Annotated in this window: 93 protein-coding genes, 1 tRNA gene and 1 pseudogene (2 of these 95 running past the window's edge); 40 read left to right on the top strand and 55 right to left on the bottom strand. The window is 39.8% G+C overall.

The features are described 5' to 3' along the window. The 6 genes from J0A69_RS07575 to J0A69_RS07600 all read left to right on the top strand — a co-directional run. Positions 1 to 266, top strand: the final stretch of a protein-coding gene (locus J0A69_RS07575; protein WP_206585965.1) for an NAD(P)(+) transhydrogenase (Re/Si-specific) subunit beta. The gene continues 1,120 nt to the left of window position 1, outside the view; 266 of the gene's 1,386 nt are visible here — the last part of the coding sequence; its start codon lies off the left edge, out of view; its stop codon occupies positions 264 to 266. Between the two features lie 152 nt (positions 267 to 418). Continuing rightward, positions 419 to 943 (top strand): sigma-70 family RNA polymerase sigma factor, encoded by a 525-nt coding sequence (locus J0A69_RS07580; protein ID WP_206585966.1) that lies wholly within the window; start codon positions 419 to 421, stop codon positions 941 to 943. A gap of 120 nt (positions 944 to 1,063) precedes the next feature. After that, complete coding sequence (locus J0A69_RS07585) at positions 1,064 to 2,032, top strand: FecR family protein (RefSeq protein ID WP_206585967.1); 969 nt, start codon at positions 1,064 to 1,066, stop codon at positions 2,030 to 2,032. A gap of 83 nt (positions 2,033 to 2,115) precedes the next feature. Next, the gene (locus J0A69_RS07590) at positions 2,116 to 5,601 is read left to right on the top strand and encodes a SusC/RagA family TonB-linked outer membrane protein (RefSeq protein ID WP_206585968.1); all 3,486 of its coding nucleotides are present in this window, start codon (positions 2,116 to 2,118) and stop codon (positions 5,599 to 5,601) included. A gap of 17 nt (positions 5,602 to 5,618) precedes the next feature. Continuing rightward, positions 5,619 to 7,049 carry a SusD/RagB family nutrient-binding outer membrane lipoprotein gene (locus J0A69_RS07595; RefSeq protein WP_206585969.1) on the top strand — a complete coding sequence of 477 codons (1,431 nt, stop codon included), beginning with the start codon at positions 5,619 to 5,621 and terminating at the stop codon, positions 7,047 to 7,049. Further along, entirely contained in the window at positions 7,046 to 8,620 is a 1,575-nt protein-coding gene (locus J0A69_RS07600; RefSeq protein WP_206585970.1) for a calcineurin-like phosphoesterase C-terminal domain-containing protein, read from the top strand. The genes J0A69_RS07595 and J0A69_RS07600 overlap by 4 nt, the downstream gene beginning before the upstream one ends. Before the next feature lie 70 nt (positions 8,621 to 8,690). On the opposite strand, the gene J0A69_RS07605 is transcribed toward J0A69_RS07600, so the two are convergent. The 4 genes from J0A69_RS07605 to J0A69_RS07620 all read right to left on the bottom strand — a co-directional run bounded on the left by J0A69_RS07605 (position 8,691) and on the right by J0A69_RS07620 (position 13,399). Next, positions 8,691 to 9,620 carry a dihydrodipicolinate synthase family protein gene (locus J0A69_RS07605; protein ID WP_206585971.1) on the bottom strand — a complete coding sequence of 310 codons (930 nt, stop codon included), beginning with the start codon at positions 9,618 to 9,620 and terminating at the stop codon, positions 8,691 to 8,693. A 19-nt stretch (positions 9,621 to 9,639) separates the two neighbouring features. Then, complete coding sequence (locus tag J0A69_RS07610; protein WP_206585972.1) at positions 9,640 to 10,650, bottom strand: sialidase family protein; 1,011 nt, start codon at positions 10,648 to 10,650, stop codon at positions 9,640 to 9,642. Between the two features lie 91 nt (positions 10,651 to 10,741). Next, the gene (locus J0A69_RS07615) at positions 10,742 to 11,941 is read right to left on the bottom strand and encodes a glucuronyl esterase domain-containing protein (RefSeq protein WP_206585973.1); all 1,200 of its coding nucleotides are present in this window, start codon (positions 11,939 to 11,941) and stop codon (positions 10,742 to 10,744) included. A gap of 6 nt (positions 11,942 to 11,947) precedes the next feature. After that, positions 11,948 to 13,399 carry a PhoPQ-activated pathogenicity-related family protein gene (locus tag J0A69_RS07620; protein ID WP_206585974.1) on the bottom strand — a complete coding sequence of 484 codons (1,452 nt, stop codon included), beginning with the start codon at positions 13,397 to 13,399 and terminating at the stop codon, positions 11,948 to 11,950. A gap of 265 nt (positions 13,400 to 13,664) precedes the next feature. Between J0A69_RS07620 and J0A69_RS07625 the strand changes: the two genes are divergently transcribed. Beyond that, positions 13,665 to 16,271 carry an alkaline phosphatase D family protein gene (locus J0A69_RS07625; RefSeq protein ID WP_206585975.1) on the top strand — a complete coding sequence of 869 codons (2,607 nt, stop codon included), beginning with the start codon at positions 13,665 to 13,667 and terminating at the stop codon, positions 16,269 to 16,271. A gap of 31 nt (positions 16,272 to 16,302) precedes the next feature. Here J0A69_RS07625 and J0A69_RS07630 read toward each other — a convergent pair whose 3' ends face one another. Further along, entirely contained in the window at positions 16,303 to 16,761 is a 459-nt protein-coding gene (locus J0A69_RS07630) for a hypothetical protein (RefSeq protein WP_206585976.1), read from the bottom strand. Between the two features lie 726 nt (positions 16,762 to 17,487). Between J0A69_RS07630 and J0A69_RS07635 the strand changes: the two genes are divergently transcribed. Together J0A69_RS07635 and J0A69_RS07640 are read left to right on the top strand one after the other, a co-directional pair. After that, positions 17,488 to 20,523, top strand: a complete 3,036-nt coding sequence (locus J0A69_RS07635) for a SusC/RagA family TonB-linked outer membrane protein (RefSeq protein ID WP_236032725.1) — start codon at positions 17,488 to 17,490, stop codon at positions 20,521 to 20,523. 44 nt (positions 20,524 to 20,567) lie between these two features. Beyond that, positions 20,568 to 22,313 (top strand): RagB/SusD family nutrient uptake outer membrane protein, encoded by a 1,746-nt coding sequence (locus J0A69_RS07640; RefSeq protein WP_206585978.1) that lies wholly within the window; start codon positions 20,568 to 20,570, stop codon positions 22,311 to 22,313. Between the two features lie 84 nt (positions 22,314 to 22,397). Here J0A69_RS07640 and J0A69_RS07645 read toward each other — a convergent pair whose 3' ends face one another. Then, entirely contained in the window at positions 22,398 to 24,221 is a 1,824-nt protein-coding gene (locus J0A69_RS07645; RefSeq protein ID WP_206585979.1) for a metallophosphoesterase family protein, read from the bottom strand. Between the two features lie 15 nt (positions 24,222 to 24,236). Continuing rightward, positions 24,237 to 25,310, bottom strand: a complete 1,074-nt coding sequence (locus J0A69_RS07650; RefSeq protein WP_206585980.1) for a phosphatidylinositol-specific phospholipase C1-like protein — start codon at positions 25,308 to 25,310, stop codon at positions 24,237 to 24,239. 252 nt (positions 25,311 to 25,562) lie between these two features. Between J0A69_RS07650 and J0A69_RS07655 the strand changes: the two genes are divergently transcribed. Beyond that, a complete protein-coding gene (locus tag J0A69_RS07655) occupies positions 25,563 to 27,377 on the top strand; it encodes an alkaline phosphatase (RefSeq protein WP_206585981.1) in 1,815 nt (604 codons plus the stop codon). Positions 27,378 to 27,388: 11 nt separating this feature from the next. Here J0A69_RS07655 and J0A69_RS07660 read toward each other — a convergent pair whose 3' ends face one another. Both J0A69_RS07660 and J0A69_RS07665 read right to left on the bottom strand, forming a co-directional pair. After that, positions 27,389 to 27,580 (bottom strand): hypothetical protein, encoded by a 192-nt coding sequence (locus tag J0A69_RS07660; RefSeq protein ID WP_205637935.1) that lies wholly within the window; start codon positions 27,578 to 27,580, stop codon positions 27,389 to 27,391. Between the two features lie 145 nt (positions 27,581 to 27,725). Then, positions 27,726 to 29,198, bottom strand: a complete 1,473-nt coding sequence (locus tag J0A69_RS07665) for a sulfatase-like hydrolase/transferase (RefSeq protein ID WP_206585982.1) — start codon at positions 29,196 to 29,198, stop codon at positions 27,726 to 27,728. A 170-nt stretch (positions 29,199 to 29,368) separates the two neighbouring features. Between J0A69_RS07665 and J0A69_RS07670 the strand changes: the two genes are divergently transcribed. Continuing rightward, entirely contained in the window at positions 29,369 to 31,795 is a 2,427-nt protein-coding gene (locus J0A69_RS07670) for a TonB-dependent receptor (protein ID WP_206585983.1), read from the top strand. 55 nt (positions 31,796 to 31,850) lie between these two features. Here J0A69_RS07670 and J0A69_RS07675 read toward each other — a convergent pair whose 3' ends face one another. Continuing rightward, positions 31,851 to 33,350, bottom strand: a complete 1,500-nt coding sequence (locus J0A69_RS07675; RefSeq protein ID WP_206585984.1) for a sulfatase — start codon at positions 33,348 to 33,350, stop codon at positions 31,851 to 31,853. A gap of 194 nt (positions 33,351 to 33,544) precedes the next feature. Here J0A69_RS07675 and J0A69_RS07680 point away from each other — a divergent pair, with 194 nt between their 5' ends. Further along, the gene (locus tag J0A69_RS07680; protein ID WP_206585985.1) at positions 33,545 to 35,101 is read left to right on the top strand and encodes a carboxylesterase/lipase family protein; all 1,557 of its coding nucleotides are present in this window, start codon (positions 33,545 to 33,547) and stop codon (positions 35,099 to 35,101) included. Positions 35,102 to 35,137: 36 nt separating this feature from the next. Here J0A69_RS07680 and J0A69_RS07685 read toward each other — a convergent pair whose 3' ends face one another. Beyond that, a complete protein-coding gene (locus tag J0A69_RS07685) occupies positions 35,138 to 36,199 on the bottom strand; it encodes a hypothetical protein (protein WP_206585986.1) in 1,062 nt (353 codons plus the stop codon). Beyond that, positions 36,192 to 36,824, bottom strand: coding sequence for an ABC transporter ATP-binding protein (locus J0A69_RS07690; protein WP_206585987.1), 633 nt, complete (start codon positions 36,822 to 36,824; stop codon positions 36,192 to 36,194). Before J0A69_RS07690 ends, J0A69_RS07685 begins: the two co-directional genes overlap by 8 nt. A 239-nt stretch (positions 36,825 to 37,063) precedes the next feature. Here J0A69_RS07690 and J0A69_RS07695 point away from each other — a divergent pair, with 239 nt between their 5' ends. Together J0A69_RS07695 and J0A69_RS07700 are read left to right on the top strand one after the other, a co-directional pair. Beyond that, entirely contained in the window at positions 37,064 to 38,755 is a 1,692-nt protein-coding gene (locus J0A69_RS07695) for a sulfatase family protein (protein WP_206585988.1), read from the top strand. Positions 38,756 to 38,888: 133 nt separating this feature from the next. Continuing rightward, the gene (locus tag J0A69_RS07700; RefSeq protein ID WP_206585989.1) at positions 38,889 to 40,580 is read left to right on the top strand and encodes a sulfatase family protein; all 1,692 of its coding nucleotides are present in this window, start codon (positions 38,889 to 38,891) and stop codon (positions 40,578 to 40,580) included. 104 nt (positions 40,581 to 40,684) lie between these two features. Here J0A69_RS07700 and J0A69_RS07705 read toward each other — a convergent pair whose 3' ends face one another. Both J0A69_RS07705 and J0A69_RS07710 read right to left on the bottom strand, forming a co-directional pair. Next, on the bottom strand, positions 40,685 to 41,422 hold the full coding sequence (locus J0A69_RS07705) for a class I SAM-dependent methyltransferase (protein WP_206585990.1): 738 nt from the start codon (positions 41,420 to 41,422) through the stop codon (positions 40,685 to 40,687). After that, on the bottom strand, positions 41,422 to 42,162 hold the full coding sequence (locus J0A69_RS07710; protein WP_206585991.1) for a GNAT family N-acetyltransferase: 741 nt from the start codon (positions 42,160 to 42,162) through the stop codon (positions 41,422 to 41,424). The genes J0A69_RS07705 and J0A69_RS07710 overlap by 1 nt, the downstream gene beginning before the upstream one ends. A gap of 152 nt (positions 42,163 to 42,314) precedes the next feature. On the opposite strand from J0A69_RS07710, the gene J0A69_RS07715 reads away from it, so the two are divergent. Together J0A69_RS07715 and J0A69_RS07720 are read left to right on the top strand one after the other, a co-directional pair. After that, positions 42,315 to 42,692 carry a hypothetical protein gene (locus J0A69_RS07715; RefSeq protein ID WP_206585992.1) on the top strand — a complete coding sequence of 126 codons (378 nt, stop codon included), beginning with the start codon at positions 42,315 to 42,317 and terminating at the stop codon, positions 42,690 to 42,692. A 71-nt stretch (positions 42,693 to 42,763) separates the two neighbouring features. Further along, positions 42,764 to 43,252 (top strand): hypothetical protein, encoded by a 489-nt coding sequence (locus J0A69_RS07720; protein WP_206585993.1) that lies wholly within the window; start codon positions 42,764 to 42,766, stop codon positions 43,250 to 43,252. 73 nt (positions 43,253 to 43,325) lie between these two features. Here the strand turns inward: J0A69_RS07720 and J0A69_RS07725 are convergent, their stop codons facing one another. The 13 genes and pseudogenes from J0A69_RS07725 to J0A69_RS07775 form a co-directional block, all read right to left on the bottom strand. Beyond that, a complete protein-coding gene (locus J0A69_RS07725; RefSeq protein WP_206585994.1) occupies positions 43,326 to 45,500 on the bottom strand; it encodes a TonB-dependent receptor in 2,175 nt (724 codons plus the stop codon). 45 nt (positions 45,501 to 45,545) lie between these two features. Then, positions 45,546 to 45,878, bottom strand: a complete 333-nt coding sequence (locus J0A69_RS22770; protein WP_394369873.1) for a DUF6660 family protein — start codon at positions 45,876 to 45,878, stop codon at positions 45,546 to 45,548. A gap of 102 nt (positions 45,879 to 45,980) precedes the next feature. After that, positions 45,981 to 48,314: pseudogene (locus J0A69_RS07730) on the bottom strand (phosphocholine-specific phospholipase C); the annotation flags it as partial. Positions 48,315 to 48,326: 12 nt separating this feature from the next. Next, positions 48,327 to 48,488: a twin-arginine translocation signal domain-containing protein gene (locus J0A69_RS22710; RefSeq protein WP_317194850.1), complete on the bottom strand. Its 162-nt coding sequence runs from the start codon at positions 48,486 to 48,488 to the stop codon at positions 48,327 to 48,329. An 89-nt stretch (positions 48,489 to 48,577) separates the two neighbouring features. Continuing rightward, positions 48,578 to 49,921, bottom strand: coding sequence for an ammonium transporter (locus J0A69_RS07735; protein WP_236032730.1), 1,344 nt, complete (start codon positions 49,919 to 49,921; stop codon positions 48,578 to 48,580). Between the two features lie 239 nt (positions 49,922 to 50,160). Continuing rightward, entirely contained in the window at positions 50,161 to 52,380 is a 2,220-nt protein-coding gene (locus tag J0A69_RS07740; protein WP_206585995.1) for a T9SS type A sorting domain-containing protein, read from the bottom strand. A 131-nt stretch (positions 52,381 to 52,511) separates the two neighbouring features. Further along, the gene (locus J0A69_RS07745) at positions 52,512 to 53,009 is read right to left on the bottom strand and encodes a GtrA family protein (protein ID WP_206585996.1); all 498 of its coding nucleotides are present in this window, start codon (positions 53,007 to 53,009) and stop codon (positions 52,512 to 52,514) included. A gap of 2 nt (positions 53,010 to 53,011) precedes the next feature. Further along, positions 53,012 to 54,187, bottom strand: a complete 1,176-nt coding sequence (locus J0A69_RS07750; RefSeq protein ID WP_206585997.1) for a glycosyltransferase — start codon at positions 54,185 to 54,187, stop codon at positions 53,012 to 53,014. A 21-nt stretch (positions 54,188 to 54,208) separates the two neighbouring features. Further along, positions 54,209 to 54,745, bottom strand: coding sequence for a hypothetical protein (locus tag J0A69_RS07755; RefSeq protein ID WP_206585998.1), 537 nt, complete (start codon positions 54,743 to 54,745; stop codon positions 54,209 to 54,211). 2 nt (positions 54,746 to 54,747) lie between these two features. After that, positions 54,748 to 55,566 carry a hypothetical protein gene (locus J0A69_RS07760; RefSeq protein WP_206585999.1) on the bottom strand — a complete coding sequence of 273 codons (819 nt, stop codon included), beginning with the start codon at positions 55,564 to 55,566 and terminating at the stop codon, positions 54,748 to 54,750. Then, entirely contained in the window at positions 55,563 to 58,574 is a 3,012-nt protein-coding gene (locus tag J0A69_RS07765; protein WP_206586000.1) for a hypothetical protein, read from the bottom strand. The genes J0A69_RS07760 and J0A69_RS07765 overlap by 4 nt, the downstream gene beginning before the upstream one ends. A gap of 18 nt (positions 58,575 to 58,592) precedes the next feature. Beyond that, on the bottom strand, positions 58,593 to 59,678 hold the full coding sequence (locus J0A69_RS07770; RefSeq protein WP_206586001.1) for a mannose-1-phosphate guanylyltransferase: 1,086 nt from the start codon (positions 59,676 to 59,678) through the stop codon (positions 58,593 to 58,595). A gap of 15 nt (positions 59,679 to 59,693) precedes the next feature. Further along, positions 59,694 to 60,572: a glycosyltransferase gene (locus J0A69_RS07775; protein ID WP_236032732.1), complete on the bottom strand. Its 879-nt coding sequence runs from the start codon at positions 60,570 to 60,572 to the stop codon at positions 59,694 to 59,696. Positions 60,573 to 60,748: 176 nt separating this feature from the next. On the opposite strand from J0A69_RS07775, the gene J0A69_RS07780 reads away from it, so the two are divergent. The 6 genes from J0A69_RS07780 (at position 60,749) to J0A69_RS07805 (ending at position 70,581) form a co-directional block, all read left to right on the top strand. Next, on the top strand, positions 60,749 to 62,101 hold the full coding sequence (locus J0A69_RS07780) for a sigma-54-dependent transcriptional regulator (protein WP_206586002.1): 1,353 nt from the start codon (positions 60,749 to 60,751) through the stop codon (positions 62,099 to 62,101). A gap of 141 nt (positions 62,102 to 62,242) precedes the next feature. Beyond that, entirely contained in the window at positions 62,243 to 62,785 is a 543-nt protein-coding gene (locus J0A69_RS07785) for a heme NO-binding domain-containing protein (RefSeq protein ID WP_206586003.1), read from the top strand. Continuing rightward, the gene (locus tag J0A69_RS07790; protein WP_206586004.1) at positions 62,782 to 66,852 is read left to right on the top strand and encodes a PAS domain S-box protein; all 4,071 of its coding nucleotides are present in this window, start codon (positions 62,782 to 62,784) and stop codon (positions 66,850 to 66,852) included. Before J0A69_RS07785 ends, J0A69_RS07790 begins: the two co-directional genes overlap by 4 nt. Further along, positions 66,849 to 67,343 carry a cupin domain-containing protein gene (locus tag J0A69_RS07795; protein WP_206586005.1) on the top strand — a complete coding sequence of 165 codons (495 nt, stop codon included), beginning with the start codon at positions 66,849 to 66,851 and terminating at the stop codon, positions 67,341 to 67,343. Before J0A69_RS07790 ends, J0A69_RS07795 begins: the two co-directional genes overlap by 4 nt. A 141-nt stretch (positions 67,344 to 67,484) precedes the next feature. Beyond that, positions 67,485 to 67,871, top strand: a complete 387-nt coding sequence (locus tag J0A69_RS07800; protein ID WP_206586006.1) for a response regulator — start codon at positions 67,485 to 67,487, stop codon at positions 67,869 to 67,871. A 10-nt stretch (positions 67,872 to 67,881) separates the two neighbouring features. Then, positions 67,882 to 70,581 carry a DUF4184 family protein gene (locus J0A69_RS07805; RefSeq protein WP_206586007.1) on the top strand — a complete coding sequence of 900 codons (2,700 nt, stop codon included), beginning with the start codon at positions 67,882 to 67,884 and terminating at the stop codon, positions 70,579 to 70,581. A 70-nt stretch (positions 70,582 to 70,651) separates the two neighbouring features. Here the strand turns inward: J0A69_RS07805 and J0A69_RS07810 are convergent, their stop codons facing one another. From J0A69_RS07810 to J0A69_RS07820, 3 genes are all read right to left on the bottom strand, one after another. Continuing rightward, positions 70,652 to 71,497 (bottom strand): N-acetylmuramoyl-L-alanine amidase-like domain-containing protein, encoded by an 846-nt coding sequence (locus tag J0A69_RS07810; protein WP_206586008.1) that lies wholly within the window; start codon positions 71,495 to 71,497, stop codon positions 70,652 to 70,654. 102 nt (positions 71,498 to 71,599) lie between these two features. Next, entirely contained in the window at positions 71,600 to 75,055 is a 3,456-nt protein-coding gene (locus J0A69_RS07815; protein WP_206586009.1) for a M1 family aminopeptidase, read from the bottom strand. 104 nt (positions 75,056 to 75,159) lie between these two features. After that, positions 75,160 to 76,038, bottom strand: a complete 879-nt coding sequence (locus J0A69_RS07820) for an ABC transporter ATP-binding protein (protein WP_206586010.1) — start codon at positions 76,036 to 76,038, stop codon at positions 75,160 to 75,162. A 282-nt stretch (positions 76,039 to 76,320) separates the two neighbouring features. On the opposite strand from J0A69_RS07820, the gene J0A69_RS07825 reads away from it, so the two are divergent. After that, positions 76,321 to 77,355 (top strand): sensor histidine kinase, encoded by a 1,035-nt coding sequence (locus tag J0A69_RS07825; RefSeq protein ID WP_206586011.1) that lies wholly within the window; start codon positions 76,321 to 76,323, stop codon positions 77,353 to 77,355. After that, the gene (locus tag J0A69_RS07830) at positions 77,346 to 78,035 is read left to right on the top strand and encodes a LytR/AlgR family response regulator transcription factor (RefSeq protein ID WP_206586012.1); all 690 of its coding nucleotides are present in this window, start codon (positions 77,346 to 77,348) and stop codon (positions 78,033 to 78,035) included. The genes J0A69_RS07825 and J0A69_RS07830 overlap by 10 nt, the downstream gene beginning before the upstream one ends. A gap of 8 nt (positions 78,036 to 78,043) precedes the next feature. Here the strand turns inward: J0A69_RS07830 and J0A69_RS07835 are convergent, their stop codons facing one another. The 3 genes from J0A69_RS07835 to J0A69_RS07845 form a co-directional block, all read right to left on the bottom strand. After that, complete coding sequence (locus tag J0A69_RS07835; protein ID WP_206586013.1) at positions 78,044 to 78,391, bottom strand: 5-carboxymethyl-2-hydroxymuconate Delta-isomerase; 348 nt, start codon at positions 78,389 to 78,391, stop codon at positions 78,044 to 78,046. Positions 78,392 to 78,534: 143 nt separating this feature from the next. Further along, a complete protein-coding gene (locus J0A69_RS07840; RefSeq protein WP_206586014.1) occupies positions 78,535 to 78,828 on the bottom strand; it encodes a Bor family protein in 294 nt (97 codons plus the stop codon). A 31-nt stretch (positions 78,829 to 78,859) separates the two neighbouring features. After that, complete coding sequence (locus J0A69_RS07845) at positions 78,860 to 79,552, bottom strand: DUF4386 domain-containing protein (protein WP_206586015.1); 693 nt, start codon at positions 79,550 to 79,552, stop codon at positions 78,860 to 78,862. Positions 79,553 to 79,720: 168 nt separating this feature from the next. On the opposite strand from J0A69_RS07845, the gene J0A69_RS07850 reads away from it, so the two are divergent. Further along, positions 79,721 to 80,680: an NAD(P)-dependent alcohol dehydrogenase gene (locus J0A69_RS07850; protein WP_206586016.1), complete on the top strand. Its 960-nt coding sequence runs from the start codon at positions 79,721 to 79,723 to the stop codon at positions 80,678 to 80,680. Here the strand turns inward: J0A69_RS07850 and J0A69_RS07855 are convergent, their stop codons facing one another. Beyond that, complete coding sequence (locus tag J0A69_RS07855) at positions 80,681 to 81,253, bottom strand: Crp/Fnr family transcriptional regulator (protein WP_206586017.1); 573 nt, start codon at positions 81,251 to 81,253, stop codon at positions 80,681 to 80,683. A 109-nt stretch (positions 81,254 to 81,362) separates the two neighbouring features. Here J0A69_RS07855 and J0A69_RS07860 point away from each other — a divergent pair, with 109 nt between their 5' ends. After that, positions 81,363 to 81,824 (top strand): nuclear transport factor 2 family protein, encoded by a 462-nt coding sequence (locus tag J0A69_RS07860; protein WP_206586018.1) that lies wholly within the window; start codon positions 81,363 to 81,365, stop codon positions 81,822 to 81,824. 8 nt (positions 81,825 to 81,832) lie between these two features. On the opposite strand, the gene J0A69_RS07865 is transcribed toward J0A69_RS07860, so the two are convergent. Then, positions 81,833 to 82,411: a Crp/Fnr family transcriptional regulator gene (locus tag J0A69_RS07865; RefSeq protein ID WP_206586019.1), complete on the bottom strand. Its 579-nt coding sequence runs from the start codon at positions 82,409 to 82,411 to the stop codon at positions 81,833 to 81,835. Positions 82,412 to 82,512: 101 nt separating this feature from the next. On the opposite strand from J0A69_RS07865, the gene J0A69_RS07870 reads away from it, so the two are divergent. The 6 genes from J0A69_RS07870 (at position 82,513) to J0A69_RS07895 (ending at position 87,391) form a co-directional block, all read left to right on the top strand. Next, the gene (locus tag J0A69_RS07870; RefSeq protein ID WP_236032734.1) at positions 82,513 to 83,496 is read left to right on the top strand and encodes a cyclase family protein; all 984 of its coding nucleotides are present in this window, start codon (positions 82,513 to 82,515) and stop codon (positions 83,494 to 83,496) included. 11 nt (positions 83,497 to 83,507) lie between these two features. Further along, positions 83,508 to 83,954 carry a DMT family transporter gene (locus tag J0A69_RS07875; protein ID WP_206586020.1) on the top strand — a complete coding sequence of 149 codons (447 nt, stop codon included), beginning with the start codon at positions 83,508 to 83,510 and terminating at the stop codon, positions 83,952 to 83,954. Between the two features lie 7 nt (positions 83,955 to 83,961). Continuing rightward, positions 83,962 to 84,681 carry a GNAT family N-acetyltransferase gene (locus J0A69_RS07880; RefSeq protein ID WP_206586021.1) on the top strand — a complete coding sequence of 240 codons (720 nt, stop codon included), beginning with the start codon at positions 83,962 to 83,964 and terminating at the stop codon, positions 84,679 to 84,681. Between the two features lie 104 nt (positions 84,682 to 84,785). Then, positions 84,786 to 85,418 carry an NAD(P)H-dependent oxidoreductase gene (locus tag J0A69_RS07885; RefSeq protein WP_206586022.1) on the top strand — a complete coding sequence of 211 codons (633 nt, stop codon included), beginning with the start codon at positions 84,786 to 84,788 and terminating at the stop codon, positions 85,416 to 85,418. Continuing rightward, positions 85,415 to 86,092, top strand: coding sequence for a VOC family protein (locus J0A69_RS07890; protein ID WP_206586023.1), 678 nt, complete (start codon positions 85,415 to 85,417; stop codon positions 86,090 to 86,092). The genes J0A69_RS07885 and J0A69_RS07890 overlap by 4 nt, the downstream gene beginning before the upstream one ends. A 201-nt stretch (positions 86,093 to 86,293) precedes the next feature. Then, on the top strand, positions 86,294 to 87,391 hold the full coding sequence (locus J0A69_RS07895; protein WP_206586024.1) for a type 1 glutamine amidotransferase domain-containing protein: 1,098 nt from the start codon (positions 86,294 to 86,296) through the stop codon (positions 87,389 to 87,391). 395 nt (positions 87,392 to 87,786) lie between these two features. Here J0A69_RS07895 and J0A69_RS07900 read toward each other — a convergent pair whose 3' ends face one another. From J0A69_RS07900 to J0A69_RS07915, 4 genes are all read right to left on the bottom strand, one after another. Next, the gene (locus J0A69_RS07900; RefSeq protein WP_206586025.1) at positions 87,787 to 89,358 is read right to left on the bottom strand and encodes a DMP19 family protein; all 1,572 of its coding nucleotides are present in this window, start codon (positions 89,356 to 89,358) and stop codon (positions 87,787 to 87,789) included. 651 nt (positions 89,359 to 90,009) lie between these two features. Beyond that, a complete protein-coding gene (locus J0A69_RS07905) occupies positions 90,010 to 93,150 on the bottom strand; it encodes a PKD domain-containing protein (RefSeq protein ID WP_206586026.1) in 3,141 nt (1,046 codons plus the stop codon). Between the two features lie 6 nt (positions 93,151 to 93,156). Beyond that, the gene (locus J0A69_RS22775; protein WP_206586905.1) at positions 93,157 to 93,342 is read right to left on the bottom strand and encodes a tetratricopeptide repeat protein; all 186 of its coding nucleotides are present in this window, start codon (positions 93,340 to 93,342) and stop codon (positions 93,157 to 93,159) included. 288 nt (positions 93,343 to 93,630) lie between these two features. Continuing rightward, a tRNA-Asn gene (locus J0A69_RS07915) sits at positions 93,631 to 93,704 on the bottom strand. Between the two features lie 345 nt (positions 93,705 to 94,049). Between J0A69_RS07915 and J0A69_RS07920 the strand changes: the two genes are divergently transcribed. Next, positions 94,050 to 94,508 (top strand): (2Fe-2S)-binding protein, encoded by a 459-nt coding sequence (locus J0A69_RS07920; RefSeq protein WP_206586027.1) that lies wholly within the window; start codon positions 94,050 to 94,052, stop codon positions 94,506 to 94,508. A gap of 23 nt (positions 94,509 to 94,531) precedes the next feature. Then, positions 94,532 to 96,817 carry a xanthine dehydrogenase family protein molybdopterin-binding subunit gene (locus J0A69_RS07925; RefSeq protein ID WP_206586028.1) on the top strand — a complete coding sequence of 762 codons (2,286 nt, stop codon included), beginning with the start codon at positions 94,532 to 94,534 and terminating at the stop codon, positions 96,815 to 96,817. Positions 96,818 to 96,863: 46 nt separating this feature from the next. Here J0A69_RS07925 and J0A69_RS07930 read toward each other — a convergent pair whose 3' ends face one another. Continuing rightward, positions 96,864 to 97,286, bottom strand: a complete 423-nt coding sequence (locus tag J0A69_RS07930) for a hypothetical protein (RefSeq protein WP_206586029.1) — start codon at positions 97,284 to 97,286, stop codon at positions 96,864 to 96,866. A 98-nt stretch (positions 97,287 to 97,384) separates the two neighbouring features. Between J0A69_RS07930 and J0A69_RS07935 the strand changes: the two genes are divergently transcribed. Together J0A69_RS07935 and ctlX are read left to right on the top strand one after the other, a co-directional pair. Then, positions 97,385 to 98,251, top strand: a complete 867-nt coding sequence (locus J0A69_RS07935; protein ID WP_206586030.1) for a hypothetical protein — start codon at positions 97,385 to 97,387, stop codon at positions 98,249 to 98,251. 5 nt (positions 98,252 to 98,256) lie between these two features. After that, complete coding sequence (gene ctlX / locus J0A69_RS07940; RefSeq protein WP_236032736.1) at positions 98,257 to 99,192, top strand: citrulline utilization hydrolase CtlX; 936 nt, start codon at positions 98,257 to 98,259, stop codon at positions 99,190 to 99,192. A gap of 2 nt (positions 99,193 to 99,194) precedes the next feature. On the opposite strand, the gene J0A69_RS07945 is transcribed toward ctlX, so the two are convergent. The 6 genes from J0A69_RS07945 to purB all read right to left on the bottom strand — a co-directional run bounded on the left by J0A69_RS07945 (position 99,195) and on the right by purB (position 102,956). Beyond that, entirely contained in the window at positions 99,195 to 99,842 is a 648-nt protein-coding gene (locus tag J0A69_RS07945; protein ID WP_206586031.1) for a carbonic anhydrase, read from the bottom strand. 35 nt (positions 99,843 to 99,877) lie between these two features. Then, positions 99,878 to 100,240, bottom strand: coding sequence for a DUF1801 domain-containing protein (locus J0A69_RS07950; protein ID WP_206586032.1), 363 nt, complete (start codon positions 100,238 to 100,240; stop codon positions 99,878 to 99,880). 26 nt (positions 100,241 to 100,266) lie between these two features. Then, entirely contained in the window at positions 100,267 to 100,653 is a 387-nt protein-coding gene (locus J0A69_RS07955; protein ID WP_206586033.1) for a hypothetical protein, read from the bottom strand. A gap of 84 nt (positions 100,654 to 100,737) precedes the next feature. After that, a complete protein-coding gene (locus tag J0A69_RS07960; protein WP_236032738.1) occupies positions 100,738 to 101,019 on the bottom strand; it encodes an MmcQ/YjbR family DNA-binding protein in 282 nt (93 codons plus the stop codon). A 32-nt stretch (positions 101,020 to 101,051) separates the two neighbouring features. After that, complete coding sequence (locus J0A69_RS07965; protein ID WP_206586035.1) at positions 101,052 to 101,504, bottom strand: GNAT family N-acetyltransferase; 453 nt, start codon at positions 101,502 to 101,504, stop codon at positions 101,052 to 101,054. A 108-nt stretch (positions 101,505 to 101,612) separates the two neighbouring features. Next, positions 101,613 to 102,956, bottom strand: a complete 1,344-nt coding sequence (purB, locus tag J0A69_RS07970) for an adenylosuccinate lyase (RefSeq protein ID WP_206586036.1) — start codon at positions 102,954 to 102,956, stop codon at positions 101,613 to 101,615. 214 nt (positions 102,957 to 103,170) lie between these two features. Between purB and J0A69_RS07975 the strand changes: the two genes are divergently transcribed. After that, the gene (locus J0A69_RS07975; RefSeq protein WP_206586037.1) at positions 103,171 to 104,265 is read left to right on the top strand and encodes a ferredoxin--NADP reductase; all 1,095 of its coding nucleotides are present in this window, start codon (positions 103,171 to 103,173) and stop codon (positions 104,263 to 104,265) included. A gap of 9 nt (positions 104,266 to 104,274) precedes the next feature. After that, positions 104,275 to 104,763: a hypothetical protein gene (locus J0A69_RS07980; protein WP_206586038.1), complete on the top strand. Its 489-nt coding sequence runs from the start codon at positions 104,275 to 104,277 to the stop codon at positions 104,761 to 104,763. 90 nt (positions 104,764 to 104,853) lie between these two features. On the opposite strand, the gene J0A69_RS07985 is transcribed toward J0A69_RS07980, so the two are convergent. The 9 genes from J0A69_RS07985 to J0A69_RS08025 form a co-directional block, all read right to left on the bottom strand. Further along, positions 104,854 to 105,783: a DUF4097 family beta strand repeat-containing protein gene (locus tag J0A69_RS07985; protein WP_206586039.1), complete on the bottom strand. Its 930-nt coding sequence runs from the start codon at positions 105,781 to 105,783 to the stop codon at positions 104,854 to 104,856. Positions 105,784 to 105,793: 10 nt separating this feature from the next. After that, positions 105,794 to 106,591, bottom strand: a complete 798-nt coding sequence (locus J0A69_RS07990; protein ID WP_206586040.1) for a hypothetical protein — start codon at positions 106,589 to 106,591, stop codon at positions 105,794 to 105,796. Between the two features lie 40 nt (positions 106,592 to 106,631). Beyond that, entirely contained in the window at positions 106,632 to 107,672 is a 1,041-nt protein-coding gene (locus J0A69_RS07995; protein ID WP_206586041.1) for an outer membrane beta-barrel protein, read from the bottom strand. 31 nt (positions 107,673 to 107,703) lie between these two features. Then, positions 107,704 to 108,510 carry a hypothetical protein gene (locus tag J0A69_RS08000; protein WP_206586042.1) on the bottom strand — a complete coding sequence of 269 codons (807 nt, stop codon included), beginning with the start codon at positions 108,508 to 108,510 and terminating at the stop codon, positions 107,704 to 107,706. After that, positions 108,503 to 109,072, bottom strand: a complete 570-nt coding sequence (locus J0A69_RS08005; RefSeq protein ID WP_206586043.1) for an RNA polymerase sigma factor — start codon at positions 109,070 to 109,072, stop codon at positions 108,503 to 108,505. Before J0A69_RS08005 ends, J0A69_RS08000 begins: the two co-directional genes overlap by 8 nt. Before the next feature lie 152 nt (positions 109,073 to 109,224). Then, on the bottom strand, positions 109,225 to 109,632 hold the full coding sequence (locus J0A69_RS08010; protein WP_206586044.1) for a carboxypeptidase regulatory-like domain-containing protein: 408 nt from the start codon (positions 109,630 to 109,632) through the stop codon (positions 109,225 to 109,227). A 73-nt stretch (positions 109,633 to 109,705) separates the two neighbouring features. Further along, the gene (locus tag J0A69_RS08015) at positions 109,706 to 111,106 is read right to left on the bottom strand and encodes an MBL fold metallo-hydrolase RNA specificity domain-containing protein (RefSeq protein ID WP_206586045.1); all 1,401 of its coding nucleotides are present in this window, start codon (positions 111,104 to 111,106) and stop codon (positions 109,706 to 109,708) included. 64 nt (positions 111,107 to 111,170) lie between these two features. Next, on the bottom strand, positions 111,171 to 113,129 hold the full coding sequence (locus tag J0A69_RS08020) for a PspC domain-containing protein (protein WP_206586046.1): 1,959 nt from the start codon (positions 113,127 to 113,129) through the stop codon (positions 111,171 to 111,173). A gap of 108 nt (positions 113,130 to 113,237) precedes the next feature. Then, positions 113,238 to 113,567, bottom strand: a complete 330-nt coding sequence (locus tag J0A69_RS08025) for a PadR family transcriptional regulator (protein ID WP_184492743.1) — start codon at positions 113,565 to 113,567, stop codon at positions 113,238 to 113,240. A 390-nt stretch (positions 113,568 to 113,957) separates the two neighbouring features. Between J0A69_RS08025 and J0A69_RS08030 the strand changes: the two genes are divergently transcribed. Both J0A69_RS08030 and porU2 read left to right on the top strand, forming a co-directional pair. Further along, positions 113,958 to 115,052, top strand: a complete 1,095-nt coding sequence (locus J0A69_RS08030; protein ID WP_206586907.1) for a putative type IX sorting system protein PorV2 — start codon at positions 113,958 to 113,960, stop codon at positions 115,050 to 115,052. Then, a protein-coding gene (porU2, locus tag J0A69_RS08035) for a putative type IX secretion system sortase PorU2 (RefSeq protein WP_206586047.1) crosses the window boundary here: on the top strand, positions 115,049 to 115,343 show its beginning. Its footprint extends 4,730 nt past the window's final position; only the first 295 of its 5,025 coding nucleotides appear in the window; its start codon is at positions 115,049 to 115,051; its stop codon lies off the right edge, out of view. Before J0A69_RS08030 ends, porU2 begins: the two co-directional genes overlap by 4 nt.

Consider the following 115,343-nt stretch of genomic DNA (forward strand, 5'->3'; position numbering starts at 1 on the left):
ATTTTCAGAATACTGATTTAGTACTGATTGTGGGTGCGAATGACGTGGTAAACCCAGCTGCAAGGAACAATCCTCAAAGCCCGATATACGGAATGCCAATTCTAAATGCAGATAAGGCGAGAACAGTAATCGTCAGCAAGCGAAGTATGGGAAAAGGCTATGCAGGTGTGGAAAACGAGCTTTTTGGCTATCCAAACTGTCTGATGCTTTTTGGCGATGCCAAGCAAACGATTACCAAAGTGGTCTCCGAAATGAAGGAGATGTAAAAAAGAATTTATCTCAAACCTATAAACCGGGGCTATCTGAATTTTCAGGTAGCCTTTTTTTGATTGCGAAAAATCTGGTAATAATATCTTAACCTGAACTTTACACCTCGGCATAGTAGAAAGGGTATTTTTGATCGCTAGAAGTTTTTTATATGCAGCCTCTTCAAAACAAGGTACAGTTCGAACAGCTATTCAAAGACAATTGGGAATTGATGTATCAATCTGCTTTGTATAAGTTAAAGGACCCTTCCTTAGCTGAGGATATTGTTCAGGATATTTTTTTAGACCTTTGGAAAAGGAAAGATAAGCTAGTTCTACAATCAGAAATTAAGGTTTATCTGTTGACAGCAGTCAAATACAGCGTGATGAAATGCCTTGATGAAGTTGCAAAAAGACAGGAAAGCCAGCTAGAGATTGCATCAGGATTTTATTCTGAGGAGGTTCTTTCTTTTGAGGAGATTTACAATGAAATAGAAGTCGCCATTGAGAAAATTCCACCCAAGGCCAGGATGGTTTTCAAAATGAACAAACTGGAAGGGATGAATGTGAATGAAATAGCAGAAAAACTCCAATTGTCTCCTCAAACAGTTCATAATCAACTGTCTAAATCAATGAAGATCTTAAGAGGTGAATTAAAACACATTGCTCCTTTAATTTCAATGATTTTCCTAAACTGACTCTTTCGCTTTATCCAAAAGTTAATTTTTTGAAAGAGTTTATTCATGATTTGATAATAAAATCCAATAGTAGAAATCGGTGGTTGATTACACTTATATAGTGAAAGAACCATCCATTTAATGTCTAAAGAGATTCTTATTATCATTTCCAAAATCCTTCGGGGAAAGTCTTCCAGTAGAGAGACCAAACAATTCAATGAATGGTTTGAAAATGACATTTCCCAATCGGATAGCGTTTGGGATACTGAGTCAATTAATAAAAGTAAGGTTGAACAGGATCTTTGGAACAAGATCTGGAAAGGGATTGAACCTGATGAAAAAAAACAAAGTTTTTCGATCGAAATCGGTCACTGGAAAATAGCAGCAACGATTATTCTGACTTTTGGACTTTTCTTGGCCTGGACATTAGTTAAACCGGTATTGAAAGAAATTCCTTCAGAAGGGAATTCTATGTTGGTTTTCGAAAACGGGATTGGTTCATTTAAGAAAGTACGACTTCCTGATGGCTCCTTGGTGCACCTGAATCACAATTCCCAAATCAGAGTTTCTGAAAATTTCTCTGAAAATAGATATGTGGAACTTGAAGGGGAAGCATTTTTTGAGGTGGAAAGAGATACGCTTCATCCTTTTAGGATTCAAACAAAAGAACTTTTAACGGAAGTTTTGGGCACCTCATTTTTGATCCAAAATGAAAAAGACCAACCTGAACTAGTAGTGGTCAAAACTGGACTTGTCAAGGTTTCAGACCAGAGTCAGGAAGTTTTTATGCTTCAGCCAAATAAGAAATTAGAATATTCTTCAGGGAGAGGAGAATTGGCCGAAGTTTCACAGGATGATCCCGTTTTTGCTTGGTTGGAGGAGAAACTGATTTTTGAGAATACTGATATGATCAGTTTAAAAGGGATTCTGGAGGAATGGTATGGTGTGAAAATCAATTTGACTATTCCCGATGCAAATACCTGCAGAATTACTGGAATATATAAAAAACAAAGCCTGGAAAACCTGTTGGAGTTAATCCAATATTCTATTCCGATGTCATTTGAAATTGAAGGAACCGAAGTCTCACTAAAAATAAAAAACTGTCATTAAACAAGAATGGATCTGCTGCAACAGACCCATTCGGAACATGCAAAAAACGCTAACACTATTCATTACATGAACAATTCAAATCTATGAAAAAAAAGCTACCTCCTAACTTTAAAACTGTGATCATGAGATTATTTACAGTTTTCCTTTTGAGCTGCTGGGCACAATCCTTGGTGTTCGCCGATGGAGCGAATGCCCAGAGATTGGATCAGATCCAGATTTCTCTTAGTTCTCAAGAACTTAGTCTAGGCTCGTTCATCAACCAAGTTGAAAATCAGTCTACCATCCGGTTTTCATACGAAAGCCAATTGGAACTGACACAGCAGTTGGTATTTAATAAAAGAAAGTCAGACCTGCTTTCTATTTTAGAATCAGCTTCTTCCCAGGCAGGATTACGGTTTAAGCAAATCGAGAATAACATTGCGATTACCTATCAGGAGCCAAAACAGACAAAGACCGCAGTTTTTGTTCCTGTTTCAGTTAAGGGTTCAGTCATCGATGCAGAAACAGGAGAAACGCTTCCGGGTGTAAACATTATCCTGAAAGGAACGTCCAAAGGTACCACCACAGATATCGATGGAAATTTTTCAATTACTGTAGAAGAGGGGCAGATTTTGGTTTTTTCTTATGTGGGGTATGACCCGCAAGAAGTTTTGATCAATAACCAAACTGAGTTGACCATCAGAATGCAATTGGACAGTGATACATTGGGAGAGGTGGTAGTAACTGCTCTGGGTATCAAAAGAGAAGAAAAAGCATTGGGTTATGCGACTCAAAAAGTCGAATCAGAACAGTTGCTGGATGCGAGGTCAAATAACTGGTCTGATGCATTAAGGGGAAAAGTTGCTGGTTTGAATGTGCTTTCTGCAGGTTCTGGCCCAATGAATTCCTCCCAAATCAGTTTAAGAGGGGATAATTCTCTTAATCCTAATGGAAACTTCGCCCTGATCGTGGTAGATGGTGTTCCTTTGAATTCAAGTTTGACATCCTCTGGGGTAAGCAATGCTTATGGTGCAGGATCTGGAAACGATGTACCAATTGATTTTGGAAACGGAATTGCTGATTTAAATCCTGACGACATCGAAAATATCACGGTTTTAAAAGGAGCTTCAGCCACCGCATTATATGGTAGCCGTGCTGCTAATGGAGCTTTGATAGTAACAACAAAAAGTGGTTCCAAGAAAACAAAAGGATTGGGTGTCACGGTCAATTCTAACTTCTCCATGAACGATGTCTTGAAATGGCCAGACTACCAATACGAATATGGACAGGGAACTGGGAAAGCATTTAATTCAGACGGAGATTTATACTATTCTTATGGAGCCTCAGAAGATGGTGCCAGCACAGGTGGAACAAGTAGTGCTTTTGGGCCGAAGTTCAATGGGCAATCTTATTTTCAATACGACCCAACACTTGAAGGTCAGTCTGCTGAAAGACAGCCTTGGAGACCTTATGAAAACAATATTAAAGACTTTTGGAGGACTGGCTTTAATATGGTCAATAATGTATCCATCGATGGAAGCCATGAGACAGGCTCTTTGAGGGCTTCGATTACTCATACTAAAAATGAGTGGATCATGCCAAATACCGGGTTCGAGAGAATGGTTGCCGCGATTTCTGCTTCCCAACAAGTAAGCGCAAAACTGAAGCTAAATGCCAAAGTAAATTATACGAATAAGAAAAGTGACAACCTTCCTGCCACAGGATATAATAACCAGTCAATTGCTTATTTCATGATCTTCCAAAATCCAAGTATAGATTTGGACTGGTATAGACCAATCTGGAAATCAGGAAAGGAAAATGTTGACCAAGTCCATCCATTCAGTTCTTTTATAGACAATCCTTTTTTGATTGCCTATGAAATGACCAATTCAGTGAACAACAATGCTGTATTCGGGAATATCTCAGCGACTTATTCATTTGATGAGCATTTTGAACTGATGTTAAGAACTGGTCTGGCCATGAGTCAGGAAGAAAGAGCTCAGCAGAGACCTTATAGTACCGCCAATTTCCAAAGGGGTTATTACAAGGAGCAAGACATCACCAACTACGAGCAAAACTCAGATTTCCTCTTCACATACAATGGAAAGCTTTCAGATAAAATAAACCTAAGGGCAAGTGTTGGTGGAAACCAAATGAAGAGAAATTATCGGAGCATCAGTGCCTATGTGGATGGTTTGGTGATTCCTGGGGTATATAAATTGGCCAATGGAATAAACAACCCAGTGGTGACTACAAATGATAACAACAGGGTGATCAACTCATTATATGGATTGGTGACTTTGGATTTTGATGAAAAAGTCTTTGTGGATATTACGGGGAGAAACGATTGGTCCAGTACCCTTCCTGTTCAGAATAATAGCTTCTTTTATCCTTCTGTCAGTACCAGTTTTGTTTTGACAGACATTTTCCAATTGCCTTCTCAGATTTCTTTTGCCAAGCTAAGAATTTCAGGTGCTCAGGTCGGAAATGATACACAACCATATAGAACGTCTAAATATTACGGTCAAAGTGCTTTCCCTGGCTCTGCTTCTGTTCCTTCTACTTTGTACAATGTAGACTTCAAGCCAGAGATCACAAGTAGTTTCGAGACGGGAATCGAGCTTATTTTCTTCCAGAGAAGGTTAGGCTTGGATTTAAACTATTATTTGACAGAAACCAAAAATCAGATTTTGGAAGTTCCGGTTGATATTACCACAGGTTTCTCTTCTGCAATTCTAAATGCAGGGAAAGTAAGAAATTATGGTGTTGAACTAGTCCTGAATGGCAGTCCAATCAAAAAAGCCAACTTCCAGTGGAACTCAGTTATTACCTGGGCAAAAAACAAAAATGAAGTAATCTCTCTACCTGATGAAGTGGATGGGAGTCAGGTCATCGGAAATGGAGGAAATGCATCCATCATTGCAAAAGTAGGGGGGACTACCGGGGATATCTATGGGTTTGGCTTTGTCCGAAACCAAGATGGAGAAATTGTCTATGGAAGTAATGGACTCCCTGCAAGACCTCAGGAAATCCAATATATCGGGAATGCTTATGCCAAATGGAAAGGTGGATTTAGAAATGAATTTGTTTACAAAAATCTGAGAATGTCAGTTCTATTAGATGGACAGTATGGTGGAATAGTTTATTCTCAGACACATCACAAGATGACTGAGCAGGGTAAATTGGAGCATACTCTAAAAGGCCGGGAAGACGGATTCATAATCGGAGATGGTGTGGTTGATAATGGAGATGGTACTTATTCTCCAAATACCAAAGAAGTAAATATCGCGGATTATTACAGAGAGGCTTACCGCAGAGCCAATGTAGAATCCAATTCTTTTGATGCTTCATTTGTCAAACTCAGAGAGCTTCGTTTTGAATATGGCATTCCTGCAAGAATACTTCAGAATACTAGTATCAGACAGGCATCAATTGCCCTATATGGAAGAGACCTCGCCATGCTGACCAAGTTCCCGATTTTTGATCCTGAAACGGCAGCTTTAAATGGTGGAACCTTACTTCCAGGGGTGGAAATGGGACAACTTCCAACCCCAAGAACTATGGGTGTTAACCTCACTCTCAAATTTTAATTCAATCCTTGAAACTGATGAAAAATAATATTCTAATACTCCTTTTGGGAATGCTACTAGTGACTTCTTGTACAGAGGATTTCCAAGAAATAAATACTGATCCTAATAGAATCGATCAGATTAGCCCAGGTACGCTGCTGAATCCGATTATTTATGAGCTGGCTAGTTTTAATACAGATAGAGCAGATGCTTTCACCTTCCAGATTATGCAGGTAGCCCTGCCTTTTCCAAGCTCCACTGGAGGTATTCATCGCTATGATATCAGTGAATCTGCAGGGAATTCCACCTGGAACACTTACTACAGATGGCTTATCAATATCAAGGAAATGGAAGATGCTTCCATTAAAAATGAAGATGTCAATTATCAAGCTATCGCATTGACTTTGAGAGCATGGACATTAAGCCAATTGACTGATAGCTTCGGAGATGTTCCTATGGAAGAAGCCAGTAAAGGTGAGGAAGGGCTTTTTCAACCTAAATTTGACACGCAGGAAAGCATCTACCTGAAGATTTTAGAAGATTTAGAACAGGCAAACAACTTGTTTGATGATTCCCAAGCCATGATTTATGGGGATGATATCTTATTTCACAACGATGTGAAAAAGTGGAGAAAATTCTGTAATTCTCTTCATATGCGATTGTTGTTAAGGATATCTAATAGGACTGAAATGAATTCATTCCAGAAGTTGGCATCGATGGTAAATAATCCCACAGAATATCCAGTATTTACCAATACTGCCGAATCTGCAATTCTCCAGATTACCGGTGTTACGCCTAACTTGTCTCCATGGGGAAGAGCGATAGATTTCACAACTTTTCGCTCTATTTCTGAATTTTTTGCAGATCAATTGAATGCGTTGAATGATCCCCGTAGAGAGAAATTCATGACAAGAGCTCGAGAAATGGATGGGACAACTTATATTGGATACAAGGGGATTCCTAGCGGATTTGACGGGAATGAAAGCCAATTTCAGTTTATTCCGAGCAATCACAACATCGCTTTGGTTCAAGCACCAATGATCTCTTTGATTTTGACTTATTCTGAAGTTGAATTTATAAAAGCTGAATTGGCCCAAAGGGGGATAATCAGCACAGATGCAAAGGGTCACTACGAAAATGGAGTAAAAGCAGCCATGGAGCAGTGGGGAGTAGAGATACAGGAAGGATATTTTGAAAATCCACAAGCTGCTTACGACGGTACATTGGAAAGGATCATGCTTCAGAAGTATATTGGCTTGTATTTCAATGACTACCAACAGTGGTTTGAGTACAGAAGAACAGGATTTCCTGTTTTGCCTAAAAATGAAGGAATGGTAAATAACAAGCAGATGCCAGTAAGATTCAGATATCCTGTAAGTTCAAAAATCAATAATCCTGAAAATTATGAATCTGCCGTAGCTCGAATGGGCGGAGATGATATCAATATTAAAGTCTGGTGGGAAAAATGAAAAAACTAATCAAAATCGCATTTGTAATTGGACTTGTAGGAGTATCCTCCTTTGTTCAGGCTCAGGAAATTGCTAAAGGCTATATCTATGAGGACAGCAACGGAAATGGCAAAAAGCAAAGAAAGGAAGCCGGAATACCTGGAGTCAGTGTGTCAAATGGAGAGCAGGTAGTCCAAACAGACGAGAAGGGCTATTACGAGATCGAAATCAAAGATGGGCAGTTGCTCTTTTTTGTAAAACCTTCTGGATACAGTGTTCCCCTCGATTCTTTGAATAAACCTCAGTTTTATTACATCCATAAGCCATCCGGTTCTCCTAAGCTGCAATATGCTGGATCAGCTCCTACCGGTGAGCTTCCTAAGGAGATCAATTTTGGTTTGACTAAGAAGGAAGAAAAAGATGATTTTACTGCCTTGATCTTCGGTGACCCTCAACCCTATACTTTGGAAGAAGTTGGTTTCTTTGATGAGGGTGTTGTCAAAGAAGTGGAAGGAATCAAGGATGTTGCTTTTGGAATATCGCTGGGAGATTTGGTAGGAAATGACCTGGACCTTTTTACTCCTTACTCACTGGCAGTTTCAAAGGTTGGAATTCCTTGGTACAATGTCATGGGAAACCACGATGAAAACTTTGATGTGGAAACTGATGAGCTTTCTGATGAGACCTTTGAAGCTCATTTTGGACCAAATACCTATGCATACAATGTAGGGAAAGTCCATTTTATAGTTATCGATGACATACTTTGGCCGGATCCTCGTGATGGCCAAAGCTATTGGGGAGGATTGAGACCAGATCAGTTGAATTTCCTTCGGAATGATCTGAAATTTGTGCCAAAAGATCACCTGATTGTTATTTCAATGCACATACCATTCTTTGAGCAAGGAGATTCATTTAGAGATGAAGACAGGCAGGAGATCTTTGATATGCTTGAAGAATTTCCATATACTTTGTCACTTTCAGCGCATACTCACTTTCAAAAGCAAGCCTATTTTGCTGCTGAAGAGGGTTGGAAAGGCGAAAAACCCCATCACCATTACAATGTCGGAACCACTTCAGGGGATTGGTATAAAGGGGTGTTAGATGAAAAAGGAATTCCAGTTTCAACGATGAGAGATGGGACTCCAAAAGGATATGCTTTGATACATTTTTCGGGAAATCAATACAAAGTAAATTATCAAGTGGCTGGGAAATCCAGTGAATATCAACTTGAGATATTTGCTCCGAAAGTTCTTGAAATGGGCAAACCGACCACAGCAGGAATATTTGCAAATTTCTTCATGGGGTCAAAAGGTGATAAGGTAATGATCAGTATCGACGGTGGAGAGATGAGGCCAATGACCTTTGTGGAAGATTACGATCCGGCTTATTTACAGTATTTATATCAATGGGATACTACTGATAAATTGTTAGATGGTAAGAGACCTTCAAATCCCGTTCAAAGCAATCATTTGTGGCGTATAGCAATTCCATCTGGCTTAAAAGCTGGAGAACATCAAGTGAAAGTGGTGGCAACAGATAGATATGGACAAGTCCATCAAGGCACAGAAACAATCAAGGTGCTTGAAAAGTAAGTACTATAAAATGAAAAAACCTGACCAATCCGTCAGGTTTTTTCTTTGATGGAATTGAATTCCTGTAAAATCACTGAAGCACTTCAGATACTTTCGCTTTCACTGCTTCAAACTTTTCCTTCAAAGCTGCTTTCTCCGATTCATTATAGGCAGTTAAAGGCAAAGCCAAGATATTTTGACACAAACCTTCGAAAGAAAGGGCTGCTTTCAATCCCTTTAAATAATTGGATTGGTAAGTGCCATGGCTGTAAATATTCTTGCTGAGGAACTGCACAGCTTCATTTAGTGCGTTTATCCTTTCCTTATCCTGGTATTCTATGGCTTCATAAAGGCTCACATACAAAGCTGGAAAAAGATTCGCCCCTCCTGAGACACCGCCATGTCCGCCCATATTCATAGTTTCATGCAAGATTTCTTCCGGACCAACCAAAACAGTGAATTCAGGATACTCTCTAAATGTATCGCAGAGACTTTCAAAGTATTTCTGATCTCCAGAACTGTCCTTGATCCCAATAATGTTTGGATGCTCAGCTAATGCTTTCACAGTTTCCAAAGCCAAGGAGATTCCAGTATGGGAAGGCATGTTGTAGAGATAAAGCGGTAATTCTACATCATCAGCCAATTTCGAAAAATAGTAGATGAGTTCGTCTTGTCCCACATTCATATAAAAAGGAGTAGTGGCAACCACCAAATCAGCTCCGGATTCCTTTGCACAAGCTGCCAAATCCAAACTTTCCTGAAAGGAGCAATCCGTAATACCCACTAAAACGGGTATTTTGTAATTGACTTTTTTGCAAGTTATTTGAATCAATTTCTTTTTCTCAGAAGAATTGATGCTCGCAAATTCTCCTGTTGTCCCCAATATAAAGAGCCCATGAACACCACCGGAAATAATATGCTCTATCAGTAGATCCAAGCTCTTTTCATCTACGGTGAAATCAGGATGAAGCGGAGTGATCATGGGAGGAATAATTCCTCGAAAAGGTTTTGGGAATGACATATGTCGAATAGTAATTGGGTTATTCCAAAGTAAGAGAAACGTATTTAATCTTTTCCCGATTATAAGTATAGGTCAAATGAACAGAACCGTCTTTTGCCTGAATGATGGCAGGATAACTGAATTCACCCTTCGGTTGATCTTCCAAAACATAAATTTCATCCCAATTAATGCCATCAATGGACATCATGAGTGAAAGCTTATTTCTACCGTCTTTAATTGGGTTACAAAGCAATAATTGAATTCCGCTCTTCAAAGTCACAGCATCGATTCCGGAATTATTGTGAACCAAGCCAGTGGATTCTACTGTTGACCAGGTTTTTCCTCCATCCATGGACCAAGTAGACCCAATTACATCTTCTTGCGTTCTGGCCAATAATTGAAGTTTGCCGATTGGATACTGTAAGATTGTCGGTTGAATGGCATGAAAAGTACCATTATCGATTTCAATTTTCTTCCAGTTTTCAAGGTTTTGGTCGCTGGTCTCTATATGCATACTCCAAATGCCATTTGTTTCGAAGCTGCTGCCGTAGAGGATTGTCCCATCCGGTAAACTTATGGGTTTGTTTTTTACAGGACCAAGCATGCCAGGAGGTATTTGAATAGCTTTCGACCAAGTTTTACCCTCGTCCTCAGATGTTTTATAAAGTCCCCACCACTCTCTTGGATTTGGTCCTTCTTTGTAATAAAGGACTGTCTTTCCATCATTGGTTTTGAAAAGAACAGGATTCCAAGTCGGGTTTCTGAAAACCTCATTTTCCACTCCATCAGCTACCATTTCAGGAGTTGACCAGTTGCCATTTTTCAAGCGAGAAGTATAAATACTAACGTCAGGATGTCTTTCGTAAGAACCTCCAAACCAGGATGCCAAAATTCCATCTTCAGTTTCTAATAGCGTGGAAGCATGACATGACGGAAAGGGAGCGCTTTCATAGATAAATTCTGATTTTAGAATTTTCACTTGAGGCTTTTCAATGGGATCTATTTGTTGGTTGGTAATCAGAGCTAAAAAGAAGATGATCGAATAAAACATAAAAGTTTTGGATTTAAATAGGTCAATTTCAGGTTTAAACTACCAAAAAGCAGTGAAAACTTGTATATACTGTCTTGTACTTACCTGATTATTATTCTTGTTGAGAGAAGTTCAACTCCATGAATGTTATAAAATGGTCCCAGTCCTCTAGGGTTAAATTATGTTTCCCTTCTCGAATATGGTAACCTGCATAATGTTGAATAATTGGTTTCTCCAGTTTTTCGAATTCCAAGGGGAAAGAAACCTCTTTTCCATAAATCTCTGAATAGACTCGACTTCCTAATTTCATGGACAAATATTCACCTTTTGGATCTGCCCACCTGTCTTCTCGCGCACTGGAAAAATAGAGAGCCCGTGGAGCCACCAACATGGCCAGCATATGTTGATCAATGGGTAAAGTGTTTTCTGCATCATTGTATTTTTTGAAATTCTCATTAAACCAATACGGAAAGGCAGTATTGATGATTTTCACAGTCTCACCGAATTTCCTTCTTGAAATAGCCGCCCCACCACAGCCAGATTCATTTGGGATTACCACCGCCCAACGGGAATCGTTTACGCCTGTCCAAAGTGCTGTTTTTCCTGCTCTGGAATGCCCAACAATAGCCGATTTTTTGGTTTCGATTCTTGGTTCAGTCTCAAAATAGTCCATCGCCCGCATGGCTCCCCAAGCCCAGGCGCCAAAGGTTCGCATCCCATCTTCTTTTGCTAATTCCTCAGGATACAATTTGCCAATGACTCCTTCAGTAAACCTTTCAGGATCATCAGGAGCCACTGTTTCGCCATGAAAAGATGCCGTTGCAAATCCTTTTGCTATTAATTCTTTCACTGGCCAAAAGCCCTCTTCAACCAAACCAATTGCTGGATCCGCTGGTTTGTAATTGATCAAAAGCACAATCGGTGCTGCACTTTTTTGGGATTTAGGAAGAAATAGGTTCAATCTCATCGTATGAGTTTCCCCATTTCTTGTCACTGAAATATCTATTTCCTTAAGTTCAGCCTCATCAGGATAAGGATTTTGGTTTTCAGAGACTATTTGAAAAGAAATGAAATCAAAATCTTTTGGAATTGAACCATAAACTTCCCTTCGAAATATCTCCAATAATTCTGGTCTTCTGATATTCTCCCAATCCGAGATGTTTTGGATCAGAGTTCCTTTATCGCTGACAAAAGGGTCAGGCAAGATCAGCGGTGGAACTTTGCTTTCATCGTAGTTGGCAGAATATTGAGCCATAAGATTAGTTGTTTGAATAAGGAAGAACAAAGTGCTTAAAACCAAAAGATTTTTCATCGAGTATCAATTTGAGGTTTCAGCCTTTAGCTTAGGAGATTTAAATTCCTCAAAAGGGTAAGTTGTCGGAAGTACTTCTACCCCTGTGGTTACTTTCAATGGAGTCTCTCCAGCATAAGTTACCTCCATAAGATAAGCCTGATAGCCCTTTTCAGGCTCGGTCATTTGGTATTCGTAATGACCATCTTGTTGTGAAGGAAGCTCCATAGCTGTCCAGTTTGGACCAAAGACATCTACACGGAAATCCCTTGCATTTTCATTGGTTGCGGTCCAGATTTTTACTGAGATCGGTAAGTTATTTGGATCTGCATCAAATATGATTTTATCACCTTCGATCTTCCAGTCATAATCCGGTCGTTTTGTTTGATTCAAAATCGAAGCATAAAATGAAATCATATTAGGCAAGGCATCTGATTTACTCAAATCATGTCCAAAATTCGGAACATACTGCACATGCTTTTCACCTGGGAGATCTTTCCAATAAAACTCCCAACTGTCAGGTTGGAAAAACTGATCTCCTGCGGCATTGATCAAAAGCTTTGGAAGTTTCATCTCTTTCGCAAAGGAATATGGCTCTGTAATCTCCAAAAGCCTGTCAAACTCAGGTGTGCCCATCCACTCCATGACTCCTTCCTCTACATAATTTCCAACCGCAGGGGCCCAAAAACCATAATTTTTCCAATGATGTTGGAAAGAAGGTTCCAGATTGAGCATGTCAATGACGATAGGAACTATTGCTACAACCCGATCATCCACCGCTGCAGTCGTCCAAGTAGTCCAGCCTCGTTTTGAGGCTCCTGCCACAACATAATTCTTCAGGTCTTTTTGATACATGGTTTTGACCAGTTCCGAGGTAGCATCCATAGCCAGTTTGACAGCTTTGGTCATCGGGAGTCTTGCCAGCCAGATTGCATCTTCATCTTTGGCTCCTCCTTCGAGGAATTTTCTCCAGCCATAAGCAATGATGGCGTCTTCAGTTCTCTCGACCGTGTCTCCAGGGAATTTTAGAGGTTGAAAGGGAATGTTGTGAACTTGAGCCACAATGGAATTTGTCTGGGTTGCCGCTGCAAGAATCAGCTCATCGGGTTTTTCGGGCATTTTTGTATTCGTACTACCTCCTCCGATCCACATCATCCCAGTTTCAAAAGGAGTGTCTCTTGGCACCACGATGGACACCCAGTGCCACCATTCCGTTTGATCCACTTGATCCGAGGTCAGCCAATTCTGAGAGGTCATTCTGAGCACATGGAAATCATAATCTTCGCCTGCCACGGTTCTGACCACTTCAAAATGAAAATCAGGTGATGGACCCATTACATAGTCTTTCAAAATGGATTTTTTTCCTATTTCGGGAGGAAGGATTTTCTCATTCGATTCATTTTTACAGGAGCAGAGAATTGAAAAAACTGCCAGATTAAAAATTAGAATTTTTAAAAATCTGAAAGAGGTTGGTTTCATAGATGCTGGGTTTTTTGTTAAGGCTTTAAAAGCTAAGGATTTATATGAATTTGACCAATATGAAGGACTTTTAATCTTGATTTTATAGGGTCATTCGAACACTTGTTTTTGGAGGAGTAAGTGTATAAGACAAGTTAAAACCCGCTTTTTGAATCAAATACCTACCATTTTTTAAATCAAAAAGTCCGAAATTGAATCCTTTCATAGAAATCAACCTGAATGATTCCTGCTGAGTCAAAATTTGCAGGCAAATAACCCAAACACCATGAAAAGAAGATCTGCTGTCAAGGCAATGGCCCTCACTACTTTTTCTCCCTTATTCTTACCACAAGGATTTACCGGCATCAAAAAATTTCTCGGTATTCAAGAACAGGCATTTAAAAGCAATTGGGAAAACTGGCCAGATATGAAATGGGTTGGCCCTGAATTTTGGGGGAATAGATTGCAGGATTGGGAAATCATCGAAGGAAAGGCTACATGTGTTATCGCTGCTCCAAATCGGTCTTTGCATATTTTGACCCATCAGCTTGGAGCTGAACTGGCCAATTTTGAGCAAACGGTGAAAATTGATTGGGCTAATTCTTCTCTCGGAGGGAATGAGAAAGTCTATGCAGGTTTTAGACTTGGAGCAAAAGGTAGGTTTGAAGATTATCGATCAGCAGCTGTTTTTGGAGAAGGGCTGGACGTTGGGATCAATGGAAAAGGACAGCTTTCTATAGGAGACAAGGTAAGTCAAGAAACCCTGGATCTCAGTAAAACAATATCTCTTGAGCTAAAAGCCAAGTATTCAGCGGGTGCTTATGTCCTTATTTTAAATGGGAAAACAGAAGGAAATACTTCTTCAGTTTCATTGAGCCAAGAAGGAGTTGAACCCCAGACTTTGCAAGGGAATATCGCTTTGGTTTGTCACTGTCCCAACGATTCTACAGTAGATGCCCCTTTGGCTGCCTTTTCAGATTGGGTTTTCCAAGGTGAAAAAATAACTGAGCATGCAGACCAACTCTTTGGCCCGATTTGCTTTGCCCAATACACTCTGCATCGAGGAATTCTAAAAATGACTGCCCAATTGGCGCCAATTGAGGAAATCAAAGGTTTGAAGATTTCTTTGCAGCTTCAGAGAGGAAATGAGTGGGAGACTATTCAAACTGCTGATATCGATCCGTTGGGAAGAATTGCTCAGTTTAGAATTCAAGATTGGGCAATTCAGGAAACCAAACCATATCGGGTGCATTTGGAAATTCCTTTGAAAAACAAACTTCAGGAGTTTGACTATTATGGTGAGATCGCGAAGGAGCCCGAGTCTCAGGAAGACTTGAAGGTAGCTGTTTTCAGTTGCAATGCAGATCACGGATTTCCGGATGAGGAAGTTTCCATTCATGTCAATAAGCATCAACCCGACATGGCCTTGTTTCTTGGTGATCAGTTTTATGAAGGAACAGGTGGTTTCGGCATTCAAACCGATCGAATTGAGAAATCCAGTCTGGATTATCTGCGAAAGTGGTACATGTTCGGATGGTCTTATAGAAACATTTTCAGAACAATTCCTGCCGCTTTTATTCCCGACGATCATGATGTGTATCATGGGAATGTCTGGGGAATGGGAGGAGAGCATGCACCAACAGATAAAGGTTGGGGTTATGTGGCCCAAGATCAAGGTGGCTACAAAATGTCCCCTCAATGGGTGAATATGATTCAGGCTACTCAGACAAGCCATTTGCCCGATCCTTATGATCCCCGCCCAGTCAAGCAAGGAATCAATGTGTATTACACCGATTGGAATTATGGAGGGGTGAGTTTTGCGATTTTGGAGGACAGAAAATTCAAATCAGCACCTAAGAAAGTTTTACCCGAGGAGGCGAAAGTCCAAAATGGCTTTATTCAAAACAGAGATTTTGACATCAGGAAATACTACGATATAGAAGCCGAGCTTTTAGGCGAAAGGCAAATGGAGTTTTTAACACATTGGGTTTCTCATTGGGATGATGGAATTCAGATGAAAGCAGTTTGCTCTCAGACAAATTTCTGCACAGTTGCCACTTTGCCGGAAGGGAGCATTATCGATGAGATAGTTCCGAGTTTGGCAATTCCGGAAAAAGGAGAATATGTGCCTGGAGATGCTCCAACTTCCGATATGGATTCCAACGGTTGGCCTCAAAAAGGAAGAGATGAGGCTCTGAGAACGATAAGAAAAGCCTTTGCACTCCATATTGCCGGGGATCAGCATTTGGCGAGTACGGTGCATTATGGTGTGGATGAATTCCGTGATTCAGGATTTGCCTTTGCAGGCCCTGCCTTAAATAATTTATGGCCGAGAAGATGGTGGCCTCAGGTTCCTTCGGATCATCAGCCTATCCCAGGAAAAGCTAAGTATACGGGAGACTTTTTGGATGGCTTCGGCAATAAAATGACTATCCATGCGGTGGCAAACCCTTACAAAACAGGTTTTGAGCCATCACGGATTTATGACAGGGGAACGGGATATGGGATCATTACTTTTGATAAGCTAGCGAGGAAAATGAAAATCGAATGCTGGCCTAGAAATGTGGATCCGATTGCAAATCCAGCTGGGCAATATGAAGGTTGGCCGATTGAGATAGCCCAAGAAGAGAACTATGCTAGAAAAGCGAAAGGTTTTTTACCCATGATTGAGGTCAAGGGAGCGAAAAACCCTGTTTTGGAAATCTTCAATGAGAAAAGAAATGAATTGGAATATGCCATTCGATTGAAAGAAACAAACCATTTGGCGAAGGTCTTTTCCGAGGACACCTTTCGGGTAAACCTGATTGATACGACTTCTGGAAAGAAGATTTCAATGGGTAATTTAAAAATCTCCAAAGAGACGGATCAACCAATAGTATTTGATTTCAGCTAAATAAATAAGCCCGAGTAATCGGGCTTTATTTTTAGGAAGCTAATTCCTTTTGAGGGTTATAGACTTTGAGAATTGGTTTTTCTTCAATTTCAGGAGCTATCTGCTCTTTGGTTTTGAAGATGAAAATCCCCAATGAAATCAGAGCTAGATTTTTGATGATGTATTGACCAACTAGAGTAGGAGTAAACCAGGTTTGCCAAATTTCATCCGTCAATACCAAAACTGGTAAGAATGTAGTACCCATGTGGAAAAGCATAAGGTACAATGCTGTTTTGCTGAACTTAGGAACTAGCCAAAGTAGGCCTAAGGCACATTCAAAGAGTCCAAAACCCATGCAAAAGGCTTGGAAGTCTATCCAAATCCCTAAGGTTTGATTAAATAGGTTTTCGACTAGTGTCTCAGCGGGTGAGATTCCGATTACTTTTAAAATCCCAAACCAGAAATAAATAATGAAAAGGGAGATTCGACCAAACTGAGCAGTATTTTTCATGGGTGAATTGTTTAGAGAATCGAAACCTAAACTATCCCCATTCCTCTTCCAATGATAAAAATCAGGTTTTAGAATTTTTATTACGCTCAAACCTATTTCCCAATCTGTAGACAATTTTGAGTAATTATTTTTTTGCAGGATTTCATAAATACTGATAGATGGTTTTTTACTGGAACCAAAAACTTGCAAGAGATAGGTTAAAGTATTTTCTGTTGTTTTAATTTTATCAAATCATTACGAATCAATATAAATCGATAGAACTGGTTTATTATAAATTAACCTTTGTATTATAGTTTAAAATAGTCCTATAGATAAAGTTATATTGTTCTATATAATTTCATGTTTTTAAAATTCTTTGAATCAATTAATGAAATAAATGAACAGCAGGTTTTTTCTTAAAAAACTCAGATCATTTTTACTTTTTATTTTCTTGAAACTGCTCTAAAACCTCGTAATAGTCCTCTTTAGGTATTTTTTTTTGAGATTTGAAGCATTTTCATCTTTTCCGATTATTCTAAATTTTAGAGAAAAAATAGCTAAAAAATTATATTTCTTTATTTAATCTAAGCCTAAAAATTCCTTAACAGATATACATGTTTTAAAATCTACTTTTGATTTGGATTTAGAAAAGAGCTATGAAAGTTTCTTTGCTCTTAATTATATAAAAGTGTTTTTAACTATCCAACAATTATTTATATGGTTTTAAATTTACGTTTATCTAAAATCATGCAAGCATCTGCCTGTATGGTTATGTTGGCAGGTTTGAGTGCGAGTCCTACGCACCTGGCAGCCAAGGATTTTGGGAAGGAAGCAAAGCTAAACCTAGCTCCCAAAGGCCAGTCTATTTCCGGTACGGTGAAAGACGAAGATGGGATTCCTCTACCCGGAGCAACTATCCTGGTAAAAGGGACTACCAATGGAACGGTTACGGATCTTGAGGGTAAGTTTTCTATTGATGTCAATGAGAATGCAATTTTGCAGATTTCTTATGTGGGCTACATTCTTCAAGAGGTACCAGTAGCAGGAAAATCTGTCTTTGACATCCAACTTAAGCCTGATGCTACTCAATTAGATGAATTGGTGGTAATCGGTTATGGTACGCAAAAGCGTTCCGACGTGACAGGAGCTATTGGCTCAGTGAAAAGTGAAAACTTCAACCGTGGAGTCATCACCAATCCTGTAGATCTCCTACAGGGCAAAGTAGCCGGTGTTAACATTACCTCGACAAGTGGCGAGCCGGGTGCCAATCAAAATGTGATCATCCGGGGTATCGGAAGTTTGCGATCTGGAACCCAGCCACTCTATGTATTGGATGGTTTTCTTTTGGACAACACCAGCACTGGGATTTCCTCCAATCCACTCACCTTCCTTAATCCAAACGACATCGAGAGCATCGATGTGTTGAAAGATGCTAGTGCAACTGCACTGTACGGATCAAGGGCTTCAAATGGTGTGATCGTTATCACCACCAAAAAAGGCAAGTCCGGAACCTCCCAAGTCAATGTCTCCGCATCCACTGCCTGGTCTAAAATGTCAAATCAAATCGATGTGTTCAGCGCTGATGAGTTTCGTCGTCAGGTAGTTGCAGTAGGGGGTGCTTTGGAAGATTTTAATGGAAACACCAACTGGCAGGATGAATTGACTCAGGTAGGACTTTCACAGGATTACAGCATTTCAATGAGTGGAGCTAACTCTGAGAAATTTTCCTACTTCGCCTCACTGGGATATCAAGATCAGGAAGGTATCCTGAAAAACAGCAACCTGTCCCGCTATTCTGGAAAGCTGAATATGAACCAGAAGGCATTTGAGGGACGCTTGATTGTAGATTACAACCTGACAGCTTCTTACACCAAAAATTTGAGACCAAGCATCGGATCTACGATTAGTGATATGCTTTACCTGAATCCTACGATTCCTGCATATACTAACGGCGAACCTACGCTCCTAAATACCAACAACCTGAATCCGCTGAAAAGATATGAGCTATATTCAGATGATGCGGTAAACAACAGGATTTTGGGTACAATCTCTCCCTCTTTTGAAATCTTTGACGGTCTTACCTACAAGCTAAATCTTGGTGTGGATTTCTCTAATACCAACAGATTCCAGCAGTACATCCCTTTCACAGATGTAGTAAATGAATCCAATATTTCACTGGGTACACTAGATGAATTGATTGCATCCAACACCAACAGCTTGGTAGAAAATACCCTGACTTACAATTGGAATAATTACAAGCACAATTTTACTGCCTTGGCAGGTCACTCGTATCAGTCTTTTCTGGAGGAATTCAGAAGTACTTCTGCCACCGGTTTTGCTGCTAACAATATCGAACCAAGATATCAGGATCATAACAGTACCAGCGAATTTCCAACTACGGTCAGTGCTTCAGCTGTGAAAAATGAACTGCAATCCTTCTTTGGTAGATTAAATTACGTGTACAACGATAAGTATTTGTTCACTGCGACAATCAGAGCTGATGGTTCATCCAAGTTTGGTGACAACAACAAGTACGGTTACTTCCCTTCCTTTGCCCTCGGATGGAATCTGAGCAAAGAAGCTTTCATGGCAAATTCAGGTATTGACAATCTGAAACTTCGATCCAGCTGGGGACAAACCGGAAATCAGGAAATCCCTTCCAAAATCACCAAGGCTAGCTTCTCAGAAGATCGTTTGGCGACTGGATCAGGAAGCTTGAATACCTATCCAATAGATACCGATGGCAACTCACTTGATGATTATCCTTACGGAATTGTATTCACCCGTTTGGCAAATCCGGATTTGCAGTGGGAAGTTTCTACCCAGTTTGACTTTGGGTTGGATTTTGCCTTCTTGGATTATCGCTTGACAGGTACTTTGGATTATTTCAACAAGGTGTCATCCAATATTTTGCTTGAGGTAGTTCCTGCGGATCCAGTTCAGCCTACTTCTACCTATTGGGATAATATCGAAGACATGAAAATCCACAACAGTGGAGTGGAATTGGCTTTGAACTACAGCAACAACGCACAGTCTGCTTTTTCCTATACCATCGGCGGTAATATCACTTATATCCAAAATGAAGTTCGGGATTCCCCTTATTCCGTCTTGACTACAGGTGCAGCGCAAGGTGCAGGGCAGACCGGCGCAACAATCAACGGGTACATCAACAACCAGCCAATCGGTGCATTCTACATGCTGCAGTTTGATGGTATTGCAGAAAATGGGCTGAACCGTTTTGTGGATATCAACGGTGACGGCGAAATCCTCGACAATGACCGAAGTGTGGTGGGAAGTGCGATTCCAAAGCTTATCTATGGAATCAACGCCAATATGAGCTACAAGAATTTTGATTTGGGACTCAATTTCAATGGAGTTTCAGGAAACAAAATCTACAACCATACCACCATGTCGCTTTTCACCAAAGCTCAACTGTCACGATCCAACAATACCACAGATTTTGCAGTGCAGTACCCGTCTGAATCTTTCAATAATTCAAACACGGTTTCCACCCGATACCTGGAAAGTGGCTCTTTCTTCAGATTGAACAATGCGACACTGGGATACAATCTAAGACCAGGCCTCATTGGAGCTGGTAATGCCTTCCAGAACATCCGTCTATCTGTCACTGGCCAAAACCTTTTCGTGATCACAGATTATTCAGGATTTGATCCGGAGATCAATACAGGAACAAGCTCTGGTGGTATCCAGACTTTCGGTATCGACCGATTTACCTATCCTAAAGCAAGGACATTCATGGTCAATCTGAACTTAACATTCTAAAAACAAGACAGATGCTTATTCATCTTTCAGATAAAATTAAATTTATGAAGACGATCAGTTTTAGAAAATTAATCCCCGCAGCTGCCTTTTTTCTGGCATTTATAAGCTGTACTACTTTAGAAGAAGAGGTGCTCGATGAGTCACTGACTGGTACAGGTCAAGCGGAAATCGTGAGCGGATCAATCGCTCCTGTGTATGGAATGCTCCGTCAGGTATGGCTTCACACAGTCAACTTTGGACTGCAAGAAGTCGCTTCTGACGAAGGTATCTTACCGTATCGTGGTGGTACGGACTGGTTTGACGGCGGTAAATTTATCGCGGTACACCAACATCTGATGACACCAAGTAATAGTTTGGTGGGAGATGCTTGGACATATATCACGCTTACTTTGTCCCGGGCTGTTGCCGCTGAGGAGCAGTTGGGTTTGGAAGTGGAAAATGGAAATTCCAGCGCCCAAAATCCACTTTACGAGATGGTCGCTATGAAAGCTTACCTGAATATGCTGGCTTTGGATAACTGGGGTTTGGTATTCAGAAAAGACCGCTCCGATCAGCAGTCCGAGATTCTCAGAGGTCAGGAAGCTGTAGACTATTTGGAGACAGAGTTGCTTTCTGTTGTCGATTTGATCAGCAGCACCAGTGGTCCAGGTAGAATGAACAAGTATGCTGTGGAGGCTCTTCTTGCACGCCTTTATCTGAATGCGGCTGTTTATCGGGATCCATACGGTACGCCAAATTTCCTTGCTGAAGACATGGATAAAGTGATTCAATACACCAATAGCATCATCAATTCCGGGTACTCCTTGTCTCCCGAATACTTTGATCTATTCAATGACAACAACAACACAAATCCAGAAATCATCTTCTCTCTGGATCAGCGTGGAGTGCTTCAGACCGAACACAGCAGATGGCAGTACTGGTCTATTTCTGGTGATCAGGTTCCAAGACCTGAGTTCCCAAGTACTCGTGGTACGGATGCTGTAGCCGCTACTCCTGATTTTATCCAGACTTGGTATGATGCCTACGGAGATGTAGATCCAGCCGACGCTGATGCTCGTTTTTTCCAAGAGAATACTGTCATTCCGGATAATTTGAGAGACCTCACCGGAGTAAATCCTACCAATGACGAAAACCATTACTACTGTGTAGATGAGAATGACTTTGAGATGGACCGTGGAATTTTGCGTGGGATCATTTGGGGTCCAAGAAAAGACGCAAACGGTAACATTATCAGATGTGAAGATGGCAAGGTGAGAGTTTATCCGGTCATCAACAGAAGAAGTAGCGGAGCCAACATCCGATATGTAGATCATACGTTTCAGGTGGACTTCAGCAACGAAGGAAGTCTCCACAACACAGGTCACAGATTCTCCAAGTATCAGTTTAGCCGTTCCGCCCCTAACTGCTGCAGCAACAGCAGCGTGGATATTGTGCTGATCCGTTTGGGTGAAGTGTATTTGATGCGTGCTGAAGCTAAATTGAGGAAAGGTGACAATGCCGGTGCTTTGGCTGATATCAATACGCTCAGAACGTCAAGAAACGCACGTCCTGCTCAGACACCTGCTCCATTGAATTCCATTGATTTGGATATTCTGTTCAGAGAGTCAGGCTTTGAATTGTACTGGGAAGGTTTGAGAAGAACCAATCAGATTCGATTTGGTAAATATGAGGACAGCTGGACTGAGAAAACTGACAGCGATGTCAATAAAAGACTTTTCCCAATCCCGCAGCGAGCCATAGACGGTGCGTCTAACATTTCTGGATTTTTGGTTCAGAATCAAGGATATTAAAACCTAAAAACCTATTATAAAGTAAAAGCCGATGAGTAATTTCTCATCGGCTTTTTTATTTTCTAGTCCCTATAAAATTGAAAATCAATCCTCCAGTTTTTTCAGGGTATTTTGTTTCAAATCAATGACAAAATGATCTGAGGGGTGAGAATGGTAAAACTTTTCAAAGATTCTAAAAAACTGGATCAGGTCTTTATTTGGACTTGAACCAGTTGTTATTTCCTTTTCAATGATCCTTGGGAGGAGTTCATCATAAAATTCGATTCTATCCTCAGAAATCAATCTTTTTCCCAGTTCATCACCATTTTTCAACAAGTAAAAATCATCGATGATTTTTGACGATTCGATATTTGTCAAATCGAAGTTTTTAAGTTTTTCTGATAGAAAAACAGTACCTTCCTCCGTATCCATTTTACTCCACGCGATCAGTTCGGGATTGCTTAGAGCAGAAAGAAGCGAAACTAGATTTTCTGGCCAGTCCGAAGGAATAAATCTACTTTTTGTCAATCCTTTTAAGTGATTCTGAGTGTATTCTTCATAGTTTTTGGAGGCTAGGATTGTGCTGTCCCATGTGCTGGAATTGTTATTTTGAGTCAACCAGCGATGTTCAATGCGATAGAGATCAAAGAATTCGTCAAATCGATCCACCTCTGTCAATGGAATGGTTTCGATCTCAAATTGGTCTTTCCTTTTGATCTTTGCAGTTTTATAGGCTGGAGGAAAAGCAGCCAAAGAAGGTACTTGAATGTTGTACATGGTCTTTCCTGTTTTGTCTTGAAACACTCCTGTATCGTTGATATGCATGTGCCCGGCAAAATGGATTTGGATTCCGGCAGAAGTATAAAGTTCAGTGACCTCTGAAGTAGGTACACGTTCGAGTTGGAATTTTCTTTCCCCAAACAAAGCCGCCATTTCATTCGATGCACCATCATGGAATTCTAGCAAAGGATAATGGCTAAAGGAAATCAGCGTTTTGCCTCGTTTTTCAGCTTCTTCCGTTACTTTTTTGATCCAGGCTAGTTGGTGTTCTTTCAATTTCGAAGCTTCATTAAACCCTATGGACGAACCTTTCAAATCAGTTCCAGAATGGGTGAAAACATTTCCATCCAATGCGAGTAACCAGACTCCTTCGATAGGTTCTACCACATAACTCGCATCAGGTAATTTCAAACCAGGATCTTGAAGAGAATAGGTTCTGATTTCGAGTGTTGAAGAGACTTTTGCCTGATCAAATGAATAGTTTTCATAATCCAAATCTTGGAAAGGATGTGCCCAAAAGAGATCCTTTTCACTCGGGAAAAACCCAAAATTTGCCAAGGCCTCAGTCACCTCCGTGTAGCCCCAATAATTGATTTGATCAGACTGAGCCACCTCAAGAGAAGGGAATAAATTTCGATCTCCTGCAATCGCTTGTTCTTGCCCATCATTGCCAAGAAAATCCCTTTTTCCTGCAATCCCTCCAAATGGCTTAACCGTGTCATGATTTCCGGTGGTCAGAAAAAAACGCATCCCAAAATTGCTTGAATAGTAATCCAGAATTTTCTGAAGAGCCAGAACATTCATAGGTTGACCGTCATCGGTAAAATCGCCAGGAAGCACAACCAGATGAATCCCTTTTTTCCTCAGGTTTTCCAACGCAGCTAAAAAAGCAAAGTAGTTCTCGTTGAAAAGCCGGGTGGAATTCAGCTGACTATTCATGGTTCGGATAGTCGCAAATTCTCCGGTTTTTGGATTTAAGATTCCCTCAAAATCTGAGGATTTCAAATCCGCATAAACATCCTGAAGATGGATGTCTGCCAGAAAAGCAATTTCGATTGATGTATTCCCTTGCGCAAAAAGAGGTGGGTTTACAGTAAAGAATTGAACCGCCGCACCAAGGATGCTGGGAAGAATGTATTTTTTATTCAAAATGATTAGGTAAGACTAGTTGTTTTGCAATACTGGATTCGGTCTTTCGAACCGGTTTCCTTCGAAATTAATTCGGTAATCTGACTTAAAGAAAGTAGAAGGATAGTAATAGTCCGTAGAAATCACCTGCGCTCCGGAAGTCTTGGCCTTTTCAAAAGTGCTGTAATCATTCGTTCTGGCCTGTTTTGTATCAGAATCAGCCCGAGTACGGATCATGTATCCTTTTTTTACCAAGTCCCGAATGTAAGCTTCCTCTTTCTCGGCATTGTTGATAATCCTGAAACCTGCAGTGGAATTACCTTCCTTTTTATTGACAAAAAGAACAGCATCTTTCAGCTCTGGCTTGGCAGTGAGATAGCGGTCTATTTTCTCCTCGTTTTCGTCCAAAACAAAAAGAAATTTACCTCTGACATCTTTTAATATAGGCCAGTTACCTGCCAAAACGGCTTCTTCTAAACTGGAATATTTCCCTCTGACCATATCTGGTGTAATCAGGTTTTCCATTCCTAAATGCGTTCTGATTTCCAGATCAATGCTATCCAAAGCAGTAGCTGTGAAAGGTAAGACGGGACGTGTGCCCGGGATATTTCCATCTTTCGCATTGATTAAAATAAAGATTGGCGTATGATCAGGATTGTTATCACTCCAGGTTCGGAGAGCTTTTAAAGCGTCTGCAAAAAGTAAATAATGAGACTGGAAATCCAGATCTTGAATATGAAAAAGCTTTAATCCGGGTTTGGAAAGAGCATCTGTTGGATCGTAATCAGGTGTTTTTCCTCCAGCACTTTTAATAATTTCCAAGCCTTTGGGATCAGCATATCTTCCTCCTTCTGGATCATGAAAAACATCGAGTTCGAGGTTTCTTAATCCCAAATCCAATTGCTCTTCCAAAGGAATATGGGCATACTCCAAGCTTTGCGAAGCGGCAGGGTTCACCTTTGAGAGATAGGATAAAAGTTCAGGAGCCATTTGGCTTTTGTAGCTGTTATGACTTCCGATTACCTGAATTTGATTTAGTTTTTGGGCTGAAGCCTGAAGCGTGCAGCCAACAAAAATTGTGATGAGGAAGATAGAAAAGAGAGATCTCATGAGGTTGATTTTAATTCGCAAGATTCAAATTTATTAGCGGTAAACCGGAGATATTTCTTCATCATTTTGTTATGATTTATTTACAAGTTTTTGGTTTTTATTTGTGTTTAAATGGTTTTAAATGAATTAGTTATACAAGTTTCATTTTCAAATCCAATGATAATGCGAAGCGTAAGTTTATGATTTTGTTAAGCATTAGCCATTTCCTATCGGAGCTGTCTCGAATTCCCTTGGAATGAGCTATTTTTGGGTATGCGTAAAATCTTTTTATTCTCTCTGGCTTTGCTTTTTTCATGGCAATTGGCAGCTCAGGAAAGCAAACAATTTAAAATCCATTCTCACAACGATTACTTGCAGAAAGCACCATTTTGGGAAGCCTATGCCGCAGGAGCCAAATCCATCGAGGTGGATGTGATTCTTCAGGATGGAAAACTCATGGCAGCTCATGAGGAAGAAAGCATCAATCCTGCGAAAACAATCGAGAGTTTGTATTTGGATCCGATTCGGAAAGGTATCGAAAATGGACTGATTGATGGAATTGATTTCACTTTGTTGGTGGATTTAAAAACCTCCGCTTTGCCAACTTTGGATGTCCTCCAAACTGTCATGGAAGATTATCAGGATTTGGCTTATGGAAAAGCTAATCCTGAGGGTTTAAAGCTCATTATTTCTGGAAATAGACCTGAAGTCACAGGATATGAATCATACCCTGAATGGATGTTTTTTGACTATCAAAGCAAAGATTTGAATGAGTCTCTTCCATGGGATAAAATCGGAATGGTCAGCTTGAGTTTCAGACAGTTTTCGATTTGGAATGGAAAAGGAAGGATGGTAGAAGATCAGCGGGAAAAACTTCAGCAATTCATTGATCAGGTGCATTCTTTTGACAAACCAGTCAGGTTCTGGGGAACTCCCGATTCAAAAACAGCTTGGAAAGCTTTCTATGAAATGGGAGTTGACTACATCAATACGGATAAACCCTACGAAGCCAATTCCTATTTGAAGAGTCTTCCAAATACCGTTTACCAAAACCCAGAGATTCATGAGGCCTATCAGCCAAAATTTGAGTTGGATGGGGCATCTGTACCCGTTAATCAGATTATTTTGATGATAGGAGATGGGAATGGATTGGCTCAGATCTCTGCAGGATTATTTGCAAATGGAAATGAGCTGAATCTGACTCAATTGAAAAATATGGGGTTGATTAAGACCCAAGCTACGGATGACTTCACGACTGATTCTGCAGCTGGAGCTACAGCTTATGCTACAGGCAGGAAAACGAATAATAGAGCTTTGGGAGTAGATCCAAGCGGAAAACCACTCCAAAATCTCCCAGATATTTTGGATGGATATGGATTCCGATCTGGGATCATCACTACAGATCAACTTACCGGGGCTACACCGTCGGCATTTTATGCACATCATGCCGAAAGGGACGATGCTTCGGAAATTGCGTCATTCCTTCCAAAAAGCAAATTGGATCTGTTTATAGGTGGAGGTGAAGAGAAGTTTATAGAACAGAAAGAAGCCTTGGAAGATGCTGGTTTTTTGTTGAATAAACTGGATTTGGCAACTTCTAAAAAGATCGGGTATTTTGAATCGAAAGGATCCTTGCCTGCAAAATTGGGCTCAGATAGAGGAGATTTTTTAAAAGAAAGTACCCAGTTTGGATTGAACTTTCTGGGAAAGGAACAATCTCCATTTTTCCTTATGATTGAGGCAGCCATGATTGATTCAGGAGGCCATGGGAATAACAGTAGTTTGCTGATTTCGGAAATGCTGGATTTTGATGAGGCAATCGGTGAAGTTATCCAATATGCCGATCAACATCCGGGAACTTTGGTCATCATCACAGCCGATCATGAAACGGGCGGAGTTTCCATTCCGCAGGGGGATATTGCTTCATCAACTTTGGAACTAGCCTATCATTCTGATGACCATACCGGGATTATGGTTCCGATATTCGCTTATGGGGCTCATTCGGATGAGTTCAGAGGTGTGTATGAAAACACCGAAGTGTTCCATAAAATCATGAAATTGGTTCAAGGATATCATTCAGGAAATTAATCCAGCTTGATTTATCTTCTTCCTGCCAAAGTAAATGGAAGCATGAAAATATTCCGTATCAAATCGAATGAAAGGTCTACTGCAAAGCCTAATAATCTAAAAGGCAAAAGGAGTAACCAGACGATTGGATATAGGACTAATGCGATAATGGCAAGTGGCCAGCAGAGTACAAATAGAATGCACCAAAGTAAGAAGCTAAGCATGTGTTGATCGTGTTTGGCTATTGATTTGCAAATTATGTTCCATAGAAAAAAAGGCCTTCCCATTTATTGAGAAGGCCTTTTTCATGAATTTGCTTGTTCAATTCCGAACAATATTTTTCTCCAAAATCGAACGAAACTTTAGCTTTTACTTCTGTTTTGCAGGATCTGAAAAATACCGTTTCAGGGTATAATCCGGTTGCCATTGATCTGGCTTCCTTACCAAAGTATCGGGATCATAAGCCATTGGCTTGATCTTATCAGCAGTTAGTTTTATTTGGTCACCAGAGGACTGCTGCCATTGTTGCATCAATAGAAGCATCTCTTCTTTTTTGCTTTTAAATGTAGGAATCTCTGCCAAGTTATAAAGTTCCAAAGGGTCATTTTCCAGATCAAATAATTGGGTATAATCTCTTTCTGGGTATCGGATCAACTTGTATTTATTATTCCTAACCGCTCTGACGGTTTGTTTATAGGAAGTGAAAAGTGCATCTCGCACACCATCCTTTTCACCCTGAATCACTGGTACCAAACTAACTCCGTCAATATCTTTTGGATCAGGAATTCCTGCCAAATCTGCCAGCGTTGGGTATAAATCATGGATATAGGCAAAAGCATCCAATTCCTGATCTTGAGGAACACCTGGACCTTTGATGATCAAAGGCACTTTGGAGCTATGCTCATACAAACTCTGCTTGCCCAAAAGCCCATGGCTACCCACAGCTAGCCCATTATCAGCGGCGTAAACGATAATGGTATTATCGTACTGTCCTGTTTCTTTCAAGGCTTGTAGGATCTTTGCAATTTGAGTATCCAAATGAGTAACCAGCGCATAATAATCCGACAAGATCATCTGAATGACTTCTGGTTTTCTAGGCCAGCCGGTGAGGTTTTCATCCCGTACAGTTAATTGATCAAATTCAAAAGGATGGAAAGGCATGTAATTTCCCGGAAGCGGTAAAGCCCCATCAGGATAATGGTTGATGTAATCAGCTTCTGGGGAGTAGGGGTCATGAGGAGCTGTAAAAGCGACATAGCAGAAAAATGGCTGATCCGTATTTCGTTTGCCATGGTCTTTGATAAAGTCAACTGCCGCTTGGGCAAATTGCTCGGTAGAATATCCTTTCATGGTTGGTTCACCTAATTTTCCATCAGCTCCGAAATCCCGCAAAGGCAGATTATAGTGATTGGCCATTCCACCCAGGTAGACGTTTTTTGCTTCTTGGAAACTCGCCTCAAACATTTCCTTCTCATTGTGCCATTTGCCAGTGCCAAAAGTCCTGTATCCTGCAGCCGCAAAACTCATCGTCATGGTATGTTGTCCGCTGAGTTTATCGGTCACTTTGTATAGATTTTTTCCGCTGAAAAGCATAGCTCGACTTGACATACAAATTGCTCCATGAACGCCACCCATGACATAGGCATTGGAAAAGCGACTTCCTTCTCTTGCTAATTGATCAATCGCAGGAGTTTGGATATATGGATTTCCAGTAATTCCCAAAGCATCTGCTCGCTGATCATCTGCGAAAAGAAAAAGGACGTTGGGTCGAGAGTTTGACCCTTGGCCCATTGAATGGAGCGACATTAAAAGTGAGCAAATTAGAAATAGGTATTTTTTCATTGATTAATCATTTGAACCAAAATTAAACTTCTCCACAAGGGCACCCAAAAAACTATAAATCTTTCCCTAATATTTAATTAGATTTTTTCTAAATAAGTCTTGTTTAGAATAGTTCTAGATAATAGATTTGCATGCTTATTTAAATCAAGTCTAAATAAATATTAGTTGTTATGAGGGTATTTTACTCTGTGATATTATTGATTCTTTTTTCTTTTTCGATTGGTTTTGCGCAGCAGAATGGTATCAAAGGAAAAATTCTAGATAGCTCTGAAAATCCAGTTGCAGGAGCTTCAGTGTCTCTTGTAGGGACAGTCCGAGGTGTACAATCTGATCAAAATGGAAATTACCTACTTCAGGATATTCCTGCTGGAAAATATGATTTGAAAGTCAGTTTTATAGGTTTTGAAGCTCAGACATTTTCTTTTGAGATTAAAAAAGAGGAAATAATAAACAAAGATATCCTTTTGCAGGAAGATGAAATCTGGATGGAGTCCTTCGAATTGATGGCTAGCCGAGGAATGAATGGTCAAGGTCGCCTACCAGAAGTAGAAGATTTCAGAATCAATGCAGGGAGAAAAAATGAACTTATAAGATTGGCAGAGATTGATGCCAATTTGGCGATGAATAACAGCCGCCAGATTTTTGGTAGAACTCCAGGTATTTCGATTTGGGAAAATGATGGTTCCGGTATCCAGTTGGGAGTAGCTTCTCGTGGCCTAAGTCCGAATCGTTCTTGGGAATTCAATGTCAGAATGAACGGATATGATATCACCCCAGATCCGATGGGCTATCCTGAAGCATATTTCACTCCTCCAATGGAAGTTGTGGAGAACATTGAAATTATCCGTGGGGCTTCCTCACTTCAGTATGGTCCCCAGTTTGGCGGCTTATTGAATTTTGTTTTGAGAAAGCCTGATCCATCCACTCGATTCACTGCTGAGACAATCAATACAGTTGGCAGTTACGGACTTTTTAGCACCTTTAATTACATCGGAGGAACTGAAGGAAAGTGGGATTACACCGCTTATTATCAGAAAAGAAGAGGTAATGGCTGGAGAGAGAATGGCTTTTTTAATACAGATCATGCACACTTTGAAGTGAACTATGCCGTGAATAACCGCTTGAAAATCGGCACGGAGATGACTTACATGTATACTGAGACGCAGCAACCTGGTGGATTAACAGATACACAGTTTGCAGAAGATCCAAGTCAAAGTACTCGCTCTCGTAACTGGTTCAGTACACCTTGGTTTCTTCCTTCTTTGAATGCTGATTACATCGTCAGTCCAAAAACAAAGTTGAATTTGAAGGCTTTTGGATCGATCGCTCAGCGAAACAGCGTAGGATTTATGAAGGCAATTACAGAAGTGGATGATATGGGAAATAGGCAAGTTGACCGAGATCTCTATCATACATTTGGAACGGAATTAAGATTGAGCACTTCCTATCCACTTTTCGGAAAAGAGCATAATCTTGTCAGTGGTTATAGATTTTACAAAGGAAATATCGACAGAAATCAACGAGGTGTTGGCAATGCTGGAACGGATATGAATTTTGATTTGACGGAATCAAGCTATCCCCGTGATCTGGATTTTGATAATTTAAACCATGCCGCATTTGTTGAGAATATGTTTAATGTCACTGATAAGCTATTGTTGACAGCTGGTGTTCGATTGGAGCATATTTCATCCCAAATGAAAGGGATTCTTAACACAGTCAATGGTGTTCCTCAGGTATTGGAGCCAGAAACCAGAACCAGAACTTTTGCCTTGCTTGGACTTGGTGGCGAATATCATTTGACCAAAACCACTGAACTCTATTCCAATTTCACTCAGGCTTACCGACCTGTATTGATTTCGGATTTGACTCCACCAGCTACAACGGATGTTATTGATCCAAATTTACAGGATGCTAGTGGCTATAATTTTGACTTTGGGTACAGAGGGAATGTAAGTTCTTTCTTGAATTTCGACGCGAGCTTTTTCTATTTGAAATATGCGGATAGAATCGGTACGATTACTCAAACAGCTGCTGATGGCACAAGATTCCAGTACCGAACCAACCTTGGTACATCCATAAGTCAAGGAGTAGAGGCTTTTGTTGAATTTGATCCGATCACTGCATTTGTAGGAAATTCCACTTTTGGCTACATCCATCTTTTCGCCTCTTTGGCTTATGTGAATGCAGAATATCAGGATTTTGAGAGAACAAGTGTGAGTGATGGTGAAGTTGTGAAAAGTAATCTTGCAGGAAATAGAGTGGAGAATGCACCACGTAAAATCAACCGCTATGGAGCAACTTACAGATTTAAGGATTTCTCCATGACTTGGCAGTTGAGTGATATTGGTGAAGCCTTCTCTGATGCGACCAATTCTGTGGAACCAAACGCCGCCGCAACTTCAGGATTAATCCCTGCTTATACTGTTCAGGATCTTTCGGCTTCCTACACCTACAAAAAGAAATATAGCCTCAAGTCTGGAGTCAACAACCTTTCAAATACAGCTTACTTCACTCGGAGAGCTGGAGGTTATCCAGGGCCTGGAATTATGCCAGCTGATGGCCGCACATTCTATATGACTCTTGGGCTTAAGTTTTAATATGGCTTATAGTTCGAAGAAATAAAAAGTCAAAACTCTGTTTAATAGATAAGGATCAATGGTATTGGATACCCAAATCATTGGTCCTTATTTCTTTTAATTTTTCAGTAAGCTTTATTTGCATTTCGATGACTACTTCTTGATAAGAGGATTCATCAGCAAGGTTTCTAAATTGCTTAGGATCCTTTTTCATGTCATACAGTTCCATTCCTGAACCGGCATCCTCATCGTATTGGATAAATGCATAATTCTCGTTTCGGATCAGAAATGATTTTCCTCCTTGGGAAACTGAAAAGGCGAAATCCCGAACTGTTTCTGCTGGATTTTTCAAAATTGGAACAAGGCTTTTGCCTTGAATTGCTTTAGGGTACTCAAGCCCTGCCAATTCAGCAAGGGTAGGATAGAGGTCAAGAAGTTCAGTAAATGAATTGCTGACTGCAGGATTCATTCCCGGTACCTTAATCATCATTGGTACTTGGACTGATTCTTCATGCAAACTCACCTTCATCCAGAACTCGTGCTCATCCAAATGAAATCCATGATCGGAAGTAAAAACCACTATAGTATTATCCGCTAGTCCTTCTTCTTCCAAAGTTTTTAGAACCTTTCCCACCTGAGCATCCATGTAGGAAACTGAAGCATAGTATGCAGCAATGGCTTTTTGCTTTTGTTCATCGTTCATTTCTCCATTGACACTGGTTACGTAGTTTATCCCACGCTCAGGAATATCATCCCAATCATTTTCAACCTGTTCGGGAAGCTTGATCCCTTCATAAGGAAATGGAGAGAAATAGTTTGCAGGAGCTACAAAAGGAACATGAGGTCTAACAAATCCAACTGCCAAAAAGAAGGGTTCATTTTTATATTTTCGGATGAGTTCCGAGGCTTTTTCTGCTGTTTTCCCATCAGAATGAGCCAAGTCATCGCCATTTGCTTTGACTATAGTCATCACATTTCCTCCCTTTCGTTCGATACTTCCATCAGGGTTGTTTTGCACCAATTCTGCTTCTCCGGCTGCTTTCCACTCTGGTCCTTGTGAGTTGAATTTTTCTGTCCAAGAAGCTGGATCATCTTGCCCATCCGATCCGTTTTCAATGTCTATCGGAACGCCCATGTGGTAGATTTTACTTACTCTAGCAGTGTAATAGCCATTTTGTTTGAATAATTCTGCCAATGAAGGACGGTCTGAACCTACGTTTTCCCTTCCACTCACATAGCCATAAGTTTGGGTTGCATTGGGATAGTAGCCAAACATAAAAGACGCTCTTGAAGGGCCACAAACTGGATATTGTGTGTAGGCTCGGGTAAAAACAGTGCTTTCTTTTGCGAGTGCATCAATTGCTGGGGTCTTTGCAATTTCATTTCCATAAGCACCCAAAGCAGTAGTGGTCAAATCATCGGAAATGATAAAAAGTACATTTGGTTTCTTTAGCTCCTGAGCAAAAGTTTGGGAAAACAGAGCGATAAATAGAAGGAAAGAAAAACTCCATTTAGAATTTTTTTTAGTCCAAAAATCAAGGAATCTATGAGCTGAAAATCTTAAGCAGGTTATCATAAAAGGGGCTGGGTTCTACCTTTTGAGATAGCTAAAATAGCATTTTGAACGAAAGAAAGGTTTGATATTTCCCGCCACTCCAAAAGTTGATCGTTAATTGATTTATTCTTTGAAAAATGAATTTTCATTGTTTCATTTTGAATCAATAAATTTTCATCTTTAGTTTTCTCCTGAATCTCTTTAAGCCCAAAACTATGCGAAGCCTGTTTTTTTGTACCCTTTTGATTGTATTCATCTCTTGCCAAAAAGAAGAGGCCAAAAATCAGATTGATTTCAATCACCTCAGCATTTCTGATGGGATTATTTCCGGCAAATTGGTTGGAGAGGACTCTATCAAAACTTTTATGGGGATTCCATTTGCCGCACCTCCAGTGGGAGATTTGCGCTGGAAAGCGCCTCAACCAGTTCAACCCTGGGAAGGAGTGAAGGAAACAGTTGAAAATCCGGCGTCATCCATTCAGAATCCGCCGGTACCCTTTTTCGCTTGGTCAGAGGAATTCTTGATTCCCCCAACGCCGATTTCCGAAGATTGCCTTTACCTCAATGTTTGGACAGACGCTGAAAGCCCTGAAGAAAAAAGACCCGTGATGGTCTGGATTCATGGAGGTGGATTTTCTGGCGGTTCAGGGACAGTTCCCTTGTATGATGGAGAGGAATTAGCCAAAAAGGGAATCGTGGTTGTGACGATCAACTACAGGTTGGGAGCCTTGGGGTATTTGGCACATCCTGAGCTATCCAAGGAATCTGAGTCTGGAACCTCCGGAAATTATGGTGTTTTGGATCAAATCGCTGCCTTGAAATGGGTAAATAAAAACATAGCAGCATTTGGTGGAGATCCTGATAATGTGACGATTGCCGGTCAATCCGCAGGTTCCATGAGTGTGAATGTTTTGGTCGGATCGCCATTAGCAAAAGGGCTTTTTAATAAAGCTATTGCGCAAAGTGGAGCTATGTTCAATTATGACGGAGGAAGAGCCAGTAGAAATAAAGAACTCGCTGAATCTGCAGGTTTGGCCTTCATGGAAAAAATGGGAGCTGCCTCTGTCGAGGAATTAAGAAATATGCCTGCAGATAGTATTCTGGCTGCAGGCGGAGGTTTTTGGCCATACAAAGATGATCATGTCATTCCAGTCAATTTTGATGAAAGTTTCAAATCTGGAACAGCCAACTCCATCAAACTAATGACAGGATGGAATGCAGATGACAATGTATCTTTTGGTCCTGCTATGACACCTGCTGAATTTAAATCACAGGCAAAGGAAAAATATCAAGACAAGGCAGAACGCTATCTTGAATTATTTCCCGCCAACAGCCCTGAGGAATTAGAAGTGACGAGGTCAACTCTTGGCGAATTGATGTTTGGATACCAAAGTTATACTTGGGCTAGAATTCAATCGGAGCTTAGTCCAAATTCGGCTTATGTCTATCATTTCACAAGGATTCCACCCGGCGAACCCAATTATGGCGCTTTTCACTCGGCTGAATTCAGCTATGCTTTTCATACTCTAAACAAATGGAATAGACCATTCGAATCAGTAGATTATCGCATAGAAGATATCATGTCTCAATACTGGGCGAACTTTGTGAAAACCGGAAACCCGAATGGGGAAGGCCTGCCTACTTGGCCCGCTTATGATCCTGCGAACCCAAAAGTAATGGAGCTTGGGACTGAAATAAAACCAATGGAACCACCCCATTTCGAGCAGGTTCAGTTTCTTCAAGGGGTTTATTTTGACGGTTCAAAAAATTGAAATGAGGGAGAATAAGTCCTAAGTATCTGTTCTCATTTATTTCAAAAAGGGACTTTTCAATTGGAATAGGTAAAAAATCAAGGGGACTGAAGCTACTGCCAAGGCAGGAATCCCATAAATAATGGCAAAAAATGACCCGAAAAAGCACCAGATGGGAAGTAATTGAAACTGGGAATTATGAAATCTAAGACTACTTAGACTGATAATTCCAAGGTTCAATCCCAGCCATAAAATGGATAAGACAAAGCCGTTGACAAGTCCAAATGAACCGGTTCCTTGGTAAAAAATCAGGAGGATCTCAGGGAAAGAAAGTAATAGAGTTGTTCCTAATTCCTTTTTGAGTTTGAAACCAAAAGTCAAGGGTAAATTATTGAAAATACTGAGCTTTTGGGCACTGAATTCTGCTTTTTCTAACCAAAGAGTAAAGTGTAAAAAAGCTATTATTAAAAGCCCAAAAAGAAGCCATCTCTGATCATAACTTCCACTTTGATAGGTGTAAAAAAAGCCGTTTAGAATAAAAATGCTCAGTAGTTTGCTTAGAATCAAAAGCAAAGGTCTTTGCTCCTTGAGATGAAAGTAAAACCAAAAGACAAAGGACCGATTTCGATTGATTCTCTTGGAACTGAATTCAGATTTCTGTTTGAATTTTTTGATTTCAAAATAGCTCAGGACCAGATAGCTAAAGCTTAAAATACTGACGAAACTGACCAAAATACTCAAATGTAACCAAGCCCCTAATAGTACCCCTTTGTATAAAATAAGGATTACATAAAGCAATGGGAACAGATGGTTAGCCAACCAAACAGGAAAAAGTTTTTTGGAATAGGAAGGAAAAGAGAGAAAGGCCAGTTTCGAGAAGATCCAATATTTGGATCTTTGCAGCAGCCGGGCCTGAAAACGAAACTGAACAATCGAATAACCTAAGAACAGACCTAAATAGGATATAAACCAATTTGGTTTCTCCAGGATTTTTTCAGCAATCATCAAGTGTTGCTTCATCTCCATAAATACCCCAAAAACCAGAGTAATAAGGATGAAAAATCCCATATATGCCTTGTAAAATGGCAGAGAAAAGGATTTTTGATAGAGATTAGTCATGATGCAACATCAGTTTTCCTGCTTCTATACTAGTCTTCGAAGAGTACTCAAAAAAATCCTCAAAATCGGCGAGATGAGAGGTGATCAGAAAATTGCAACCCTGATTTAATTGATATGTGATTAGATTCTTAAGATGTCTTTGGGTGTCTAGATCAATAGTAGTAAAGGGTTCATCAAGAATAATCAGCTTGGGATCTCCAAGAAAGGCCAAAAGCAATCCGGTTTTTTTGAGCATTCCTGAGGAATAGGAAGCAATTGGTTGACTGGAATACTCTCCAATGCCAAGGATCTCTTTTAAACTTTCTACTTGCTTTGATTCAAAAGGAACTACTTCTGAAATGAATTGAATCAATTCATCCATACTTAAGAACTCCGGGAATTGTGGTTCTGCCTCGGAATAATTAACCAATTTTCGATAAGCGATGGGTTCCTTTTTTTGGGAGATACCATTCAGGATCATATCTCCTTCAAACCCATGAATTCCTGCAATAGCCTTTAATAAAGTTGACTTGCCGGAACCGTTTTTTCCTTTGATTAAATGAATGCCTTCCTTAAAAGATAACTGATCGATAATCAGTTTAAAGCCTGAATCATAGGTTTTCTGAAAGTTTTGAATGGAAAGCATTTGCTGGATTTCTATCAAAGTATAACCCTTAAAAATAAAGCTTAATCCAATTTGACTGCTCGTAAAAGAAGTTAAAAATCAAAAAGTTCTAAGAATTGGTACCCGAAAGAGTTATAGATTGATTTTAAATTCTTTGCTGAATGAGTTTATTACACATTGGCACAAATGGCGATGATTTTATACTTTTAGCTACTGTGGGAAAATACTATCCCCACTAATGCAATAAACCCGATACCAAAATGAGCAAGTTTTCTTTGCCGTTTGTATTCTTGATTCTACTGGGAGTCATTGGATGCAGCAAAGCTCCCGAGAAAGTGGAGAGACCCAATATTGTTTTTATCATGTCAGATGATCATGCCTATCAGGCGATTTCTGCCTATGATAATACCCTGATAGAAACTCCAAATATCGATCGAATTGCAAAAATGGGGATGTTGTTTACCAATGCTTCCGTGACCAATTCCATTTGTGCTCCTTCCCGGGCCACTATTTTGACAGGAAAGCATTCCCACATCAATGGTAAAGTGGACAATCATTTTCCTTTCGATACCACCAATGTGACTTTCCCACAGATTCTTCACGATGCTGGCTATCAAACAGCCATGTTTGGGAAACTGCATTTCGGAAACAATCCAAAAGGCTTTGATCAGTTCAAAATCCTTCCCGGTCAAGGGAAATATTACAACCCAGATTTTATCACCAAAAACGAGGGAAATGTCCAAGTGGAAGGCTATGTCACAGATATAATCACAGACATGACTTTGGATTGGTTGGCAAATGAAAGAAAAGCAGATCAGCCGTTTATGCTGATGTATCTTCACAAAGCTCCGCATAGAGAGTGGCTACCTGCAGGTAGACATGTGGAGGAGTTTACCAATCGAACCTTTAAAGAGCCGGCAACGCTTTTTGACGATTATTCAGGTAGAGGAAGAGCAGCTCATGAAGCTGAAATGAATTTGTTGAAAGACATGCATTGGGCTGGGGATTCCAAGCTTCCTCCGGAAGTGTTGGATGAACTGGGAATCGAGCCAACTTCAGGTTGGGACAAAGCAGCTTTTGAGGGTGAGGTAGGAAGAATGAATCCTGAGCAGCGGGCAGTGTGGGATAAGTCCTATAATAAGATGATTGAGGATTTCAAAAAGGCCTATCCAAACATGACGGAAGAGGATAAGATGAAATGGAGATATCAGCGGTACATGCAGGATTACTTGGGAACCATCAAAGCGGTAGACGAGAATGTAGGCCGGGTTTTAGACTATTTGGAAGCAAATGGATTGATGGAAAACACCATTATCGTTTATACTTCTGATCAGGGATTTTATCTGGGAGAACATGGTTGGTTTGACAAGCGATTTGTCTACAATGAGTCCTTCAAAACCCCTTTGATTATGGCCTGGCCAGGAAAAACCCAAGCTGGTGTGAAGTCCGATGCAATGGTACAAAACTTGGATTTTGCTCAGACATTTTTGGAAGCAGCTGGGGTAGAGGCACCAGCAGATATGCAAGGCGAAAGTTTGATTCCTCTTTTGACAGGAAAGGGTGAGTGGGCTAGGGATGCGGTTTATTACCATTATTACGAGTATCCATCAGTACATATGGTGAAGCGTCACTATGCCATCATTACCAAAGATTATAAGCTGGTTCATTATTATTTTGACGTGGATGAGTGGGAGTTGATTGATAGAAAAAATGATCCATATGAACTCAAAAATGTCTACGGTGATCCAGCATATTCTGAGGTTCAAGCCGATTTACATAAGCAATTGGATGGCTTAAGAGAGAAATACGGTGACAATTCCCAGATCTCTCAGCGATACATTGATGAGTATTTGGACTATTTGCAAAAGAATAATTCCTATGCAGGCGGAAAGAATACAGAGTTGCTGAACAAGATCTTTAAGGATAGAAAGATTTCTACAGAAAAAGAGTAGGCAGTCGCTTTTCCTGTCAACGGTTGACTGTCGACCATGGTCAATCTTTTCATTTCTACCTAAGGCTGAAAAGAGAAATCTCATTGACCCGATATTAAAAGTGATCTAGAATTAAAAAAATCCACCCAACCCTATGAAATACATCCATTCAATTTTAGCATTCTCACTTGGAATCACTCTTTTGGCAGGATGTCAAAAAGCGGAAGAGGAAAAGCCTCAGAGGCCCAATATTATTTTTATCATGTCGGATGATCATGCCTACCAGGCAATTTCGGCTTATGATAACACATTGATCGAGACTCCAAATATTGATCGGATTGCAGAAATGGGGATGTTGTTTACACAGGCATCTGTGACCAATTCCATTTGTGCACCTTCCCGAGCGACAATTTTGACAGGAAAGCATTCTCACATGAATGGGAAAGTTGATAATCATTTTCCTTTTGATACCACCAATGTGACATTCCCTCAATTGCTGCAAAAAGCCGGTTATCAGACCGCCATGTTTGGGAAATTGCATTTCGGAAATAACCCGAAAGGCTTTGATCAATTTAAAATCCTTCCTGGACAGGGTAATTATTACAATCCTGAATTCATTACCAAAGACGAAGGAAATATTAAAGTATCTGGATATGTCACGGATATTATCACCGATTTTACTTTGGACTGGCTAAGCAAGGAGAGAAAGAAAGAAGATCCTTTCTTGTTGATGTATTTGCACAAGGCCCCGCATAGAGCCTGGTATATGGCAGAAAGACATTTGGATGAATTCACTAACAAAACTTTCCCTGAGCCTGCAACTTTGTTTGATGATTATTCAGGAAGAACTCCTCCTGCTGCAGAAGCTGAAATGAATATTCTGAAACATATGGGTTGGTCGGGAGACAACAAGGTGTTCCCAGAAGTGATGGATGAATTGGGTATTGAAGAAATCGGTCCAGATAAAGTAAGGTTTGTCAATCAATGGAACCGTTTTGATCCTGCCCAAAAGGCAAATTTTGATAGAGCTTATGGGAAGGTAAATGAGGAATTCAAAAAGCTTTACCCAAGCATGAGCGAAGAGGATAAAATGAAGTGGAAATACAATCGCTACATGCAGGATTATCTGGGTTCGATTAAGTCTGTAGACGAAAATGTGGGAAGACTACTGGATTATTTGGAAGCAAATGATTTGATGGAAAATACCATCATCGTGTATACTTCTGATCAAGGCTTTTATTTGGGAGAACACGGTTGGTTTGATAAGCGATTTGTTTACGATGAATCTTTTAAAACCCCACTTTTGGTGGCTTGGCCAGGGAAAGTAAAACCGGGTACTAAATCAGATGAGTTGGTTCAGAATCTGGATTTCGCTCAGACTTTCCTAGATATTGCCGGAGTAGATGCACCTGCTGATATGCAAGGAGAAAGCATCGTTCCGGTTTTGACTGGCAATTTGGAAAACTGGAATCGGGATGCGGTCTATTATCACTATTATGAATATCCAGCAGAACATATGGTCAATCGCCATTATGCCATTGTGACCAAAGATTACAAATTGATCCACTACTACTATGTAAATGATGTATGGGAATTGATTGATCGGAAAAAGGATCCTAAGGAACTCAAAAATGTCTACAACGATCCGGCTTATGCAGAAATCAGAGCCGAACTTCATGCGAAGCTGGATGAGCTGAGAAAAAAATATAAAGACAGCAATGAAATCAGCCAGGGTTATATCGATCAACTCCTAAATGATGCTGATGAAGGTAGAGTTTATGGGATCAATAAAGAAGGTGTGGAGGAGATCAAAGCAAGAAGGGAAAAGATCCTAGAAAATAACTGATCACTGATATTTGATAAAAAATAAAACCATCTGAAAGGGTGGTTTTTTTATTGGTTTAAGTCATTGATTAGGCTTTAGAAAAAAAAATATTAAAATCTAGAACTTCATAATGTTTCTATTTCTTTCTTTCCAAAAACTCCACTTGCACATCCGAAAAAATAATTTTTAAATGTAGAGTTTAAGTTTTGCTCCAATAAGCAAGAATGAAAAAATTGACTGATTTTAAAGTTTTGGCAATACATTCCTAGCATCCTGTAGTCATCAGTATTTCCTAAAAATATTTTCCCAATCAAGGGAATTATGTATTTCAAATAAAACATGTAAAACCATTTGAGGACAAGAATCTTTGGTTCAGAAATTTCAATTAATGAAAATGAACCTCCTGGTTTTAGTATTCTCGAAATTTCTATTGCAAGCTTTTTTTGTTGATCCTTATCAAAGGTTTTTAAACCAAAAGTTGAAATAATAAAATCTGCTGAATCAGAAGGAATGTCATTCTTTAAGACATTTTTTTGCTCGATTCGTATTTTTTTGACTTTTAATCGCTTTAGATGTTCGCCAGCTTTTTTATTCATTTCATCTGAAATATCAACAGCGATAATGAGTCCTTCAGGCTTTAATCTTGTTTGAATATCGGTCCATGCTTCCCCCATTCCAGACATTAAATCATATCCATAAGCCGATTCTTTGATTTTTGGAAGCTGTTGAATGCATTGCTTTCTCCACCGAGAGGTAAACCCAAACGAAGTGATCAGGTTTGCAAAACCATAAGTTTTGGACATTCTATCAAACATTCCACTGACAAATTCCGGGTCATATAAATCATTAATTGACTTCCGCATCAATGATAATCCGAAAAACTCTCGTTTTCGAGTACGTTTTCTTTTCTGGAAAAAAGGTAAAAAGTAATCTCCTTTCTCAATTCAAACCCTAGCCTTTTGTAAACTTCAATTGCCCGGACATTATCAATCCGTGCATGTAGAAAAGGTGTTTTACCTTTTGAAAAAACCGATTCTGCCAAAAAATATGTGATCTGTCCAGCTAGTCCCAAACCTTGAAAATCAGGATGGGTACAAATCGCCGAAAGCTCGCAAAATTCTCCAACATGAAAACGCTCGCCTCCCATAGCTGCCAATCTCCCATCGATAAAAATCCCATGATAATTCCCAAAATTTATCGTTTTTGAAGTAAAGGGTCCCGGTTTGGTCAGGGCTGTCAAAGCCAGCATTTCAGGTACATGTGAATCGTTTAAAGGAACGATTTCAGCGCTTACTTTGCTTTTGGGTTTTGCTCCTAGTTGATGACAAACAAACTGTAAAACAGGAACAGTAAACAACAAGTCAAACTCTTCGATAAAGTCTATCTCAGCAGAAACAAGCAAAAACCAAAAACGATCATCAGGAGCATATTTCAAAATATGCTTTTGCTCGGTTGCACTCCAGTTTTTTAAACCTATAAAGGGAGCCATTTCTTTGTCAAAAAATGCACAGGATTCATTTCCCAGATTGAATTGGGAATCTACTTCTATGAGGGCGTTATGAATCGGATTGTCTAGGAGGGAGGTTATTGTCTGGGTTGGCATGCTCTAATTTAGGATTTTTGTTAAATACTAGACTAAAGATTAAGAACTTAATTGTGAGAGGCTTTTTTGGCAATTATTGTGAGTAAAAGAAATTTGAAAAAAGAGAAACTTCGAGCCGACTCTTACGTCTTAAATCCAGCTTATCCAGCCTAATGAAAATTTTCTATTCCATTTCCCTGCTTGTTATTTACCTTTTTACTTGGGTAAGTCTGCCTTTGGCGGGTATTGGTCAGGAAAAGTCGTTTAATACAAACTCCACATACTCGCTTCAAAAACAGGTTAAGCTTACCTCCAATAAGTACAATTTTAAAATTGCTGGAATCCACGAATTAGGAGTTAATCAATTGGATAATTCCTATTCCAGGGCGGCAAAGGATACCGGTTTCTACAAGATATTTTTTGAAATTCCATCCAGAAGGTCTTTTACTGAATTATTAAAACCAGTAGGAAATTCTGCATTTTTCAGCAAAGCGATTCTTGGAGCACTTACTGTTTCTCAGATTATTTTTCCTTTCCATTACTTCTGGTAATTAGATGCTGTATTTCAGTTTTTTTAGGCTAAAAATAATAGCTATTTATTAAAATCTTATCAGCATTTATCATGGAAGAAATAACCATTTCATTGATCGCATCAGCGATTATTGGGCTTTTTTGCGTGCCCTTTCTTTTGAACTCAATGAACCAAAAGAAAAAAAGCAAATCATTGATCAATACCTTAAAAACCAAAACCCAAACAGGGGGACTAACTAATGGGCAGTTTGAAACTTGGAGATCAAACTATTGCCTTGGACTGGATAAAGAAAGGAAAAAAGTTCTCTTTTTAGAAAAGGAGAATGGGCAGGATTTTATTCAGACAATTGATTTGGCACAAGTGAAAATCTGTAAAGCCTTGTTGGGTTATAGAAGTTTCAAAGGTGAAAAGTCTCAGCAGAAAATAATAGAAAAGGTTCAATTGGCTTTTATGCCAATAAATGATTCAAAGGCTTCTCAATTCCTTGAACTCTACACAGAATCCAAGCAAGATTACCTGGTTAATGAATGGGAAATTGCCCAAAAATGGGAAAGTGAGATCAATAAATTATTGAATTAAAAAAAGGGACTTCGGTCCCCTTTTTTTATAAGTACTGGTTTATTTTCTCATAGTATATTTTCAGTGTATTTTTTTACAATATCCGGAATTTGATTCCTCCATTGATGACGAATCCATCCACAGGGGCGTAAATATCCCTGAATTCAGGATTAGAAATACTGCCTGTATAAATGGTGTCAAACCGGGTTTGGCGGGTATCCAGAAAATTTTCAAAATTCAGGAATATGGAAAAAGATTCTCCAAATTTCTTCTCACTCATCAATCCCATAATCCAATAGGATTTTCCTTCCACCCCATCATTCAGTTGCTGAGGACTGAAATAATATGCTTCCAGACCGATCCAAAAATTCTCATGCTTTTCATACATCAACACATTGTTGATGCGGTGTTTTGCCACCAAAGGATAAGTTGATTTTATATCATTGTATTGTTGATGAACATCGGCAAGAGTATATCCTACAAACAGTTTGAAATCCTTGTAATTCCATTTCATGTTAAGCTCCAGACCTTTCGTCTCCAAGTTTCCTGTGGGCTGTTGAAATTCATAATTATTCCCTGTTGGAGTAAGTAAGAATGGGTTTTGAATGCTGGTATAAAATAAAAGGGTATTGGCTACCAAAGACAGTTCCTCTCCAAATGCGACTTTGTAATTGAGGTCTAGGTTCGCTCCAGATGATTTTTCTGCCTCAAAAAGGTCGGGATTTATAGGCGAAATATATTGGAAATGAATCCGCTCGGCATCTTCTGTAAATACGGTTGGGGATTTATATCCCAATCCGCCGCCAAGTCGAAATGTGAGTGCATCGGTAGGTTTGTACATGGCTGAGAGCTTCGGCAAGGGAAATACTCCATACTCTTTCTGATAATCCAGCCTGAATCCTGTTTCAAAAGTCCATTGCTCGGATGCATTCCATAGGTTTTGGACAAATGCTCCATAGGTGTTCAGATTGTAATCAAGAGGAGAGTTTTCATTTCCTTCTTTTTGGACGAATTGATCTGTCCATAAATTCAGTCCACCAATCCATTCTGATTGATTTCCTTTGCTGCTGATGTTCACTTCAGAGAAAGAAGAATATTGCTTTCCGGAAAACAGGAAATCAGGGATTTCTATGCTTCTGTCATAATAGCTGTAACTGTTTTTTACTTGAAATTGAGTTGCTTCATTTAGTTGAAGATCATAGTTCAGGCTAGTGGAAATACGATTCGTGGTATTTTTTTCAAAATAAGGGCTTGATACTTCCTCGCCTTGGATAAAATCTAAATTTCCTCCCAATCTATCCTCCTTCATTAAGTTCAACCCGAGGATTAAACTTGAATTGGGATGAATGTCCCAGAAAAGTTTTGGGTTGATGGTCCATCGGTCGAATTTTGGGATGGCAGTCAATCCGATATCTGCAGGGTCATAAGCAGTTCCTTTGTTGTAGGATGTGAAAATGGTTGTTCCTATTTTTCCTTTTTTTGCAGAGTAAAAGGCACTTGCGTCTAATCCCAAAGCGGAAGTTCCATTGAGCATTACGGATAATTCGGGTTCTTCTTGAGGGCTTTTGGAAATCAAATTAACCAATCCAGCGATGGCTCCTCCTCCATATAGGGTAGAGGAGGCTCCTTTGATTACTTCCACTTGAGCTAAGTCCATAGGTGCGATTTGCATCAGGCTCAACCCAGAAGAATACCCTGCATATAAGGGAAGCCCATCTCTCAATAGTTGGGTGTATTTTCCATCCAAACCTTGGATTCTAATGCTGGAGTTGTAACTCGTAGCGGAGGTCTGCTGAGTTTGAATTCCCGTACTTTCATTGAGAAGCATCCGGATATCTCCTGGTTTCATGTTTCCTTTTTCTGAGAGTTCCTCTCCTGCAATGATTTCTACCCTTGTCGGAACATCCTCTATGACTCTGGAACTCCGATTGGATTGAACAATCAGTTCTTCCATCTCTTCCTCAGAATGATCAAGAGAAAATTCCTCTGGCATCTCAGAATTGCTTACAGGAAAAGTCCTTTTGATTCGCAGGGTTTCATAGCCCAGATACCGAATTTCCAGGGTAAAAGTGCCATCTGGTACTTGCTCAAGGACTGCCAAACCATTTACATCAGAAACAGCTCCGAGAGATATTTCTTTTAACAAAACAGTAGCTCCAACCAAAGGATCTCCCGAGTCTTTGTCAATGATTATAGCTTGGTAGTCGGTTTGGGAATAGGCAAGGTGACAGATAAATAGGGAAATGCCTACTAATAAATATTTTAGCATGATTGATTGATCGAATGAAAACTAGATGAAAAAGCTCAATTTGAGCTAGGCCAAAAAAGAATCAGTTTTGCCCGGGGGCTTTACAAGTCTCATGCTATGTTGCTCCGAATGAGGCGCTTTCCAAAAAAGTATAGGTTCAGATTTAATTTCTTCGGAAACGGAAAGAAGAGGGAAAGAGAATTTCTCTGTAGAAAACCCTATACAGCTACCACAGGAATAAAATGGGGAACAAGGCAAATGGTCATCACAATCTTCCTCAGATCCTAAATCTGTTTCTTGGATAACTTCGGTATTATCACAGCTATTTTCCGCGCTACAACAAGGCATGCTTGTCAGCCAAAAAGAGAATAATGCCATGAAAACCGAGAATACTTTCATTCCTCAAATGTAAAAATCAATCAATAGATAAAAGAATCATAAGTCAATTAAAAAAGCCTCGTGATTTACGAAGCTTTAGAGTTATGAATTATGATTTTAATATCAGGAAAGCAATGGATCCGATATACTTTCTTCACCATTTTCGAGTCTTCCTGCAAAAGTGGTTTCATATCCTTCAGTTTTAACCGTGAAATCATACCATCCCTGAGAAGATTCAAAATCCAGTTCTTTGAGGATTGACTTTCCAGTTGCCAAAGGGATTGAATATTCTCCTTCTCGATAATTATTTTCTACGATTTGAATAGCAGAAGGTCCTAAGTGACTGGTCAATTTTAAGTTTACAGATCTACTGATAGAACCACCCATTTGCACAGGCCACAACTCAATGTCGAGAATTGATGAGGATGAGAATCCTTTGTATTCTCTGTAAAAGCCATTGGGTCCGTAGACTCTGAGGTGGACTTTTCCATCCTCAAAATCTGCCAATGGCCATGCATATTCCAACTTGTCCCCGGCTTTCACCGCAAACTGCCAAACTCTTGCCTCCTCCCATTTTTTGGAATCCATACTTCTGAATTTTCCAGGAGCGTATACCTGGAATGGTGCTCCCAAGGATTCTTCTCCAAATAATTCCTTGGATGCTTCAAAGCTGATTTGGAATGTCTTTTTATCATCTTTGAGCTTACCATTTACCCGAAGATCGTAATTCAGAGGATTAGAAGGTCTGCTACCTTTTTCCTGTACTGGAAGACTTCCTTCTTTTTGTAAACGAGCGGTACTCCAATTTTTCGCTTCAGAAGTAGGAATAGCCATAAAATTATCCGGCAAAGCTTTAAACTGGGCTTTATGGATTTGAGTCATAAACTCATTTCGGTTGATTGGCTTTAGCTTTTCCAAAGGTTCCCCATTGTATGGCCTAAAAGCAGAAGTTAAGTCCCCGGAAACCATTCGTCTCCACTCGGAAATATTCGGTTCCTCGACTTTTTTGCCAGTCTTTTTACTTAAGAAATTTTCTAAAAACTGAATGGTTGAAGTGATGTCTGTAACTTGAGAATTGACATATCCGCCTCGAGTCCAAGGAGATGCGACTATCAAAGGAACCCGATACCCTAATCCAACAGGGCTGGTTCTACAATCTTTTTCTTTAAATCCTTCCTTTTTTTCGTCCTCACTGTACACATATTCCCCATCTGTATCCACTCCTTTGGAAATTAATCCTTCGGCAGGATTTCTCGGGTCAGGAACGACAAATGGAGGTTGATGATCAAAATACCCGTCATTCTCATCATAGTTCAAGATGAAAATGCTTTTTTTCCAAACCTCTGGATTTTTTGTCAGGATATCCAAAACCTCAGAAACAAACCATGCACCATACCAAGGGGCACTCGGGTGATCGGAGAATTTCTGGGGAGCCACCAACCATGTCACAGCTGGTAAATTGCCTTCGTCCACATCTTTTCGGAACTGGTATAATATATCTCCTTTTGGAACTTCAACGCTTCTTTCTTCTCCGTCTTCTGAATAGTTTATTTTTTCGGTTTTTTGAAAATCCTTGTCCCCTGTGTTTCTGACAAAGGCCTTTCTGTGGATGCTTTTTTCAAATTCAGGAAGCTTTTCAAAATTATCAAGATGGTATTTAATCAGATGTTCAGTCACCATCTTCAGTTCTTCTCGCTTCTTTTCGATTTCTTTTAAATAACCATCTCCTGCACCCTCAGGCATTCCATTTTGATCGAATTCTGCCAACTCAGCTTCAATAACTGGTTTTTGCTTCTCTAAAAATTCATAATAGCCAGGACTGAAAAATACATGGTATTGAGAAAACCACTCTAAGTTGTTGTCCGAGAAATTTGCCAGCAAAGAAGAGTCTTGCACTAAAGAAGGAAGGTTGATTTCATTTTGATAGACTTTCCAAGAAATGCCTAATTGTTCTAACCTTTCCGGAAAAGTCGTCCACTGAGCTTCATTTTGGTAGTTGACTTCCCCATTTCTAACTTTCGCCTTTGCCCCTTTTTCGCCATGGGTTTTACCTGTCCAGAAATAACTTCTATTGGTAGTTGTCCCTGTCAAAGCAGCACAAAAGTGCTGGTCAAAAACAGTAAAGGCATCAGCCAATGCATAGTAAAAAGGGATGTCCTCTCTGGTATAATAGCCCATTGTCAATGGGACGTCTTTAAATTCTTCTCTTCCCGGTCTTTTGGCCTCAATCCATCCATTGTATTTGCCTTGGTTTCTGGCATCTACTTGGTTTTCCCAAGAATGGGGAATGTCACGCATCCAAGTGGCTTTCGTAGCTTGAATATCCAGTCGGAAAGGAGGGAAGTGGGTGCCTTGATTATCGGCCTGCATCCAAACCGGGAGGTTGCCAGGAATAGTTATAGCCCTTGGGTCATTATAGCCGCGTACTCCTCGGAGAGTTCCAAAACAATGATCAAAAGATCTGTTTTCTTACATCAGCATAATGACATGCTTCGCATTTTCGTACGTAGTACCCGGATCAGGACTAATGGCCATTGCCTTTTCAATAGAACTTGGTAATACCTGCCAGAGCCCAGCTGCTCCGGTTAAAAGTGCTGATTTTTTGAGAAATTCTCTCCTGGATTCATTCATATTTGAAAATTAACTTCTGCGAGGGATTTAGGCCAATATCCCCGGGTTAATTTTGCTTTAGTTTATTATTACCAAAAATAATCCGATGATTAAATAGACTCTCCATGTTGAGAAATATCCAGTCCGATTTCCTCGTATTCTTCTCTGACACGAAGCGTGACGAATTTGTTGAGGATAAAGAAAATCAGGTATCCCATACCAAAGGAGAAAATACATACGCCAATCAATACAACCATATGGGATGCAAACACTCCGATTCCTCCATGCAGTAGACTAGAACCTTCTTTCCCTGCAAAAATGGCCGTAAGGATCATCCCCATAATTCCTCCGATCCCATGGCAGGCAAAGACATCCAAAGTGTCGTCTATTTTCTTTAGGAATTTGGCATTCATAGCTAGGTTTGAAACAATTGCACCTACCGCTCCAAAAAAGAAGCTTTCCGGAACGGTGATATATCCAGCAGCAGGGGTGATAACTACCAAACCTACCACAGCTCCGATACAAGCCTGTAGAGCAGAAATTTTTCTTCCCTGAATTCTGTCAAATAAGACCCAAGTCATCATGGCTGTGGCGGAACTGATAGTCGTTGTAGCGAAGGCAAGTGCGGCAGTTCCATTCGCTCCGAATGAAGAACCAGCATTGAATCCAAACCAACCAAACCAAAGCATTCCGGTGCCAAGCAATACATAAGTAATGTTGGAAGGTTCGTGGTGAGGTTTATTCCTTTTGCCTAAGAATAAGGCTCCAGCTAATGAAGCCATCCCGGCACTGATATGTACGACTGTTCCTCCGGCAAAATCCAGAACGCCAAAGAAAGAGCCGATTAGTCCGTTCGGATGCCAAACCATATGGCAAAGTGGAGCATAAACGAAAAGGCAGAAAATGCCAATGAAGAATAGGTAGCCGATAAACCTTACTCGTTCCGCAAAAGATCCTGTGATGATGGCAGGGGTGATCACAGCAAATTTCATCTGAAATAAAGCAAAAAGGATAAAAGGAATGGTGGTTCCTAATGCTTTATGAGGCAATTCGGCCACTTGATCAAAGAATAAATATTGGAAGGGATTCCCAATGATTCCATAGGTATTTCCATCAATAGTAATTCCGATTGGGTCTCCAAAAGCAAGGCTAAAACCTACGACTACCCAGAGCATTGTTACGACACCTAAAGAAATGAAGCTTTGAAGCATGGTAGAAATCAGGTTTTTCTTACCTACCATTCCCCCATAAAACAAGGAAAGACCTGGCGTCATCAATAGTACCAGACAGGAAGCTGTGAGAAGCCAGGCGATGTCTGCAAATACCAAGTCATCTACTGTTCCGAAATTTTCTAAAACCGGACTGGCGTGTTTCCAAAATAAGCCCAGTACCGGTGCTGCAATTGTAATCAAGAAGGCAAGTTTCCACTTGAACTTCATACTCGTTTTATTCATGGTCCAAAAATAATGGATTTAATTTTTTATTCTGAATAATTTGCTGATTGCAGAATTAAAAATCATTATTTACTGAATCACCCCTATAAAGTAATGAAAAGAACCGAATGGTAATACGTTTATAATTAAGAGGTTATCTCTGATTTTAGTCTTTGATCACAAAGGATTAATTTTTTTAAGATCGAGATAAAATTCTTTTTACGGATTTCTGAAAAGGCTTTCTCTTGGATAAAAACCATTTATTGAAGCAGTAATTTTGAGGTCAGGAATTCCAGATTGGAAGAGATTTTTATAACATAAACACCTTTTTTCATACCCCTTCCAAACTCAAGTTGTTGTTGGTTCTGGCCAGCTTTCGTCTCAATAATGTGACTTTCCACCAGGCTTCCAGTGTCAATTTGGTATATGCCCAATTCCATTTGACCACCAAATTGAGATTCGAAGAGAATGTTCGTCTGTTCCTGAAAAGGATTTGGGAACACTTTTATTTCACGATTTTCTGAGAGGGTCAATTCCTTTTCATTTGAGAAACGGATGTTGTTAAGGTTGATCTCAATATCGCGTTGACTAGCCCCAGTAAAAGAAAGGATTACCAGGTCATTTAGATTTACTTTCTCTTTTAATTCCTTGGAACTAAAGTGATCCAATGGGATGCTATAAGCCTTGGATTCTTGTTGTAAATCAAACGTGTAGCTATAATGGGCATCGAAATTTTGGACCGAGGCTTTAACAAGTCGAATAGTTAATTTCCCAACCCCTGAAGCATTGAAATTCAAATAGGAATAATTGCTTAAATCTGCAGGGATGGCTCCTCCTTTGATGGTTTTGTAAACGGTAGCATATTCTGAACCTGAGGCAGCAAAGTCTACATTTCTGAATATTGGATATTCTCCAGCTTTGATTTCTGGGTTGTTAGCATTCTGGACTTGGTAGCGAATAAGTTGTCCTCCTTCTGGCAGGTAATGTGCCCAGATTCCATCACTTTGATAGAGATAATCAGTTTTATTTCCTTGATCCAATAAGTCAATAGCTACCTCTGCAAAATCCTGTACATCCAAGGTTAAGTTTGTAGAGCCAAGAGGATTCAAAGAAACTTCAAGGGTTTTAAGCTCAGTTGTTTCGGTATTTTCATTGATCTTGGAGGTGAGTTGGATTTTGGCAGAGTTTTGCAAAGTCCTGTTCCATATACTGAGATGTACTTTGCTGGGATCCGATAGGTCTCTTTCTGTTTTACTTACAAATAGAGCTGGATTGGTTTTGGAGACGGTCTGGTTTAGCCTTCCAAAAGATGTCAACTGAGAAAGTACGTTTTCGATCATGGCTTGAAGGAGTTTCCCATCAGCACTCCAAAACTGAAAATTATAAAAGCTTTCTTCTGTCCTATAATCCTCTAATAACCAAGCGGATTGTAAATGGAATTCGTCGGAGTTGGCATTCATTCCAACCGAAAAGGAAACCGCATATTCATTCAATCCTGATTCAGGTTTTAAGAGACTTCGGATTAAATTGAATTTACCTACCTGCACACTGTCTATGGAGAGTATCTCGGCACCTTTGAGCCTATCGCAAACATATTTGGAATGCTCGTAGACTTTGTTGGAAGTTTTTGTGGCAAAAAAAGTAGCAAGGTTGTTTCCTTGGGTTAAATAATCAACAGAGATTACTTCTTCAGCATTCGTTATATCCAATAATTCTGATGGACTGGTGATGTAACCTTTGTAATCTGATCCTAAAACTTGCTCATCAGGAATAAATGCAGAGAGCTGCATCCCATTGATTTTAGCTTTTTTGAAATTTTGGAGATTTTCTTTTTTACGATAGTCCAAAGGAATATTTCCATCGGTAAATCTTTCAAAGACTTGATTTACGACTGCAGTTCCCAAGCTTTTACTTTCCAATCCGCCGTCGCTTCCAGAACTGACACGTAGGTTGTCTTGATTGACTATGGATACCTCTGTGGAGGTACCAGAAGTCAGAGCATAGGTACAGGTACATAGTGGTAACCCGTCTTGAGGATCCGAAAATTCAATTGTGATTAAGCCAGCGGTAGGAAGGTTATTGTTGTAAAATGTGTATTGAACTTCATTTCCTGAAGGAATTCCTGGAGGGTTGAATGGGCTACCTGTGGAATTATTCCCAAATGCCCAGTCTAAATATTTGTCGCCTGCCGTGGTAGTAATCCAGTATTTAGTTACTACTGGTGGGAAAAGAATTGATTCTCCCCATCCAAAAGTGAAGTTGCCTTGACTAAATTTTGAAAGCGCACTTAGGTAATAAATGCTTGCCGGACTGATATTGGAAGCAAAAACAGTGACCTGTTGCCCATTTCCATTATTTCTTTTATAAATCTGTGGACATCTCTTATTATCGACTTCCTGACTGAATACATAATGACTGAAACAGACCAAAAATGTCCAGATGACAAGGAAGCGTAGGAGAGAAAGGATCTTTTTTACCATGATTTTGACAATTAATCAGATAGAATATGCCAATTCATTTGCCAAATTATAAGTAACTGAAAACCAGCTATTTAAATTTCTATTGATTCCGTATTTGGGAATAGGTGGTTTGATATTCCAGATTTTGGAAATTAAGCCTCAGATTTTTTAAATGTAAAGTACTTTTGAAGCAGGTAATTGAAAGTCAGAACAATTACAGTAGAGAAGATTTTAGCAAGGGTTGGTTCCATATTTAAAAACAGAATCAATCCCTTTAAAATCAGGTAATCACTGCCTAAACCTTGTCCCACGACCAACATGTATTTCAGGAGTTGTTTGCCTGTTTTTTTGGTTCCAGTGGCCGCATTTCGGAATGCAAAATTCTTACTGAGCCAGAACCCTGTTGGTATGGTTGCAAAGAATGCAACTAGTAAAGCCACTGTATAAGATGCTATTGAATATCCTGAAAAGATCCAGCCTTCTTTAGGAAGGATAAATTCGTATAGGATGGCAAACAAGAAGATGTTTAAAGCAGTGTTGATCGCTCCAACAGCTAGGTATGCATAGATATCAAAGGCCAACCATTTTCTGAAGATGGGGTAGAAAAGCTGTAAGAAGCCTTCAATCCCTCGGTTCAATCGTAAGATCATGATTAATTGGTGATAAGTTGGTTGATATGACTTAAATACCATTGAGCAAGCTCACTCATAGGGAGACCTTTGGCAGCTTTGTAGTTCTGATCCTCGATCTTCTTTCTTTCTTCAGGGTTTTCTACCAAAAAGGAAACCGCATTGGCCAAGCTTTCGGCATTGTCTGTTTCGAAGTAAGCTCCACCATAGCCTTCTTCCTCTACCACTCGCTCCAAGTCATCTATTTTCGGCAAAATGCAAGCTCTTCCATAGCTTCCCGCCTGATGCAAAATCCCTGAACTCCCGGTAGTCGTGGTGTAAGGGAAAATCACAAAAGAACTGTCCCAGAAGATTTGAGATACTTTTTCCTCAGGGATATAGCCTGTGTACTCCACATTTGGCAAGTGAGCATATTTGCTTTTTAAGCTATCGATGTATCCTTTTACATTCGGATTATCTGTCCCTGCCACGGTAGAGGTGAATTTCAGGTGAGGGTATTTTTCCTGCAAAATTTCCATCGCATCAATCATCACTTCAGCTTTCTTGTAGGTACCGAATTTTCCAAATGCCATCAGATTGATTTCCTTGGAATCCTCAGGGACATAATTCCGCTCAGGAAGCTCAAAATTGCCGTGAGGAAGCAGAATCACGTTATTCGCTTTGTATTTGTCTTTTAGGATTGTGACATACTGGGAAATGGTCACTCCCACTAAATCCGATTTCAAAATGAATTTGGTCAATTGCTCACCGATCCATAAGAAAAGCTTTCCCTTAAATTTGCTATTTGCCATACCAATCGTCTCCAGATTCACTGTTTCGGTGATGTTATGAAGAATGGTCACGGAAGGGATGCCGAGCATTTTGCACATCCAAGGAGTCAAGAGTCCCAAAGCTGCAGGGATTTTACCAGCTCCAAACGTCATGAACTGGAGATTTAAAATCACAGCATCTGGCTGCAGTTCTTTCAGTTTTTTGCGAAGGTTTAATACTGTAAACCAACTGTCGAAATCCCAGCAAGGAATGATTTCTAAACCTTCAGTGGCATAGCGAGAATAGTCAGAGTTATCTTCTAGGTTATTGGTGAGAATGTAGATTTTCTCGATTCCGTTTTTGCCCAAAAAGCTTCTGGTTAAATGGTATCCGTACTCGTTTAAAGTTACCTGACTTGGAGGGTAGGGAGTGATAAATGCTAATTTCATGATTGTATTTTTTTAAATTTTTTAGTCTATAAATCGGATGGCATCCAGTCTCCAATTGTCGCCTTGGAATAAAAGGCTCAAAGCAATTTTGGAGGTTTGAGTCTCTGTCGAGCCATCAGGAAATGTTAAGTTGAATTCGGCTCTTTGGTCCAGAATATTGCAAGAGAGTCCATCTCTAGACCAAGTTTGTACTTGAATTGAGTGACTTACATCTTTTCTTTGGATAGAGCCTGAGGCACCTTCTTGGTAGTTTTTTGCAAGATGTAGGTAGAATCGCTCAGTAAATCTTTCCTTGCTTGGTTTTGGATTGGGATACTGATAAAGCTGATTTAAATGTGCCCAGATCGCAGCATAGTCCTTTTTTAATTTCTCCAATTGCTCTTCCGTAGGCACCTGAGTAGAAACCACCTCTAGCTCAATAATTGGATTGGAGTTGGCTGCCAAAGAATCATAGCGGAGAAAATAAGGGATGTCATCATTCTTTTCCTGTAACCTGGCCATAGAGGCAAGAAGGATTCCCACTATCATCAAAAAGCCTAAGAATATCCATCTAGTCATGATTACTTGAGAGTTAAAGTTTGAGATGTGATATGGGCAATTCTTGCAGTGATACTGGTATTTTTGACCTCCGAAACCGGAAGAGTGAACTGACTATAAGCATCTTGCACGACTGCTTCTATTAGTTTCTTTTCTCCTGCTTTTTCCATGGAGAAAAGGACTAGCGTGCCATTGGAAACTGTGTTTTCAAATTGATCCAGTAGAGGGCCAGCCTTAATAGTTACAGTTTGGTTTATCGGATCTGTGGAATAGGTCAAAGGAATAGTTTTTACTGTTCCCGGATCCACATAAAAGCTGGAAACTGCAGTGCCGGTAATGCCTTTGAAGGTGCCCGTTTTCGGAGCCAATTCCAGGTAGTTTTCTAGGAAATACTTACCATTTTCCAATTCTGTCAAATTCCCGAATTCGTCAAAAGCATACAGAATTTGTTGCTGAACCATGGATGAATCTGTGTTAACAGTCTTAGGGCTTCTCAAGTCTTCTAGTTGAATTTTGGAATCTGGGTTTTTTAGATAAATCGGGAAATTAAACTGCTGCTCTCCTGCCTGAAGTGTGATAAAAGCCGGACCTTCGATAACTCCTTCTTTTGAAGTTAGAGTAATGGTTAACTGGTTATTTTGCTGAGTCAATTCAGGATTGATCAATTGAACAGAAGTTTGAATCCAAGCAGTCCAGTTTTTACCCTCAACTTCAAAGGTCAAACTGTCTTGATTGACCACAAAGAAGGAGGCGGAGTTTATGAATTTTGGTTGGCTGACTGGTTCTTGTTGACAAGCGAAAAGAACCAAAACCAAGAAGAGGAAATAAGATGTTCTTTTCATTGTAAATAGATTTCTTGTGACAAAAAGCAATGCGGTAAGAAGCTGATGCTTTCTTTGGATGTTGGTTGGTTTTCAAGCAATTGACGCTCTTGACCATTTATTTTTAACTGAATTGGGATCTGGTTTAAGACTTTCGATTTACCTGCGATTTTTTGGAAAGGAATCTCAAAAGTTGCTTCCAGACCGCTTCTGATAGATTTTGGATAAGTCCAAAGGTCTACTTGGATAATTTTTCCATCTGAATCCTTTTCTGAAATCAAGACTCCGGGAATAGTGATTTCATTTGTAAATGGATTTTTCATAGCCGCTTCGAAAAGGGAAGTTTGAGAGCCTTCTGACAGAACTTTATAAGTAAGTTCTCCTCCTCTGATATAGCCTCGCTCGCTAATGTCAGTTTCCAATTCCAATGAAATGGATTTGATTTTTGCGTCTCCTTTTAGTGCTTGAATTCCCAAAGGGATTTCAAACCAAGTGGAAGCTTTTGGAGCTAGGTTGTAATGGATTTTTCGTTGTGGGAAAAAGCTAACCGTGCTGTCATTTTCATAAGTGACAATAGCTTTCAAAGCAAGTGTAATCGGAATGTTATCTGCATTGATTAATTCTCCGGTCAGGTTCAATTCTTCGCCTACCTGAACCAGGTTGGCTTGATAAAAACCTGCAAATGGTTTTTTGATCCGATCGTCTTTTACCGTTGGGAAGCTGCTGACTACTCGTTTCCCCATTTTCTTGAAAAGGGTATAAGTGTAAGTGATAACCTGCTCCTCAGGGATTTCGAGTTCAAACTGTGGAGGAAGGATAAACCATTTGTTTTCGATCTTTTCTAAGTTCATTTCTTCCTCCTTTTCTCTTGGCCCCAATGATGTTCTCCACGTGCTGTGAATTCTCATTTTTGCCGAATTCTCTTTCAACTCCAAAGTGTCGATCTCTAAATGATCCAGTTTCGCAAAAGAAGGCAGAAGACCTCCGTCACTTACTGATTTCTCAAGTAGGTATTGATCCAAACTGTAGGCAGGTCCAGGTTTGAAAAACTGGAATGCGTCCTCAAATCGCTGGAAATCCAAATGGTTGAAATGAGAATAAATGGTAGTTGCTGGATCTTTTTGCTCATCGATCAACAGCAATTCGTAGATCTGGTAGATCAAAAAGCTGCTGAAAAGGATAAATGGAATCCATGCAGAAGTATGAATTATCGTTTTTGGATAGTTAGAAACTTCCTCCTCTGAGATCAATTCTTTTTGGGTTTTCTTGAAGTAGAATAAGTAAATCAAGGTCATGCCCATTGCCACCATCAGCGTACTGACTGGCAATATTCCCCAAAGCTTTTTAAGCATTGGATTTAGCTCAGTTGGTTTGATGGGTTGAATAGTGGAAATATTTCCCTTTTCCCAAACCATGATTCCGTTTTCCAATCGGATAGTTCGATTCCATCCGGAATAAAACAGCAGTGGATCATAGTAGCGGTCGTTGCTGAACACATATTTGAGTTGGTATTTTTCTGCCAGGGTAAGGAAATCATTCAAAGAAGCCATACCATCTTCCATCAAGTATTTCGCATTTTCCAATCGCTCTACAGCTCTGGAGGTCATTTCAGGAAGTCTTCTTGCTGAGTGGTAATTGCCATCGATTGTCGCTGCCAAGGTATTGGAAGAAAGCCAGGCCATCTGATCTCCAAAACCTAAAGTCAGGTATCTCCAACGCATGTGGTCATCTCTGTTCAAGAAGTTGATGATAGGCTCGATTTCAACCGCTTTAGGCTGCAAAGGACGGAAACTTGCCAAGTGAAAGATGTAAATGATAAAGAGCAAGTAGGAGAATCCGCTCAATCCGGAAATCAGGAAATGGGAAGTTTCTCCATATTTTTCAGTCCAATAATTTTTAATGGATCCTCCGATGAAGGAAACCAAGAAATGGCTGATATAAGGAATCGCTATGATGGATGCCCAGAATCCGAATCGGTCGAGAGTCAGGATATTGAAGGCATTTTCTCCCAAAAGCATTTTCGGCAAAGGAGTGGTGCCACCGCTACCCAAAAGCAAACAGGTGAAGAATGAAACTGCCCAGCCCAAATGCCTTTTCTTCTTAGTGATCAAGAAAGAAATTGCAGGTAATAACGCGAAGATTAGCAAAAGGGGAATGATGTAAAATACCAATCCAGAGCTGGTTTCCTCCAGGAAATTGTCTCTTGATCCATGAGGAATAGAAACCTGTGTAATTGGATCTGTGCGGCTCCAATACCAGTAAGGAAAGATCAGCGAAATAGCCAAGAAGATGGTGGAGAACCCAAAAAGCAGGATTTCCTTCTTTTTCTTCCAAGCTAGGATGATTAGCCCGGCAAGGAATCTTCCAAATAGATTCTTTTTACCTAATTCAGGATTGCCATCTACTAAAGCCATCAGCATAGCTGGAGCAATAAAGAAGACCATTCCGAAAATGGCGGTAACATGATGAGAACTTACAGTTACGGCAATAAATGCAAGCGCCATGATCAAATACCTCCAGTCTGAAGTTTTGATGTATTGGTATAAGAATGGAAGTGCATTCAGCAAAAAGGCAAGACCTGTAAGGGTTGGAACTTGCCCGTAAACGTGAAGAGTTTCTACCAAGGAGCTCAATACTACCGCCAAGATTGCAGCTACTCCCGCAGTTTGCTTGGAGTAAAACATCTTGGTAAATCGATATACTCCTAAAATCAGCGCTTCGAATACTGTGATGGCATAGATGGCAAAAGCGATTTTAAGCGGGAAGATTTTACTGATCAGCGCAATCAACTGGTGAACCAAAGGAGGGTAGCTGATGGTCAGAAAACCAGTGTACCAGCGGTATTCCCAAGGCTCAAACCAGAATCTGGAATAATGATCCGCAAAAAACATATGCACATAGGCATCATAAGTTTGCGGCAAAGTGAAATACACAATGATGCCATGAGTCAGGAGCCCTAGGGATAAGGCTACCAAAAGAAGCCTTTTCCCTAGAAATTCACTCCAAAGCATGTGATCTTGATTTTTCACTTTTTTAATTCGGTTTGATTAGATGTATAAAACTCCTTTGACTTCTTTCACCTTAGCGACATATTCTTTGATCTGCTGCTCGTTTTCTTTTTTGCAGATCAAAAGCGCTTCCGGCGTATTCACAATGATCAGATCTTCCAATCCTCCAATGACCATCAGCTTCTGTTCGTTGGAGTGAACCAAGCAACCTTTGCTGTCTACCAGAATGGCGCTTTTGCTATTGCTGGCGTTCATTTCTTCGTCTTTTTGGAAATTGTCATAAGCGCTGTTCCAAGTGCCTAGATCATTCCAGGTGAAATCAGAAGGGATCAAAAACACATTGTTTGCTTTTTCCATGATGGCATAGTCGATGGAAGTGGAAGGACATTTCTCATAAATTTCAAGGATTGCCTCAGATTCATCTGAAGTATTCAGTTCGGCATTTTTCTCTTGAAATAAATCATACATGAATTTGAAGTGCTCCCAAAATGCACCCACGATATCCTCTGCTTTCCAGATGAAGATCCCTGAGTTCCATAAGTAATTGCCTTCTGAAAGGAATTCCTTGGCTGTGGCTAAATCAGGTTTTTCTGTGAATCTGTTGACTTTGAAAACTCCAGAATTGCTCTTTTCTTGATCATATTGGATATAGCCATAGCCAGTGTTAGGGTGATTTGGTTTGATACCGAGTGTCACAAATGCATAATGATTGGCAGTGTATTCCAAGGCTTTTTTGCAGGTGTCTGTAAACAATTCCAGATCTCCGATCAGGTGATCGCTAGGAGCCACAATCATGTTGGCATTTGGATTCATTTTCTTCAGTTTGAAGGAAATGTAAGCCACACAGGCAGCCGTATTTTTTCTTTCTGGTTCCGCTACAATATTGGCTTCTGGCAACTGAGGAAGTTGAGCTTTTACGATTTCAACATACTCGGATGAGGTAACCACAAAAATGTTTTCTTCAGGGATGAAAGTAGAGAAGCGATCATAAGTAGATTGGATCAAGGTTCTGCCAGTATTCAAAATATCCAAAAACTGCTTTGGATAGCTGGTTTTACTCATTGGCCAGAATCTGCTTCCGACTCCTCCTGCCATGATGGCTACGTAGTTATTTTGATTTTTCATAGGTTGTGTGATTTATTAATTGGATGATAGAGCTACTTTGAATTGTTTGGATTTCAGGATGCTCTTTGGTTTTCTTTTTACTTGATAGTGATAATAAAGTCCGAGTATTTGAAGTGGGATTTTGATGGTGTCTTTCAACTTTAATCTAGAGTCCCCGATCTCTGACCACTGAAGGAGTGGGTATTCCAATACTCCTTTTTGAAGGGTGGTTTTTCCGAACTTCTGCTGAAGTCTCAAGAAGATCTCTACATCGAAAAGCCAGGGAGTTTCAAACTGATTTTTGAATAGGAAAGGAACAAGGTTGCGTTGGAAGATTTTAGCGCCACACTGGGTGTCTTGGAAGTTTGCCTTTAGGATGGCTTTGATGATTTTTTTGATCATTTTACTTGCAAATGATCTGCTGTCATCGCGATTGATATCTGCTCCCAAACGCTGAATTCTACTTCCTACAATCGCACCATATTTTGGATAAGCTTCTTTGTATTTGGCCATCTGTAGCCATTCCTCAGGATGTGTTGCTAGATCAGCATCCAAAAATCCGATCAACTTAGAATCATAATTCTTGTGGACGAAAAGCATTCCTTGTCTTACAGCTTCAGATTTTCCGCCATTTTGAGGCATATCAAAAACCACAATGTTACTAGGGCTTTCTGTCTGGATGCCTTTAAGCACTGCCAGCGTTCTATCTTTGCTTCCGTCATTTACCAGGCAGAGTAAAACCTCTGGATGCTCTTGAGCAAAGGATTTGAATTCCTGGTAGGCAAACCTTTTTTCTTCATTGTAGCAAGGAACTACAATAGCATATTGGTGCTGAATCTCTGGATCATAATTCAATGCACTCTGGAGCATTTCGCTGATCTCGTTTTTCTGATTTTGATTCTGTAAAGTTTTCATCCTTGTTGTTTTTCGGTGTGCCAACAATTATTCAAACCTCAAACCATAATATTAAAACATTGAAAATCAGATGATTATATGTTGTGTTAATTCTCGTTTTTCCAAAAAATGGAATAAATTCCAAATATTGTATTCTTCCCAAACCTTTTTGTAACTTATAGAACTAATGAAATGCTATGAGTCAGTTTAAAATATTTATCGTAGAAGATGATCCTTGGTATGGTCAGATTTTGGAGTATCATTTAAGTCTGAACCCGGATTACGAAGTACATCTATTTTCAACCGCCAAGGCTTGTTTATTGAAGCTCCAGGAAAAGCCTGATTTGATCACGGTGGACTTTTCTTTACCGGATTTATCAGGAGATAAACTTTTTCAAAAAATCAAAGAGTATAACCCAACTATCCCGGTTGTGGTGATCAGCTCCCAAGAAGATATCAGTGTGGCGGTTGGCTTATTAAAAGCAGGGGTTAGTGATTATCTGGTAAAAGACGATGCGACAAAGGACTTGCTTTGGAACAGTGTGATCAAGATCAGGGAAAATCAATCCTTAAAGAAAGAAGTAGAGACACTAAAAGAAGAATTGGGTCAGAAGTATACTTTTGAAAAGACCATTTTGGGAAATAGCCCTGTTCTCAAAAGTGTATTTGCTCTAATCGAAAAGGCAATCAAGACTAATATCAATGTTTCTATTACAGGAGAGACAGGAACTGGAAAGGAAGTAGTGGCCAAAGCGATTCATTATAATAGTGAGCGTAAAAAGAAAAACTTTGTAGCCGTTAATATGGCTGCCATTCCAAAAGACCTGATAGAAAGTGAACTTTTTGGATATGAAAAAGGAGCTTTTACCGGTGCTGTGAGTCGGAAAATCGGAAAGTTTGAAGAGGCGAGTGGAGGAACCATCTTTTTGGATGAAATCGCGGAGATGGATCTCAATCTCCAATCCAAATTACTTCGGGTTCTTCAGGAGCGAGAGCTAAACAGAGTGGGAGGGAATGAGGCAGTGAAATTAGATGTCAGAGTGATTACGGCTACGCATAAGAATCTCTCCGAGGAAGTCCGAAAAGGGAATTTCAGGGAAGACTTATTTTTTAGGGTAATGGGATTGCCGATTGAATTACCGCCTTTGCGGGATAGGGGTTCTGATGTATTGATTTTGGCCAAGCATTTCATTGATGAATTTGTCAAAACAAACAAGATTTCTTCGCTTTCTCTTTCGGCTGATGCCAAAGAAAAACTCCTGAAGTATCCTTTTCCGGGTAATATCAGAGAGCTAAAAGCTGTCATTGAGTTGGCTGCGGTAATGGCTGACGGGCAAGAAATCAAGGCTAAAGATATCAGCTTCTTTTCTCTTCAAAAGGAAAACATCTTTCTCATGGAGAATAAGACTTTGCGACAGCATACCTGTGATATAGTCAATCATTATTTGAAGAAACATCAAGGAGATGTCATCGAAACTGCCAAAGCTTTGGACATAGGGAAAAGTACAATCTATAAAATGATACAGGAAGGGGAAATAATCCCGGAATAATTCCAGATTTTGGAATTTTATTCCGGATATTGGAATGAAAAAGAATTTATTAGGTTAAAATAAGTTGTTTTTGATGATTTAAGAGGGTTTTTGAGTTGGCTTGGTTTTAGAATAATTAGAGCGACTACTAAATATCACAATATGTACGGACTGGTAAACAAGTCGATTCAGGAACTCATCACGACCAATTTTGGAGAGGAAAAATGGGAGATCATTAAGGCTAATAGTGAAATAGAAATTGATTATTTTATCAGTACGGAACCCTATGATGATTCAATTACCTATAAACTTGCTCAGGCAGCATCGATAGAATTGGGGATCTCGGTGGATGAAGTATTATTTGCTTTTGGTGAGTGGTGGGTCTTGAAAACCGGGAATGAAAAATATGGAGGACTGATGAAAGCCGGCGGAAGTAATCTCAAGGAATTTTTGATCAATCTGCCCCTCTTTCATGACAGAATCATGTTGATTTATCCCAAATTGACTCCGCCTGAATTTAAAATAGATGAAATCGAAGACCGTTCTCTAGTGGTTCATTACTATTCCAAAAGAGAGGGATTGGTAGGTTTTATGAAGGGGTTATTATCAGGTTTGGGAAAACTATTCGAATCACCTGTGGAAATTTTCCATCTTTTTGGAAGAGAAAATGGAGATGATCATGAAGCATTTAAAGTAAGCTGGTGAGCAAAAATGATTTACATATTGCCCTTAAAAAAAGTCATTTAGACAGGACTTTTCCATTTCATTTTGCCATATCGAAAGATGGGAAAATAGAATTTATTGGTCCGAGTCTATTTAAAATGATGGGGAATTTGGTAGGTCAATATATCGAAAATCTTTTCGGGGTCGAAAGGCCCGTAAATACTACCCTAAATTTTGATTTTTTATCTCAAAGCCCTTCGAAAACATTCTTACTCAAGCAAAAGTCTGAAAAGGCAACCTTGTTCCGTGGGCAGTTTGAATATTTTGAGGAGCAGGGAATTATTATGTTTCTCGGTTCTCCTTGGTTTAGCTCCATCGAGGAATTGGTTTCCAACGAATTGTCAATTTCAGATTTTGCAGCTCTCGATCCTATGGTGGATCTACTGCATTTGATCAAAAATCAAGAATTGGTTTCAGCAGACCTTAAGGAATTGGTGGAGACCATTTCCCATCAAAAAGGAAGCTTGGAAAACCTCTCTTATGTGGCCAGTGCCAATCTCGACGGGATTATATTTACTGATGAGGAAGGGATAATTACCTACGCAAATGAAGGATATCTCAGACAGACGAAATATGAGCTCTCAGAAATGCTCGGTAAAAACCCAATTGAAATTGGGAGGGGAGAAGAGACCCAAAAGCAAGAATTAAAGAAAATGATTGATTCCTTTTTTAAAAAGGAACCTTATAAAGTTGAGTTAAAGCATTACAGAAAAGATGGTACTTGGTTTTGGGCAAGGGTAAATGGGCAGGTAGTTTTAGATAAAAAGGGAAATTTTCTTCATTATTTCACTTTGGTAGAAGATGTGACCGAAGAGAAAAATTCAAAAAATAGAATTCAGGAATTCGAACAGACTTTTAGACAAGTGCTTGAGTTTTCAGGTGACAATGTCTGGGAGCATGATTTTAAAACTGGAAAAACAATTTTTTCAAACAAGGCCAAAAACTTCCTGGGACTCAAATTTGATCAATCAACCAATTTGGAAGACGTTTGGTATTCTCATATTTATAAAGATGATCTTCAACTGCTTGTTGAAAACGATAAAAAATACAGAGGAGGTGAGATTTCTTCCCACCAATTGGAATACCGGATGCTTCATGAAAATGGAAGCATCAAATGGGTAAAAGATAGAGGAATCGTAATCGAAAAAGATTCCAAAGGATTACCACTGAAAATCATCGGTACACACTCGGATATTACTGACCAAAAAGACGCGGAAAAAGAGCTGATCAATCTCAATAAAAAATTGGGAAGTGTTTTGAACGAGCTCAGGGATGTGATTTGGTCGGTTTCTTATCCAGACTTTAATGCTGTTTTCTTCACTCCTTCAGCAGAGGATCTTTTTGAATTGGACATGGACACTATCATGGATGGTAAATCCTGGTGGGAAAAAACAATCCATCCTGAAGATCAACACATGTTAGATGAAATTCATCGGGAATTACATCAACAAAAAGAATACGCTAAAGAATACAGAATCCGAACAAAAAGTAATACTGTTAGATGGGTTCAGAACAAAGGAAAATTGATTTTCGAGGATGGTGAACCAGTGCGAATCAATGGGATTTTGGTGGATATCACAGAACGGAAGAAAACCGAAACGCTTTTGGAGAATCAGGAGAAGCTAAAAAATATCCTGATCGACATTTCTTCCACTTATATCAATATTGATCTGGATGAAGTTGATTCGAATATTAATGCTTCATTGGAAAAGATAGGGGATTTTGTCAATGCAGACCGAGCCTATATTTTTTCTTACGACCTCGCCGCATTTACCTGTTCCTGTACCCATGAATGGTGCGCTCCAGGCATTTCCCAGGAAATCGAAAACACCCAAAATGTGCCATTGAAATATGTGCCACAGTGGTTTGAAAACCATACAAAAGGAAAGCCTTTTTCCGTGGAAGATGTATCCCATCTTAAGGAAAATGGCATGGAGGCACTTTATGAGATCTTGGAACCACAACAGATAAAAAGTCTGATTGCTATTCCTATGATGTTTAAGGATGAGTTGTTGGGATTTGTGGGATTTGATTCTGTGAAAAAGCAACATACCTACTCTCAAAAGGAGATTGATCTCTTGTTCGTTTTTGCACAAATGCTTGTCAATGTCCAGAAGAGAAAGCAATCAGAAATGAGGCTTTTTCAGCAAGAAGAGAAATTTAGAAACATCATTTCCAATATGAATTTGGGTTTACTTGAAGTAGATCTTGAGGAAAATGTGCTCCATGCCAACCAGACATTTTGTGAAATGGCAGGCTGGGGATTTGATGAGTTGATTGGGAAAAAGGCTACCGATTTATTGTTGAATGAGGAGGATAAAGAAAAGCTCCATAAAAAATCTGAAAGTAGGAAAATAGGCGTTTCTGATTCCTATGAACTGAAATACAAAAGGCCAAATGGTGAGTATCGCTGGTGGTTTATCAGTGGCGCTCCTAATTACAATGATAAAAATGAATTGATAGGATCTATCGGAATTCATCTCGATATCACTGATCAGAAAAGACTGGAAGAGGAATTGATTCGCCAGCGCGAGGATGCTGAAAAATCTAAACGGGCAAAGGAAATATTCTTTGCCAATATGAGTCATGAAATCCGAACTCCAATGAATGCCATTGTGGGTATGGGTGAGCAATTGGCTAAAACAGATCTTTCAAATCAACAGGTAAAATACATCAAAGCCATTCAGGATTCAGCGAGCCATTTGATGGTAATTATCAAGGATATTTTGGATTTATCAAAACTTGAAGCAGGCAAAATGACAATAGAATCCATTGGGTTTAAGCCAAAAAACATTGTGGAGCATGCATTCGGAATTATGAATGCCAAAGCTGAAAGTAAAGGGCTGGATTATTCCATTCTGAATTTTGATGAAAGAATCAGAGAAGTATTGATTGGTGACCCGATTCGGATTAGCCAGATATTGTTAAATCTGTTATCGAATGCAATCAAGTTTACTGAAAAAGGGAAAGTGATGTTACAGTGCCACTTAGTCTCTGAAACTGCAAAGGAACAGGAAATCAAGTTTACTGTCGTGGACACAGGGATCGGTATGGATGATGCTTTTGTCAAAAGTAATTTTGAAAAGTATGTACAAGAAGATACTACGATTACCAGAAAATACGGCGGAACGGGCTTGGGATTAAGTATCACCAAAGAACTGATCCAGCTGATGGGTGGTTCCATGCAGATTGAATCCCAAAAAGGAATCGGAACCATCATTTCCGTCAAGTTAAAGTTCAAAAAAGGGAAAGAAAGTGATCTTCCGAAAGATCTTCCAATCTCGATAGATTATAATTTCTTGAAAGGGAAAAGAATCCTGATAGTCGATGATAATGAGTTTAATAGGCTTGTGGCATCTACAATTTTGGAGCAGCATGACATGATTACCGGCGTTGCTATCAATGGAGAAGATGCTGTAAAGGCAATGAAAACTGAAATTTATGATTTAGTTTTGATGGATGTTCAGATGCCAGTATTGGATGGAATGATGGCTACTAAGGTCATTCGGGAAGAATTAAATTCATCTATTCCTATTGTCGCATTGACCGCCTTTGCCATGAAGGGAGATCGTGAAAAGTATCTTTCACATGGTATGAATGATTTTCTGGCGAAACCTTTTCAGGAAAAAGAATTACTGCATCTCATTTCTCGATTGCTGCTGGGTAAACCCTTGGAAGAAGAATCAGCTCCTGAAAAAGGTCAGGAAAGTGCGGCCTTATATTCTCTCGAGGAACTGGAAGGGATCGCCAAAGGAAATCAGGAATTCATGGATAAAATGATGCATTTATTTCATAGCAGCGTCATGGAATCCGCAGAGCAAGCGGTAGAAGAATTCGAGAAGGGCAATTTTGAGCAAGTAAAGAAGTTGGTACATAAAATAAAACCCTCCATCAAAATGATGAGAATTCATCAGATCAGTGAGGAAGTAGTAGAAATAGAAAAAGAAATAGAAGAACAAAAGAAGTCAGATAGGATGATTTATTTGATGAATCATTTAGATGAGGTCCTTCATTTAGTCGCCAAGGATTTGAAATCAAAAAACAAATGAAAACAAAAGCGGAAATATTTGAATTTGCAGAGTCCCTAGTAGATAAGCTGGGATTCAAAGTAGTAAAACAAGACCGGGAGCGTCCTTGGGGAGGTTTCTTGGTATTGGATGAGAGTCACGCAGCAGAGTTTGCCCAGGAGTTTTTTCCTGAAGAAGATTTCGAAGCTTTAAAAATCTCTGAAAAGCTAAGCCCAAAGATATTGTTGGTTGCTCCAACTAAGCGATTGAGCTGGCAATATCATTTTAGAAGAGCCGAAATCTGGAGATGCATTGCTGGAAATGTCGCTGTAGCCACCAGTGATGACGATACAGAAAAGGAAATCAAAACGCTTAGCAAAGGTGATAAAATCAAATTGAAGCAAGGAGAAAGACATCGATTGATCGGATTGGATGATTGGGGAGTTGTGGCTGAGATTTGGCAGCATACAGATGCGGCGAATCCTTCTGATGAAGAGGATATCGTCCGCTTGCAAGATGATTTTGGAAGATGATAATGAAATAAATCTATTCCGTATTCTAGAATAGTTTTCCAGATTCTGGAAAATGAATTTACAAAAAGTGCCTTAGAGTCATTCTAAGGCACTTTTTTATTTTGGTCTCATATGTGAAATAGGAGGTTGAAAAATAATTCTATGAAAAATCTCAAAACATTACCAGCCTTTATTGTAGATGATGATCCCTTCTGGACAGAGGTGCTAAAACAGATCCTTTTGAAAATCGGCTTCCAAAAAATCCACACATTCGAAGATGGTGAATCATGTCTGAAGCACATCCACCTTAATCCGGCAATTGTCTTTTTGGACTATCAAATGGAGCATAGCAATGGTTTGGAAATCCTTCAGGAAGTAAAAGGGTATTATCCCGGAATCGAAGTAGTGTTCTGTACTGCTTTGGAAAATCTGGAAGTAGCTATTGCAGCTATGGAATATGGTTCGGTAGAATATCTATTGAAAAGTAATGTCACAGAAGAACTTGTAGCAGAAATCGTCTCCAACTACCAATCAGTCAACCTAGCCTAATCCCTTTGTCATGCCTTTTACATTTTCACATCCAGCAGCAATTTTACCTTTTTCTAAGACCAGAAACCTTTCTCAGACAGGTTTGGTCATAGGAAGTGTAGTTCCTGATTTGGAATTCTATTTCCAGTTGAAATTGAATGAAAATATAGGGCATACAATTCCAGGGATTTTGCTCTTCGATTTGCCGATAGCATTTCTGGTCACTTTGATCTTTCATTGCCTGATCAAGAATCCCTTGTATCAAGCTAGCCCCTCTTGGATCCAATCCAGAATGGTCAAGTATTTGAATTTTGACTGGATTAAGCCTCTCCGAAATAATTGGGGTACGATTTTGATCTCAATTTTATTGGGGATTTTCACTCACTTGCTTTTGGATGGAATGACCCATTTTGATGGCTGGGTGGTGGATCTGGCCCCGTTTCTTAGCGCAAACCTTGGGTTCAACGCTACCGTTTTACCGGTTTATGATGCGCTTCAGTATGGATTAAGTCTAATCGGGCTGATTATGGTAATAAGAGCCTTAATCAATCTGAAAAAAGAAACTGTTTCCAGAGCAGTAGAATCTTCAAAAATCAGGTTTTGGTTTCTGACAGCTTTGGGAGCTGGTTTGGCTGTGCTGTTCAGATCGTATTTCTACCCTGAGTTTATTTCCTTTTGGGATGTATTTATGATGGCTGTTGGAGCAAGCTGCTATGGAGTTCTCTTAGCTGCTGTAGTAGAAAACCTCGCTAGAAAGGGATCAAACAGTGATAGCCAGCTCAACGAATTTGTCGATGCCGGAAGTGTTGATCCAAGTTTCAAAAGCAGAACCTTTCTGATACAACAAAATCAGCTTTTTGGATTGCTCGGCAAGCGTGTAATGCATGTGAATGATCTCGTTGACAAACCCGAGATCGTTTTCAGTCAATCCACGGATATCCAAATAGACAAGTTCAGCTTCATTCTCAAGTATTTCAGGCAATTTACCTCTAAGAATTTCGATGGAGCTTCCCTTCGCTTCTCCGATTACTTCCACTTTCAGAGCAGGTTTATCCTGTCCTGTTATCAAAAAATCGCTGATTCGTATTTCCATGCTTGCAAGAGTTTAAAGAAATATATCAATAGTCCTGTTAAACTTATAGGCTTTTTGGGATTAATTTTCATTCCTCTTGCAGCAAATGGCCAAGAAGAAAGCTTAGATCCTGCTCAAAGAGAGCGTTATATTCAGAAAGCCAGTGAATTAAGAGCGGAGGAAAAATATGGAGAGGCTATCAATCAGCTTGACAGTATTTTAATCCAGAATCCGGCAGACGCGCAGATCCTGTTATTCAAAGGAGATCTTTGTTTGCAAAATCAGGATTTCTCCCAAGCGGTGGAAGTGTTCCATCAATTGATTCCTTTGGAATACGAATCTACCATTGTCAAGATCAACCTTTCTTATGCCTTGTTTATGAGTAAAAAGCCTTCCAAAGCTTTGGAAGCAGCATTTACCGCATGGAGCCAGGATTCACAAAACAAAAGTGCCACTGTCAATTATTTCAATGCCATGCTTTGGAACATCAAAACCAAAGAGGCTGAGTCTTTCCTATCAGAACATATTGGATTGGTAGATTCTGATCAGGCGCTGGTCATGAATGCCAGGCTTTATTCCACGGCAGGTAATTATTCCAAAGGGCTGTCCTATTACGATTCTCTGGTTCGGGAATTTCCAAAATCTTATTACATCCAGGAATATGTGGAGGTTTTGATTGGAAAGAAACAGTGGAAAAAAGCAGAATCAATTATCCAGCAATACGAGACAGAACTTTCAGCTTCTCAGCTTCAAAAACTGAATGGATTGATCAGTGATCGTTCAGTTCAAACTGCAGGAATTGCCATAGGTTATTTTGCCGATATCGCGAAAAATACCAGAATAGAGCAATCAGTCTTCTGGCAAAACCAGAGAAATGCACCAGTTCTCTTGGGATTCCGTGCCGGATCCAGTCAAGTGAAAGCTCCTGAAGATCAGGTGACCAAATCCAATTTTTTAGCTGGAAGTGCAAGTGTGAATTGGAATCAGGCTTGGCAAAGTAGTGCAGAAATAATGGCCCAACAGGTGAAGCCAGGCAATGGAGATTCCTTTATGGGGCTTACTGGAAAATTTGAAACCAAATTTCAACCCAATGATAGAAGGATGTTTGGGATTAGTTATGGCTCTGACTTGCTGAACTTTACAGCAGATCTATTGGGAAAGAATATCAGGAGTCAAAACCTAGGTTATTTAACTCATATTATGTTTGGAGGGAAGACTGGGTTTTATTCCCAGGGAAGTTATGGAATGCTCAATGATCAAAATACAAGGTTCCAGTTTTTCGGTTCAGTCTATCGCTTGTTGAGAACTGAGCCAACCTTAAAAACGGGTCTGAACTTCTCTGCATTGAGCTATAGCAATTCTGAAACAAGCTTGTATTTCGCTCCGAAGCGGTTTATGAGTGGGGAAGTATTTGTGGATTATAGTACGCCGATGCCTTTGGTGTCAAAAATGGCATTCAAGCTTCAGGCAGCTGGGGGTTTTCAGCAAATCGAAAAACAGCGATTAGATCCTTCATTCAGAGCTCAAGTAGAATGGAATTACAGAGTCAATGGGTTTGATTTTGGCCTGAATGGTCAATTCTCCAATGTGGCTGCCGCTTCTGGGACAGGATATAAATTCCAATACTTCACGTTCAAAGTCTTAAAAAATTTCAAGTAAAATCAGAAAGTTGTTCTGATCACCCGCCCTTCCTGCCTGGGATTTATCCCATAGGGGAGGGCTTAAATTTTTACTTTTTCATCAACCTTGCTACCATGATTCCTGACTGAGACTTGTTTCCTGCCAAGTAATCGCTTAGAGGTTTTTCAGAAATTTCAACTTCTTTGTTTTTGGAGCTTGCATGAAGCAGATGGATTCTTCCATTTTTCTCAATGGCAAAACCTGTATGGACAATATCCAAGTTGGACATAGAGGTAGTTATTGCGATCAGGTCACCGGATTGAATGTTCTTTTCCAGTTTGCTGATTTCGGTCTTGGGTATATAGAAATAGCCTCTTTTTTGAATAATACCTTCGGTTGTTTTGATCTCTTTTAAATTTTCCGAATTACTTAATTGCGGGTAAAATTGAGGGTTTTCAGACATAAAGGTCGGCTTATTGGGATATGGAACACCGCCCACTTCTTCAGTCACATCGGTGATAATTCCCTTTTGCTCATTTTCAAAAATCCAATCAGAAAAATAATGAAGACGGGAAGGATAACCTTGGTTTTTGCCAGCTCGGTAACGGAGTTCCTCCAGTTTTTGCTCAAAAAGTTCAAAGGTAAAATCTCCATTTTCAGCCAAGCGGGTCAAGGTGACCACCGTCTCCAGAAAGGTGGTGCAATCAAGACCAGTAAGATTTACAACAAGCTTCTCACTTCCGGGTAATTCCAAAGTTTTCTCAACGTAAGGAGTTTCCAAAAACCATTGACCAATTTCAATATTGAGCTCATTTGGAGACTGATCAGAATAATTACCTTCCGAAAGCTTAGCCAAGAACCCTTCTAATTTCTCTCGGCTTTCAAGGGTACAAACGGTTTGGGCTTGAGTGAATAGTGGGAAGACCAGTAATAGAACTAGAAGGTATCTTCGCATAATCAAGTCTGAATTAATAATTAGGTGAATATAATTGATTTGCAAGGATCAGACCATTACTTGAAATAAGGAATTTAGAGCTTTAAATTAAATATTCGGCAACTAATCAATTTTTGCAAAATTATCCTCCCTATTCTGATCAGGCCTTGTGCCCCATGGATCAATTGCTATCCATGTTGGTTTGACTTTGGAATGGAGAACAAGCTCCTGCCTACCATCCTTTATCTGTAATAATTCTGATTGAATCAGCTCCTCATCGGAATGAATTTTCCGAGGATGGTTTTGCAATAGTGAAACAGTGATCGGTTCATTCATTTCAATTTCACGAAGAGATCCATCAGTAAGGGTTTCTAGTTTTTTGGCTTCGTAAATCAATTTGATTTCGAAATCCCCATCTGGAAGAGGATTGATTTTAACAGTTTCGATTTTGATATCGTAATGGATCACTTTTTCAAACCAATCCTGAATAAGCTTTCTTCCAGTTGAATCACATTTGGCCTTTAAATCATCTAGAAAATCCTGGAAACCAATACTGGGAAGGCTGCTTTTCATGCTTTCATCTACCAGTTTTTGGATGGTGGAGTTCAGTTTCTCAGATCCAATGAGTTCTTCAATTGCCAATAAACTCTGAACGCTTTTTCCATAGGAAAGGTATCCTTGCCCTCTCATCTTACTTAAGGGAGGTTCGGCCTCATTAGCAAATGCTCTTCCATAAAAGTAATTCCGATTTGAATTGTCGGTCACCTGCCAAATGGCTGATTTTCCTATTGTTTTTTCCATCACCATAGCTTCTGAATACTTTGCCAATCCCTCGACAAAAAAGGAAGCTCCAGGAATATTTCTGGGTGCCAAAAGATGCCCAAACCATTGATGCGCAACTTCATGAATCACCCTTTTACGTTGCAAGTCGAATTGATTTATGTCTTCTGGCTTGACCAGGAAATAATTATCTTCCACCATGCTGATCATGCCAGGATGAGCAAAGCCACCAAATCCCCAATGGGAAGGTATCTCCACAATTCTCAATTTTTTAAAAGGATATGATCCGAATGTCTCGGATAAAATTTGGAGACTTTGATTCATGGTTTCCAAAGTGCTCTTTGAGTCAAACTGATGCGATAGATGAGAATATACCTCGAGTTGAACCGAATTGGAAAGTAGAATATCCTTCTGATAAATTCCTGAAAAAATAGCAATTGAGGGAAGTATCTTTTCACTGCTTTTGTAATGGAACCAAGTTCGGTTTCCGTCTGTACTTTGCTCTAGCAATTCACCGGAGGTGAAAGCCATCTGGTCTGCCTCTGTACTGATCTCAGCTTCAAAATCCACTTTCATCAAATTGACTTCTTGAAATTCCTCATGGTCCAGACGGCTAAATTTGTCTGGTTTGAGAGGCAAGTCTCTCTTTTTTCTTTCTTGATTATTGCTGATTTCCTTTCTCTCCGAATAACCAAAGTAGGGGGCGAAATCCCGTAAATTCAAATAGGATCCGTTTTGGATGATTGCAGGATCCTTTTTGAAAAGTGCCGGCGTGGTTTTTACTTCAAATGAGAATGAAACTTCTTCTTGGGGTAAAACAGGATTTTCAAATTCAATTTCATATACATCCAACAGGTCATTTTTGGCTAATTTAGAAGTCTGCTCGATCCAGAGATTTTTCAATTTTTCTTTCTCAGTCAGCAGCATTTTACTGATAGCTACATCTGAATTATTCTTCAATTTACCTTTCACCTGAGCTTGGTAAGTGCCTTTAGAAGGGAAAAGGTCAATTTTCAATTGTAGAGAGGAATAAGTCAAAACCGCTTCCTTTTCAAATTGCTTGTATTTCAACTCATAGGCCTCTTTTTGATCCAGTATTTGATCTACGGTTTGGTATCCCTCGATGATGTTGATTTGATAAAAACAGAAGCCAGATAATAGAATAAACCCTAGCAAACTCAAAGTTCCTGCAATTGTGGATTTATTCCAGCTGAAACTCAATCGGATTCTAGTGATACCTCCGGTCCAGTGCTTGGCTCGGAAAAAGATTGCTGCCAATACCAGAAGTGTCCAAAGTATTGCCAACAGTAAAAAACCGGGACTATTCATTTCCCAACCTGCTTGCTGGCTATAGTTAAGTGGAGGCAGAACTCCGATTCTCCAAAGGGGATGATTTAGGCCAATTGCTGTTCCTAAGGGACCCGAAAATAAAGCAAAAGCTATTGCTGAGAAGCCCATTCCCAGGTAGTTGTGTTTGAAGAAATCCTGAATCAGGAGAAATATGCTTGCGTAAAAAAGCAAAGGGATTCCTGGATAAACTAGGAGGCTGAAAATTGCAATACTATACAAACTCAAATAGGTTTGTTGCAGTTGGAAGCCCAAACAAATGATTATTGTAGCTCCAATCAATAACAACATCAGGATAACAAGTGTGGCAAGTTTTGAAAGGAAAAAAGAGGCATTTGAGGATGGAGTTGCCCCAATGATCTCGTGAAATTTCTCGCTTTTAGCCCTCCATGACAATTCACCGCAGAAAAAAACCAGCAGTAATATTCCAAACAAATACAAAGGTTGTTGCACCTGTTCTAAAAGGATTTGACTGGCAGGAAAATAAGTTTCATCATAGGCCCCGCCCGAATAGATTTTGGAATAAATTTCTGTAACAGCTAGGACTATCCAGGCACCCATTACCGTCCAAAAAGGAATGCTTTGAAAGATAAATTTCAAGTCCATTCTTATAAGGGAGTTGAGGATTGGGAAGACTTTGCGTAAAGAGATGGATACGCTCTTTGGTTTAGCTAAAGTACTTGGGATTGCCTCTTCGAAAGGAAGGAGGAGTTTCGTTTTTCGGGGTTTATGACTTGATGTTCTGAAAGAAAATTTGCGGTAGCTTATCGCCAAGAGTAAAGCACAGATTACAAACCAAATCAGGCGGTTCAAACCTAGTAAGCTGATAAAGGATATATGCTCATGATTTTTCTGGAAGGGTGTCCAGAGATTGCTTTGCTCGAAGAAAGCCGACAATCCAAATGGATCTGCCAAAGCTGCTAAAAATAGGCTTTCACTGGAGACAGGAGCAGCATTTGCCAAAAGAGGTGAGTTTAAAAAGATGGCAGAAATAAAATACAGGGCATAAATAAAAACTGCCATAGCATAAGTTGCCAAGGAGTTTTTGGTCAGGAGGCAAACAGAATACAAGAGGACGGTGCAAATACTAACAGAAGGAATCAACAGCTTCCAAGCAACTGAAAAAGTGTCATCCCAATGAAAGGAGGTGATTCGATTGGGGTCCAGGTCAGAAAAATATAGCCCTGCATAAAATCCGGGAAGGGCCATTAGAATCACTAGAATCCCAACAAGCCAGGCTCCGGTAAAACGACTCCAGAAAAACTGGGATTTATTAAGTGAGGTCGAAAAAATAAGAGGTTCCATTCCATACTTAGTGTCTCTTTGAATGGCTGTTACCACAAAAAACATAATGGAAAAGACTGACCCTAAACTCAATAATCCCATTTTAAAAAACAGCACATATTCTGAGTTGAAATTGACTCCAGCAGGAATGGCCCCTTGGGTCCCCATTAAATAGGAAAATCCGAAGTAAATCAAAGAAAATAAGTATACCGATTTGGTTTTTAGCTGGTATCTCAATTCAAATGATAGGAGTGAGAAAAATCGTGTAGTTTTCATTTCTGGGCAGAAGTCAAGGTTGAAAAATAGAAATCTTCCAAACTTGGTTGGATTAGCTCAAAGCCTGCTTCTGGTAAGTGTTCTGACTGAACATGAATTAAAGTTTCTCCTGCGATCAACTTGGAAGAAATGACCTGAAGCTGCCTTTGATACTCGCCCAATTCTGATTTTTTGATCTTTTTGGACCAGATTTTACCATCAAGTCTTGAAGTGAGAGTGGTTGGGTTTCCTTGAATTAAGATTTGTCCTTTATTCATGATGGCCATTTGAGAGCAAAGCTCAAAGACATCATCTACCAAATGTGTGGAAAGGATGACGATGATATTTTCTCCTACCTCGCTTAAGAGGTTCAAAAATCGATTTCTTTCTTCTGGGTCCAGACCTGCTGTTGGTTCATCCACGAAAATTAGTTTCGGGTTTCCAAGTAGCGCCTGAGCAATCCCGAATCGCTGTTTCATCCCTCCGGAATAGGAATGCACTGCTTTTTTTCGATGTTCATAGAGATTGGTTTGTCGCAAAAGAAATTGGACTTGTTCTCTCCGTTGCCCTGAATCAGTTATCCCTTTTAGAACTGCAATATGATCCAATAAGTCCAATGCGGAAACTTTTGGATAGACTCCAAATTCCTGGGGTAAATAGCCCAGTACGGATCGGATTTTCTCAGGTTTTTTTTGGACTTCTTGACCGTTGAAAAGAATTTCCCCCGAACCAGCATCCTGAAGCATGGCAAGAGTTCTCATCAAACTGGATTTTCCAGCACCATTAGGACCCAAAAGGCCAAACATTCCATTTTTGATGATGATGGAGATATCATTTAATGCTTTTACACCATTAGGGTAGGTTTTGCTGAGATTTCGAATTTCAAGTTGGTTCATGGCTGGCATTTTTTGCTTCACCAAAACTTGGAATTCAAAATGATCTGATCTAATTAATATGTCGAACAGGCCAGAATTGAGGATGAACAAGCCACAATGTCGAATTCTTTCAGTTGAGACTATTTTAAAGTGTTCATCATGAAAAAGGCACTGTTGGTCATCTTTATTTTCTAAAAATCATGGCTTGGCTATCTTAGAAGGATGTTTCCAAAAGTTTCTTTTTTTAAGGCCCTAGGATGGGGATTAGGGCTGACGATACTCGTTACATTTTTGCTCCAACGTATGGGGTTTATTCGCATTGATTTTGACGAATACCTTGAAAACACCCTGATACTAGGATCCTGGTGGATTTTGTGCAGTTTGGTGTTTTATTACAGTCGAAGTATCCGACTTAGAAAGAAGAGTTTACTCAGGATTCTTTACTTGGTACTTTTCCTGACAGGCATTTTGCTTTTAGATCAATGGATGGACATTCCTGATAATCCTGTTTCCATATTTTTACTCATTCTATTTTGGATGGGGATTGCTCAATTTGTGGCTCCCGTGTTTTTCAAAAAATTCCAAAAGTCCATTTTCTTAGTATATGGCTTGGTTTGGATTGCTTTTACGCTGCTTCGGTGGAATGAAGCCTATTTGAAGGAACATCATCAACTGGCTATCCTTATGTTGTTGATTCCTATTCCTTTTTTTCTAATAATTTGGGTTTTTGAGCAGTGGAAAAGGATCAAAGATCTAGAGAGTCAGAAAAACCAAGCGGAGCTGGCCATGCTGAAAAATCAGATCAATCCGCATTTTCTTTTCAATACTTTGAATAACCTCTATGGACTCTGTGTAGAAAAGTCCGATACGGCACCAGAAGTGGTACTGAAGCTTTCGGATATGATGCGCTACACAATTTATGAGGGTAAGAAGCAAGAGGTATTGTTGAGTAAAGAGGTAGATTATATCAAGAATTTTTTGGGGCTCCAGCAGCTTCGCCACAGGAATGAACCCCAGATTGATTTTGAAGTAAATATAGATCAGGATGGTCTGATTTCTCCCTTGTTATTTATTGTTCCTGTTGAAAATGCCTTTAAGCATGGGGTAGAAAAAATGACTGAGGGGGCATTTGTCAGAATTAGCTTGATTTCGGGGCCAGAAAAATTGAAATTTCAAATAGAAAATAATTTCGATCCCGAATCGCAGGATGCGAAACCTGGAATTGGCTTGGAAAACCTGAAAAGGAGATTGGAATTGGCATATCCTGCCAGGCATTCTTTGGTAATCACTCAAGATAAAGCTACCTATAAAGTAACAATGGAGATTCTATGGAATTGATTACTTACGTGATTTTAGATGATGAACCGATAGCCCATAGAATAATAGAGGGGTATTGTGAGAATTTTTCCTTTTTGGAAAAGGCTGGAAATTTCTACAACGGGTTTGAGGCTTTAGAATTTTTTCGAAGTTCAAAAGCTGACCTGATTTTTCTTGACATAAACATGCCTAAACTCACCGGTTTTGAACTCTTAAAATCACTGCCAAATCCTCCCAAAGTAATTGTGACCTCAGCACATCAGGAGTTTGCCTTGGAAGGATATGAGCTGGATATAACAGATTATTTATTGAAGCCTTTCAGTTTAGATCGATTTATCAAGGCGATCAATAAGGTGACAACTTCAAAGACTGCAGAACAAAAATCAGAGTTGGAGCCAGAACGGATTTTTATAAAATCGGATAAGAAACACGTTCAGATCGAATTGGATAAGATTTTTTACGTGGAGGCTCTCGGGAATTATTGCAAGGTTTTTCATTCTGGAGGAATGCTAATTTGTCCTGATAAGATTTCAGAATTAGAAGTAAAGCTACCTCCGCCTAGCTTTATTCGAGTTCATAAATCCTATCTGATCAATCGAGATCAAATTGATTTTGTCGAGGGAAATCAAATCAAGATTGCAGAGGTGATGATTCCAATTGGTCAGACTTACAAAGTAAACCTTAAGGGATTCTTGAGTTAAGTATCTTTTTATTTAAGCATTTTCTTGTTGAAATACCCATTCTTTTCGAAATCCCTGATATTCATTGATACAATAGCGAGTTCAGGAAATAGTCCGTTGAGTTTTGCCACCACACTTTGGGAAAGCGCATTTTTTTGATTAATTGTTCGTCCTTCCATGATATTGGCAAAAACATGAATAAATTCCTTTGGGAAAAATATTCCGTAGGCATAGTGAAAAGGTCTTATTCTGACTTTGATGTCTTCTGGGTGGAAAAGGCCTGAGGAATTTACTGTTTCAAAAACTGTTTCCATAATCTTTTCCGGTGATTGCTTTTTTAAAAGCCCTTCTGAACAGTCAATGATAAAGTGGGGCATATTTCTATTGAATTTGAATTATTAAATGCTCGGATTCAAAATAGATTGGACGGAGCAACCTGAATAATTTCAGATTGATTTTTTTTAAAGGGCATCCACAGGTAATCTGCAGACACCCTTTCTTTTTTTGAATGTGCGAGTTTTTACCTTCTCACAATGGTGGTCGTTGGCGCATAGATCCCGAAAGTCAATACATGAATTAATCCATCTAGGAAAGTGTGCTTTGTGGTTACTTCATAATCCTTTGCACCACGAGCCATTTTTTCTGGATCAGATATTTTCAAGGGAGCCAATCCCTCAATCAGATAATGGTTTTTCTCCTTGTATTCTATACCAGTTTGTGAACCTTCTCCTACGGTAACAGTGTAGGAGTGGCATGAACTTAAGAGAAGAGTTGTGGCTAGTACCACTGCGAAAGTTGAAATGATTTTTCTCATTTTGCTTGTGTTTAAATATGTAATAGTTGGTTTAATTTTTCTTTATTCCATTAATTATCAGGTAAATACAAAGGGATAATTCTGTGATCACGGCAGTGGCCAAAACCAAAATCTCACTCTGAGGAGCATAGGTAGGTAAGAGGATATTGGTGAAGGAATCGATCAAATAGGAAAATCCTGCCACCACGACCATGGCTCCAAGAAGTCGTGAAAACCAGCCGGATTTGCACATCATATAGCCCAAAATCACACAGCTCATCCCAAAAGGAATCCCGCTGAGTAAATATCCTAGGCGATGGGATTCAATCAGATAGCCAACTTGTTTTGCTACCCTAATTGGGTCCGTTGGATTAGGGAATAATTGGAATAGAGCAGGGATTTGTAAAAGATGGATCAGGTTGATTCCAATAATTGCCGCCTGCACCAGTCTTAGAAATGCAGCTAAATAGGATAGTTTTGGAAATTTCTCGCGAAATAAGATTAAGAAAAACCAGGCTAAGCCTATATCAGCCAAAACCATGACCATGTCCAAGGAAACTCCAACCCTAAGTAGGTTTTGGTTTCCTTTGATGTTTTCCATAGTCTGCTGGATATCTTCTGGCAGGAATAAAACTCCCCGAACTCCCAGTTCACTGAAAAGTCCGCAAACAATCACTACTAAATAAAGTACGCCTGTCAGCCCAAGAATGAGGTTTCGGTCGCTTTGATCTGTAAGATTTTTCATTTCGTCCTATTTTTTCCACAAACCTAGGGCAGAAAAAAAGTCTGGAAATTGACTTAGGTTAAGAATGTATGGAGGATTGAAAAATTTAAAAATTACTTCTTAACCCAGATCAATTTTTGGGAAAGAAGTGGGTTTTACTTTTGAAGTGTAATTCAAAACACTTTGAAAATGAAAGCATTTACCTTCAAAAGGTATGGGGAATCGAATGTATTGAATCCCGATACGCTGGAAAAACCTGAGCCGAAAGCCAATGAGCTTTTGGTGAAAATCCACGCCACTTCCGTCACTGCAGGGGATTGGAGAATCCGCAGTGGAAAACCGCTTCCAATTCGGTTTTTTGTGGGACTGTTCAAACCTAAAAACCATTTGCTTGGGCATGAATTTGCCGGAGTAGTAGAAGAAATAGGGATTGAAGTCTCTGATTTTCAAGTTGGAGATAAGGTTTTTGGTAGTCTGGGGATGAACTCCGGTACATATGCCGAATATGTTGTGGTGGATTCAGGAATGCCTATGGCGAAAATCCCGGAAGGATTGAGTTTTGAGGAAGCGGCTGTAGTACCCGTTGGATTTCTTTCGGCCTATTATTTTCTCCAAAAGGTTGATCTACAGCCAGGAATGAAAGTACTGATTCATGGAGTTTCTGGATCGGTAGGCTCCGCGATACTTCAACTGGCTAAAGTAAAGAATGCTCATGTGGTGGGTGTTTGTAGCTCGAAAAATGCGAGTTGGGTGAAAAAATGGGGGGCAGATCAGGTGATTTGCTATGATAGGGAAGACTTTACCCAGCTGACACAAAAATTTGATCTAATCATCAATGCTGTAGGAAAAACTTCTTTTCGGGAAGTAAACCATATGTTGGCAGGTTCAGGGAAATACCTAGCTGTGGATGCTGCAATGACCGATTATTTGGATTTGTTTATTCAATCGCTAAGCGGAAAAAATGAGCAGATACAAGTAGGAATAGCTGAACAGAAAAGGGAAGATTTGGTGGTTATTCAGGCTCTTCTGAAAGCAAAAAAGATAAAACCATATTTGGATCGAGTCTATCGGTTTGAAGAACTTCCAGCTGCTCATGCCTATGTGGAAATGGGAAAAAAGGCCGGAAATGTGGGGATAATGGTAGCTTAATCAGGTTTTGGTCGCCAACCTTTTCCGAATTCGGCTGAGTGATTCTGGTTTTACTCCGAGGTAGGAAGCTAGAATGTACTGAGGAACTCGATTAAGTAGTTCAGGCTGATTTTCCTGAAGTTCCAGATAGCGTTTCTCAGGTGATTTGATCATATAATCCGCCAGCATTTGTTGGTTTTTTCCAAATTCCTGTTCTATGGATATACGACAAACTGATTCAAATGCCGGTACTCGTTGGATTAATTCCTGTTCATTGTCATAGCTGAGAATGGTCAAAGTAGTGTCTTCAACACATTCCAAATAATGATTGGCCGGAGTTTTATTCAGATAGCTGGAAAGTGAAGCAATGGGCTGGCCTTCCTCAAAAAAGTGGATGGTTCTCTCTTCACCCTCTATCAAGTAATACAAACGAACCAATCCCTTGAGGTTAAAATAGGATTCTCTGGCCACCTGACCCTCTTTCAAAAGTATAGTTCCTTTTTTGAAAGTCTTGATGGGGATTAATAAGTCGATGATTTGAGCCTCCTCCACCGTAAGAGGGATTTCAAATAGGGATGAACTTCGAGTGACCATGGTTTAAAATTAGAATTTTCAAAAAATAGGAGCGTGTAAATCTTGGAGTAAATACGAATGGGGTTCGGTTAGAACCTTTTTCATCACAATAAAAACAAAAATGCTTGAAATGAAAACTGCTATTGCAACTGTGTATTTGCTGTATTTGGGGGTTTTGGGAGTCCAAAATGAAAGAAATCCCAACTTTGATGAAAAATCTAAACAGAAAGAATTGCTTAATCAATATTATCAACTCAATCTGAAAATTTTCCGAAAAGGATCTGATATGAAAGATGTGGAAGCATTATTCCAACTGTTCACAGAAGACTTTACCTATACTCATCAGGGATATGGTGGCGTATATACCAGAGAAGATTTGTACAATGGATATCGCCGAAATTTAGAATCAGGAGAATACGATGGAAGCATTTATGATATCCGTGTTTTTTCACTCATTTCAGGAAAAGACGCACTGGCAGTCAGCAAAAGATTTGTGACCAAAACCAACCCAGATCCTCCAAAAGAAACGGGGGAAATGACTGTTTTTGAATTCCGGAATGGAAAGATTTACAGAATCACGGAATATTGGTAATCAATGTTTTACCAGTCCATTTTCTTTTTCATTCGGCTGAAAAACTCCGGGGTAACTCCCAAATAAGAGGCAATCAGTTTCTGAGGAATTCGGGTCTCATAGTTCTTGAATTTTTCATGAAATGCCCGATACCTTTCTTCGGCAGATTGACTGATGGTTTCCAAAATTCGCTCTTGAAAGGCCACAAAAGCACGCTGAGTGATGACCCTGAAAAATCGTTCCAATTGAGGGATTTGACTATATAGTTCTTCTAGGTCCTCGTAGGATAGTTCCAAAACAGTGCTCTCTTCCAAGGCCTGAACATTGAGAATGGCTTCTTTCTGGGTGATAAAACTCTTCAAATCACTAATCCACCAACCTTCAAAGGCAAATTGGATGATATGATCTAGCCCTTTGGCATCGGTAAAATAAGCCATTACAGACCCTTCAATGACGAAATTGGTCACTTTGCTTTTGCCACCTGCAAAAACCAGAAATTGACCTTTTTTGAATTTTCGGGTGCCTAGTTTGGATAGGATTAATACCTTTTCAGACTCAGAGAGCGAGATATAATTCTCCAGACTTTGCCATAGGAGCTCAGTATTCATCTTGATCTAGGTTAAGTAAAAGACTTAATCCAAGTCATTCGACAAGGATTGTAATTGGCGGACCTTTGAAAGGTCATTATAAACCAAAAAAATATAATATCATGAAAAAATGGATGTTCATTTCCTATTTTCTGACTTGTCAGGCAGGGTTTGGCCTTTCACAGGTCATGTCAACTGAGAAAGTTGGAAAAAGCCCTTGGGGGCCCAATGATGAAATTGGTACGCTTAACTTGATGAGCGATCAGAGCCGATTAGAGGTATTAAGCCATGTTAGATCAGGAAAAATCTATGACTTAAGTGTAGAATATTTCGTGGGGATGCCCAGCTTCGATGCTTTGGGAGATCCTGCCTATCAATTCTGGATGACCCACACTCCAAAAGGTACGCTCATTGACAATCCCAATGGGATGGGAGAGGGGATGAATGCCAATGTCAGCTATACTGGGGATGCCATTTCCATGTATACACATATGGGAACCCATATTGATGCATTGAATCATTTTGGGTTGAATGGTAAAATCTGGAATGGTTTTTCAGCTGATGAGTATTTGGGGGATAAAGGCTGGAAAAAAACAGGTGCAGAAACCATTCCTCCCATAATTGGAAGGGGTGTTTTAATTGACATCTTAGCTTTGAAAGAGGTAGATCAGCTGCCGGAAAATTATCGAATCAACTCTTCTGATTTGAAATCAGCTCTAGAAAGGCAAAAAACAAAACTACAGAAGGGAGATATAGTCCTCATTCGAACAGGGCAGGCAAGGCATTATGAGCATGCAGATCAGTACTTGGGTAACTATCCGGGGATCAACCTAGACGCAGTTAAATGGTTGGTGGAGGAGCAGCAAATTATGCTTTTGGGTGCGGATAATTTAAGTTTCGAAGCTTTCCCTCCTGAGCGGGAGGACAATTGGGTACCTGTCCATACCTATTTGCTTGCGGAGAAAGGCGTGATGTTTATAGAGCAAATGAATCTGGAGAGTTTAGCTCATGATGGGGTTTATGAATTTGTTTTTATAGGTAGTTCGCTGAAGTTACGGGGGGCTTCCGCGTCTCCTATGCGTCCCATTGCCATACCTATCAATTAAATGATTTGAAAATGGAAAACCTTCATTTGATGGTAGCGGCCTTTGGAGTCGGAATATTGATTGTCCTGCAGGGCAGTTTAAATGCCCAGCTTGGAGTTAGGTTGGATAATGCATTAGTAGCTTCCTCTTTAAGCCTTTTAGTCAGTGCTTCTCTCGCCATTTTGGTTTTGCTTCTCGCAAAAGAGAATATGGCAATTCTGGAAAAAATTCAGACCATTCCTTTGTACTTGTTTTTTTTGGGAGGAGTTCTAAGCTTTCTTGCAATCGCTTCTTTTTACTATGTGATTCCGAGAATTGGTATTTCTACTACGGTCGCATTTGGTCTAAGCGGTCAATTAATTTTTGCGGGATTAGCCAGTCACTATGGATGGTTTGGATTGCCTATTGAGCCCATCACTTTCAAAAGAATTATGGGGATCTCTCTGATGATTGTTTCGGTGTTGCTAATAAAATCCTAAAAGAGCTATGGAATTATTGAAACACTCAAATGTAAATAACCTCACAGAGCTTTGGAAAGTAGGGGGACTCTTAGCAGGTAAATTCATTTCAGAGAATGAAGTCTTTGCCAGCCTTGGAAGTCAGGGAGATTGGCCAGATAAGGTATGGATTACTGGCTCATTGAATTCTAAAAAGCTTTTAGCTGTTCAATCTCTGTCAAAGGGAAAGCCCTGTAGTTTGGCTGTTTGGGAAAAGGAAATCCAAGAAGACTTACTTGCCGAATTTGGTTTTCATTCGTCTTCTAAATTGGTTGGGATGTCCTGTGATCTAGCTATTTTTTCCTCCCAAACCAATCCGCCAATTCAACTGCAACTGGTAAAAACGCCGGAACAAGCTTTGATTTGGTCACAGGCCTTCTTCCATTCCTTTGGGTATGAAATTCCTCCTTCCACAGTGATAGCCCTCGGAGAAAAAGTGAGTTTTTACACCGCTTCATTTGAAGATAATCCTATAGGAACCAGTATGGTCTTTCAAGATTCCAGGGGTGTATCAGGAATTTATTCTATTGGAGTGGCTCCCTCTTTTCGAGGAAAGGGTTGGGCAAATCACTTATTCGAAGCCACTCTTTCAAAGGTAAAAAAAGCCGGGGCCACCACGGCTATCCTTCAAGCCTCAGCCATGGGCTTGGGATTGTATTTAAAATACGGCTTTCAGTCAGATTTTAAGATCAGATTTTATAAAAACTGAAAAAGAAAGAAATGAAATCGAGCATGGCAAAATTCGACACCCAGAGGGATGTTTATTCATCATGCGAGATTCCTTCTGACCTTTAAAAATTAAATTATATACAGATGAAATTAATAGAAACATTGAACTGGCGCTATGCCACCAAAAAATTTGATTCAAAGAAAAAAATTAATTCAACCCATTTGGAACTGCTTAAAGAGGCTGTTCGACTTTCGGTCTCCTCTTATGGGCTTCAATTGTATAAGGTTTTGATAATTGAAGATCCTAAAAAGAAAAAACTGCTTAGGAAAGCTTCTTGGGACCAATCGCAAATCACGGATGCATCCCATTTGTTCGTGTTCTGTAGTTACAACCAAAACTTTAATGAAGGAGTCGATTCATATATCAACCTCTTACAAGAGGGAGTGGAAGAATCTAAAAAAGCCGGGATTCTTGCCTATGGAAAAAGTATTAAAAAAAGCATTTCAGCCATGGGTGAAGGAGAAAGACAGTCCTGGTCAGAGAAACAATGCTATTTAGCAATGAATAATCTCCTAATTGCTGCGGCAGAACTTAAACTTGACGCTTGTCCGATGGAAGGATTTGAGCCAGATAAATATGATGAAATTTTGGGCTTAAATGACCAGGGATTACATGCTGTATTAGTTGCTCCGATAGGATTTCGCGCCTTAGATGATTCGACACATTTTCGTAAGAAAGTTCGGAGAAGTAGTGAAGAGCTATTTGAACTCATATGAAGAAAGGGAGAGTAATGGATATTTTAAAACTTGTATTACAAAGTAAAAATTTGGATGAAACCCAAAGGTTCTATCAAGAGAGACTTGGTTTTAAGCTTCTTTTCCGAAACATGAATCAAGTAGGTTTCCAAGTTGGATCTTCTGAATTGGTATTTAAGAAAGTGTCAGAGGAATCCTCTCCCCAATATCATTTTGCCTTCCTTATCCCAAGTCAATCCATTGAATTGGCTTTTCAATGGTTAAATGATAGAGGGGTTAAAATGCTGATCCCAGACTCAGGTCCTATTGTGCATTTTGAAAACTGGAAGGCAAAGTCGGTCTATTTCAAAGATGACCAGGGGAATATTTTGGAAGTCATTTGTCGGATGGATCTCCAAAATGAAATAATCGGAGATTTTTCAACCCAAAACATATTGTGTATAAATGAAATAGGAATTGTCACTGATTCCCCTTTGGAAACGGCTGAAAAAATCATTGCCGATTCAGGGATTAATTATTTCCCCAAAGGACCAAAAGATTCTGATTTCTTGGCCTTGGGTGAGGAATCCGGTCTACTTGTTATTTCTAAAGAGGGACGGAATTGGTACCCCACACAAATACCCTCAACCCCCTGTGGGTTAAGTTTTGAAATCAAAGTTGGTGATAAGACTACTTGGTTTGAACTCCATCGCTAACACTCAGGATACCCCTTTATGGAACTGCTACCTATGATTGGACAATATGATTAGCTCGTTTTATTGAGTAGATATTGAAAAATAAGACAGATTAAATGGTTTTAGAAGGGCCTATATATGATAACCATGGTGAATTGTCAGCCCTGTAGCAACCTTAAGTATGATCCAACTTTACTTGATAAATGAATTAAAAAAGAAATTATGTTTAAAAAATATCCAATAATTAAATGGACACTGACCACTGTAGCTCTCATTGTGGCTATACTTATCTCCATTGGTCTATATATCGCGAGTCTTTTACCGGAAGAAGATGGTGCCTTAGTTAATAGTCAAGCAAGTGACATCACTTACATCACTAAAGATGTGCCAGCTTATCGGGGGAAAATACTAGCTGTTGTAACCAGCACAGATACCATGGGCACAAGTGGTAAACGCACAGGATACGAACTAACAGAATTAGCAAGAGCTTACTATGTTTTTAAAGCCAATGGTTTTGATGTTGATATAGCAAGTCCTTTAGGAGGTAAACCACCCATAGTGTTAGACGATGATGATATGGGAATATTCGATTATGCATTTTTGAATGATTCTATTGCACAATCCAAAACCAATAATAGCCTTTTACTAAAAGATGTAAAACCTGAAACATATGAAGCTGTTTATTTTGTCGGAGGGAAAGGAGCAATGTTTGATTTTCCAAATAATAGATTTATACATGCTTTGATAAAAGATTTCCATAAGAATAACAAAGTTATCGGAGCAGTCTGTCATGGCCCTGCAGCCTTTGTAAATGTCACCTTAGACGATGGACAGCCATTTTTAAAAAATAAGCAGGTCAGTAGCTTCACCAATAAGGAAGAGTTATTGTTAATTCCAAATGCAGAATCAGTTTTTCCTTTTTTATTACAAGACAAACTAATTTCTCAAGGGGCCATATTTAATGAAGGCATCATGTACCTTGAAAGAATAAGTCACGATAATAATTTAATTACTGGCCAAAATCCATGGTCGGTATGGGCAATTTCAGAAGCTATGGTTAAGCAGTTAGGGTACAAGCCGAAACATAGGACCATCACTGCGGAAGAAAATGCTGTTAAAGTCTTATTTACCTATGAAACAAAAGGTAAAGAGGGTTCCAAAGCAGAACTAAAACAAATTATTGAAGAAAATAAACAATCTGTTTCTAGGTCATTACTTATTAGTCATGGTGCTGTATCAGTGATACAGGGAGATTTAAAAAAATTATATGACCTTTTAGGTTTAGCGTCTTTTGCAAAAGATATTGAACTTAATAGGTAGAAAATAATTGCGATTAAATTTTGGGATGAGTTTTTTTATATAAAAATGATTATTGAATACAGGTTAGTCTAAATAGCTGAAGTGGAGTTTTATAAAATTGCTACCGTACAAATACCTTGTTTAAATAAAAATGAATAGGTAAATAAGAAAAATGAAATCAATAAAAAGATATAGGGTATTAAGCCAAGGGGGCTTGTATGGCTTTCGGAAGAGAAAAAATCAGAAGGATTATAAAAAGGGTTTTCATTTTAAATGTGGAAGGCTCGAGTTCAAAACTAAGCAAAAATAGCGCCTTATCAATTGTGTTTTATTAAAGCATATTTTGCGGTTTTGGGAGAAATGGTTGTTAGAATTCTACTATCATTTTATGGATAATTGAATTTTACAGAAAAATATTAATCAGTTTCTGTCAACCACATTTCTACTCTCAAAAGCAAATAAGAAGTCACAGGTTTCCCGTCTTTTAAGCCTGGATTGAATTTAAATTTGGGAAAAGCCTCCTCGATAACATTGGTCACATATCCATTATCAGCTACAAAAAAATCAAAGCCTGAGATTTCTCCGGAATCATTGATATGCAATAAATAAGAAGCTCTTAATTTTTTATCCCAGCCATGAAGTTCAAAGCCTTCAGGAGGAAAAACCATTTGTTCTGCAACTTCAGCTTCGTTCAGTAATTCTGGGTATTCATCAGAAAGTGGATAATCTCTGAGGGTCATGGATTTTTCGTCCACACTCGTTTCTATCCCTACATTCAATTTTGGGTTTTCAAAAAGAGGCTTTGAAAGATGGGAAATTCCTTTTCCATCTTTGATTAGATATTCTTCTTTAAGTTTTCCATTTGAATAGTATTCCCGAAAATAACCTTCCGGTTTCCCATTTTTCATTTCCCTATAAGACTGTAATATTCCATTCTTATATCTTTTTTGAATTCCATCTTCCAAAAAATCCTTGAATTGGTACTCATTTTTGTAAGTAGACTTTCCAATTTGGTATTCATCATAATAATAGCCAGTGCCATCTTTTAATAGATGGTTTCCATTTTCATCCCAAAAATTGATGTATCGATGTTTATCTTCCCGGAGATCCAATTCTACTTTCTTTTTTCCATTTGAGTAATACTCGAAAAATGGCCCTGTATGGTTTCCTTTTTTATCAAGAGTGAATTTCCATTCCAACACCCCATTTTCATACCATTTGCTGTGTTCTCCAATTTCATTTCCTAAAGAGTCTTTAGTTAAACTGACTTCAATTTGCCCATTCGGAAAAAAATAGGAGATCTCTGTTTTTCTAGGTTGGGAGTGAATAACCTCCGTTTTAAATAATCGACCTTCTTTATCATATTCTTTTTGGGTCCCTAGCTGAACTCCATTTTCATAATTCAGTTCTTTGGAGATAAATCCTTCAGAGGAAAAGATCTTCAAAACACCATGAAGTTGATTGTCTCTTACCTCAAATTCCTTTCGCTCATTGGTGATGGGATCTATTGAAGAAATATTGCCTGTGAAGTTTTCAGGGAAAAAATTTCCTTCCTCATCCGTGATGTATAGATCTGAATGAGTTCGGATATATGTCTCAATCAATTGATTTGATTGTTCCGAATGTGTGAAAAATATATCATCCAAGGAATTCTGAGAAAAATCAAAAAGCACCTCTTCAGATTGATTTTCATCATTCCATTTCGCAGCCTTTTTTAGAATTTCGATACTTTTTTCATCCCCGACTCTTTGGAAGAAATCAATGATTTCAGGAATCATATAGCCGTATCCATTGTCAAAGAACTGAGAAAAACCGCCATTAGAAAGCTGGCCGGCTAAGTTAGACCAATAATAAAGTTCCTTGATTTCTGGTCTCAATTTTTCTATTAATTCGATCTGTTGAGATTGATCATACCAATCAGGAAGTCCGTCCAGAGCCCAAAAATTAAAAATTGCACCAGAGGTAGAAAAATAATCACCTTTGGTCATTTTCGGCAAAGATTGACTCGGGAAATCCTTCAATAATGGTCTGAAATCATATTCCGATTGACCAAAAGAATTGAAACAGGAAAACGTTATTAGAATTAATAAAAGGGGCTTTGCTTTTAAAAAGAGAGAAAGCATTGTTGACTTGAAAACCAAATTGTTTGAGGCAAATAACTAAAGAAAAAGTAATAAAAAAAGATTTATTTATGCCAATGTCTTCAATTGCTTTTTCATGCTTATTGAAGTAGGGGGTTTTCAATTGATATCAATAATAAGATCCTTAAGAGTTTATTGCTTTAACTCCTGTGATTTATTTTCAAATAGATTTTAAGGCATAATATTAAAATAGTCTTTCCATTTTAGACCACTTGCTTAGAGGGATTTTGGTTTACAAAAAATGCTAAATCTCTTGATTTTGCACTTGTTGTAACCGATTTGTCCACCTAAGTTAAAAGTATGCCCTCCACTATTTTATCCGCAAATGCATTTGTGGTTCCAAGTAAATTTCCACTGCTCAATTTTATTAGCTAAGAATCAATTTCTTAATCTTGGCTAATCAGTTTGAAACAATTCTTTCTTGTAAAAGAGAGAAAATCATAAAATTCAAGGATCAGTATTTATTCAAAATCTGACTGGTTTTTTGTTAGGTAGCTATCAGTTTACTTTTAAAAATGATCCTGATTGAGATTCCAAAACTGATTCGTCATTCAGTGAAAATTCATAATCAAATCGGAAAGTATAAGTACCAGTTGGGCTGTTTTTACCATTGAGATTTCCATCCCAAGGACTATTTCCTGAATAAATCAACTGCCCCCAACGATTGAAAATTATTAGAGTGTAAACTACCTCCCCGCAATCTGCAATAGGTCCGAAAGGCCCCTGTTCGGGGTTAAAGCCTGTAGGAAATCGGAATCTTGGAGCAACTTCCTGAAGACGAATATTGCCCACTCCCACGCAGCCAGCTGCATCTCTTACCTGAACCTCATATTCACCTCCTGCTACTCCTTGATTGACCTGTGTGCTTGCGCCATTGCTCCATTCATAAGTAAAAGGACCCGTGCCGCCTCTGAGCTCTGCCATTATTTCTCCATTAGTGTCCCCCGGGCAGGGATTTCGATTTACGGTAAAGACCACCTCTAAAGGATCAGGCTCGTTTAGGGTTAAGTTGAGTTCGGTTTCACAATCGTTGGAATCTAGAATCGTAAAGGCATATGTGCCTCCTTCAAGATTTTCCAGACTTACTTGATTTTGGTCTACAGGAATTTGAGGATCGGCAAGGCGATAAGGAGGAGTTCCACCTTGAATCTCAAAGGCTAAACTGCCATCAGTATTCCCAAAACAGGATGGATCTTGCTGTGAAAGAATCGAAGCTTCAAGAGGTTCTGGCTCAATAATCTCTAGATTTTCAAGGGAAATTTCGCAGCCTTGACTGTCTTGAATAATTACAGAATAAACCCCAGAAACTAAATTTGAAGCGGTTTCCGAGTTCAAACTCGGATCATGGGACCATGAAAAAGTATATGGCTGGATTCCTCCTACTATTTCCAGACTGATTTCTCCATCTGCTGCCCCGAAACAGGTCACGTTTGATTGTTCAAAAATGCTTGCTTCAAATCCAGTATTTAATGCAACTGTCAAATCTGGTGAAGTACCTTCGCAAAATTCATCCAAAGTACTGAATTCCCAATAGCGCAAAATTCCTTGACTTTCGTTTTCGTCCCACTTGACAATTATTTCGGATCCGATATTCCCGCCGATAAATTCGCCTCTGACAACTTCCCATTCATAATTCCGATTAGGTATTATCTGATTGACAGTATAGGTGTATTCCAAACTTAAATCGCAGATAAAATCGGGTCCAATAGCCATTTCCGGCTCAAGTTCCCGCTTGATCAGGACTTCTAATTCTACCGGTTTTCCCGGACAACCATTGTCACCAATTGGAATAGCCCTGATGATTGCATTTGGATTAGCCTCTCCCCATTTAACTATTGCTTCTTCATTCGTCTGGGAGATAATTTCTCCACCGATTGCTTCCCATTGAACTTCTGAAATTTCTCCCTCTCCTTCGAAGAAATAGCTCAATTCTTCCACATTTGGACAGGAGGAAAGCGGACCTTCCAATTCACCGCTTAACTCAGTCACTTCCACTTCGAATTCATGGAGCTCGGTCTCCTCACAACCTGATGCATCTATTGAAGCAAAGGCTTTGACGGTAAATGTTCCAGGTTCTGTGTAAGTGTGAAGTACTAGCTGACCTACTTTAATGCCAGTTTCATCTCCGAAATCCCAATAAAAATAGGTGTATGAGGGATCATCCGGGATTACTTCCCATGTTCCTTCCTGATCAATGCAGGCAATTCTAGGTGAACCTGTTTTGAGATCATCAAAGCTGGAGAGAATTTCATATTCGTTGTTTTCAAAATCTTTCCCAAAGTCAAGCGCATAAGACTGGGAAGCCCCAACAGCATAAAAATACCCAGAAAATCCTGCTGGATTACTTAAGGTATGTATTCCAGGAGCTAGGATAATTTGGGCATATGAGAAGTCAGGGTTATTGTCGAATGGTTCAAACTGATTAGATACAACAGCTCCATCTATTTGCATTTGAGCAAAGTCTTCCGTCCGAGTAACTAGCTGGGCATAGTGTAAGAAGGTTCCATAGACTTTATGAAAATTGACTGTGATTTGTCTTTTTGGATTATTAAATGGGGCATAGTTGACCATTTGAGGATTACCGTAGTTATCTACATTGGCAGGGGATAAAACAGAATTTTCATCGAGTATTTCGCATGAATAGGATTTCCCAAACCCAAAAACTCCTATCGGCTTGGAGGATGTAAAGTGTAAAGCCCGATCTGACTCCACATCCAAGGTGAAAAACTCCCCAGAATTTAAGCTTGCCAAAAGATTTCCCCCTTCAAATACTTCTGTGTTGTCGAAAGCAGCTATAAACTTCACCAATTCTCCCAATTGTCGATCCTTGAGCGGAATATGGAAAAACTCTGTTCCCCAGGAGGAGACAGGTTCGTTTTGATTGTAAATATGGGATGTGGAAAAAGGGCCGCATTCTGGATCTCCGATATCAGCAAATTTATTCCCTGAAAAGACGGCTATTCTTGCGCAATCTTCAGTGGAATTGATTACTGAAATTTCGGTGCCAGTCAAATCTCCTTTGGACTTAAATTGATAGGTTTGTCCTTGATTTAAGGTAATTGTAAAAGGAGAAAGCGAGTTATTGACAGGTGCGGTAGGTGTGATTTGAATTTGGGTGCCGTCCTTTGTGCCAACAATTAGAATTTGACTTTCATTGTTGAACTGTCTTTCCGAAAGCCGGATTCCTTTGGTTTGATTTTCGTAATGAGATGCTGCAAAGTAATTACTCCCCAGTTGGTCGTGAGGAAGAACCAATGTGCCGTCAAAAGTACCGGGCTTAAGATCTAAGGCATAGACGGAAACTTCACCTTCAGCATAGACATATACTCCTTTATTCTCGACCACTTGATTGGTTTGGATTACCAGATTGGGATTGGCTTCGAACTCAAAAACTTCTCCCAGTCCTAGCGAAAAAGGGACTGTATTCCCACCAAATTCTATCCTTCCTTCTACATTTTCTTCGAGAGCAGTGATAATCAAAGTAGGCTCAAAGGGTGCTCCTGGAAGAAAATTATCCATGAAACCTATGTAGAATTGATTGACTTCCTTGGTATCAGGAAGCACTTGTGCAGGGGCAGCAATCCCAACTAGTAAAAAAAGGAAAATGGAATTAAAAAGAATAAATACTGTCCTACGCATGAATTATTAATTCTCTGTGTTGACCAAATTAGCTAGGTCCTTAAGTTTTTTCTTAACAAGTGCTTGGTCAGGATTCAATTCCAAAGATTTCTCATAAAACTTCTGAGCCTCTAAATACTTTTCTAATTTCTCCAGATTTTGGCCTTTTAGAAAATGTACTTCCCAATCATCTGATAGTTCATCAACTAGAATTTGACTTAGTTAGTTGTTTAATATATAGTTTTCCTTTATAGTAAATGAAACTTCTGAACAGATATAAATTTTTAGGGGGCTAATGAAAAGGTATTTGTTAGCTAAAAAATGAAAAAAGTCAAAAGAGAATAAAACAAAAAAGCATCGCATTTCTGCAAGGCTTTTGCTCCTCCTGCATGTGAGGGACTTGAACCAACTGAGCCAAATCATCATTATGGATGAAATCAGGATCTATTAATTACTCAAAAACAAAAAAGCCTTAACTCTTTCGAATTAAGGCTTTAAATGCTCCCCCTCTAGGGCTTGAACCTAGGACCCCATGATTAACAGTCATGTGCTCTAACCAACTGAGCTAAGGAGGAATATTTTGTTTTTCCGCTCTAACCTCCCGATAGTTATCGGGATGAGCTAAGGAGGAATTTTATCAAATTCAGAGCGTTTTCCGAATTGGTGTTGCAAATGTAGGAGGCTTAGTCTTTTATTCCAAACCCTTGTCTAAAAATCTTCTTTTTATATTGATTCTTACTTCTAAATCAGCGACTTATTTTTTTGGAATCATCGATTCATACTTAGTTGAATTTAAGCCAGAGGGTATTTAGCCCCATTCCCATTGCTTATGTATCAGAAGGACAGCCCGGCTTGGAATAGAATCAAGGTTATTAAATCGATTATTTGGGTTATATTGAATTAACCAAACAATAAATCCTATGTCCCAATTCACACTCACAATCAATGGTGAAAAAAAGGAGGTAGATGCCGTAGATGATATGCCACTTTTGTGGGTATTGCGGGATCTGCTCGGAATGAAAGGTACTAAATTCGGTTGCGGTCAGGCTCTATGTGGCGCCTGTACAGTTCACCTGGATGGTACTGCTGTAAGATCTTGCTCTATCCCGATTTCAGAAGTTGGAGATGGTCAGATCACTACTATTGAAGGACTTTCAGAAAATGGAGATCACCCAGTACAGCAAGCGTGGGTGGAGCATATTGTGCCCCAATGTGGCTATTGTCAATCTGGGCAAATTATGAATGCTGCAGCCTTATTGAAGGCAAACCCGAGTCCATCAGATGAGGAAATCGAAGCCGGAATGGCTGGTAATCTATGCAGATGCGGAACCTATAACAGGATCAAAGAGGCAATCAAGTCTGCATCACAAGCACAATAAGTTTTTCACTTAAAGCCATTCACATGCTTCCGAATATTCCATTTCTAAAAAATAAAAACAGAGAAGACCAAAGTAAGGTCTTTGTTCCCTCCAGAAGGGATTTCTTAAAAATTGGTTCTTTGGCCACTGGAGGATTTCTCCTCGGGGTCAATTTCCAATGCTCCGGTCCAAAAGGAGAAACCATCACTTTTGCTCCAAATGTCTACCTCAGTATTAATTCAGATAACGAGGTTACGATTATAGCTCATAGATCAGAGATGGGTACGGGTATCCGAACTTCCCTTCCGCAGATTGTGGCAGATGAACTCGGAGCCGATTGGTCCACTGTCAAAATCGTCCAAGCTGAAGGAGATGAGGAAAAATACGGGAATCAAAATACCGATGGATCCTTTTCAGTCCGTATGTTTTACGAACCCATGCGTAAAGCCGGGGCGACAGGTCGCCATATGCTGATTTCTGCTGCCGCTGCCAAATGGGGAGTGGATGCCAGTGAATGCGATACCGAAAATGGGATGGTTGTTCATGCTGGTAGTAGTAAAAAAATCCAGTTTGGGGAGTTGGTGGAAAGTCTCAAGGATGCACCAATGCCTGCCGAAGGGGATATTAAACTTCGCGATGCTTCCAGTTTCAAACTGATAGGCACGGATGTCCCAATTTATGATGTAAAAGACATTACTAGAGGAAAAGCGGTTTTTGGGGCAGATGTTGATTTGCCAAATATGAAAATCGCAGTTGTCAAGCGAACCCCTGTGATCGGCGCAAAAGTCATTTCATACAATGATGAAAAAGCTTTGGCTGTACCTGGTGTTGTTCAGGTGGTAAAAATCGAAGGCTCAGGATTTCCTCCCGGACTAGACAAAGCTTTGGAAGGTGTGGCAGTAATCGCAGAAAATACTTGGGCTGCGATCAAAGGTCGGGAAGCTCTAGAAGTGGAGTGGGATTTAGGAGAAAATCAGTCCTATAACTCAGCTCAGCAACTTACCGAAATGGTACAAAGTACTACCAAAAACGGGAAAGTCAGAAGAGAAAGAGGAGATTTCAATTCAGCCTCTCGAGCTGCGTCTAAAGTTATTGAACGAACTTACGAGGCTCCATTTTATGCCCACGCAACCATTGAGCCACCGGCAGCCATAGCCCATGTTAAAGAGGATGGTTCCTGCGAAGTTTGGGCACCCACTCAGCATCCCCAATGGGCGCGAGGAGCCGTGGCAGGAGCTTTGGGAATAGATGTTTCTCAGGTGAAAATCAATGTAACTTTGTTAGGTGGAGGCTTTGGAAGAAAATCCAAACCTGATTTTGTGGTAGAAGCTGCTACTCTTTCAAAAGCAGCCAAAGCTCCGGTACGGGTTCAATGGACTAGAGAGGATGATCTTCATTTTGACTTCTTCCATTCCCATAGCGCACAGCGGATCAAAGCTTCTCTGGATTCCTCAGGTAACTTGACAGGTTGGAATCATCATACCGTATTTCCTGCCATTGGATCTACCAGCAGCAAAGAAGAATTACATCCATCCGATGGTGAAATGGGATTGGGGTGTGTTGATTTTCCTTTTGATGTACCAAATATCAGAATCGAGTCTCATGAATCCACTGGGAATACCCGAGTTGGTTGGCTGAGATCAGTAAGCAATATTCACCATGCTTTTGCGATGCATTCAATGATGGATGAAATTGCAGAAGCTAGAGGAAAAGATCCTATTGAAAATGCCCTAGAATTATTAGGAGAGGATAGAGACATCACATTCCAATCCGAAATGGTGGGTGGAGATTATGGAAACTACGGTGAGAAAATAGAGGATTTCCCTTGGAATACAGGGAGGATGAAAAATGTCATTCGTGAGGTAGCTTCCAAATCAAACTGGACCGCAAATAAGGAGGCAGGAAAGATTATGGGTTTTGCAGCGCATAAAAGCTTCCTGACTTATGTGGCTTGTGTGGTGGTTTTGGAGAAAGATAGCACTGGTAAAATCAGTATTCCTGAAGTTTTCTATGCTGTCGATTGTGGCGTGGCAGTAAATACGGATAGGATTCGTTCACAATTTGAGGGTGGATCTCAGTTTGCAACCAGCTTGGCAACCACTTCTGCGATTACCTTTGAAAATGGTCAAGTCCAGCAAAATAATTTTGATACCTATCAGATTATTCGAATGCCGGCTTCTCCGAAAAAGATTCATGTCAATATCATCGAAAGCCAGATAAAGCCGACAGGTGTAGGTGAACCTCCGGTTCCACCGTTTATTCCAGCCCTTGCAAATGCAATGTATCGAATGAATGGGGAGCGGATTTACAAATTGCCTTTCAAAGTTTAAATAGATTCGGGTTGTAGCAAATAGAAATCAAAAGCTGCAACCCGATTTACTTTTGATCCTTCACGGAAAATTTTCTGGTCATGTTTTTCACATACTTAGTCTTGCGAAAACGTAAAGCAGACCAATCATCATTGATTGCTATTTGTCTGACTGGCTCAAAATCAAACTGAGCAAGATAGCCCCAACCAGAATCCCGATTGATTTCTGATTTATATTTCTTAGAGGTTTTTTTAGGATAGGCTAGCCAGATTTGCTCATCATCTTTTGCTTTTGCCTGCATTTCAAAAAAGTACTTTTCAACCTCTGCTTTTGTCTGAAGAAATGCCAACATGAAATCAGGTGCTTTGGAAGGATCTATCAACCCATCTTTTGTCCATCCGGCAATTAATTCCGAGAGTTCTTCAGGAGCATTCCAAACTTGGATATTCATTCCTTCCTTCCAAGTCATTTTTTTCAAAAGTGGATCCATTGTGAAAACAATTTAAAATTTATTCGTTCCCTAATGAGAAAACTATTCTCGCCTGCGTTCAGGTATTTTGGCTATTTTAGAAATCTAGAAATAAATATATGAAATCATTTCTCTTGCTCCTTTTTGGAGTTTTTTATGTTTTTACCGGCTATAGTCAAGAATTTAAAGAGGTACCGATTTTTGGCGATGGAGTTGCTGTCCAAACTATTGATGCAAAGGTCTTAAATGAAATCAGTGGCATGGGATTCAGTAAAGTTCATCCCAATAAGCTCTATGTTCACAATGACAGTGGAGGAGAAGCAAAAGTTTATATCCTTGACTCATCAGGAAAGGAAGTAGGGGATATCGAGTTGGTAGGAGCCAAAAACAGGGACTGGGAAGATATTGCTGTTGGACCTGGGCCGGGTGGGAAAAGCTATGTTTACGTAGGCGAGATAGGAGATAATGCTGGAAAATATGAATCGATAGCGATTTATAGATTCGCGGAGCCAAGTAGTATAAAGCCTGGGATTATGGTGAATCCAGAAAAGATCCAACTGAAATACCCGAATGGACCTATGGACGCTGAAACGCTTATGGTAGATCCTGTTTCGGGAGATATTTTTATTATTTCCAAAAGAGATAAGCGAAACACGGTTTTTCGATTGGCTGCTGCTGATTTTGGCAAAGGAGAGACTATTTTAAAAGAAGTACTTAAACTGCCAATAACCAGTGCGGTAGCAGGTGATATCTCTCAAGATGGTAGCCAGATCCTAATCAAAAATTACCTTGAAGTTTATTATTGGCCAAGAAATTTGAATGAATCCCTTACAAATGCCTTGTCTAAAGAGCCTATTAAGTTACCTTACGTTCCCGAACCTCAAGGAGAAGCCATTGGCTTTGATCAAGCTGGAAAAGCCTATTTTACTTTGAGTGAGGTTCGATTCGAAATTCAGCCTGTGCTTTACAGGTATCCAAAAAAATAAAATCAATGCAGACTTCTCCCAACATTCTGATGGTTCGCCCAGCCAATTTTGGCTTTAATCAGGAAACTGCTGCGAATAATTTTTACCAGCAGGAGGATGAAAGAGCTGCAGAGGAAATCCGGGAGCTGGCCAGACAGGAATTTGACGGATTTGTCGCCCTTTTGAAAGACCAAGGAGTAAATGTGGAAGTGGTGGGGGATACTCCTAAACCAATCAAAACAGACGCAGTTTTTCCTAATAATTGGTTTAGTACCCATCCCGATGGAAAGCTGATTTTATATCCTATGTTTTCTCCAAACCGAAGGCTGGAAAGAAGAAAAGATCTGATAGAATTGCTGATAAAAAAAGGATACCAGATTTCTGAAATTTTGGATCTGAGTTTTTTTGAAAATGATAATCAATACCTAGAGGGAACCGGAAGTATGGTTATGGATCATGATAGCAAGACTATTTTTGCCTGTTATTCCGAGCGAACTCATCCCTTTCCATTGAAATATGTCGGAGAATTACTTGGATATGAAGTAGTGGGATTTAAGGCGGTTCAGGAGATCAACGGGCAACTCAGTTCCATTTATCATACAAATGTGATGATGCATGTGGGAAGAGATTTGGCAGTAGTTTGTCTGGATAGTATTCCCAAGGCTTCTGAAAAGCAAGGAGTACAAAAAGCTTTGACAAAAACCGGAAAAAAAGTGATCCCCATCACACAGAAGCAGAAATTCAGTTTTGCCGGAAATATGCTGGAAGTCAGCAATGATGGGGGAGAGAAATTTACTGTGATGTCTCAGACAGCTTTGGATAGTCTGAATGTGGGGCAAATCCAATTGATTGAAAAATACACCACCATCATCAGCCCGTCAATTCCAACTATCGAAAAACTCGGAGGCGGAAGTGCACGCTGTATGATGGCGGAGTTGTTTTTGCCAAAGCAAAAATCCTGATTTTAGGAATTATCTCCAGCACCAAGATCATAGATCTCCTGGATGCCTTTTAGAATAGTAGGAAAATCTATATTCAAATCGATCAAATTGCCTGATTCAATATCAAAAACCCATCCGTGCACAGTCGGTTGGCTTTCTGCCAGATAGCGCTGTTGCCAAGACGCCATTTTTACCACATTGATACACTGCTCCTGTACATTTAGCTCCACCAATCTTTTGTATCTCTGGTCTTCGTCCTCGATTTTATTCAATTCTACACGATGGGTTCTATAAACATCTCTGATATTTCTTAGCCAAGGATTGAGAATCCCCAAATCCTGAGCCTGCATAGCAGCTTTGACACCACCACAGAAATAATGACCGCAGACTGCAATATGTTTTACTCGTAAATGGGAAATGGCATATTCTATAACCGCAGCAGAATTTCCATCATTATTTGGGACCAAATTCGCTACGTTTCTGTGCACAAACATTTGCCCAGGTTCGATTCCTGTCATTTCTTCGGCAGTTACCCGGCTGTCACTACAACCTATGTAAAGAATTTCGGGGCTTTGTCCTTTTGCCAAATTCTCGAAATATTCTGGATTTAGTTCCAGTTTTGACTCTACCCACTTTTGATTGTTTTCAAAAACTTGTTTGTATAAATTCATTGATTCTGATTTTTATTCAATAAACGAATTTACGATCATTTTTTAATTTGATTTTTTGCCAAAGAAATTGATTCGGTGAGCAATGAACTGATCGTGGATTTAGGAAGATCTGAATGTGGGTCTAGGCGAAATATTTTCATTCGAGATCTATCTCCGGATTCTAACTCTGGATGATTCATTTGATTTCCTTTAACAAAAAGAATGTAGGGCTCCCACGTTTTCTTATCCTGCCACAAATAGCAAAAGGCTTTGTTTTGATAGCAATAACAAGGCATGTTGTACTTCATGGTTTCACTCACTTTGGAATCTGCCGCGAATATGAGCTGGCGCAAAGCCAAAAAGCAATTGGAAATAGCCTCTTCTTGATTCAGAAAAAATTGGTCAACCTGCTTTAGCATTTTATTGGTCTTAAAAAAAATGGGTCCTATTGACCCGTAGAAATTGTCTTGAATTTGGATTTAATTTCATCGGGGAAAGCCCTATAAACTCCCTCAATTAGTTGGATCTCAATGACTCCATTATTTCCCTTAAACCCGTATTTGTCAGTTGCTGCATTGTCTCTCAGAACATTCATGCTTCCAATATATTCAGGTTTCAGCCAATCTATCTGGGAAGTTCCATCTTCGAATTGAAAAGCCTTAAAGACTTTGTTTTCGGCCTCATCATCTGTTGAGCTAATCACAATTAGGGGATGATTCATGAACGAGACATGGGTTGAAAGCTCTTTTTCTGATTTATCAGCATTTGACTGTGCGAGGGAGATGGAAAAAGACGCTAGGAAAAAAAGGAGCAACAAAAATGAGTTTTTCATGATGTGATCTTTTAGCTTGAAAGGATCAATTTAGCTTTTTTAGTTTGTTTTAAGCTTTTAGACTCCCTTAAAAATTCTTAATCCTTACTTGGATGCAAGCTGATTGAAAGCTGTTGTAAGTAAGTCAGTTAAGATTTCTTCTTCCAGCTCGTTGATCTCCACATTTGTCCAGCCTTGCTTTCCCCATTTATTAGGTACAGGATAAACCTTTGACTTGTCGATAAGACAAAATAGATCTTGTTCCTTTAAACTCAATTTTACAGTGGCTTTCAGATTTTTTTGATCCAGGGTAGCGAAAATTTTCTTTTTCAGCCGAAAGGAAGTCTTTTCAAAATGGGGCATTTCTTCAACTCCTGGAAATTGCATGCAAATGCATCTAAAAGTCGCAATGGGATCCATCAGCTTAATTTCTTTTCAAAGCAAACGCTGTTTTCCACTCCGATATACTGACCGTAATTAGGTATCAGCTGATAGCCTGACTTTTCATACAAGGCAATGGCATCAGGTTGCCTTTTCCCCGTTTCTAAAACACAAGCTTTATAACCCATTTCCGCTGCCCATTTTTCTAAATCCGATAGGACCGTACTCCCAAATCCTTTTCCTCTGGAATCTTCAGCGGTATACATCCGCTTCACCTCCATCCGCTGAGAATCTATTTCCTTGATAGCTCCACATGCCTTTGGGATATCATTTTCATATAAAACCACCACATGTTTCAGACTGTCTATTTTATTATACTGCGAATAGAAGTGCGTCTCTTCCCCGTCTATTTTTGCCAAATAAGCATCAAGCAAACGGACTAATGCTTGAAAATCAGGGTTGCTGGAATCGCTGCGGCTAAGTTTTAACATGACAGAAAATTTAAAACTGAATTTAAGTGATTGTAATCAGAAATAAATTTTGGGCATAAAAAAACCGGAAGGTTTTCCTTCCGGCGAGAATATATTGACTGCTTAAAATCAGATGCCAGTATAATTAAACGGCGTGATCTGATTCAGTTCTGATTTCAATTCATCAGAAATCGGCAGATTGGCGATGAACTCTCGGATTGAAGTTTCAGTGATCTTCGTGTTGGTTCTGGTCAGGTCTTTCAAAGCTTCATAAGGCTTAGGGAAAGCCTCTCTTCTCAAAACTGTCTGGATCGCCTCAGCTACAACAGCCCAGTTGTCTTCCAGGTCCGCCGTGATTGCTGCTTCATTCAATTCCAGTTTATCCAGGCCTTTGGCCAAAGATTCCAAAGCGATGACCATATGTCCCAATGGAACTCCGATTACTCTTAATACCGTACTGTCTGTCAAGTCACGTTGTAATCTGCTGATAGGAAGTTTGGCTGACAAATGCTCCAACAAAGCATTTGCGATACCGAGATTTCCTTCTGCATTTTCAAAATCAATTGGATTGACTTTATGTGGCATTGCAGAGGATCCGATTTCTCCAGCTTTGATTTTTTGTTTGAAATAATTCATAGCCACATATTGCCACACGTCTTTTGCCAAATCCAAAAGGATCGTATTGATGCGTTTCAATCCATCAAAAAGCGCGGCTAGATTATCGTAGTGCTCGATTTGAGTAGTTGGGAAGCTTCTTACCAATCCCAAATAATCACTGACGAATTTCACAGCAAATTCATTCCAAGCAATGCTTGGGTAGGCTACTTGGTGAGCGTTCATATTTCCGGTAGCTCCACCAAATTTTGCTGTATAAGGTACTTGCTTGAGCAGTTCAAGCTGCTTTTCGATCCGCACGACAAACACATTGATTTCTTTTCCCAAGCGGGTAGGAGAGGCAGGTTGCCCATGGGTCTTGGCCAGCATCGGTATTGCTTTCCAGCTTTCTGCTTTTTCTTCCAACTTCAGCATCACTGCTTCCAATTGTGGAAGGATCACTTCCTTCATGCCTGCTTTTAGCATTAAAGGCGTGGAGGTATTGTTGATATCTTGGGAAGTAAGTCCGAAATGGATGAATTCCTTATGTGCTTCGAGTCCTAGCGCGTCAAATTTTTCCTTGAGGAAATATTCAACTGCTTTGACATCATGGTTAGTAATTTTTTCTGTAGACTTGATTTTCTCGGCATCTTCCAAAGTGAAATGATCTACGATCAATCGTAATTCAGAAAATAGAGAGTGATCAAAGTCTTTTAATTGAGGCAATGGCAATTCACAAAGTGCGATAAAGTATTCAACCTCAACGTGTACCCGATATTTAATCAGCGCAAATTCCGAAAAATAGGCTCTTAAAGGGGCTGTTTTGCCAGCATAGCGTCCATCTACAGATGAGACCGCTGTCAATGCATTTAATTCCATTGGACTATTCCGTTTGTTTTTGGAGGCTGCAATTTAGCCTTTTGACTCCAAAAATCGGGTCTTCAAGTTCCGATTTCAGCACAATTCTGGGTTTTTTACGAACCCTATGTTGATAATTAAGGTTATGCCTTCGAATTTCTCCTGCTCAAAGGCAATTATTTGGGCTGAGAGGTTAATTTTGCAGCAATTAAAAACTAAACAGTTTAGATTTCGGATGTTCAATTTATTTAAGAAAAAGAAAGAGGAAGTTAAGAAGCCAACTTATCTGCCTCTGAAAGTGAGAGAGGTAGTGAAAGAAACGGCAGATACAGTAAGTATCTATTTTGAGCAACCAGAACCTTATCTAGATTATAAGCCAGGTCAATTTTTGACTTTGGTCATCGATTTCGAAGGAAAAGAGCAACGAAGATCTTACAGCCTTTGCACTTCTCCTTATGTGGATCCATTCCCTGGGATTTCTGTCAAAAGAGTTCCTGGAGGCTTGTTTTCCAACTTTTTGAATGAGAAAATCCATCCGGGTAAAACAATCAATGTTTTAAAGCCTCTTGGAAACTTCACCACGGATTTTCATTCTAAAAATCAAAAGCATTTCTTCTTAATAGCAGGAGGAAGTGGCATCACTCCGATGATGGGCATTCTCAAATCTGTGTTGGCGAATGAACCAAAATCAAAAGTGACTTTATTATATGCCAGCCGTCACGAAGAGCATATCATTTTCAAAAAGGAGTTGGCAGAGCTAGAAGCAAAGCATGAAGGCAAGCTAAAAGTTATCCATAACCTAAGCCAACCGACCGATTCTTGGACTGGATTGAAGGGGAGACTTTCTTTGGAAAAGCTTGCTGAATTTATCAAAGGTGCTGAATCAGAAACTGAGTTTGAGTCTGAATATTTTATCTGTGGACCAGAAGGGATTCTAGAGAATTCATTGGTTGTGTTGGAGCAGTTGGGTGTAAACAAGGATAGAATCCACAAAGAAAGCTTCTATTCTGCAGCGGCCGAGGCAGCTCATGAAGCCAATGCTTCCAATACTGGATTGACTAGAGACGTGAAGATTTTGATGGAAGGTGAGGAGTATATGATTTCTGTTTCTCCGGATAAAACTATTTTGGAAGCGGGCTTAAATCAGGATCTAAATATGCCTTATAGCTGCCAAAGTGGACTTTGCACAGCATGTAGAGGAAAGCTGATCAGTGGTCAGGTGAAAATGGATGAAGATGATGGTTTGAGTGAAAAAGAAATCAATGAGGGGTATGTATTATGTTGTGTGGGTAGACCGCTGACAGATGATGTACAAATCAGCATTGAATAAGCTGTAATAATGGAATTAGAAGAAATTCGAAGTATTTATAAAAGGCTGGAGCAATTGGTATTAATCTTAATGCTGATTGCTCTTCCGCTTTTTGGGATGATTTATCTCTATCATAATTCAGGTAATCTGGACTGGGGTTTGCCGGCCTTGCCTGATTTTGTTAATGGCATTCTAGCTGGAGCTGGAACAGCGCTTTTGCTGATTCAGTATTTTTTATTTCACAGGAAATTAAAAGAGACTTTTCACTTTGACGAATTGTTGAAAAAGGTAAAAATCTATGCTCATGCTACCAGAGAGCGTTTTTTTCTTCTTTTCATCTGTTCTTTAATAGCAACTTTGGGATTGCTGTTCTTTGGTAATCCTTATTTCATCGTTCTTTTTGCAGGTACCCTGGTTTTCTTTTCCTTGGCCAAGCCAACTCCTGATAGAATCGGAAGATTATTGAAGTTGAGAAAGGAAGAGCGCGATTTGATTTTAAACGCTTCTCGTCCAGAATAAGGAAGAATACTCCAAACAAAATTCAGAGATAAATTCAAAAAAAAGCACCAACCTTTTCAGATTGGTGCTTTGTCATTGTTTGTAGTTGGTTTAGTTCTCAATGACAATATTTCCAGAAGAGATTGATCCTCTCACCCAACTTGAGGCTCCGTTATCGATCTCTAGATTTTTTCCAGTATTGATTCCTCCGACTTTAAGATTTCCTGAAGAAGCCTTCAGAGAAAAGTTATACGACTTTAAGTCCGATTGGGTTTGGATTCTAAAAGATCCAGAAGTTCCATTAAAGCGAGTGTTATCTCCAAGGCCTGCATTGGAAGCTCTGATATTGCCGGAAGTGAACTGCAAATTGCCTAGTTCACCGATATTGCTCAGCTTGGCATTTCCTGAAGTCAGGGAAGCACTAAGCTCACCTTTGATATCTTCAGCTTCTAATGATCCACTGGTCGATTCGTAATCCACATCTCCAGATACGTTGAAAATATCTGCATTACCAGAGGTTACTCCTGCTGAAATATTACCGTCTACTTGGTCGATATGCAGTGATCCTGAACTCGCTCTCACTTTCAAATCGCCTTTGATATTAGTGGCGGTTACTTTTCCTGAACTTACACGAAGGTTAGTTTCATCGTTTGTGACGCCGTCCACAGTAATAGTCCCTGAACTGTTTTTGATGTCCAATGCCATTACCATAGGGCCGTTGATTTTGATGAAACCTTTGTTTCGGTTGTTTCCCCAAGATCCGCTGTTGGATTTTCTTTCGTAGGAAATTTTCAAAACATCTCCCACCGTCACGAAAATGATGTCCTGATCGCTGTCATTGGATTCCAAAAATGCCTGGACTTTTACATCGGATCCCGAACCTCCATCATAAGAGACATCCAGCCATCCTCCACTCACTTCTATCTTACTGATGTTGGAGTAGGATTTGTTGGCATCGACTAGGACTTGCTGCGCAAAGCTCACACTTGCGAAAAGCAGCATTGCCATTAAAATAGGGCTGATTTTAAAGATTGTTTTCATGGTTTTTTATTTATCGTATTGTTACTCCAAAGCTCATTGCATTCACCTTTGGTCCTAAGTTTTCTTGGAAAAGATCGTTCAGATCATAGTTGAAAAAGAGCGTGACGTCTCCGATACCCACTTCTCCTCTAGCTCCATAACGGAAGTTTTCGATGTACATATTTGATTTTTCGAATACTTTGGTCTTGTCTCCATTTTCGTCGTCGTAGACAAATTTACCTCTGCCGCCTACTCTTAGTCCCGCATATCCACCTAGGCCTAATCTCAGCTTCTGGTTATTGGTCAAGATGGTTGGTACCACGGTTAGGTTGACATAAGATGCAGAGATTTTAGACTTGGTTCCAGTGCCTGGTTCAAATTCCTCCCAAACGATTCCATCTGGATTTTTAACTGCAATCAGGTTGGTGTCCTCCAATTTGAAATTGTACCAGCTGACGCCAAGGCTCGAAATCAGGTGGAAGTTTCTTGCTGGTTTGTAGGTGCCTTCCATGTTGATGGCATAATACCAAGATCCCCAAGGCTTCACTGCAGGCATTTCTGTTGTTGGGTTAACTAGGTTAATACCCAATTCCGTATTTAGATCTGCTCTGAATTTTCTGGTTTTGTAGCGTTCCTTTACTTGGATTTCATCATCTTCTTCCACTTCCAGAATCCACTTTCCTTCTTCGTTTTTAGTGTATTTCCAGGTGTTTCCGAATACTTTGATGATTTTATCTTTGGTGTAAATGACTGTGTCAGGTTCGTTTTGTGCGAATGCTGTGCTAAGCGAAAAAACGAAAAGTATAAGTAGTATAAGTTGGTTTTTCATGAGTAAAAGTTGTTAGAAGCAGGGGACTAAGCCCCTGCGATTAAAATACTATTCCGAATGTGATTGGATTCAACTCTGGACCTTTTCCTTCTTGGAAAAGTGTGTTTAGATCGTAAGTTGAGAAGAAGGTGATTCTTCCCACACCGATTTCGCCTCTTACCCCATATCTGAAGTTGTTTAGGTAAAGACCTGTGTCTTGCTTATCTTTCTTACGTCCAGATCCTCCCAACTCTTTGTAAACATATTTTGACTGTCCGCCAAGTCTGTATCCTGCATAAGGACCTGCCGCGATTCGCAAACCTCTTTTGCCATTGTCATTCATTTTACCGAAGTCCAATTCCAGCATGGTCATGGCAGTGATGTAGGAGGCTGAGATTTTGCTTTTGAAGCCATTGACATCGTTTCTCTGGATGAAATCAACCATCTGATCTCCACGAACTGCCTGAAAATCTCTGTTTTCAAATTTGAAGTTGTAGAACTGGAAACCTAATCCGAAATCCCAGTAAAAACCTTTTGATAGTCTCTGAGCTGCCATCCAGTTTAGGCCCACGTTCCAGCTACCCCAGCCTTTTACTGCATAAGGATTGTCTGAAGTAGGAAACTTTCCATCTGCATTCAGGTAATTATTCACTCCAAGATCCACGTTGAAGAAGGTTCTGAAAGGAGGATCACTTTTCCTTTTCATTCCCGATTCTACCCGGACTTTGGTGTTGTCGCCGGATTCATCCACCAGGATTCTCATTCCTCCGATGTATACCTCTGTTTCTTCCCAGTCTTCTCTCACTTTTACCACTTCTTTGGTGGTACCGTCTTTTTTCTTGATCTCTACTATGGTCAATTCTCCGGAATCTTCATTCTCCTCCAGGTCCAATTCTCTGATGATCTGATTGATATTCATCAGCTTTAATTTTTCAAAGTCCTCTTTGCTCTCCACGATGATTACAATTTTTCCGGACTTTCCGAATTCCACTACCACGCTGTCACTCATTACAGTCTTGTAGGGATCATTTGATGGCATTGTACCTGCAAATCCAATTTGCACCAGAGCCATCAGGCAGAATAATAAAAGATATTTTTTCATGATTTGATGTCGTTTTTCTTGTGGTGGTTTTTTACTTTTCAGCTCGTTCTTTCTTGGAAATCATACTGGTGAAGAGGTTGTTTTTTGCATCTTGTAAGTCTGCAAATCCCTGGTCCACTTTTCCCAATAAACCTTCGACTTCATTTACTGTCTTACCGATTCCGGCGATCAGGCTTTTGTCTTTTGGTTCTTCCTTCAATCCATCTGAATAGATCTTGACACGGAATGCAGGAGCTTCTTCGGTCGGTTTTGCCTCTGCTATGGTTTTGGACATATCCGGAGCTGTAAGCTGGATTTCTGTCTGTACCATTTCCTTTTCTTCAAGCTTCAATTCAGGAACTGCCACTGGTTTTGTTTCTACAGTCTCTTCTTGTGTTTCGGTCATTGCAATCAGATTCTGTGGAGCTTCTTCGGTAGCTTTTGGCTGAACGGCTGGTTGTTTTTTAGTAGTTGTGTTGTTTTTATTTTCTTTTTGAGCAGGGGTCGAAGCAGTCGTATTCACTGGCTCATTTGCTGTCTCAGGTTTTGTTTCTTCAGTTGGGATCGATTCAATTTCCTGTGATTCTGTCGGTTCAACCGTCTTAGGAAGATCGATTTTTTCATTTGTGGCGAGCATATCTCCCTTTGGGGAAGTAGCGTCGTCCGGATATAAGAAATAGCCGGCAGAAAGCAGGATCACCACGGAGGCAGCAGCAGCCCACCATAATCCTTTGTTGGATTTAGGTTCTTTTGGAAGCTGTTTTTCAAGTCTCTCCCAGGCTAGAGCGCTGGGTTTGATGCTGTGCTGGTCTAGTTTTTCCTTGAAAACTTTATCCAGATTTTGTGATGAGTTAGCCATTGTTTCTCCTTTCGTTTGGTAATAGACTGGCAATTTTTTCTTTTAAAACATTTCGGGCTCTGTTGAGCTGAGATTTGGAAGTGCTTTCGCTGATTCCGAGTAATTCTCCTATTTCCTGATGAGAATAGCCTTCAATTGCATAAAGGTTGAAAACTGTTCTATATCCCACGGGAAGGCTTTTTACTAAATCCAAAAGCTCTTCAGTTTCCAAATGTGTCAATTCATAGTTGTGATCCTGGTACGCTGCATCATTTTCCATGTTTACTTCCATCATCAGGTGCCGATTGCTCCTCAATGTCATGAGAGCCTGAGTGACGATAATCCGCTTCATCCAACCTTCGAAACTTCCTTTATGTTGAAACTGGGGAAGTTTTTCAAAAATCTTCATGAAGCCTTCGATCATCACATCTTCTGCATGTTCCCGATCCTTTAGATATCGGAGGCAGATGACCAAGAATTTTCCCGAATAGCTCTCATACAGGTGGCGCTGGGCTGACCGATCACCCTTTAGGCATCCTTGTATTACTTCTGTTTCGGTAGAAAAATTGGTTCTGCTGAACATTTCTAGTGGCTTTCAAATAGGTAGATGCCGGGTTTTTAAAATTGGTTGCGTGGGCAGGTGAAAAAAAGTTAATTATTTTTTCAAAAGCTAAAAAATAACCTGTAAAAAATTGATTTACAGGTTATTGAATTGCTTTATGTTTTTTGGGATTATTAATAATAAGCTTTGTAATTGATCAGGATATTCAACAAAGTCCATTCATTTTCTTTGACAGTGACTGGTTGGATGTTTCCTTCTCCATCAAAAATACTGGCAAATAAACCGTTTTCTTCCACAGTGAGGACGGAATATCTTCCGGGGCTCAAATCAACAGCATATTTCCCGGTTCCATCCGTTTTAACCTCCTTGACCTTTTTGCTGGCGATGGCAGTGATCAGCCCGTCTTCTACTTTTACATCGGAAATATTAGTAAGGGGAAATATCTGAACTGTTCGCTCTACTTTTTTCGCTGTTTCTTCTGTGTTTTCACCTGACTGTATTTTTGGCATTTGATTTCCTTCTATCCAGGTAATAGTGCCAATGATTCCTTGTCCTTCGGGTACATAAGGTTTGCAATGCATTAAAGTCAAGGTTATCAGTGAAAAAAGGAATAGGTTAAGGACAATTTTATAATGCTTCATCTGTTTTGTTGGGTTAGATATTTTCAAAGAGCATAAATGATTCCAAATAAGTAGGTATGACAGTTCGCCACCCTAATTCCTCTTCCAGTTTTCTTCCCAAAGTGCTGGCACTTTTTTCTTCCCCATGTATTATAAAGGTGATTTTTGGTTTACTGGAGAATCCTTCGGCCCAATCCAACAGTTCTGATTGATCGGCATGAGCAGATAATCCATCGATCTGATAAATTTTGGCTTTGACCGAAACTTCCCTTCCATAGATTCTTATTTCCGGTTCCCCTTCAATCAATCTCCTTCCTCTCGTTCCTTCAGCTTGGTATCCCACGAAAATCACCCCGTTTTTCTCATCGGGGAGATGATGGAACAGATGGTGTAAGACTCGGCCACCCGTAGCCATTCCACTTGCAGATATAATAATGGCATTTCCCCTGTATTCATTGAGAGATCGGGATTGTTCCTGTTTTTGAAAGTAATGCAACTGGGGATGGTCAAAGGGATTTCTGTCGTCTTCTTCCAAAACAGCTGCTAATTGATGATCACTTTTATAATCCTGGTAAAGTTTGGTAGCATTGATAGCCATAGGGGAATCCAAGAAAATAGGGACTTTGGGTATTTTCCCTTTTTCCATCAATTGAAATAGGTAGTACATGACTAACTGGGTACGACCCACAGCAAATGCCGGAATAATCACCAAACCACCTCTGTCAAAAGTGTCTCGAATAGCTCTTCCTAATTCGTCTTCTGCTTTTACCGGAGGGCTGATTCGGTCACCGTAGGTTGATTCAATCCAGAGGATATCTGCAAAAGGAACCCGGGTAGGAGGGTATAACACAGGATCGTGGTACCTGCCTAAATCTCCTGAAAACACCAGCCTTTTTTCCTGAGTTTCTCCTTTAACAACTATTTTGACAATAGCGGCTCCAAGGATATGGCCAGCATGATAATAGGTGACCTTGACATTGGGGTTGATTTCAAAAGGCTTCTCGAAAGCTTGGGGGACAAACAAAGGAAAAACAGCCTCCGCATCTTCCATGGTGTAAAGCGGCTCTGGGTTTTCATGTCTTGAGTATCCTTTTTTTCTAGCGTATTCAGCTTCTTCTTCCTGTAGTTTACCGGAGTCTAGGAGCAGAATCTTTGCAAGCTCGGCTGTGGCTTCGGTACAGTAGATAGGGCCTGAAAAACCCTGTTTAACCAGTTTAGGTAAGTATCCAATATGGTCTAGGTGGGCGTGGGTGAGAACAATGGCTTCCATATCCATAGGAGGCATAGGGAATTTGTCCCAATTGCGTTCTCTCAGTTGCCGGGCTCCTTGATAAAGCCCGCAATCCACCAGAAATTCAAATTCTCCTAAATCAATTAAGTATTTGGATCCGGTAACAGCTCCGGCTCCTCCTAAAAATTTTACAGTGACATTCATGGTGTAGGTTATTTAGAAGGAGAAGATACAAAAAAAAGAGGCACCCTTTCGGATGCCTCTGCAATTAGTCTTTGATAAAATAACTGTCAGAGAACTTAAGTCTCGTGAGACTGTCGAGTTGTTCTCTGGACAAGGAATCCAAATAAACAGCCTCTGTATCCTCATCCTCAAAATCATCCTCATCAGGTTCATTGCAGGTGATGCAAACTAACCCAGCTTCATTGAACACCCAGACATTTCGCTGGTTTACATCAGTGGATTTGTATCCGTTTCTATAGATGGTGTTTCTGATGATTTCCAACAGTGATCGCTCCATGATAAATGGTTTCTCATAAGGAACATTCAAGACAAGATTTACTTTTTGGTCGCGGAAAGTCTGTAAAGAATTCACGTCAAACCCTTCATCAAAAGTTACCACACTATCTCTTACAGAATAATTGTAGACAATTTTCTCAGCATTTTCCATTGCCTCTGCTTTTGATCTACCTCTTGAGAAGGCATCTTTTGTCAGAGTAACTACTGTATCGGCAGTTCCTTCGATTTTCAGATTTACTCTATTGAAAGAAGCTTCATCTGATATCGGGTTCAGGTTCAGAATCATCACGCCTTCAGTAACCGGAAGTACTTGCTCACTCTTGAACCAGTTTTCTGATTTGAACAAAGCCACGATTCTAGGAATCTGGAATCCACAGATTCCGATACATAGTAACCAAAGTCCCAGAGCAACTAAGCCCATTCTGCCTCCGATAATATTCTTTTTAGCAAGGACACTTAGACCGAGTAGCAAGATGATAATACCTGGGATAATCAATAAGAAGGATGCTGCTACAATCAACCAAACCGGTACTAGGTTTGAGAAGAGTTCAATTGGGAAATTATCCATCATCACGCCATAATCATCATTAGTGAAGATACCGAAGTAAATTGCTAGAGCCATCAAAGGAGCTATCGTAATAACTAGACCCAGGAAGAAGACAAACAAACCGAAAATCACACGAATTACGGCTAGAAGTGCCCGACCTACAGGACCCAAAGCGCTTCCTATAGCCTCTATCACCTGACCGATTACTCTAAATGGTGTCAAAAGGATTTTTCTTGTGTTTGACTCAGGTATAGGAGGAATTGGGTTCTGGCTTTCTTTGACAGTGGTATCAATGTTATCCAAGGTGATTTCTCCACCTTTCATTTGGATCCGTTCGGTAATCGAACTGGCAACCGGCGTAATAATCCAAAGAACCAAATAGATCAAGAATCCTGATCCTCCTGCCAAAATCAACAACACAAAGGTAAGTCTGGTCCAGATAACCTCTATTCCAAAATAGGCAGCAAGACCTGAAGCCACGCCTCCTAATACTTTATCGTCTGGATTTCTATAGAGCTTCTTGATGTTTTTATCCTCATTGATTTCATAGGATACAGGAAGGATAACCCATAACACGATGTAAGCAACAATCGCAAAGAACCCGAAACTAAAGCTAAACCTGAAGTTATCAAATGGCATGATATCAAACAGACCAGGGTTGAATTTCAAGTTGCCACTGAACAGCAAAAGAATCCCAATCAATCGAGTCCACAGTGGATCGATGGAGAAGTAATGAGCGATACCCGCACATACCCCACCTAGGATCTTCTTGTTTTCAAGACGCATTAATTTCTTGTAGCCGCCTTTTTCCGCATGAGGAGGAGTTACGTATTTATAGTAGTCCTCGTCCTTTGCGTTGGAGGTCTGATCATATTCCTCTTCCGTCTTTTCATCCTCCACCGTAGCGAAGTCAGCGATTGTCCCCATTTTTTCAATGAGTTTCTCTACATTCTCAGCTGTGATGACCTGTTTGTTGTTTTTCAGATTGCTCAGGAAAATCTCGGCAATTCGGTTTTCGATATCCGAAATAATCTCATGATTGTCCTTATAAGAAGAAAAATGCTTGTTGATAGCGTCCAGATATTTCCGGAGGGTATCGTATCCGTCTTCTTCTATGTGGAAGAGAATTCCACTGATGTTGATGCTTATCGTCTTTTTCATGTGTTGTTCAATTTAGAGGGTTGCCACATGCCCGCCTGTCGTAGGACAGGGAATCTTGCTATCCTGTATGCCTGCCAGATTTGGGACTATGCTGCTCATTTTCATGATTCAATTCTTAGAGGTGATTTGTAAGGTGGAATTGACTAGCGATGTCCAGGTTTCAGAAAGTGTCCCTAGAAATTCTTTTCCTTCCTCTGTAATGGAATAATATTTCCGAGGAGGGCCCGATTCAGATTCTACCCAGCGATATTGAACCAATGATGCAGACTTTAGTCTGTTAAGAAGGGGATAGAGTGTTCCTTCGACTACGATCATCTGAACCTGGGTAAGTTCATCAATCAAGTCAGAAGTATACACCTCACCCCTGGAGATAATGTGCAAAACGCAAAACTCCAGGAGTCCTTTGCGCATTTGAATCTGTGTGTTGGCGACATTCATAGTAAGGTGATTTGATTTCCTTGCATTCGGAATTATCCTATTCCGTTTCCTCTTTTGGTAGAAAAATGATACCAATATTTTCCAAGCTACCTTGTATAACCTAATTCCTTGCGATAAATAGCCTCTTTGCTATACCTTATTCCAATTTATATCCCTTTCAGGTTGTTTTAGGGCGGTTTTGTGGTTTTGAAAAAAAATAAAAAAAATATCGCCCGAAGTGTAACATTTTATTTTCGCTTCGAAAAGTGCAAAAAAGTGGACAGAAATCTGTTCGGTGCCGTACAGTTGATTTAAATTCAAAAGAAAAACGGCAAGTAATATTAACGACTTAGATATTTGCTTTATTTTGTTTTTGTGAAGACCAGGCAATTAGCTTTCGCTCTCTTTTTTATAATCTCTTCCTTGGTGATTTTTTCTCCAAGGCATGCGCGGTCGCAATCGCTTGCTCCCAAATATTCCAATGAATTTTTGAGTATTGGGGTAGGGGCCCGGGCTTTGGGTATGGGAGGCGCTCAAGCCGCTGCGGCAAGAGATGTTACAGCTGCTTATTGGAATCCCGCAGCTTTGATTGGTATTCAGCATAAATACGAGTTTACTCTCATGCACTCGGAATATTTTGCCGGGGTAGCCCAATATGATTACCTGGGTTTTTCGACCCCTATCAAATCAGAAAGTCAGGTTGCTGTATCCTTGATCCGATTTGGTGTGGATGATATTCCTGATACAAGATTTCTTTACGATGCCAATGGTGCACTCAATTACAATAACATTCAATTCTTTAATGCAGCGGATTATGCCTTGCTTTTAAGCTATGCTCGAGATCTATCTGATAAGTTTAAAGTAGGGGCAAATGCAAAAGTGATTCATAGGAATGTAGGAAAGTTTGCGCAAGCTTGGGGTTTTGGGCTGGATATAGGTGGAATCTATATTCATAAGCGTCTGACTTTGGGTTTGATGGTCCGCGATATTACAACCACTTTCAATGCCTGGTCCCATGATGCAGAATTGGTTCGTGACATCTATGCCCAGACAGACAATGAGGTACCTTTGAACTCTGTGGAGCTCACCCTTCCTCGAGCCATTGGTAGCATAGCCTACGATTGGAATCTCAAAGGCAATTTCAGTTTACTTACTGTCGCGGACTTGGACATGACTTTTGATGGCAACAGGAATACCTTGATCAGCACTTCTTTGATGAGTATTGATCCGAAATTCGGGATTGAAGCTGGTTTTCAAAAGATTGCTTATCTCAGAGCAGGCGTCGGAAATTTTCAGTATATCAAGGATTTTGACGGAAGTCGATCACTTAATTTTCAACCAAGTATGGGATTGGGAGTCGTGCTCAATGAAAAGTTCCAGATTGATTATGCGCTATCAGATATTGGTAACGTGTCCGAAACACCCTATTCACATGTCTTTAGTGTAAAGGTGAGTTTGGAAAAACTTGATGCGGAGTTTAGGAAATTTAAAGGATGGAATCGATGAAAAACCTAAAGAATCTATTCCTCATATGCAGCTTTTTATTTTTGGCTTTTACCAGCAAAGCACAACAACCCGCATGGTATTCCTATAATCAAACGTATTATAAAATCCTTACCGCAGAAGATGGAATTTACAGGATAAGCAGTGAAAGCCTCGCTGCATCTGGTGTCAATGTCAATACAATTGACCCAAGAAATATCCAGCTTTTTCACCGAGGAAAAGAAGTTGCTATTGCAGTTGCAGGTGAAAATGACGGAAAGTTTGATGCGGGGGATTACATTGATTTTTATGGTC

This window comes from Algoriphagus pacificus, from assembly GCF_017254845.1.
In the GTDB taxonomy this organism is placed as follows: domain Bacteria; phylum Bacteroidota; class Bacteroidia; order Cytophagales; family Cyclobacteriaceae; genus Algoriphagus; species Algoriphagus pacificus.

Coding starts and splice junctions, on each gene's coding strand:
- J0A69_RS07795 (WP_206586005.1), top strand. CDS start 66,849: ATGAAAACAAAAGCGGAAATATTTGAATTTGCAGAGTCCCTAGTAGAT.
- J0A69_RS07945 (WP_206586031.1), bottom strand. CDS start 99,842: ATGAATTTATACAAACAAGTTTTTGAAAACAATCAAAAGTGGGTAGAG.
- J0A69_RS07620 (WP_206585974.1), bottom strand. CDS start 13,399: ATGAAACCAACCTCTTTCAGATTTTTAAAAATTCTAATTTTTAATCTG.
- J0A69_RS07625 (WP_206585975.1), top strand. CDS start 13,665: ATGAAAAGAAGATCTGCTGTCAAGGCAATGGCCCTCACTACTTTTTCT.
- J0A69_RS07875 (WP_206586020.1), top strand. CDS start 83,508: ATGGAAAACCTTCATTTGATGGTAGCGGCCTTTGGAGTCGGAATATTG.
- J0A69_RS07635 (WP_236032725.1), top strand. CDS start 17,488: ATGCAAGCATCTGCCTGTATGGTTATGTTGGCAGGTTTGAGTGCGAGT.
- J0A69_RS07610 (WP_206585972.1), bottom strand. CDS start 10,650: ATGTTTTATTCGATCATCTTCTTTTTAGCTCTGATTACCAACCAACAA.
- J0A69_RS07715 (WP_206585992.1), top strand. CDS start 42,315: ATGAAAATTTTCTATTCCATTTCCCTGCTTGTTATTTACCTTTTTACT.
- J0A69_RS07960 (WP_236032738.1), bottom strand. CDS start 101,019: ATGCAATTTCCAGGAGTTGAAGAAATGCCCCATTTTGAAAAGACTTCC.
- J0A69_RS07850 (WP_206586016.1), top strand. CDS start 79,721: ATGAAAGCATTTACCTTCAAAAGGTATGGGGAATCGAATGTATTGAAT.
- J0A69_RS07885 (WP_206586022.1), top strand. CDS start 84,786: ATGAAATTAATAGAAACATTGAACTGGCGCTATGCCACCAAAAAATTT.
- J0A69_RS07920 (WP_206586027.1), top strand. CDS start 94,050: ATGTCCCAATTCACACTCACAATCAATGGTGAAAAAAAGGAGGTAGAT.
- J0A69_RS07845 (WP_206586015.1), bottom strand. CDS start 79,552: ATGAAAAATCTTACAGATCAAAGCGACCGAAACCTCATTCTTGGGCTG.
- J0A69_RS07995 (WP_206586041.1), bottom strand. CDS start 107,672: ATGAAAAAATATCTTTTATTATTCTGCCTGATGGCTCTGGTGCAAATT.
- J0A69_RS07935 (WP_206586030.1), top strand. CDS start 97,385: ATGAAATCATTTCTCTTGCTCCTTTTTGGAGTTTTTTATGTTTTTACC.
- J0A69_RS07705 (WP_206585990.1), bottom strand. CDS start 41,422: ATGCGGAAGTCAATTAATGATTTATATGACCCGGAATTTGTCAGTGGA.
- J0A69_RS07835 (WP_206586013.1), bottom strand. CDS start 78,391: ATGCCCCACTTTATCATTGACTGTTCAGAAGGGCTTTTAAAAAAGCAA.
- J0A69_RS07650 (WP_206585980.1), bottom strand. CDS start 25,310: ATGAGATCTCTCTTTTCTATCTTCCTCATCACAATTTTTGTTGGCTGC.
- J0A69_RS07580 (WP_206585966.1), top strand. CDS start 419: ATGCAGCCTCTTCAAAACAAGGTACAGTTCGAACAGCTATTCAAAGAC.
- J0A69_RS07640 (WP_206585978.1), top strand. CDS start 20,568: ATGAAGACGATCAGTTTTAGAAAATTAATCCCCGCAGCTGCCTTTTTT.
- J0A69_RS07855 (WP_206586017.1), bottom strand. CDS start 81,253: ATGGTCACTCGAAGTTCATCCCTATTTGAAATCCCTCTTACGGTGGAG.
- J0A69_RS07615 (WP_206585973.1), bottom strand. CDS start 11,941: ATGAAAAATCTTTTGGTTTTAAGCACTTTGTTCTTCCTTATTCAAACA.
- J0A69_RS07675 (WP_206585984.1), bottom strand. CDS start 33,350: ATGATAACCTGCTTAAGATTTTCAGCTCATAGATTCCTTGATTTTTGG.
- J0A69_RS07670 (WP_206585983.1), top strand. CDS start 29,369: ATGAGGGTATTTTACTCTGTGATATTATTGATTCTTTTTTCTTTTTCG.
- J0A69_RS07655 (WP_206585981.1), top strand. CDS start 25,563: ATGCGTAAAATCTTTTTATTCTCTCTGGCTTTGCTTTTTTCATGGCAA.
- J0A69_RS22770 (WP_394369873.1), bottom strand. CDS start 45,878: ATGAAAGTATTCTCGGTTTTCATGGCATTATTCTCTTTTTGGCTGACA.
- J0A69_RS08005 (WP_206586043.1), bottom strand. CDS start 109,072: ATGTTCAGCAGAACCAATTTTTCTACCGAAACAGAAGTAATACAAGGA.
- J0A69_RS07725 (WP_206585994.1), bottom strand. CDS start 45,500: ATGCTAAAATATTTATTAGTAGGCATTTCCCTATTTATCTGTCACCTT.
- J0A69_RS07930 (WP_206586029.1), bottom strand. CDS start 97,286: ATGGATCCACTTTTGAAAAAAATGACTTGGAAGGAAGGAATGAATATC.
- J0A69_RS07865 (WP_206586019.1), bottom strand. CDS start 82,411: ATGAATACTGAGCTCCTATGGCAAAGTCTGGAGAATTATATCTCGCTC.
- J0A69_RS08025 (WP_184492743.1), bottom strand. CDS start 113,567: ATGAATGTCGCCAACACACAGATTCAAATGCGCAAAGGACTCCTGGAG.
- J0A69_RS07690 (WP_206585987.1), bottom strand. CDS start 36,824: ATGCTTTCCATTCAAAACTTTCAGAAAACCTATGATTCAGGCTTTAAA.
- J0A69_RS07820 (WP_206586010.1), bottom strand. CDS start 76,038: ATGAACCAACTTGAAATTCGAAATCTCAGCAAAACCTACCCTAATGGT.
- J0A69_RS07815 (WP_206586009.1), bottom strand. CDS start 75,055: ATGGGGACCCAAGGGGCCATTCCTGCTGGAGTCAATTTCAACTCAGAA.
- J0A69_RS07955 (WP_206586033.1), bottom strand. CDS start 100,653: ATGAAAAACTCATTTTTGTTGCTCCTTTTTTTCCTAGCGTCTTTTTCC.
- J0A69_RS07630 (WP_206585976.1), bottom strand. CDS start 16,761: ATGAAAAATACTGCTCAGTTTGGTCGAATCTCCCTTTTCATTATTTAT.
- J0A69_RS07600 (WP_206585970.1), top strand. CDS start 7,046: ATGAAAAAACTAATCAAAATCGCATTTGTAATTGGACTTGTAGGAGTA.
- J0A69_RS07710 (WP_206585991.1), bottom strand. CDS start 42,162: ATGCCAACCCAGACAATAACCTCCCTCCTAGACAATCCGATTCATAAC.
- J0A69_RS07990 (WP_206586040.1), bottom strand. CDS start 106,591: ATGAAAAACCAACTTATACTACTTATACTTTTCGTTTTTTCGCTTAGC.
- J0A69_RS07700 (WP_206585989.1), top strand. CDS start 38,889: ATGAAATACATCCATTCAATTTTAGCATTCTCACTTGGAATCACTCTT.
- J0A69_RS08015 (WP_206586045.1), bottom strand. CDS start 111,106: ATGAATGTCACTGTAAAATTTTTAGGAGGAGCCGGAGCTGTTACCGGA.
- J0A69_RS07660 (WP_205637935.1), bottom strand. CDS start 27,580: ATGCTTAGCTTCTTACTTTGGTGCATTCTATTTGTACTCTGCTGGCCA.
- J0A69_RS07760 (WP_206585999.1), bottom strand. CDS start 55,566: ATGAAAAGAACATCTTATTTCCTCTTCTTGGTTTTGGTTCTTTTCGCT.
- J0A69_RS07925 (WP_206586028.1), top strand. CDS start 94,532: ATGCTTCCGAATATTCCATTTCTAAAAAATAAAAACAGAGAAGACCAA.
- J0A69_RS07985 (WP_206586039.1), bottom strand. CDS start 105,783: ATGAAAACAATCTTTAAAATCAGCCCTATTTTAATGGCAATGCTGCTT.
- J0A69_RS07900 (WP_206586025.1), bottom strand. CDS start 89,358: ATGACCAAAGGTGATTATTTTTCTACCTCTGGTGCAATTTTTAATTTT.
- ctlX (WP_236032736.1), top strand. CDS start 98,257: ATGCAGACTTCTCCCAACATTCTGATGGTTCGCCCAGCCAATTTTGGC.
- J0A69_RS07830 (WP_206586012.1), top strand. CDS start 77,346: ATGGAATTGATTACTTACGTGATTTTAGATGATGAACCGATAGCCCAT.
- J0A69_RS07785 (WP_206586003.1), top strand. CDS start 62,243: ATGTACGGACTGGTAAACAAGTCGATTCAGGAACTCATCACGACCAAT.
- J0A69_RS07740 (WP_206585995.1), bottom strand. CDS start 52,380: ATGGTAAAAAAGATCCTTTCTCTCCTACGCTTCCTTGTCATCTGGACA.
- J0A69_RS07825 (WP_206586011.1), top strand. CDS start 76,321: ATGGGGTTTATTCGCATTGATTTTGACGAATACCTTGAAAACACCCTG.
- J0A69_RS07755 (WP_206585998.1), bottom strand. CDS start 54,745: ATGACTAGATGGATATTCTTAGGCTTTTTGATGATAGTGGGAATCCTT.
- J0A69_RS07665 (WP_206585982.1), bottom strand. CDS start 29,198: ATGAAAAAATACCTATTTCTAATTTGCTCACTTTTAATGTCGCTCCAT.
- J0A69_RS07695 (WP_206585988.1), top strand. CDS start 37,064: ATGAGCAAGTTTTCTTTGCCGTTTGTATTCTTGATTCTACTGGGAGTC.
- purB (WP_206586036.1), bottom strand. CDS start 102,956: ATGGAATTAAATGCATTGACAGCGGTCTCATCTGTAGATGGACGCTAT.
- J0A69_RS07880 (WP_206586021.1), top strand. CDS start 83,962: ATGGAATTATTGAAACACTCAAATGTAAATAACCTCACAGAGCTTTGG.
- J0A69_RS08000 (WP_206586042.1), bottom strand. CDS start 108,510: ATGGCTAACTCATCACAAAATCTGGATAAAGTTTTCAAGGAAAAACTA.
- J0A69_RS07595 (WP_206585969.1), top strand. CDS start 5,619: ATGAAAAATAATATTCTAATACTCCTTTTGGGAATGCTACTAGTGACT.
- J0A69_RS08020 (WP_206586046.1), bottom strand. CDS start 113,129: ATGAAAAAGACGATAAGCATCAACATCAGTGGAATTCTCTTCCACATA.
- J0A69_RS07890 (WP_206586023.1), top strand. CDS start 85,415: ATGAAGAAAGGGAGAGTAATGGATATTTTAAAACTTGTATTACAAAGT.
- J0A69_RS07770 (WP_206586001.1), bottom strand. CDS start 59,678: ATGAAAAATCAAAATAACTACGTAGCCATCATGGCAGGAGGAGTCGGA.
- J0A69_RS07870 (WP_236032734.1), top strand. CDS start 82,513: ATGAAAAAATGGATGTTCATTTCCTATTTTCTGACTTGTCAGGCAGGG.
- J0A69_RS07720 (WP_206585993.1), top strand. CDS start 42,764: ATGGAAGAAATAACCATTTCATTGATCGCATCAGCGATTATTGGGCTT.
- J0A69_RS07750 (WP_206585997.1), bottom strand. CDS start 54,187: ATGAAATTAGCATTTATCACTCCCTACCCTCCAAGTCAGGTAACTTTA.
- J0A69_RS07735 (WP_236032730.1), bottom strand. CDS start 49,921: ATGAATAAAACGAGTATGAAGTTCAAGTGGAAACTTGCCTTCTTGATT.
- J0A69_RS08010 (WP_206586044.1), bottom strand. CDS start 109,632: ATGCATTGCAAACCTTATGTACCCGAAGGACAAGGAATCATTGGCACT.
- J0A69_RS07905 (WP_206586026.1), bottom strand. CDS start 93,150: ATGCGTAGGACAGTATTTATTCTTTTTAATTCCATTTTCCTTTTTTTA.
- J0A69_RS07680 (WP_206585985.1), top strand. CDS start 33,545: ATGCGAAGCCTGTTTTTTTGTACCCTTTTGATTGTATTCATCTCTTGC.
- J0A69_RS07780 (WP_206586002.1), top strand. CDS start 60,749: ATGAGTCAGTTTAAAATATTTATCGTAGAAGATGATCCTTGGTATGGT.
- J0A69_RS07590 (WP_206585968.1), top strand. CDS start 2,116: ATGAAAAAAAAGCTACCTCCTAACTTTAAAACTGTGATCATGAGATTA.
- J0A69_RS07805 (WP_206586007.1), top strand. CDS start 67,882: ATGCCTTTTACATTTTCACATCCAGCAGCAATTTTACCTTTTTCTAAG.
- J0A69_RS07685 (WP_206585986.1), bottom strand. CDS start 36,199: ATGACTAATCTCTATCAAAAATCCTTTTCTCTGCCATTTTACAAGGCA.
- J0A69_RS07810 (WP_206586008.1), bottom strand. CDS start 71,497: ATGCGAAGATACCTTCTAGTTCTATTACTGGTCTTCCCACTATTCACT.
- J0A69_RS07605 (WP_206585971.1), bottom strand. CDS start 9,620: ATGTCATTCCCAAAACCTTTTCGAGGAATTATTCCTCCCATGATCACT.
- J0A69_RS07800 (WP_206586006.1), top strand. CDS start 67,485: ATGAAAAATCTCAAAACATTACCAGCCTTTATTGTAGATGATGATCCC.
- J0A69_RS07965 (WP_206586035.1), bottom strand. CDS start 101,504: ATGTTAAAACTTAGCCGCAGCGATTCCAGCAACCCTGATTTTCAAGCA.
- J0A69_RS07860 (WP_206586018.1), top strand. CDS start 81,363: ATGAAAACTGCTATTGCAACTGTGTATTTGCTGTATTTGGGGGTTTTG.
- J0A69_RS07840 (WP_206586014.1), bottom strand. CDS start 78,828: ATGAGAAAAATCATTTCAACTTTCGCAGTGGTACTAGCCACAACTCTT.
- J0A69_RS07975 (WP_206586037.1), top strand. CDS start 103,171: ATGTTCAATTTATTTAAGAAAAAGAAAGAGGAAGTTAAGAAGCCAACT.
- J0A69_RS07980 (WP_206586038.1), top strand. CDS start 104,275: ATGGAATTAGAAGAAATTCGAAGTATTTATAAAAGGCTGGAGCAATTG.
- J0A69_RS07775 (WP_236032732.1), bottom strand. CDS start 60,572: ATGAAAACTTTACAGAATCAAAATCAGAAAAACGAGATCAGCGAAATG.
- J0A69_RS07585 (WP_206585967.1), top strand. CDS start 1,064: ATGTCTAAAGAGATTCTTATTATCATTTCCAAAATCCTTCGGGGAAAG.
- J0A69_RS22710 (WP_317194850.1), bottom strand. CDS start 48,488: ATGAATGAATCCAGGAGAGAATTTCTCAAAAAATCAGCACTTTTAACC.
- J0A69_RS07895 (WP_206586024.1), top strand. CDS start 86,294: ATGTTTAAAAAATATCCAATAATTAAATGGACACTGACCACTGTAGCT.
- J0A69_RS07950 (WP_206586032.1), bottom strand. CDS start 100,240: ATGCTAAAGCAGGTTGACCAATTTTTTCTGAATCAAGAAGAGGCTATT.
- J0A69_RS07745 (WP_206585996.1), bottom strand. CDS start 53,009: ATGATCTTACGATTGAACCGAGGGATTGAAGGCTTCTTACAGCTTTTC.